This window comes from Paenibacillus luteus (assembly GCF_006542765.1).
GTDB lineage: Bacteria > Bacillota > Bacilli > Paenibacillales > Paenibacillaceae > Pristimantibacillus > Pristimantibacillus luteus.
In genome coordinates, this window is record NZ_SKCD01000026.1 from 1 (window position 1) to 89,174 (window position 89,174).

The following is an 89,174-nucleotide window of genomic DNA, read 5'->3' on the forward strand; positions in this document are numbered from 1 at the left end:
ATTTATACTAATACCCACGGATTCTCCTTTTGTAGAGTAGTGGGTAACCAGCCTACTTTCTCTACAATAGGAGTTTTTTTGCGTTTATCCAGTAAAAAACCTACTAAAATTCCATTTTAAGTAAATTAAATGAGATTGAATTCTCATGTAAGGTTTAATGCAAGGCTAGTGTAAAAATTAGATCTATTTCTTCAAAACCCAGCCATATCCAGTCCATTTGGAGCCGCTGGACTATAGACTATCATAAACCGACTGTGTGTCCGTATGGAATCCTTCTTACAGATTCCCATTGAGTCTAAACTCATTAGTTGATCTTATATAACCAAAAACTTTCATTCATCATACAGCGGCAGCCTGAGACTTTTTTCCCAGTCAAAGGCTGCCGTTGTTTTTACAATTGGGACAAGCTGTATAATATTTTATTTCATTTCCTTTTCATTCTAGGACTGCTAAACTTCAGACGAACATGAGGAGGCTTACCATAACCATTCCTGTTGTAACTCAACATTAACCATTAAACCTGCTGATCATTCGGTGTACTGCAACTTTCATCTTCTTCTTTCCTTTGCGCTCCTGCCTCTCCGTAGCTCCCTCGGCATCCTCGTCTGCTTTTTCCAGTGCAAGCAGCGCCAGACTATAACCCACGAGCGAAAGCGAGGCGGAGAGCTTAAATAGATCATCCGACGTGATTTGCTTATCAGCCGACATCTCTCTACTCCTTTATGTTCAAAGTGACTATCTTATATGGTCAATGACCGCTGGCCCGGAAATTACTCCTTCTCGGTCCTTGCTTTCAGCACGGCAAACAATCCGACTAAATCCCCAATCACGAGAATAACCGCAGACCACAAAGCAATATCATCAGCCGTTAGTTCAGTGATATCCGGTTTGGTTGTTGTTTTTGACATTCGGATCTAAGCTCCTTAGTTACTTGGGATGATAACAGCCTATGCCAGGGAGCCTTCACGGGTTTGGGCGAATGCCGCAGTGTCCATAAAAATAGTCAGCTAATGTCTTGCTCCTTTACATCTGGATATAATAAAGCGGGAATCAGACGAATGTAGATAAGCTCTGCTCCAAGCTCAACAATCGTTTGGGTAACGATGACCGCTGAGGCAATAACCGCCCAGTCTCCGGGCAAAGACAAGGCCAAAGGAAGCACAACCAATGAGTTGCGTGTGCTGGAACTGAACACGAGTGCGCGCCCCGCTCCAACATCTAATCGAAACAAGTGGGCTATGGCCCTGGCTAATAGCGGCATGATGAAGAAAAAGATCAGATAAACCGGAAGCACACGTACTAGGAGCTCAAAATCATCATAAACTTTGGCTATTTGCGAAGCCATGATGATTAGCAGTGCCAAAGCCATAAAAGGCACTGGCAGCCACGAGGTGGCCGAAAGCACGAACATGCCCGAATGGCTATTTGCCGCCCACAGCTGAGTGGCGACCGCAGCAAGCACAGGCAAAACAATCAGCAAAAGGAAAGATTCAAGAAAAGGTCCCGTTTGAACAATAGCTCCAGCTGCTTCCCCAATAAATAAGCGCAAATAAATGGGTAGCAAGAGCATTTGAACAGCGAGCAGCAAAGGCGTAACCGCCAGCATAAGCTTTCCGTTTCCGCGTCCGAGCTGCGTAAAAACAATAACATAATCAATGCATGGCGTTAGGAGCACCAGATATACCCCGATTAGAATCGGTGACGATTGCGGAAGAAGAAAGCTTAATGCCCATACTACGACGGGAACGGCTATAAAATTTGCAACCAGAACAGCTGCAACGAAACGACGATTAGCGAGCGACTCTCGCAGCTTCAGAAAAGGGAGCTGCGCAAACATGCTGTAAAGCAATAGCGCAAGCAGAGGCGTAATCATGCCACTAAGAGTCGTACCGCTTTGAGGAAATGCCATTCCGATTACTCCGCCTATGACAAGTGTCACAACGTAGATGCTAATTTGTTTATTTTCCAATGTATCTCGGTTCAACTTCACGTTGGAGACTCCACTTCCTATTCAAGGATATTGATTTTCCAATTACGCAGCTTGTCTTAAGATTGCGTACAAATCATATTCATTTAACCAAACGGAACCGTATAAGGCAATAGCGCTCACGATTCGTACAGATATCTCCATGGAATGGCAAAGAACCTTCAACTCCGCATAAAAGCAGAGCAGAAGGTTCTTTATTTGCGAGATAGGGGGTGGCTACTCCATCTTGAATCTGCCGATATGGCTTTGCAAATCGCTCGCCACGGCATGCAGCGCGATTGCTGACGCTGTCATCTCTTCCATGTAGGCTAGCTGTTCCTCCGTTGCCGCTGACACGCTTTGCGTTAAGGCGGAAGCTTCATGTGCCTGCTTGGCACTTGCTGCGGTGGAGATGGCAATTGCTTGAGATCCATCTGCTATTTGCTGAGAGGATGCCGTTATTTCCTGAATCTGATGGGCGACTTCCTCTACCGAGCTGCGTATAAACTGGAACTGCCTGCTCGTCTCCTGCACTGAACGTTTTCCTTTCCCTACCTCCTGCTTGCCTGAATTCATCATGGAGACTGCCTGAAGCGTATTGGTACGGACCGTACCAAGCGCTCTGGCTACTTTTTTCGATGCATCCTCCGACTGAACGGCGAGGCTCCTTACCTCTTCAGCGACAACCGCAAACCCACGTCCATGCTCGCCTGCTCTGGCCGCTTCAATTGACGCGTTCAATGCAAGCAAATTAGTCTGGTTCGAAATCGAAGCAATCAGCCCCACAATTCTCTCGATTTGAAGTACACTCTCTCTCAGATCATCCATAAATCGGGAGGTTTCATCCACTACTTGATCAATGCTTCCCATATCCCGACTAGTGTGCTCCATATAGGCATGTCCATCATCCACGATGTTTATCGCTTGGCCTGACGTTTCCGAAATGACGCTTACGTTGGATGTAATGCTTCCAATAGCTTTCACAATTTCGTCCATCGATGCTGAAATGGCTTGCGTGCCTTGCTGCTGGTTTTCCGCCGAAGCGGCAACCTGTTGAATCGATTCTACGATGTAGGTAGTGGCGGCTGAGGTTTGCTTGGCACCTTCCCTTAACTCCTCGGAGCTTATGGATAGCTGACCCGCAGCTTCGCTCACTTTTTGAATCATCTTTTGCAAGCCGCTCCTCATGCTTATGAACGATTCTGCTAGTGAGCCGATTTCATCCTTATTCCGAATGTGAAGCGCCGAGCTTCGCAAATCGCCTCCCGCAACCGTTTCTGCCAAGAGTGACAACCGCCTGATTGGGACGGATATATTTCTGGAGAGCAGCGTTCCGAGCAGCATAGTCGCTGCAACCAAGAGAATGCTGCCAATCAGCATAAATACATTCGTACGTTTCACCTGCTGATCGCTAGCTAGCACCTCTGCCGCCATAGCCTCCTCTTGCTTTTGAGCGAGTATATTGGCATTCGTCCTAATCAGCTTGGCCAAGGGGAAAATACGCGTGTTCGCGTAAGAATTGGCTTGGCCTGCCTCCATCCCATTCAGCTCGGCAATTTTTTCAAGATACTGGGCATTCCAGCCTAGAAGCGCATTCAGCTTTTCGCTGTCCTCTGTGTTATTCAGCATACCTAGCGCAGCTTGCGCACGGACGACAATATCAGCGCTTGCCGCATCAATCTCTTTGAGCGATTCTTTATTTTTGTTCAACAGATAATTGCTGAAGCTGTTATTAAGCTGAACCGCATTAATCTGGATCGACTCCATATGCACAAGAACAGCCATATTATAGTCAATGATTTCATTATAGGAGGCATTCAAGCTTTTGAGACTATGAAAGATAAAACCTAACAAAAGCAGAATGCAGACAATCGCAATTAAAAATCCGCCATAAATCTTATTGGCAATGGTCAGCCTCCGCTTGCCCCAAACAGTTGATTTTAACATTGCCATTCTCCTTCGGTTCCCGTAAGGGGCAGTATGTACTTGGAGAAAAAGCTTTAAATAAAGGAACTGCCTGAGGCAGTTCCTTTATTTAATCTTGCTATGAATTATTGCTGCTTTAACAGATTGCTAATGATTACTGCGGCTTGCGCACGGTTGGCAATGCCCTTAGGCGCATATGTGCCGTTGGTCATGCCGTTAATTACGCCTTGCTGCGTCAGTAATGCAATGGCTTCCTTGGCATATGCGGCCATTTTATCTTGATCCGCAAATTTCTCCAAGGCACTGTCAACGTCACCCACAACAGCATCTTTGTTAATAAGCTTTAATGCATTGGCAGCCATAATGGCCATTTCCTCACGAGTAATTGCGCGGTTCGGATCAAACTTGCCATCCCCTACGCCTTGAGCCAAGCCTGCTTTTACAGCAGCAGCTACTGAAGCGTAGTACCAGTCGGACGTTTTCACGTCACTGAAGGAAACCGTGGCATTCTCATCTGCCAATTGGTAAGCGCGAACGAGCATAGTTAGAAACTCTGCACGTGTTACTTCTTTCAGCGGTGCGAACGACGTCGTGCTTACGCCAGAAATAATGCCTTTGCTAGCCAATTCCTCAATCGCAGCTCCTGCCCACGATTCCACTGTGCCAAGATCCTTAAATTCAGGAACAACAACCGGTGTCGGTGTCGGTGTCGGTTTCACCGTTGGCGTTGGTGACGTCGTCGGTGTTGGCGACGGATTCGTTACCGGCCCTGTACTTCCGCCAGGAGGAGTCGGTGTTGGATCCGTTGTTGGTTTTGGCGTTGGATCCGTCGTTGGTGATGGTGTTGGATCCGTCGTTGGTTTTGGCGTTGGATCCGTCGTTGGTGATGGTGTTGGATCCGTCGTTGGTGACGGTGTTGGATCCGTTGTTGGTGTCGGTGACGGTGTCGGATCCGTTGTCGGTGTCGGTGACGGTGTTGGATCCGTCGTCGGTGTTGGTGACGGTGTTGGATCCGTTGTCGGTGTCGGCGTTGGCGTCACAACTGGACCATCGTCAACTTCTTCCGGCAGAGCCGCTGGAGCAGCAGTGAAAATAGCATTTGCTACAATTCTAAACTGCTTTTGCGGATGTGCTCGGTTAAGCAAATCATTCGCGAACAAAGTAACGTTAATCGTTCCTTCTTTGTACGTGAAGCCAATCGTTTTCCCTTGGGCTTGTGCATGGTTAGGCCACCAGCCTGCTTTGAAGAAATCAGCGTCTGTGCTTGCTGTTGCGAGTACTTTCGCTTTTTCTGGAATAGCACTCATCCAAGAGCCCGTTGCTGTATACAAATATTCGTTATCCTCATAAGCTGCTGTAATTGGACTGTCCTGCTCCATTACTGCCTTGAACAACCCTTCGTGGGAACTTCCTGTCGTTGTAAAGTTAAAGCCAGGTAGAAGCGCGGTTCCCTTCATCGTATTCATTGCCGCTCTGCCAAACCCTACGTACGGCTTGCCTGAGCCAATCAAATTCGTACTTGTGGCACCGCTTGTGTTAATGAGTACATCACTAGCTGCCAAATCCGTCGTAACGGAGAAGCCAAGGTCTTTCAGAACAAAAGCAGGAACTCCAGTAGCTGTAACGCTAGCGGCCTTTAGAAGCTTGCCTTCGTTGCTTGCTGCTGGATTAAAAGGAACAACATCCAGTAAATATTTTTGAGAAACCAGCTCTAGATTTGTTTTGGAAACTAGGAAATCTCCCAGCTCATAGCCAGCTGCTCCTTGGCTGAGCATCGTTACCGATTTTTTCGCTACAAGCAGCTCATTCACCGCTTTAATTGCAGCATTGCTCGTATTTTTAATGACATAATGATTGGCGTCACCAGGGATTGTCGTCGTTGGAATAACGACTCCGGTAACATTAGCCGTTTTGCCCTTAAATGCCCCTGCTTGACGAATAACATACTTGTCAAAGCCTCTCATATCGGCAAAGCTTTGTACGATTTCCGCATACATTTCAGAGAAATCCGATACGTCAAAGCCATCATATAAGACCAGATTAGCATAACCTCTCTTAGCCTGCTTCATATTGACCACATAGGTCCCTACGGGATAGACGTTTGAGCCAATAGTTACAGCCGTCGTTGTCTGCTCCACCTTCACGCCATTGCTAAGCAAGTATTTAACCATCTCGTAGGTTGCAAGACGATTCTTTTGCAATTCGCTTGCTACGGGAAGCACATAATAATCAGGGAAGAAATTCGTTTCTTCGCCACGCGGTCTGCCAATCACTTGATCAGCAGCGTTAGTCAAATACTGATCAACCGTACGGCTGTCAACATTGTCTACTCCACGCTTGTAAACCTCAAGCTGATTCAAGAATAGTTTCTCTTTGTTGTCTGTTACATATTTGGTAGCAGCTACGCTTGCAAAGAATAAAGCTTTTACCGAATCTTCATTAAGTTCCGGAATTTCCAGCGTATGTCCTAGCGCTCCGTGATGCATAGCGTAAACGGCTGTATAAGCAGGGGATGCATCATCCCAGCCTGATTTGTTAGGACCGCTATTGTTTTGATGTGATTCATAAGGAATTTCATAGCTAGTATATTTGGTATTTGCGATACCAGCACTGCCCATTACGTTCGCTTGCTCCAACATGCTGCCGATCAGAAGATCATATTCAAAGTTCGGATCATGTGGAGGCGTACATGGTTCGATAAGGAAGCTGCTGACGAATCCATGCATATCTAGGAAAGACAGCGGCGACCATTTCGCGATTTCCTTCGTTACAATTTGTGTTTCCGGTTGAGTCTGGTAGGAATTATCACGGTTCAAGTCAAATGCATTGGCATTCGCTCGTGTATTCAAATAACGACCATCCGGGTTTTCCGTAAAGTTCATGAGGAAAATGGCATTTTCCAGCGCATCATTCACGTTCAGCGAAACAGGCGTTGGATTAGCACTATCTTCCTTCGTGTTGTAAGAGATAACATCCTGCGTTCCCATTTCTCTAAAGAAGTTCAGAATGACATCAACGCCAGGCGCTTCATCCGGGTGAATGTTGTTCAGCCATACGGGTACTTTGTAATCCGTTAATGTGCCCTTCTTAATCTTATCTTGAAGACCCTTCGGATCATTCAACATTGCAGGCATCGTTTCATTTAAGTATTGATCGACAGATGCTTTATCCTTAGCCAAAATTGTAAAGTAAATATTTCGGCCTTGGACCGATTGCCCAAGCACTTGTGTCTCTACATAACGGCCAGTTTCTTCTTTGATTTCTTCTGTAATTTTGTCAATTTCCGGTTTGATTTCATCGTAAGTACGATAGCTATCATAAGCATTCAGCTTAATTGGAGCAGTCGCAATGATGCGTCCGTTTTGGTCCAGTGCAGCAAAATCGCGCGTACCAATCATAGCGGGATATCTGGAGCGGTGCGTGCCTGACAAATTGACTGTGTTGTAAATAAGGTCAAATGTGATTTTCGCTTTTACTGTAGATCCTACCACTACTGGCGGTTCTGCCAAGTAGATGAATGGATCGCCTGTATAAGCGTTAGTTCCCCATTTTTTCCATTCCGTCAAAGGCTTATCACCGTAAGTCCATTGCAAGTTGGCCAAGGTTACGCCAGCCGGCAATTGGAACTCCACGTCAATCGTTCTTTTTTCAGTAATGGATGCCTTATCCGTGCTTAGTGTAAGCTTCTCGGGAGCAAGCTCCTCGACTTCAAGCATGATTCCGGTCAACACTTGAGTGAAGGTACTTAAATGCTGCTCAATTCTGCCTGGATATACCGTTTGAATGTGAGCGATGGTATCTTTGGCGGTATGCCAAATCGCTCCCTCAGCTGTAGTTTGCGTATAACCATCCTTATCTCCCAAGTTCCAGTTGGTTGCTTCCAAGTAAGCATATGGGATGCCTGCTTTGGAGAATGCAGCATGATCACTCCAATCGCCCGTTGTGCCTGCAGGATATTGAGGATTATTACCCGGGTTAGTGATCAGGTCAAGATCAAGGCGATCAGCGATGCTAAGACCTAAATCGCGAACAAAACCTTTGGAACCACTGCTGCCGTAAATGTACATAAAGTCGCCGACAGCCACGCTGTCGAGATTAATCATGGCGATCGTGTTTTTCTTATCTTCCGCAGTCATTTGTGAAACATAATACTGAGAGCCTCTAGTACCTGTTTCCTCTGCACCGAATGCAATAAATTTAATCGTATACGGTGTTTCTAGCTGTGATACAGCCTTCGCTGATTCGAGCATAACAGCAACGCCAGAAGCGTTATCGTCAGCACCCTTGCCTGCGCTAACCGAGTCGTAATGCGCGCCTACGATAAGAACCTTCGGAGAAACGCCTACTTTAGTAGCGACAATGTTATTGGAGTTCACGGTCGCGCCAGAGCGAGTATAGCTGAACGGCTGTACCGTTACGCCAAAGCCCAATTTTTCAAATTCACCTTTGACATAATTTCCGGCTTCAACCTCTTTCGCCGAACCCGCAACGCGAGCACCGATCGTATTAGCCAAATAATTAAGATACTCATAAGCGCTTTTGCCTACAGGAACCTCCGGCTCTGCAAGTGCGGATACGAATAGCGGCTCGCTATCTTCTGAAGTGACTTCCGGTTCTGTCGTATCCGGAGCCGACTCTTCCGTATCCACTACCGGTGTAACACCGCCACCTAGGCTATCCTCTAACGCATATGCGGCACCAGGAGCGATGATCGAGAAGACTAGCATTAAGGAAAGCATGAGTGCGAGAAACTTTTGAGAGATCATCTTCTTAGACATGGTCTTCCTCCTTTTTTAAAATATAGGAAAGCATATCATTTCGCTATACTTTCGCTATATTTATGCGAGAAACGGATCACCTCCTCGTGCAGAGGTCGGTGAAGCCGTTACTTCTTGTCTAGCAAATCAAGTTAACTAGCAGAGAGAAGTCAAACGGCAACTAGACATCTCTATACTCATCACTCCCATTCCGCAGCAGCATTGATCAATTTTGACTTATCTACGATGTCGTGTATGTGGTAAAGCGTCAAAATTTGTATACAATATACTTAACACAATATACCTGTCTACGTGAGATAGTATAACATCGATATTTCATATGAACAATAATTTTTTAATATTATTTTAATATTTCTCTCAAAATCAAAAATATAGTTATATTATCTAACACCAATTAACGTACTTCCGCCTCAAACCAAATATTACAGTTTTATAGATGTTAGTTTAGCTTGCGTAAATAGAAGCATGTAGTCATGCCCACCTGCCTTGGAGTCAGTGCCGGACATATTGAAACCTCCGAATGGATGTACGCCAACCAGTGCGCCAGTACATTTCCGGTTAATATACAGATTCCCGCAATGCATGTCTTGCAGCGCAGCCGTAATACGTTCCTCGTCTGACGAGAAATACGAGCCGGTCAGCCCGAATTCGGTATTGTTATAGATTCGGATCGCTTCTTGCCAATCGTTCGCTTTGGCAATTGCCAGCACGGGACCAAATATTTCTTCCTGCATTAATGAATCGCTAGGCTCGACATCAGCAAATACAGTCGGCTCTATGAAATACCCGCCTTCTAATCCCTTGCCGCCGCCAACCAGAAGCCGTCCTTCGCCCTTTCCTTTTTCAATGGCCTTCCTAATTTTTTCATAGGAGTGGATGTCTATGACGGGCCCAATAGCCGCATCTTCTTCCGGCGAGCCCATCACAAGCTTGCTTGTTTTTTGCCTAACCTTCTCAACGAGCTCATCATAGACAGCTGCCACAACGACGGCTCTGGAGCCTGCGGAACACTTCTGGCCTTGAAATCCGAATGCTGAAGCAACGATGGCATCGGCAGCCGCCTCAATGTCAGCTGTTTCATCCACGACGATCCCGTCCTTTCCTCCCATTTCCGCGACTACGCGCTTCATCCAAATCTGCCCTGGTGCCTGCTCGGCTGCCAATTTATTGATTCGCAGGCCAATCTCCTTAGAACCCGTAAAGCTGACAAATCTCGTTTTCGGGTGGCTCGTCAAATAATCGCCAATCTCAGCTCCGCTTCCCGGCAAATATTGCATGACATCAGCTGGCATGCCTGACTCTACCATCAGCTCATAGAATTTGTAGGCAATGATAGGCGTCGTAGAAGCCGGTTTCAGAATAATGGTATTGCCTGCGACGATAGAGGCAGTTGCCATACCTGCACAAATCGCTAACGGAAAATTCCAAGGCGGAATAACGATGCCCACGCCAAGCGGAATGTACGTCAACCGATTGTCTTCGCCTGTAAGCTTAACCAGCGGCTTATGTTTATTCGTCTCAGCCAATTTCACCATTTCGCGCGCGTAATAATCCATGAAATCAATCGCTTCCGCCGTATCCGCATCAGCTTCAGCCCAATTTTTACCTGATTCTATAACCAGCCACGCTGAAAAATAATGCTTCCGTTCCCGCATTAGCTCCGCGGCGTTCATAAGCACGGCTGCCCGTTCCCGAACGGGCACGCTTTTCCAACTCTCAAAAGCTGCTAGAGCTGAGTTCATCGCCTGCTCTGCGAGCTCTTTGCTTGCTTTCGATACCTTGCCTACGATTTCATCTGACTTCGCAGGGTTTAACGAAACGATATGGTCCGAGGTATGGACCGCATGGCCGCCGATATGCAAAGGATATTCTTTACCCAGCTCCAAGCGCACCGTAGCTATGGCTTCCAAAAAAGCAGCCCGGTTGCCTTCATCGTTAAAATTAGTCATCGCCTCATTGGCAAACGGCTTGATCATCAAATCTTTCATTGTCATTTCCCCTCTACTTCCACATATTTTTTAAAACAAACCATACATTATCCGGCCGTTCAGCGAGCCTTCTCATGAAATAGCCAAACCAATCCTCACCGTAAGGAACGTAGATCCTTACCCTGTATCCTTCGCGCACAAGCTCATCCTGCAGTTCCTCGCAAATGCCATACAGCATTTGAAATTCAAACTGCCCGGATGGAATGTTTTGCTCTTGAACAAAGCGCTTTGTCTCCTCAATAATGGCGCGGTCATGCGTCGCAATAGCCGTATAGCTGCCGCTAAGGAGATGCTGGTGAATCAATTGCACAAAGGATTGATCAACCTCTGATTTCAGAGGAAAAGCTACCTTCTCCGGTTCCTTGTAGGCGCCCTTCACGAGCCGCAAATTGCTGTTAAGCGAGCCTAGCTGCTTCACGTCCTGCTCGGATCGCCGCAAATAAGCCTGTATGACGATGCCTACATTTTTATATGAGCCTCGCAGCTTATAGAACAAATCTAGCGCTGGCTGGCAATGCGCGTAATCCTCCATATCGATGCGTACGAAGTTACGGTTTTGCCCAGCAAGTGCCAAAATCCCTTCCATCTGGCGTTCGCAAAGCACAGGATCGAGATCCAGGCCCAAGCTGGTGAGCTTCAAGGATAGATTCGCATCAGCGCCCGCAGCTTCAATCGCTTCCAGCGTTTGCAGACACATTGCTGCGGAATGCTCCGCTTCTTCTTTCGCGCTTATAAACTCCCCAAGATGGTCAAGCGTCGCCATTTTCCCCTGCTTGTTCAACCGCTTTACCGCCTCGATGGAGCTGCTAATCTCCACTCCCGCAACGAATCGGCGCGCCCCCAGCCTCAAGCCGTATTTGCGCGCCAAATTCCCGACTCGCCTGCTTTTGGCCAGCGACAGAAAGAAGCTTCTCATTATTTTTTCCATAACCCGCTCTATCCCCCGTCAGTCTCCTTATATGATGCGCTTGCCGAGCAGGGAGGTCGCCATCTCAACGGCCAGCCGCGAGGTTTTCATTCCCACATCTAGAAGGGGGTTCACCTCTACGATATCCATCGAGGTAACCAGACCGGTTTCGGCCAGCAGCTCCAGCGCGAAATGCGCTTCGCGGTAACTAATGCCGCCAGGTACCGGCGTGCCAACACCAGCAGCCTCCGCAGGGTCCATACAATCCATATCGAAACTTACATGCACGCCGTCTGTCCCGTTGCTCACGATTTCAATCGCCTTCTCCATAACCGCCTTCATGCCCAGCCGATCGATATCGTGCATAGAGAAGCAAGCGATGCCTTCGTTGCGAATAAATTCCTTCTCGTAGGGGTCCAAGTCACGAGCGCCGATAATGACAACATTTTCCTTTTTGATCAAAGGTCCCGCGCCAGGAATATCCGACAGCTTGAATTTCGACAAGCCCATAGCGACTGCCAAAGGCATTCCGTGCATGTTGCCCGAAGGCGTCGTTTCCTCCGTATTTAAGTCGCCATGCGCATCAAACCAAATTACGCCCAAATTATTGTAGTGTCCGGTCAGACCTGCCAAGGAACCAATCGCAATGCTATGGTCACCGCCCAAGATAAGAGGGAAAGCGTCACCGAGCACCGCGCGGTACACCTGCTCGCCTACAAGCCCGCTCATCTCCTTCACTTCAGGCAAATACTTGGTTTTTGGCTGTGAAGCGTCCAACACCCCGTGCCGCGGGCAGTTCACCTCGTAATTGCCGACCAGATCAAATCCCATGCTTCTGATCTGCCTCGCTAATCCGGCTTGAATAATACTCTCCGGTCCAAGCTCCGAACCCGCACGGCTGCCACCCATCCAAAACGGCACGCTTATTAGTCGTATTTTTTTGTTAACCATGGAATCCGTCCTCTCCGCCTTATTGTCAGCTGCTGTCATTTTGGTCACCATTGCAAACACCCTTTCTCTACGCTGTTATTCCCGCATTCCTGCTAGCTGCTAATCCTCGTCGTTTAACACGGCGGCGATGCGCTCCAAAGCCCAGTCAATCTCTTCTTTGCTGATGATGAGCGGCGGCGCAAACCGAATCGTCGTGTCGTGCGTCTCCTTACACAAAAGCCCTTCAGCCATTAATCGCTCACAATAAGGCCTAGCTGCCGTATCCAGCTCCACTCCGATAAAGAGGCCTCTGCCGCGGATCTCCTTGATCGCTGAACTTTTGATTTCCGCGAGCTTAGCTGCAAAATAACGTCCAAGCTCTTCCGAGCGCTCCGCCAAACCTTCTTCCTCCAGCACCTGCAGCGCAGCGACGGAAACCGCACAAGCAAGCGGATTCCCGCCAAACGTAGAGCCGTGCGAACCAGGCTCAAAAACGCCCAAAATATCTTCATTTGCAGCAATCGCCGATATCGGCATCACACCGCCGCCGAGCGCTTTGCCCATAATATATACATCAGGCGTTACCTGTTCCCAATCGCATGCGAAGCGTTTGCCCGTTCGGCCAAAGCCAGTTTGAATTTCATCGGCAACAAAGAGAACATTGTTTTGCTTACAGAGCTCGTATGCCCCGGATAAATAACCGTCCTCTGGAATAACAATGCCTGCTTCCCCCTGAATGGGCTCAACGAGAAATCCAGCCGTGTTTGGCGTTATCGCTTGCTCAAGCGCAGCTAAGTCCCCATAAGGCACCAGCTTGAAACCGGGCGTAAACGGCCCAAAATCCTGTTTGTACTCTTCGGATGAAGAGAATGAGGTTACGGTAATTGTCCGTCCGTGGAAATTACCTGTACAGACGATGATTTCCGCTTGGTTTGGCTCCACCTTTTTTTGACGGTAAGCCCAGCGACGAACGGCTTTGATTGCCGTTTCTACCGCTTCTGCCCCTGTATTCATGGCAAGCACCATATTTTTGCCCGTGTAATGAGACAGCTTCTCGTAAAATTCGCCAAGTGAATCATTATGGAAAGCTCGTGAAGTCAGTGTTACCTTATCCGCTTGATGCTTGAGAGCTGCGATAATTTTCGGATGTCTGTGACCGTGATTAAGCGCACTATAAGCACTCAACATATCCATATAACGATTGCCTTCCGGGTCTTTGACCCATACGCCGAGAGCCTCCGAGATGACGATCGGAAGCGGATGATAATTTCGAGCGCCATAACGGTCTGACTGCTCCATCACAGCTGTAGTTGATTTAGTTGATGCCATATGAATAAGCTCACTCCTTTCAAATCTGTATACAATATTCAAATACTAGTGTAAAAAAACCTGGTTTGGACGACCAATGCCAGGAGTTATATTCGTTATTCACTACTGCTACAGCACCTTTGCCAAAAAATCCTGCGTTCGCGGATGCTGTGGATTTTGAAATACCGCAAGCGGAACTCCTTCTTCTACGATGCAGCCGCCATCCATAAACAGCAGTCTGTCACCCACCTCACGGGCAAAGCCCATTTCATGCGTTACGATGACCATCGTCATCCCGTTCTGCGCAAGCTTCTTCATCACATCCAGCACCTCGCCGACCATTTCCGGATCCAGCGCTGATGTCGGTTCATCAAACAACATGACAGTTGGCTCCATCGCCAGTGCTCTTGCTATTGCAACGCGCTGTTTTTGTCCGCCAGACAGACGGTCAGGGTACGCATCACCCTTATCCTCCAGCCCGACCGTACGGAGCAGCTCGATTGCATTTTTTCTCGCTTGTTCCTTGCTCATCTTCTTCAATTTGCGCGGGGCGAGAGTTAAGTTATCTAACACGGTCATATGAGGAAATAAATTAAAATGCTGAAACACCATGCCCATTTCCTGACGAATTTGGTTGAGCTCAGATTGCTTATCCGTAATCTCACGCTCATTGAGCCAAATTCCGCCTTCAGTTGGCTGTTCCAATCGGTTTAAGCAGCGAAGAAAGGTGCTTTTGCCCGAGCCGCTCGGACCAATCACGACGACAACCTCACCCTTATGGATCTCCGTATCGATTCCTTTCAAAATCTCTACTTTGCCATAAGACTTGCGAAGCCCTTTGACCCGTATCATCAGCTTCTCAGCCTCCTCTCCAGCACTGCAAGCAGCCTGGATAACGTAAACGTCATAACAAAATACAATGCGCATGCAACGAGCAGCGGCTCCATCGGTGAAAAGGTAATGCTTTGGACGGTGCGTGCATTGTACATCAGCTCTGCTATCCCAATAACAGAGATAAGCGAGGAATCCTTAATGATAATAATGAATTCATTGCCAATGGCGGGAAGCATATTACGAAAAGCTTGAGGAAGCACAATGTAGCGAAGCGCCATCCATCTGCTAAGCCCCAGGGAACGCGCAGCCTCGGTCTGACCCCGGTCGATCGCTTCAATGCCTGCTCGGAATACCTCCGCCATATAGGCAGAACTGTTAATCGTAAGCGCGACTACACCGGATATAAACGGCGGCAGATTAATGCCAAAGCCAGTTAGACCGTAATGAATAATAAAGATTTGTACCAGCATTGGGGTCCCGCGTATGATTTCGATATAAGCTGATGCAAGAAATTTAACAGGCCACCAACGCGAAATTCGCATTAACGCGAATAGGATGCCGAGGATCGTGCCTAGTGCCACGCCGAAGAAAGACAACTCCAGCGTGACCCAGGCTCCTCGGAGAAATGTTGGCCAATAGTCCACCATGGAACCAAAGTTTAAATCCATATCCAACTACTCCGTCCGTTCTTTATTCTCCTACAAGCTCATTAGCTTCTACGACAAAACGGTCAATCTCACCACTTGCCTTCAAACGGGCAATCGTCTCATCGATTTTATTCAGCAATTCTTGATCGCCTTTCTTAACGGCAATGGATACGCCCGCTTCTTCCTCTGGCTGTTCAATCTTCACAGCTGATACTGCAATATCCGTTTGTGCTACCGCATATTGGTCAGCTACTGGCTTCTCGAGAATGATGGCATCCACTCGGCCGCTCTTCAGTTCTAAAATCAGTTCGGGAATTTTACCAAGCGCCGTCAGCTTCGCATCAGCGATTTCCTGAGCAATGCCTTCTTGAATCGAGCCTTTTTGAATACCGATTTTTTTGCCTACTAGATCATCTAGCGATTTGTATTGATCCGCTTGCTCTTTTTTCACCAGCACGCCTTGATCCGTCAAATAATAAATCTCAGAGAAATCAACGTTTTTCTTGCGGTCCTCTGTTGGCGTCAAGCCGGAAATAACCATGTTAACTTTGCCTGTGTCCAGTGCAAGCAGCAAGCCGTCAAAGTCCATATCTTGAATTTGCAGCTCCGCATTCATATCCTTGGCGATCTCTTTTGCAATTTCGATATCAAGGCCAACAATCGTATCCTTCCCGTCAATCGTCTTATGGAACTCAAACGGAGCATAGTCCGCGCTTGTTCCCAAAATAAGCGTCGTTTTCTCCGCGGGCGGCGCATCGGTTGCACCGTTGTTTGCCGGATTCGATGGTGAATTTGTGTCTTTGTTTTGGCCGCATGCAGTCAGGACAACCATAACGGTAATAAGTAGTAAGGATAGCTTTTTCTTCATTTTCATCTCTCCCATTTCTTTGTCTAATGTAGTGTAAAATGCCCCCGAAATGAACACGGAGTTAAATCTGTATACAATATACATAATTGATGTTAGTAATTATAACATCGTAATTTACTATGTACAATGTTTTTTTTAACTTTCGTTAACACAAGCTTGATTCAGTCATGTTTCATTACATATTAGGTCACTTACATTTGCTTGTATAACCTTATGATCAGGTGTTAAAATAGTAAAAACAAATGATGCAGGACGATAAAACGTTTACAATTAAATGAATGTACAGAATGGTTTAAACCGTTTCATTTGCAATCACCTTTGCTTCATAAAGGTAGAAAAGGGGTCTTCAGCATGCAAGCACCTAAATACCAATCGTTAAAAGATCATGTTTACGAGTATATCGCTCAAAAAATTCAAGACGGCACGCTGCTGCCTAACCAAAAGGTAAATGAGGCGGAAATCTGCAAAAAGCTGGATATTAGCCGAACGCCCACGCGGGAAGCGCTGTTTCAGCTGGCGTCCGATAATCTCCTCGATTATTTGCCTAGACGCGGCTTTACCGTAAAGGCGTTTGACCCCAAAAAGAAGCTCGATTTTTCTCGAATTATTGGCGTGCTGGATGCACTGGCTGCTACCTTGTGCATTGATCTGCTGCAGGAAGCAGATCTGAGGGAAATGGAGACACTGGTCGACAAAATCGACGAGGATATACGCAAGCTCTATTTTACCGAATACTATATGGACCAATACAACTTCCACGACATATACATAAAAAAATGCGATAATCCAGTTCTGATTGAAACATTAAACTCCTTAAAAAACAGCTTTATCCGCCAATCCTATGCCAGTGAAGACAAACAGAAGCTGGCTGCCGTATTAAAGGAAGTGAACGGTGAGCATAGACGGATTTTAGAATTATTCCGCACGAAGGACAAAGAAAAGCTGGAATGCACGCTGAAGCATCACTGGCGCATTATTGATACGGAAATGCTTTAGCCTTAGCAGCACAAATCATTGTACATTTCAAAGAAGACCGCCCCTGAGCATCTGTTTGCTTAGGGGCGGTCTTCTTCGGATCCTATAAAACCTCGTACTTCTTTCTTAACTCTTGTTACCCTATCATTTGGAAGGAAGCGACCCGTTATCTTTCTATTTGTTCGCATACCATTCGGTAGCCCTTACCTATCGGACAGCAGCTTATTAAACTCTTGAAGCGGCAGCGGTTTATGGTAATAGTAGCCCTGCGCTTTGTCGCAGCCGAGCTGCTTGAGCTGCTCCAGCTGATCGATTGTCTCCACGCCTTCCGCTACAACCTGCTTCTGGAGATCATGTCCCATGGATACGATCGTTTTGACAATCGACAATCCGCTTTCATAGGCGTTCATGTCCGTTATAAAGGAGCGATCAATCTTGATGATCGCAATGGGCAGCTGTCTCAATACGCTTAAGGACGAATAGCCGGTCCCGAAGTCATCAATTGCAATGTGAATGCCAAGCGCAACAAGCTCATCCAGCATTTTCCGGGCCACATTTAAGTTATTGACCACCATGCTCTCTGTTATTTCGAGACATAGCCGTCCCGGCTCCAAGCCGCTAGAGCGCAGCGTCTCCTGCACTTTGTTGACGAAATCCGGCTGCATGAACTGCCTAGAGGATACGTTGACCGATAGCATAAAATCATTCCAGCCCCGCTCTTGCCATAACCGTCCCTGCTCACAAGCCTCCGCGATAACCCACTGGCCAATTTCATTAATTAAGCCTGTCTGCTCCGCAAGCGTAATAAATTCACCCGGCTGAACCATTCCTAGCTCTGCAGAATTCCAACGAATAAGCGCCTCTGCCCCGATTAGGCGTCCGCTAGCCAAATCAATCTGCGGCTGGTAATACAGCACAAACTCCCTAAGCTCAAGCGCCTTCCTCAAGTTCTTCTCGAGCCGAACGTCACGCTGCACCAGCGCTATCATCGCATTCGTATAAAGGCGGTATTGATTGCCCCCGCTATGCTTTGCATTGTACATGGCAATATCCGCCTGCTTGATCAGCCCGTTCGGGGTATCGTCATCAAAGGGATGCACGCTAATCCCGATGCTCCCGCCCAAATAAAAATCCTGTCCCTGAAGAGTAATGGGGAGCTGGAAAATCTGATGGATATTTTCGGCAATCGAGACAATTTCGTCGTATTCCGAAGCATCTTTAATAAGAATAATAAATTCATCTCCGCCAAGACGGGCAAGCAAATGGCTCTTGTTCACACTATTCAGCAGCCGTTTAGCTACTTCAACCAGCGCTTCATCGCCATACTGATGCCCAAGCGTATCGTTAATCAGCTTAAAGCGGTCAAGATCAATCAGCATCACGCCTAATAAAGACTTCTTTTCCCTAACGGCCAACAAAGAATTTTCCAGTTCTTTCGTAAAATGATAACGGTTCGGAAGATTCGTCAGCGTATCATGATGCGCCAAAAAATGAATGAGCAGCTCTTCTTCTTTCTGCTGGGTAATATCCCGGATTACCGCAAGCACAAATCCTTCTTCGCCTTCGGTTATTCTTTCCGTATCCATAAGAATCACACGTTGCTTACCTCCGCGATCCTTAATGGACACTTCATAGTTTCTCCATTTCTGAAGTGGAAAAGTTTCCGTATAATTGTTTTTCACGTTCAGCCGATCGGCTTCAACGATAAAATCAAGCAAAACTTTGTTTTTGAGCTCTGCCTCATTGTCATAACCAAGTAAACGCACCGCTCCCGGATTCGCTTCCTTAAGCAGCATGTGCCGGTCCAGCATTAGGATCGCTGTCGGTGATAAATGATAGAGCAGCTCAAACTTTTTTTTCACGGAGGGCAGTACGTCGTATTTCATGAAATGGCGAATGGAGACACTCCATATAACGGAAGCAATGCCGACAAACGAAACATCAATGTACATATAAGAAGAGAGCAGCACAATGAGGAGCAAGACAAAAAAGGTGGCGAAGTGATAATAGAGGTTCGCTTTAAAGAGCACCGTATATCGCTTGCGCAGGAGAACCGTCGTTGACCGCTTCCTTGCGACCAGGCACAAGCAGACATTGCAAATGGAGATGAATAAGAAAGTCACGATAACCACAAAAAAGCCCGCCACATAAGCTGGCTGTTTCCACGGCCCTTCTACTCTCACCCCTATGAAATAAAAAGAGGGTCCTTTTAAAAGCAGCAATAGTAAATAAATAATCAGCGGCGAGAAGGCCAACGCGCTGCTCAGAGCCATGGAAATACGGTGATAACTGCTTGTCACCCTGAGATGCAGCAGTACGCTCAGGCATGCAGCAGCAAGTGAGATCGGATAGACCACATACGCAGAAATTTGAAGTGTATGGTCCATAGGCAAGAGCTGCTGAACATATTGGCAGCTAATCATAAGCGCGAGTAAAGCGGTTGTAAGTGAGGCAAGTCTATTCTCAATATGCATAGAATTGCGCCTCAGAATAACCAGTGAGGTATCAATCATATATAGAACAGGAAGCATGAATATGAACAGAAGCAATACAGGTTGATAGTCACTCAAAACTTGATGCCTCCTCGCTTAGTATGAATGAAATGGGATATGCGACGCTTCACCAAGCAATCCGATTTTTTCCACTGCGCTTTGCCAGATAGAGAGCCTCGTCGGCTAAGCGAAATAACAGATCCCGATCCTCTCCGGGCTCCCGCTTATGGCACCCTATGCTGACGGTTATTCCCCTTCCCTCCAGTTCGGGAAGATGAAGCTTTTCCGTTCCCTCCCGCATCCGCTCGAGACAACCCGTAACCTGCTTATTATCCATATTCCGAAATATAATGGTGAATTCCTCACCACCATAGCGGGATGGCAAAACATTCTCGTTTGCGTAATCCTTTAGTAGTCTACCTACTTTGCGTAACACTAGATCGCCAATCGAATGACCAAAATTGTCATTTACAGCTTTGAAATTATCAATGTCCAAAATCGCAAGATGAAAGGAGTGAGTCCTGTCATCAGACATGGCTTCTCTATAACGGATTTGAAATGTTTTGTGATTCTCTAGTCCCGTAAGAGCATCTACTCTGCTAACCTCTTGCAGGGCAAGCTGCTCCAGGCGATGCTTCTTCTCATTGGTTAGCGCCTCCTTCTCTTCCTCCATCATTCGAAGACCCCGATTGACAATGCCAAGAGCGGCCAACGTAACAATCATAATAAAAGAGAAGCCTACCGCCTTCTGATAAAAAGCAACCTCATACCTGTAAAGAGGCACGAACACGATAACGAGCATATAGCAGAACATCGAGATCCCACTGGCGAAGACTACCTTCCCATAATTAAAATGCAGAATCCCAACAAGGATGGGCAAAATCATAACAATGTGCACCCCGTGAACTTCTGGTGAGGATAACGCAAGCGTTATAGCCCCGATACAGGAGCCAAGAGCGATAATGATATAATCCTGTGCTTTGCTGATCAGTAGATAAACCAGCTCCGCAGCAATCAACGTACCGACAATCAACACAATTCGGATAATGACTTGTTTATGAATGAATGCCTCTAGTCTGTGTGGCTCATTGGCGGCTACGACGAAGAAGGCCCCTGTTACAGCAAGCACGGTAATCAAGCCAATAAGCCAATACGACATTCTAATTTTTTGATTCCAGCTGGAGATATGCTCAGGAGCACTCAGAAATTTGGTTAGCATCTTCATGTCCCTTTCTGTGCGGCGAAACGACCCTATTTTTCCCGGTACGCTTGGCTTCATAGAGATATGCGTCCGCACGTTGAAACAAGTCATCCTTCCCTTGGCCTGCCTTGTATTCCACCATCCCGACGCTTATGGTCACCTTCTGGTGCATAATGACTGAAAAAGCAGTCGACGCCAGCTTCTGGCGTATTTCCTCTAACAGCTGATGGCTCTGTTCAGTTGACTTCCCTGTTAACAACAGCACGAACTCCTCGCCGCCATATCGTGCCGCAACATCCTCCGTGGAAAGGCATTCCTGAAGCAGTAAAGCCATTTCCTTAAGCACCAGATCGCCGGCATGATGGCCGAACGAATCATTAATGGTCTTAAAATTATCGATATCCAGTACAGCCAGCTGCAGTGGCAGTTGATAGACCTCATGCTGCTGAATCAAAGCGGTTAAATACTCTTGATAGGTAATATGGTTATAAAGACCAGTTAAATAATCGTATTTAGATGCATTTTGAGTAGCGACAGCATCCGCGAACGCCTCAATTTCCGAAGTGACCGCTCGTTCAAGCGCATGCTGCAGCTCATTTCCTCTTTTCAAAATGGCTAGTCCGACTAGACTGGTTCCCATTATCATGCCAATGACCGCTATTAAATCCAAAAAACCAATATAGGTCTTGAACGGCTCAACCATAACCATCATCGCTATATAACTGCTAAGCGTCAGAATAGTTGCAAACCACAGCCGGCTGTGGCTGAAATAAAATAAAGCAACAATGATAGGCAGATCCAGCCCGATGTATAGCCCTTGAACTTCCCGTCCAAAGGTCAGCATGACGATTACAGCATACACGAGACCCATTGCAATCAGAATATAATCAAAATATCGCTTCATGTTACGATATAGCACCTCAGCAAGCAGCAGAGAAAGCAACATGCATAAGCTCGCACTTCCATATCCGTCTGGGAATAACGGTCCCCCCTGCCAAGCTTTTCCGCCATATTGGACTAAATGAATGCATTCGGTTATCGTCAGTACGACTGTAGACAACACCCAGTAGAAGTAGAGCACCCAACGATTCCAAGAGTTGTTATTGATATATCGGGACATTGTCACCGGTAGTCACCACTTTACTAGTTGTTCATTATTTTTCACATATTTATCCAACCTATCATTCTATTATAAAGCGTATATATCGACAGAACAATCAATAATGTGATATTTCATAGTAGCCAAGACCTAATAAATCCCTTAACAACGCTTGAACAATTACGACTTTCCACCTATCCGCATGCTATATTCGACAATAAAAAAAAGACAGCTAATACAGAAATCACTCTCTGTTCCAGCTGTCTCTACCGCTTTATAACACTTTGTTAGCCATTAAATTATTTATTGCCCAAGAAAAATTGCATCGTCATATCAGAGAAGCCAGGAAGATCCTCATGTCCGAAATCCGGATAAATTTCCATACTTTTTTCAGATGTTATTTTATTGTAAATAGCAAACTGCGTAGAAGGCGGGCAAACGGTATCCATAAGGCCGGTAGCAAACAGCACTTCCCCGCGAATACGCGAAGCTAAAAATTGAATATCGATATAACCCAGCTTGGTAAAAATTTCTTCCTCCCGTTTATGCTGCGGGTCAAAGTGGCGGAAGAAGGCACGCAGCTCCGCATAGGCGTCCTTAGCCAGATCCATCTGCCATACGCGCTTATAATCGCTCAAGAACGGGAAGACAGGTGCCAGTTTTTTGATTCTAGGCTCAAGCGCCGCGCAAGCAATCGTTAGTGCACCGCCCTGCGAGCCGCCCATTGCCATCACTTGCTCTGCATCAACCTCAGGCATTTGCATCGCTATGCCTGCCAGCTGTGCGGTATCCAGGAAAATATGACGGAATAGGAGCTGATCCGGATGATCATCCAGGCCGCGAATAATATGCCCTTGATGCGTCGTACCCTTGACCCCGCCGGTATCCTCGGAGTAACCTCCTTGTCCACGACAATCAAGCGAGAAGAAGGAATACCCAAGAGCTGCATAACCCAGCTTGTCCTGCCAATGGCCGGAATGTCCGGTGTAGCCATGAAATTGCACAACGGCAGGATGCGGCTCTGCTGCGTTCTTCGGCTTAATGTATTTGGCGTGAATGCGTGCGCCACGTACGCCTGTAAAGTACAAATCGAAGCACTCCGCATAGGGAACCTGAAAGCTGCTCGGTATCAGCTCGATTTGTGGATCAACAGCTCGCATTTCAGCTAGTGCCCTGTCCCAATACTCATCAAAGTCCGCGGGACGCGGACTGCTCCCCTCATAGTTCTGTAATTGCTCCAACGACATATCGACTAACGGCATTCCTGTCCCTCCATTATAATGAATGATTAACATGCGGCTTCCCTGTGAAAGCGTTACCTTCATTGTAATAGAAAGTGAAAAAATTGGAATAGCAAATTGCAAAATTGCACGAGAACAAGCTGCCTATAAACAAAATAAAGCCACGATCCCGCATAGATGCGAGATGATGGCTTGTTTGGCGCTTCCTTGATTACCCGGCGCATCGAAATTATTTCGCTGTGTTCCGTCCTTTGGCCGCGCTGCCGCCTTTGAAAGAGGTGCTGCCCTTCGGCATGTTTGCGCTTTTGGCGTTAGCGGTATTCTTATCGCCCGCTGCGGATTTTTCACCGTCTGCCCCTTTAGCTCCTTGGTTTCTGCCAAATACCTTCTTGGCCAGCTTCTTCTTCTCCCCCGCCTGCCAGCGGTTCCAACCCTTCTTATCCGTACCTCTGCCCGTACCGCCCTTGCCCTTTGCACTGCTCATATCATCACTCCATTATATCTTCTATAGCGAGTTAACTGTTATCTACTTCGTAAAATGCGAATGCAGCATCTATCATAACCTGATTCCTCGTTATTATTACTTACCAGTATACCATTAATCCTGCCTCTGAATTCTTGCCGTTCATATTAATTTGCATTTTCATGCCAATATGGCCGCTGGAATCCGTTATAATTGAAATAAATGGATGATTGGCAAGCAAAAACGCCTTCGGCGTCCTTTAGCGGCGCAGTACGTTTCATTCCGAAAAATATAGAGAAAGGATAGCGAAATGATATGCTTTCCTATATTTTCAAAAAAGGAGGGTTACGCATGCTTTATTATAGTGAGTACGGAAACGCTGAGACCAAAGGAACCATTCTCTTCCTCCATGGCGGGGGGTTAAGCGGTGAAATGTGGGAGGGTGTTGCCCATAAGCTGCACGGTCGGCATTGCATCGCGGTTGATCTACCTGAGCATGGCGAAAGCACGGCCGAGGCCGGACTGTTGACCACGGACAATTGTATCCGACAGGTCGGCATGATTTTGCAAAAATATGAAGCCGTGCATGTGGTCGGTTTGTCGCTCGGTGGCGCGTTAGCGCTCCACTTACTGGCTTCCCACGCCGATAATATAAAATCGGCCGTCATTACCGGGACTGCAGCCGGCATCAGCAAAACAACAGCAATGTTAATGAATGTGCTTGCTGCCCCCTTATACAGCCTCATGTCTCCAGAGAAAATAGCCGCTTCCATGATGAAAAACTATCGAATCCCTGAGCAGCACAAACCTTCCTTGCTTCGTGACGCGAAGAGAATCAATGCGGGTGTCGTGAGAAGAATGCATACGATGCTTAGCGAGATCAAGCTTCCCTATAATAATAATATACCGCTGCTTGTGCTGGTTGGCGAAGAAGAAAATCGCATAGCCAAACAAGCGGCCAATAAGTTGCTCTCGCAGGTGCCGAAAAGCACGGGGGGCATTGTGCGTGGAGGAAATCATGTATGGAGCTATGGGAAGCCTGATTTATTTGCCGAGGTTATTGAGCTGTGGACGAATGAAAATAGGCGGCATGCTGAACTCAAATAGGGGAAGCTAGCTCCCCCTACCTATGTTAATGGTTTGTAAGCAGCTGTGGTGCTGACGTTTTGTTCCAGACCGTGCTCTTAATTTCCCGGCGCAGCACAGGTGCCACTTCCTCGGCAAAACGCTCGACCTGTTCACGCTGCTCCGTCTCCGTCAAGCCATCCACGCTGATGCTGAGCACCTGATTGCCAAATGCACGATGGTAATCGATAATTTTCTCAATGACCTGATCTACGCTGCCGACCAGCGAAGGACCGTTCTTAATGGTGTCCTCCAAATCCTTAAAGGGCGATTGATTATGCTGTGCCGCGCTTGTTGCCTGAAACGCATCATAATAAGGGCGGTACCGCTTGATGGCCTCTTCCGGCGTATTAGCTAAATACAAGCTACCTGCCCCTGCGCCTACGGCAGCTTGATTGGGATTATGACCATAGAAAGCAAGCCGCTCCCGATAATGGTCAATAAGGCTTTTGTACTTGGCCTGCGGATGGAAGCTGTTGGAGGAGAAAATCGGTTCGCCATATTTGGCGGCCAGCTCGGTCGAAAGCGTGCTTGAGGCGCTACCATGCCAGATCGGAATCGAAGTCTGATACGGTCTTGGCTGTGTCGTTACTCGCTCGATTGCCGGGCGGTAGCGCCCTTCCCATGTGACATCCTCTTCGCTCCATAACCGTTTTAGCAGAGCATAGCGTTCGGCCAGCGATTCCCATTGTTCTTCTTCCTTGATTCCGAACAGCGGGTAATGACGCGGATCATTGCCTTTGCCAATAATGAGCTCCAGCCGTCCTTCGGACAAATGATCGAGTGTGGCATAATCCTCAGCCACCCGAACCGGATCAAGCACACTGAGCACAGTGACTGTAGTAAGCAGCCGAATTTGCGAGGTTCTGGCGGCGATAGCCGTTAGAAGCACAGGCGGCGAAGAAGACAGAAACGGAGCGCCGTGTCTCTCACCGATACCATAAGCGTCAAAACCAAGCTCTTCCGCCAACATCGCTTGCTTGATTACATTTTGAAATTTCTGCTGAGGCGTTAGCGTTTCTCCATTCACAGCGTTTGGAAGGTTCATAACCAGGCTAAATAGCGCAAACTTCATCGTATGACTCCTCCTTCTAAAATTCGATATGCCAGCTGTTTTTTTCTGTTTGGCCATTCATCTTCTACTTGAATTGAAGCAATAGTAGCATAGGGAATTGCGTGCGGCAATCCTTTTCACACTAATCCGATTATAATAGTATTCTATATGATTATTAAAAAGTTCAATGTGTCGGCATTTCTACCTATATTGAACAAAAATAGGCTTATCTATAACAAAAAAGATCCTAAATGGCATTAAAACTAAATGATCATTAGTTTTAACCCGATTAGGATCCTCTGTAACGGTGAAGATTTATAGCTTTTGCCTGATTAATACGCATGGACGGTATCACTCATCACTCTCCAAACGATGCTTTTGTGGCGCTCGGCTCTCGCCGCCATTGTCTTGAGTGAAGCCAATGCCTCATCGGCCTGCTCCCTGTAGTACTCATCTCCAAATAACAAGTACAGCCGCATATAATCATTGTATTCATCCAGCCATTCATTGAAGTAAGAAGAGGTCATTCGCATCACTCCCTTAATTCGATTATAGAGCAAGAACCTTAAGCTTTTATGAGAATTATATGAAGAAGAATTAATATAATTCATGATATGCTTTATATTAACTCCTTATTCTATTAAATAGGAAAAAGGCACAAATTTAAATAGAAATTTCAATTATAATAGTTTCCTATTTTCGCCAGCGACGTTCTGCCATGCCACTCATTGAATTATCGTATTGACCGGGGACCTGATTCGTAGGTATTATGAATCTGCTGAAGAAGTGATGGCTGTCGAAGACTGCCCGCTTCCGTGTAATGAAATAAACTTATCTTATGAAGACCATCATTAGCAACTATTGGAGGTTTAAAGATGACATTAATCAATCAAAACGCAGTTGTTTTATTTCAGGGGGACAGCATTACGGATGCAGGACGCAACCGGAGTGACGGGGCGAATCTCGGTTCAGGCTACGCCCTTCTTGTAAGCGCTTTGTTTAATCGCAAATATCCCGAGAAGCAAGCTACGTTTTTGAACAGAGGCGTATCGGGGGACCGCGTCGTCGACCTGGAGCGAAGATGGGAAGAGGATTGTCTTGATTTAAAGCCAAATTGGCTGTCTGTCTATGTTGGCATCAACGACACTTGGCGCCGTTATGACAGCAATAATCCGCTCAGCACCGAAGAATATTATACAACCTACCGCCGCTTGCTAAGTCGTGCTAAGGAGCAGTTGAACGCTAATCTCATTTTGATAGAGCCGTTTGTGCTGCCCGTGAACGATAGCCAGAAGCAATGGCGCGAGGATCTTGATCCGAAGATTCAAGCGGCACGCGAGCTCGCCGGGGAATTTAAAGCGCTGTACGTGCCGCTTGATGGTTTATTCGCCCAGGCCGCAGCTCAGACAGGCCCTGCTTACTGGGCGCCCGATGGCGTGCATCCATCCGCTGCGGGAGCTGCTCTCATCGCAGAGGCTTGGCTGCAAGCGGTTAAGGGCTAGCAAGCATAATAATAATAAGGGTATCAAGAAAGAGGAGCAGACTGCCCTGGCAGTCTGCTCCTCTTTCGCTCTGGAATCGCTTATTCGTCTGCCGGGTAACGGAGGCCCCACTGCTTCCGGATTGTATCCAGCGTGCTCATGATCGCAAGCGTCTCATCCAGCGGGATCGTTGAACTCTCCAAACGTCCTTCGCGAAGCGCATTCATAGCTTCCTCTGCTTCGAAGGCGTAGCCTTCCGCTTTACGGTCATCAACGAAGGATTCAGTTTCTGCGTCTTTGGCATGTAGGGTAGCGGATTTGGCAAACAAGAAATTCGGCACATGGATATATCCTTTGGTCCCATAGATATAAGCATCACTCACCATGCCAAGCTGTACCGCTCCATTTAACGCTGCCGTACGGCCCCCCTCGTATTCGAACAACAACGAGAACTGCTCATCTACGCCAGTTTGGCCAAGCCGGGCGCTGCTCATAATTTTCGCCGGCGCGGTGCCATAAATCAAGGATGCAAAAGACACCGGGTAAATACCCGCATCCAGAAGCGCTCCGCCGCCAAGGGCCGGATCAAGCAAGCGGCTCTCCGGTGCCCAGCCGATATCAAAACCAAAATCAGCCTTCACCAGTCGAACCTCGCCGATTTTATCAGCTGCCAGCCATTCCTTGACCTTCAGAATCGGTGGCAGGAAGCGCGTCCACATGGCTTCCATAAGGAATACCTGCTTCTCCCTCGCTAAATCAATGATTTCTTTCGCTTCTGCCGCATTCATCGTGAAAGGCTTCTCACAAATGACTGCCTTTCCTGCCCGTAAAAGCACAAGTACATTATCTTTATGTATCGGATGGAGTGTTCCCACATAGACGATATCGATATCCGCATCCTGAGCCAGCTCTTCAACGCTGCCATAGGCACGAGGAATATTAAAGCGCTTGGCGAAGCTCTCTGACTTCTCCAAATTTCTACCGCCAACCGCTACCAGTTCAGCGCCTTCCGCCAAAGCGAGATCAGCTGCAAATTTGGAGGATATCCAACCTGGTCCCAAAATTCCCCATTTAATCGTTTGTATAGCCATGAAACCAATCACTCCTTTACGTATCTTATTGGAATTAGTGCTTATCCCTAATTATACTAGTCAACGATACTAGAAATCCAGTAAGCAAGCGCTTGCAGAGACGATCTACAAGCTGCCTTCTGTGATTAGCGCTCGTTTCTCACGCACCATTGCAAGGCATTGGCAAGAGCAATCTGATATTCCGAATGCTGCAGCACATGCAGGAAATGTCCAGGCGTAAGCACACAAACGCGGCCTTTCCCTTGCTCTCTAAGCCAGCCCGCTGGCTGCGAACCATGCTCTGATTCAGAGGTCATAAACACTTGGATGCGCTCCTCTAACACTTCAACAAAGTAATGCTCATCATGCAAAGTAAATCCTTGAGCCGCCATGCCGCCTAGCAAATTCTCATCTGTATAAGCAATCGTAACGGAGCCAGCCTCTGGATGATGCTGGAACACTCCGCCTACCAGCTCATAGAAAACAGGCTCGTCCCGATAGCCCACCGTACCGGAATGCAGCACGAGCAGCCCTCTTCCTTCATCGACGTAGCTATGGAAAGCTTGCTGAACCTCTTCAGTAAGCCATGGCGTTTTGTCAGATGCCGAGATTTGATTTGATTTTGCCAAAAGGATAACGTCCTGCTGCTGCATCCATGATGGTGACCATTCCGAAGCATGCTGCTTGTAATCAAATTGAAAACCTTGCTCCTCAAGTAGACCCAAGCCTTCTTTAATCATCTGGCCAGGATGCCAATAATCGTCACATATGACGCCAACCTTCATTTCGTTTATCTCCTCGCTTCTATATAAATGGCTATATGATCGATTATAAACGTTTCTGTCTCCCATCGCTTCCGAAAGTTAAGGCCTAGACCAATAAAATCTTGGTTTAAGCCGTAGTTCTCGCAAACAAGATAAAAAATATCATCATTTCACCTAAAATCACATGTGGAGAGGCGACCATAAATAGATTTAGCAGAAACAAAGCTGCAAGCACTCCTGTTAAAAGAATGACGGTTTTAACTCGCGGTTGAAGATGCTTAAAGCGATAAGCGTGCAGGACAAACATCACCGACCACAAATACAGCAGTACAGACCCGAACAGGAAGATCAGCATAAAGGTGTATTCCAACTGGTTAAGATATAGAAGCTGAATCGAGGCCGCAATCATGCTTAGCGACAAATAGATGAATAGATGCCCGTAAATAATCGTTTGCCCGGCCGTCTTCTTCGATTTGTCCAGCTTCTTCTCCACGTTCTCGAAATACTGCCACCAGATGCCTATGACCAGAACAAAAGCCATTGCAGCAAAAAGAACCGAAGAGCCCGTCATTTCATCCGACTGAAGAACAGAAAGCATGCTGACTACCGATTCCCCTAGCAGGATCAAGGTAAAGAGTGCAAATCGCTCCAGCAGATGCGCCGTATGGATAGGCGTCTTCACTAAATGCTTCCGGCCAATTAGCGGAACGAGGATATCAACGGCAATACCTGCATACAAAATCGCATAGCGAATCCAAGAGTCAAAAAAGAGTGAAAAGCTGGATAGGAGAATGCCCAGCCAGAAGTAGGTCCCGAAGAAACGGGCGGTTTCTTTCCGATTGGCTTTTTCTTTATTTTGCGTGAGCAAATATTGAATCGCAGTTAACGCTCTAGAGCCGATATACCCCACGAAGAAAGGAACATAGTAGGAATCAAAATCGACATTAAGACTGGCGGTCATGATCAACACAAAAAACAATTGTAAAATCATAAAGATCCGGTGTGTGGCAAGATCACGCCCATAGCGGTTGTTATATACCGACTGCCCCACCCAAGCCCACCAAATCGGAATGAAAATAAGAATGAATTTGGACAAATGCTCAAATGAAATGGTTCCGTGCTCGGTATGTAATAAAATATGCGTTGCCTTAGAAATCGCCGCTACAAACAATAAATCATAAAAAAGCTCCAGCCATGTGACCTTCTTTTCATGCATGCGAATCAGGCTCCTCTCTACTATATAGATTATGAATAGTATGTCCTTTATTTATTATCTTAAATTAAAGATATATCAATTTAAGATAATTGTCAATGCTTATGCTCCAAAATAATGCTGTGGACTTAATGACAAAAAAATCCAGACGAAGCTGCATCTGGATTTCTAGTCGTGGCTTCCACAGTCTTGCTGTTAAATATATTGCTTCAGATTACGCAAACTAATCGCTAAGCTCTCAAAAGGGTCGCGCCTGCACACATCCTGCTCAACTACATACCATTCCACGCCAGTTTCACGACATGCTTCAATAATCGCTTTGAAGTTAAGGTTGCCTTCCCCGATTTCCGCAAACACCTGCTCCCGATCGATAATTTCCAGATCTTTGAGATGAATGACCCCCATGCGACCTTTTACCTGATGGATTGCCTCTACCGGATTCACGCCACCAACATGCACCCAGTAAGTATCGAGTTCAAAGCCAAAGGCAGACGGATCACTTTCCTCCCGTAATATGTCCATGCCGGTTCTTCCGTCGTATTTTTGGTATTCAAATTGGTGGTTATGATAAATGAATTGCAGATCATGCTCCTTCAGCCGTTTGCCTACCTCCGAAGCCTTCCGGGCAAATTCAGCATACCCGTCTCCGCTGCTCCGATACTCCTCAGGAATACCGCCGATGCCTACGTAGGCGCAGTTCCACAGCTTATGCTTCTGAACGCTGTTCTCGAAGTCATCGAGCAAAGATTCAAAGCTGACATGTGTTGCGCAAATACGGAGACCAGCTGCATCAGCCAGTTGCTTCACTGTTTCAGGTGCAATCGGACCTATGCCCGAAACCTGAACCGCCTCGTAGCCCATATCCTTTACTTTGCGCAGCGTTTGCTCCAAATCCGCCTCGTTCTTGCAATAGTCTCTTAACGTATACAATTGAACTGCAATGTTCGATAATTTCATCGTTTCGCCGCCTTGTGGTTAGAATGTGAATTCGTTCTCAAAGGATGGGACTATTCTTACAAGCTCATTGTAGCACTCCTTATAAGGGGGCTACTTTACTGAGGTTAGCGAACCCTAGGCCGGCAATTGATTATAATTGACCAATCGGAACAAATGAACGGGTACATAACAAAAAAAAGCGCTTGAGGGATCCCGCACGAAATGTACGGAAATCCCCTTGCGCTGTCCACCTTAGATCACTAGCCTTCGATCAGCTTCTTGTAAGCATCCATCTGGCGCTGAAGCTCAGCCATCACCTTCTCATAGCCTGCCGTTTTGAGCTTGCTGCGGAACTGCTCGACGGCTTGTGCAGGATCTCCCGCTTTACCGTAAGTAATGGCCGGCCCCATCTCGCCTGATACTTGCGTAATCGCCGTCAACTCTGCCTCAACAGCTGTTTTATCAAATACGAATTGGCCATATGGATACGGTTTTTTAATTTTGTCATATTCCGCATACAATGTCGGTTCAAGCTGATCCCACGTGGTTACGCTTGGAATCTCGAATTTATCGACGCGCCCGCCCCAGAAATCGGCATAGAAAGCATCCTTTGCTTCATCGTAGCCTTCAGGCTGTACGCGCTTACCGTCTTTCACCTCATATTGCACGCCTTCTAAACCGTAGTTAATCAGATGATAAATTTCCTCATCATTGCGAATGAGATCATAAGCCATTAGCGCACGCTCAGGATTTTTGCTATGGGCGCCCACGGACGTGCCGCCATGTGTGATGGACAGCTCCGTGAGATTGTTCCCGCCAGTCCGCGCAAATGGGAACATTTGCAGCTCAGAGCCCGGTTGATCCTTATCCATCGTTACACGAAGCCCGCCAAACGTTTGTGTATGATGCTGGTCAAGTCCTGACAATCCGGCCCGAAGCGCTGAGCGGTTATCGTTCTTGTTGTTCAGCACATCCTCGCGCCAGTAGCCTTTGTCCGCCCATTCCTTCATTAAAGTTGCGAACTGTAAGAACGTATCCTCGAAGACAGGACTTACAACCGTGAATTTCTCGTCAAACGACTTGGTTGTAAATACCGGCAAATAACCTGTTGAGATTGGAAGCTCCAACTGATCCGTATAGGATGAAGCGTAGCCTCCCCATGTGCTCGTTGAAGCGACCGCATCCCAAGGAACGACGCCTTCCTTGTTGTCCTTCACGTATTGAAGATACTTGCCAATACCTTGCCAATCCTTGATCGGCTCGCTAATTCCTGCTTCCTTCGCCCAGTCTCCACGGTAGAAGAAGCCATGATTAACCCACTGCGTATAATCATTTTCCGGAATGAGTACAATTTTCCCGTTATATTTGCTCTCTGCCCAGTCCTCTTCCGGTACGGAATTCCAGGTTTGAGGCGCATACTCTGGAAGCAAATCATCCAAATTCATAAAGGCACCGCGCTGAGCATTGCCCCATGTATCCAGCCAATCCGTCCCGATCGTTATTAAGTCGATGGCTTCGCCGGATGCCAGCAGCAGGTTGTATTTCGTTTGCCAATCAGCCCATTCTACCCATTTCCACTCCAGCTCCGCATTGATTTTTTCCTTCATCCGCTTGTTTACTTCAGCCAGCACCTTCTCGAACTGGCCGTTCTTTGGCTTGTCGCCAAGCACCACATAGCTGATTTTCACAAATTTTGACGTATCACCAGCTTTATTGCCATCCGTTTGGTTCGTGCTGCCCTTGCCTTCGTTTTTGCCGGCCTCATTCTTTCCGTTATTGCTGCCGGAGCAAGCAGCAAGGCTAATGATCATCATCATCGCAATCAGCAAAGCGGAAACCTTCTTGAAATTGGACATTTCACTTCTCCCCTTTGTTCTCATGAATCGGGCATGGCCCGTTATGTGGAAGAGACCGTCACCGGTCTGCGGCACATCAGCCTTTGACAGCACCAACGGTAATTCCCTTGATGAAATACCGCTGCACAAACGGATAGAACAGAATAACAGGGCCTGTGGCAACGACTGCGGTCGCCATCTTCATGGATTCCAGCGGCATATCCCTGAGCTGCACATTCGAAGCCGCAGACGAGTTTCGAATAAAATCAGCGCTGGTCACCACATTGTACAGAAACAGCTGGAGCGGACGATACTTCATATCTGGCGACAGGAACAGCATGGAGTTATACCACTCATTCCAATAGCCCAGCGCAATAAACAAACCGATAGTCGCAAGAGCAGGCGTCGTCATGGGAAGAATCAGCTTTAGAAAAATAGTAAAGTCGCCCGCTCCGTCGATTTTGGCAGATTCAGTTATGGCATGCGGGATCGAGCGCACGAAGCTCTTCATCATAATGATCAGAAAAGGACTGAGCAGCCCGGGAAGCAGGACAGCTAGGTAATTGTCCTTCAAGCTTAAATACTGCGTCATTAGGAGGTAGAACGGGACAAGCCCGCCGGAGAAAAGCGTTGTGAAGTAGATAAAAAACGAGATGCCGTTGCGGTAGCCGAAGTCCGGGCGCTGCAGTGCATAACCAGTCATCGCGACAAGAAATAGTCCCAAGACTGTCCCTGCAACCGTAATCCCCATCGTAACGAGATAGGAGCCGATAATCAGATCCGGATTCTCAAATACGATTTTGTAGGCGAACGTACTGAAATCACGAGGCCATAAGTTAAAGCCGTACTTCTTGATCGTTCCCTCCGCCGTAAGCGAAGTGCCGAGGACGAGCAGGAAGGGCAGGAGACAACATAAGGAAAAAAATGTAATGAATACATAACCAAAACCTTTGACTATGATTCCGCTAAAATCGGTTCGAATGCTGCGTGATTCTTCTGAATTCTCCATCGTCGACACCTCCTAAAATAACGAGTTTTCGGGCGAAGCCTTCCTCACGAGCCAGTTGGCGGTTAAGACGACTACAAAGCCAAACAAGGATTGATATAAGCTTACGGCGCTTCCGATCGAAAAGTTGAAATTCGTCATCAAGGAGCGGAAAACGTACGTTTCGATAATATCCGTTGTCGGGTACAAGGCCGTATTGTTCGCTCCTACCAGATTGAAGAAGAGACCAAAATTCCCTTTCAGAATGCCGCCCAGCGAGAACAGCATAAGAATGATGAAGGTCGGCTTGAGCCAAGGAAGCACGATGTAGATAATACGCTGGAACGCATTAGCTCCGTCGATTTCCGATGCCTCGATAATCTCGTTATCCAGGCCCATGATTGCTGCAAAATAAATAATGGAGCCATAACCGGTGGATTGCCACAGAAAGGTTAGCACGATAATAAACGGCCATATTTTCGGGTCGGAGTAGGTTTTGACAGGTTCCATTCCGAGCGACTCCAATATGCTGTTCAGCAAACCGTAATCATAGCTCAAAACGTTGTAAGCGATTAGGCCGATCAGTACGGCAGAAATAAAGTGCGGCAGAAACATCAGCGTTTGCGTTATTTTTTTGAACCATTTCCGGCGAATTTCATTCAACAAAATCGCAACGAAAATTTGCAGCACATTCCCGAGGATGATAAATACCAAGTTATATGCAACCGTATTGAACGACAGCCGCCACAGGTCTCCGTTAATGACGAGGAAACGGAAGTTGTCAAAGGCGACGAACGGACTTTTGAAGATGCCGTCAGAGTAGTTGTAATTGATAAACGCGAGATACAGCCCAGGCATCGGGAGATAAGCAAATATGATAAAAAAAGCGACAGCTGGCAAGCACATGAGAAGCAGCGTTTTGTTATTCCAAAACCGTCTAAGCTTACCGCCTTTCATCTGCTGAAGTTTTTGCCGGGGCTCCCTTTCGGCTATGCTCGTTTCCATCCTAAATCCCCCTCGTCGTCATAAGCTAGACGGATATAAATTGCAGCGCTTCTAGGCAGCCTTGCTCCTTACGGTCCACCGCCTCCAGCAATATGGCCAAGCTTCCCTTGCCCTCCTCAAACCATGCTCCCGGCAGATAGAAGGAATCAGGGCTTCCGCCTGTAAGCACCGGCCTGGCATCTCCTCCACGCAGCCAAAGCCGCCCAACGAGCCTTCCCTCCAAAAATACGGTCAGCTTCATGCCTGTTCCAATCACCTTTGCCCGCCAGCCTGCTCCCACTTCAGAGTTCATGGTTGATGCATACAGCCATGCGGTCTCACCCGGCTTCAGAGCGACCGGGAACTCTACCGCTTGCGCGGCTCCCCTGCGCCATTGCGCATGAGTTAGCAGTTCCTTCTCTTCCGCACGGCTAATGGACCAGCCCTTAGCCGCTATCCCTTCATACAGAAACACCTTTCCGGAGGATAGACCGAGCACCCGCTCCACAAATACGGTCAGCTCTACGGTTTGTCCAGCGGTTACGTAGTCTGAAATATCGAGATAAGGATCAAATGGATTCACCGCCCCGATTTCTTGGCCGCCAACAAATACGGTTGCTAGTGACTGAATCCCTTGGAAATGCAGGGTCCAAGAGCTCGCTGATTCCGATGCAAGGAACGTTTTTCGGTAATATTCAAATGCGGGATGATCTGGTGACAGCCAGCCCCCGAAGTTAACCACCGGCCATAACCTGCAATCTGGCGATTCGATCCATTCCTTGCGCAAGACGCGGTCGGCTGCACGATATAGGCTCCAATGGCTACTGAGGGAATGAACCTTCGTTATCGCTGCTATTCCCTTCAATCCCTTCATCGCATGCAGACGCAGTCCGGGAAGTCTGGCATCATCAAAATTGGAATGCCCCCATATTTCCACCCGTGCTTGCAACTTACCCTCTTGCAGACCGCCGTCAAGCGGCAAGAAGGCGCTTCCCCCTCCTGGAGCAACTGTTCCCGCATATTGTCCGTCTCCGTAAAGCGACAGGACATCGCTGCCTTGACGAAGCAGCAGCCCCTGCACCGCTTTACCCTCTGTCAGTTGAACATCGGCCTCATACCAGGCAAATCCGCGGTAAATACCAAATGATTCAAGAGGATCAGCGTCCTCTGATACCAATGGCTTCACTTCAAACCCGGCTTGTTTCGGCAATCCACCCGCTGCTTCAAAGACGTCTAGCCGCCAATCGCATGCCGCGTCGACAATACTGCCGTCATACCGCTGTGCTTCCCCGTGCTCAAATGAATCGTTGCCGTCAGCCAACCCATTTAAATAAAGCGCTTTCATTCTTGTCGTGATGAATATCTTGAGCTCACGTCCATCCGCAGCAATGACGGAACAGCCGCCATCTTCCCTCCCGTCAAAGGTGACCGTCACCGTTCCTTCCGACTCAACAGCCGCTGCGTTCCATGCCTTGATGTCCAGCGGCGGCCGTTCAAACCGCAGAACCAATTTGCCGCTCCCTTCCGTATGGAATACTAGCCGCGCGCCATCATTCGCCTTCTCCGCCATAAACAGCTCAGCGGTTGAGTTCTCCAAGCAACCGTCGCTTCCCCATATGGCGAGCGGTACCTGATAAGGAAGCGCAAGGGACCTGCCGCCTTTTAGCGTAAAGGTATTCCTAACCGCTTCTCCTCCCGCCTCTTCGCCAGGCCCAGCAAGCGCCACTTGTTTATCACGGTCATCCAAATTGGTAACAAACAGCAAGCTTCCTCCGCCTTTCAGGCGCAATGCAAACGGTCCAGCCACTCTCTCCTGATCTCCCGTAATCACCCATCCATCCGTTCCTTTATTCCCGGGAGCTGCCTGGGCTAGCGGTGCGCCGTAGGCTGCAATAAGACGGCCCAGCATTCGGCCTTCATAGGCCTCCTCGCGAATATGTCCTTCCGGAGAAATCATGCCTCCAAAATCATAATCCGAGGTCATGAAAGCGAGCGGTTTTCCCCAATTGTTCGTAGCATTCGTGAAGCCGAAGTCCGTACCTGAAACCTGCAGATAAGGTCCGAGCAGCTTGGCTCCGCAGGAAAGCAGCCTGCGCAGCAGGTAATGAGCGCGATTCGTCTCCGTTACTAGCAGCGGATAACCTAGCTCCTCCAATCGTTCACTGTAGTGAAGCACCTTTTGCTCAAAATCGGGCTCCCGGTTATCCGGATAAAAGTTGCAGGTCGGGACGACGTTGTCCGCGAAGCCGGAAGCTTGCAGCAAGCCGCCTTGCCCGGCGCAAGCAAATAGCGGAACCATAATGCCGTGGCCCAGCGCCATATCGCGAAGGGCGCTTATATACCCTTTGGGGTCCAAGCAATCATAGAAATCAAGCTCATTATCGAGCTGCACTCCGATGACCGTCCCCCCTTCGCCTACTTGATGCGCCTTCAGAAGCGGCAGTATTCGGTCGAACCACTTCGCCACGCTGCTCAGGAACTGTTCATCGTTATCGCGTAATCTCAGCCCTTTGGTTAGCAGATAGGCCGGCAATGCCCCTCCATCCCATTCGGAGCAAATATATGGTCCCGGCCTGGCCACTACGTAAAGTCCAGCCTCCGCAGCGGCTGCAAGAAATGCGGCAACATCCTTCTCCTCGCTAAAATCCCAGCTTCCTTCTTCTGTCTCGTGATAATTCCAAGGAAAATACACGTCAATACTGTTGTAGCCGAAGGCTTGTAGCTGCTCCATTCGCTCCTTCCAAAGCGCCCTTGGTATTCGAAAATAAAACAGCGAGGCACATAGCAAAATGTGAGGAACGCCTTGAATATGGACCGCTTCTGCCCCAAACTGCACGGACGCTTCCGTGCCTGATTGCATAGACATGTCACAACCTCCAATAAAATAGGCTAAAGGCTCGAAATATGTAACCCGTTTCATGAAACCCGTTACATATTTAGGGAAAAATAAATACACCTCATGGCTGGCGTAAACAGATGACAATATCTGTAAGACTAGCTGACGTGCATCTATGTGCTTCTTGAAGGGCAGGAACAAAACCGGCTTTCATGAAACGGGTTACATTCAATTGTGTGGTAAGCAGAAATCCGTTGACAATTTGATTTTAGTCAACAATGTAAGCGTTGTCAATAGCGTGTTGAAAAGTTATTTATTTTATTGTCCCGCCCTGCGGTACGGACCTGTAGACTCCCTAATAATGAGCTCTGGCCTGACCCTCGTGTTCTTGCTTACCTTAGTTTTTGTAATCATCTGATGCAGCAGCTCTGCGGCATTTTTCCCCACATCATAACATTTCAAAGAAACCGTCGTGAGCTCCGGGATGCTGTCGGAAGCATAGGGAATATCGTCAAATCCGATAAGAGACAAATCCTGCGGCACGGAAATTCCTGCTTTGTGAGCCGATTTCATCACTCCGATAGCGACCAGATCATTTGCGCAAAAGATAGCCGTCGGGCGCTCCGATTCCGCGAGCAGCTCGTTCATGAACGCTTTGCCGCTGTCTACGGAAAATCCGCCATGGCGAATCCATTCCTTCCGAACCTGGCAACCGTTCTTCTCCATCGTTCTCACAAAACCTTGAACCCTTTGCAGCGTGTTGGACATATGCTTATAACCGCCTACGAATGCAATTTCGCGATGGCCCAAATCGATGAGATGCTGCGTGGCCAGCTCTGCGCCTTCTCGCTCGTCAACATAGACGCGGGTAAGGCCTTCTCCCGGAAGATTTCCATTAATTAAAAGCAGTGGTACACGCTTGCCCGCCTCAACAACCTCGTTAACCAGCTCTTTATCCGGCTTCATGAGATTAATCCGGCCGCCAATCATCACAATGCCGTCTACTTGCTTTTCCATCAAAATGTTTAAATATTGCGATTCACGAACATACTGCTCTGCGGAGTCACGATTCGTCGACACGGTATCGCATAGAAAGAAAGTGTACCCTTTGCTGCGTGCCTCCTGATCCAGACCGGACAATACCTCGGGAAAAAACGGATTCGTAATATCGGGCAAAATAACGCCAATCATCCCAGTTTCCTTCTTAAACAAGCTTCGGGCTAAGGCATTTGGTTGAAATTGATGCTTCGTAATCAGCTCCATAACCCGATCTCTTGTCGATTTCTTTACCGGAGCAGTGTTGTTGAGTACGCGTGATACCGTAGCCACTGAAACATTCGCTTCCCTAGCAATATCATATACAGTAACCGGCTTAATAGCTGCTCACTCCTCGGTCTATAGTTTCATTCTTCGTAAGAATAACAGAAGCCATGAAAAATAGAAACGAGTATATCCCATTATTTTCAAATAAAACCGAAAGAAGTTGAGGAACTTATCCCCTCCTTCTTTCGGCTTTAAAAGCGTTATTCATCCACGTCTACGTATGGCTGGCCATCCTTAAATCGAACAAGCCCGATGCAGGTTTCGCGGAGCACGCTGGTTTCCGGCTCGGCGAGCCGATGGTAGATCAGGTACCATTCATTTTCATATTCCGTAAGCGAGGCATGTCCTGTACCTACCGCACTGGCTGATTCCAGCGTCATCCGGTTATTGTCCGGCACTTCATATGGACCCATAATATGGTCGCTGAAAGCATAGGCAATCTGGTATCTTGGATCACGCGTATCATAATTGCTCCAGGTGAGCCAATAACGGCCATCACGCTTTTGCATATGCGGCCCTTCATTGTAGATCGCATTATTTTCTACAGCCCCACTACTACCTTTGGAAGCATGAATTTGCATAGATAAATCGATAGGCTCAGCTTTAAACGTCACCATATCGTCTTCCAGCGGAACGATCCAGCATTTCCCCTGCCCCCACAGCAGATAAGGCTGCCCATCGTCGTCAACGAATAAATCGGCATCAATCGACTGGCAAGCGTACTGGTCTCGCGTAAGGAGCGGACGGTCCAGCATATCCTTAAACGGTCCGAGCGGAGAGTCGGAGACGGCTACGCCGATCTGTGCTTCCGCAGAAAAGTACATGTAATACTTCTCCTTGTATTTCGCAATGCCGGGAGCCCAAGCCTGCTTACTCGCCCAGCTAACATCGTTCAAATCCAGTGCTAGATAAGGCCCGTCCCAGTTGATGAAATCCTTGCTGTGGAAGACATGAAACTTCTCATACATCCAGCCGGCGCTATCCTTGGTTGGATATAAATAATAATCTTCGCCGTCGCGCAGGATAAACGGATCTGCCCAGAAGCCGGGCAATATCGGATTGTTGATTTGCATGCTGATTCTCCTTTTATGATTGATTATTCCTTAACGGAGCCAAGCGTAATGCCGTGTACGAAATAGCGTTGCAGGAATGGATAGATGATTAAGATCGGCAGCATCGTTACAACGATTTTAGCCGCGTTGAATGTCCGCTGGGAGAAGTTAATCAAATCCTCCGGCCTCGTAGAAGACGAAATCGACGGGGCCACCACCAGCTGCTGAATATACGTTTGCAGTGGAATATTATGCTGCTTGTTCATCAGAATCAAACCGTCAAAAAATGCGTTCCAATGGCTAACGATGCTGAACAACGTAACCGTGGCAATAGCTGGCATCGCCAGCGGAACCGCGATCGTAATGAGCGTTCGCCACGGCCCTGCCCCGTCCATTTTCGCCGACTCGTTAATTTCCTTCGGCAAGCCGCGGAAGAAATTCATCAGCAAGATCACGTTAAAGATAGGAACGGCCGTCGGGAGCACAAGCGCCCAGATCGTATCGGTCAAATGAAGGCTCTTCACGACCATATACCATGGAATCAACCCGCCGGTGAACATCATCGTAAATACGATGACCCACATATAAATGTCTCTACTGCGGAACTCAAGCCGTTCCTTGGCAAGCGGATAAGCCATTAGAATCGTTAACACGAAATTGATTGCCCCGCCAAGCAGCACCCGCTTAACCGATACGCCGAAGGCATCGAAGAAGCGGCTATCCTTAAACATATATTCATAGGAGTAAAAAGTAAAGTCAACTGGGAATAAGGTGACTGCACCGGAGGCTGCCGCCGACTTCCCGCTGAAAGACAATGAAATGACATAGATCAGCGGCAGCAAGCAAAGCAGCGTAACGAGCAGCATAATGAGCGTCAAAATAATATCAGTCGTCCTGATTCCGCGTTTACCTGTGAGCGGCATGGGACACTTCCCTTCTGGTTACAATAATGCGATCTCTCGGTGCCGTCATGCTAGAAAATGCGATAACCTGCGAACTTAGCCGCTAGCCTGTAGGATAGGAAGATCAGAATGAACCCGACAACCGACTTCAAGGCTCCTACCGCTGTCGCTAAGCCATATTGATATTGTACAAGTCCGATTCGGTAGACATAGGTATCGATAATGTCTCCCGACTCATAGACCAAGGGATTGTATAGGTTATAGATCTGATCAAAGCCTGCGTTTAAAATATTGCCAATATTGAGCGTGGACACGAGAATGATCGTCGGCAAAATACCCGGCAGCGTGACGCTCCATATTTTGCGAATCCGGCCCGCACCGTCAATGGAGGCTGCTTCATAGAGCGAAGGATTAATCGCCGTTAACGCCGCTAAGAAAATGATCGTGTTAAAGCCAAACTCTTTCCATACATCACTCAATATAACGACTGCCGGGAACCAGTTATTGCTTCCGAGGAAAAAGATCGGTTCACCAGTAATAGCTGTCACCACTTGATTGACGATGCCGTTCTGGGAGAGCATATCGTTCAAAATGCCCGCGAGAATAACCCACGAGAGAAAATGCGGCAAATAAATTATCGTCTGCATCCACTTTTTCAATCGGCTAAAGATGATTTCATGAAGCAGCAGCGCGGTCGTTACCGGGATGAGTACATTCATGAGCATTTTCATTAGAGAGATAAAGATCGTGTTGAAAAAAATGATTTTGCTGTCATCAAGCTCGAACATGTACTTGAAGTTTTCTAAGCCTACCCATTTGGAGCCGAATATCCCTTTAACGGGAATATAATCTTGGAACGCAATCGCCATTCCGAATAGTGGAACTATTCCGAAAATAATAAGGAGGATCATGCCCGGCGCCAGCATCAGATGATAATGAAACGTATTTTTGGAATCTCGCAAAGCTCCCACTCCGTCCTTAAGCAAACTCTAATTTCACCGAAACTGGGCGTTCCTGCTTGCGATTCGCCCAATTCCGGTGCACTGCTTGTTTTACTTCGCTGCTTCAGCGATTTCTTCTGTAATTTTGTCGCCGCCCTGCGACTTCCATTTGTCTACGAACGTATCAAACGATTCCAGCGGCTCATTGCCCATAATAATCTTCAGGAACGTTTCATCCTCCAGCTTGCGAAGATTCGCCCATTTGGTGCGCATTGTGTCCGTTTGATCGTAATAGATGCCGACCTTGCGGTTGATTTTGTCATCCTGGCCGAGCGGCAGTGCGCCAGTCAGAAATGCGTGTCTTTGCGACCAAGCGGCCAAATCCTTTTTCGGATTTTCTTTATCCTTCAAGTAAGAATTGTAAATTTGCTTGGTCTCGCCTTGCAATGTATCTGCGTTCCCTTTGCCGTCAATGACGTCTTGAACGAGCTTAGCTTTCTTCTCTTTATCGTCGTAGTTGCTTACAAGCAGGGAGAAAGGCATGTTCATCCAGCTGAAATCATCCTTCTCCACGATGCCCTCGCCTTGCAGCTGATCGGCATCAAATTGCATGTTCAACGTTTTCAAAACCGCTTCGGGGTGCTTGAAGCCTTTCTTCACAACCAAATACCTTGTCGTAGGAGAACCCATATGCGTATTCATTTTCCCCTCGGTACCGAGCGGGGACAGGTAAGATACCCATTCCGCTTTGGAATCCTGTGCGACGGAATCCGCCAGCATGCCAAACGGCAGCCACCATGGTCCGAAGAAAATGCCAGCTTTACCGCTAACAACCAGCTCATTCACCTGCTCGCCCTTCTTAACGGCAAACTCCTTGTCAATTACGCCTTCCTTCACCCAGCCTCTGATTTTGCCCAAAGCGTCCTTCACCTCAGGCTGAATCGAGCCGTAAACCGCATTGCCGCTCGCATCCTCGGTCCAAAGCTGCGGGTACGCATTATAAGCGCTGAAGATGGAATCGAAGCCAAATACGCTCGTTCCGATGTTGACGATCACCTGGTTGCCCAAGAGACCCACGGACCCTTTTTTGTCCATAAACACTTTCGTTACGTTAATAATGTCATCCATCGTTTGCGGAACTTCCAGCTGAAGCTCGTCCAGCCAGTCTTGACGAATCCACAGCAGGTTTTGCGCATCCGCACCTGGGCTGACGTTAGGGAAAGCCATAAGCTTGCCATCGAATGTTGCTGATGCAAGGCTGTAGCCGTCCGTAGAATCATAAGCCGCTTTGAGCGCCGGCGATACGAAACTGTCATACGTTGCCGTCAGGTCTTCAACCAAATCTGCGTTTACCAGTTGAACAAGCTGCTGCTTGTCTACGGTCATGACATCCGGGATGTCGCCGGTAGACAGCGTTAGTCCGACCTTCTGCATATAGGCGTCTCCCGAGGTTGTCGCCTGCCATTCATTCGTATATTTCACGTTCAGCTTCTCTGCAAAATAGCGAGTCAGCTCATTGTCTTCAATTGTCGAGCCGCTTGGCAGCTTCGGATCAACCGCCGCTTCCTTCCCGATGCTTATCGTCACCGTTTCCGTCATCGGCGCATAGGGATCGGCCGGTTCAGTCGTGCCTCCCGTAGAACTATTCCCGCCCGTATTCGTACTGCCGCTATTCGCGTTTCCGTTATTTCCTGAGCATGCAGTCAGTACCATCAGTGCGCAAACAATCAGTATGCCTAATGTTTTTTTCATTTCTGCTTATCCCCCTGCATATCGTTTAATGTTTACATCCCCAGTATAAGGCCGTTCGGCGGATGTAAGGGTCAGAACGATGTTCACAAGTAGGTGTGATTTCGTATCCGCTTTCATCATGCTGATTTGCAGCCAGCAACAATAATCCACGTTCCGGCTGACAAACTTCTTACCTCACATTTTCTCTTCGCCCCTCGCCTATACCGTTCCTCGATTTCGAAAGTCTGAGGGCAGCACACCGATTTCCTGCAAAAAAAGCTTACTGAAATACTTCTCGTCCTTGAAGCCGACAAGCTGCGCGATTTGATAAATGGGCGTATTCGTGTGCACCAGCAGCTGCTGCGCCTTGGACATCCGAATTTCGGTAGCGTAATCATTGAACGACTTTCCGGTTACGTTTTTGAAGCATTGGCTGAAATACGTCCGGCTCATATTGGCAATGCCCGCGATCTCATTTTGGCTGAAATCCATCTCTTCCTGCTCATGCATATAACGGATCGCTTTATAAATGACCCTTAAAATATCGTCGCTATACTTGGTCTTGCATACAATGCTGCGAAGCTTATTCCGCTCTTCATCCAGCACGGCTCTCCATTCCTCCCACATGCGAAGCGGCTCCAAGCGGAAAATGAGCTGCATCGACCATTCGAGCATCAGCAGCCAGCGGCCGTTCTCAAGAAAGGCAGGGAACAGCAGGCTCTTCAGCTCGCTCATCGGTAATCTCATCGCCGCCGTATCCTGCATTAATGCCTCATACGCCCCATTGCTATAGATCCATTCCGGCATGTTCCACCGAGAGCCGAGCTTCTCCTTCTCCGGCTCCAGCGGCTCCTTCTCCTCGTCCGCCTTCCACTCCCAGAAGGTGACCATTTTCGTATAATCGTATAATAAGCCTGTAGCGAGATAGCCATGCAGCTTGTCTACCGTATCGCCTAGCGGCATATGGCCTAAGCCATGTACCAGCACAGGCAGGCAGTTGGCTAGTTTAATATCGTTAATCAATGATTGTTCCGCTGCTTCACCGAGACCATCCAGCGAGATAAACCAGCAATGCCTCTCCAAATAGTGAATCACATGGCCCGCAGAAAGCTTTTCAACCAATTGGCTCGCCTTCTCATCGTCTCCAAGCTTGAGAACAACCATGACCCTGTCGAATACCTTTGCTTCCGGCGAGGTCCGTATTTTCACCTTATCCTCATAGCTGTGCGCAATGCGTTCCAGCACATCATCCATGACGTCGGTTTCCAGATCGTTTTTGACGATATAATCGATAGCGCCCATTCGGATCGCTTTCTGGGCAAACGCAAATTCCTCATGGCAGGACAAAACGACGATTGATTTGGCCGGATATTTTGCGTTGATTTCCTCCATCAGCTCAAAGCCCGACATCTCCGGCATCATCAAATCGGTAAAAACGAGATCAACTTCAAGCGTCTCCAGCAGCTCCAGCGCCTTTCTCCCGTTGCCGGCTTCGCCGACGACCTCCATGTTATATTTTTCCCAGGGCATGATTGAAATTAATCCGCGCCTGACCAGCTTCTCATCGTCTACAATGATGACCTTCATTGCTCGGCCGCCTCCTTTGGAATGGGCATATGAATCGACACGACTGTGCCTTCCCCTATTTTGCTGTCTATTTTCAGTTCGCTGGCACCGCCAGTAAAGCTGCTCAGCGTCCGCACGACATAATTAAGGCCGATGCCCAGACCTGATATATTATTTTTGCGCGTATCCGACTCCAATAATTCCTTGATTTTCTCAGGGCTGATCCCGTTGCCGTTATCTTTGACCCTAAGAACCAGCATGCCACCCTGCTCCTGTGCGGTAACTTCTATGATTCCCTTCTCGTCCATCATGCCGTGGTAAAGCGCATTCTCGACGATAGGCTGCAAAATAAAGCGCGGAAGCGGCGTTTCCAGAAACGGCTCCGGGATGAAGTAGCGCACATCAAACTCGAAATCGTATCTAATTTTTTGCAGCTCGATGTAATCATTTAAGGAGTCCATCTCATCCTTCAGCGTCACGATGGTGCCATCCTTCGCCAAATTGTACTTCAGCACCTTCGTGAACAACGACAAAAAACGATCGATTTCGTGCTGTCCCTTCAACCGTGCCAGCCACTGGGCCGTATTGAGCGTATTGTACAGAAAGTGCGGATTGATTTGGGCCATCAGCTTCTCCATCTCGATTTCCTGCTTCTCGCTCGCTTCCTTCGCTACTTCTTTGATCAAATCCTGAATTTTGAACTGCATGTCGTTAAAGTTTTGAATGAGAAAATCAAATTCCCGCAGGCCTGTCATTTGAAAATAATCGTTAGGCTCCTGGCTGATAAAGGCGGATATCCCCTTGCGAATGCGGTGTAGCGGCGCAATCACGACCTTCCATGTCCGAAAGGCGGACCAGATGCTGATCAGCAGCCCCAGCACGACGATGAAAGCGTATTTGACGAACCAATCGCGAATCTCTTTCTGGTATTCCCCTTTCTCGATAAATACGCCAAGCCGCCACCCCTGACTGCCCGTCACCTCGTGAAAATAGTATCGCGCCATCACTTCTGCATCATAGGAGCTGCCAATTGGCGTCAGCTCCGGCTTGTCGCTAAAGAGAACGGTACCGTCGTTATTCATAAGCAAATGGGATACATTCATCCCGTACTGCTCCTTGTTCAGTATATTTTGGATAACCTTCACATTGGTTTCCGCATACACGAGCAGTGGGTTATTGGGATCTGTGATGCCGCCAACGCTTCGCACGATGGAGAATACAGAAATGTCGTTGTATTTATAAAGAGTTAAGTGCGGACCATTGAAGATATGGTCGGATTTAACGGAGAGCTTCGGCAATTCGTCGAAATTGGGGTGAAGATTTCTAGTGATATAATTGTTGTACTGGATTTCTCCCGTAGTCGTATCGTAATAAAACACTAATCCAATCGTTGGATTCGATGCGTTCAGAATTCCCATATTGCGTTGAATGGCAGAAATCAGCTGCGATTTTTCATAATTGTCCTCACTCGTTTGCAGCGCCTCCACATCCTGCCCTACAAAGCCTTGATAAGACATTTGCTGAGACACGTCATAGAGGCTGCCCAACGTTTCCTCCAAAGAGCCGCTTACCCGCTGCAAGTTTTGCTCGATGCCCTTTTCAATTTTGTTATACAAAATATTGTAGATCGAGTACACCGTCAATAGCCCGACCAGCACGAGCGGTATAACGGAGCTGATAAGCAGCGTCCAGTACAGCTGGCCGCGCAGCGTATCCCAGCCGAATAGCCGCTTCACATAAGAGCCTTCTTTCTCATCCATGACTTTCACCTGCTCGAGATTTATTTTGAACAACCACACTATATCATAATTTGTCTGCATGAGTATTTTCTTGTCATGCTGCAGCAATGAATCTGCCTATGGAACAGGGCAAAAAGTCCCTGCCAATCGGACAGGACAAAAAAGGCCCTGCCATTCGGCAAGGCCTTTCCTTGTTTGCGGAGATTATCCTGCTTATCCCCGGTTGGTAACCGATGCTTGTCCAAGCTCATACCTTCGCTTCAGCCATACGCTGATCCCTGCCGCCACCATAATCATTCCCGTTGCGACGAAGATCCAATTAATGCCCACAGCTAGCCCCAGCAAGCCGCCGATGAGCGGTCCTAGCATTGCACCGAACTGATTCGCGCTCGTCGTCAGGCCAAACGATCTGCCTCGGAACTGCTCATCCGTGCTTTGCACGACAAGCGTATTGACGATTGGCGCGATCCCCGCCATAAACAGTCCGAATATGAACTGCACGATGGCGAACAGCCATAAGCTTTGGACGAAAAACTGCGTGCTGACAACGAGACCCGCGCATAACAAGCAAATCACGAGAATGCGGTAATACCCTCTCCGCTCGCCGAGCCTGCCCCAGACCGGGGAAGCGAGTATTCCCGCGATTCCGATAAGAGAAAGCACGAAGCCGGCGGACAGCACGGCCCCCTGCAAGCCGCCTTGAAGCTTGGCGATATGCAGCGTAAGCAGCGGCTGTATCATATTGACCGACAGCTGGAAGATCGCTAGCAAAGCCAGCATGCTCATCAGCGCACGGTTGCGGAATGCCATTCGGTACGTGACCGGCTGCACGCGCTTCTTCCCTGCGGCGACTGTATCTGCCGGCTCCGCTTTGCCTTCCTTTACCCACACTACAACCGCTATGGTGGCTGCAAGAATGATAAATCCTGCCACAACAAACGATCTGCGGAGACCGAAAGCCTCCGCGAGCAGCCCGCCGAACAACGGGCCAAGAATGCCGCCGGTCATCGTGCCGGCCTGCATCATGCCGAGGCTCCAGCCCAGCTTTTCCTTCGGAGCAACGGAGGCTACGATCGACATCGATGCGGGAACGAAGCCGCCAACGAAGCCGTGCAGCATGCGAACGCCGACAAGCTGCCATGGCGTCTGGACGAAAGCGATCAAGGCGTAAATAATGGCTAGGCTGAGCCCCGCCCGGATGACCATTTTCCGCTTCCCGTATTTGTCCGCAAGCAGCCCCCATAAGGGGGCCATGACGGCACCTACAAGAAAGGCGGAGGAATGGACAATGCCTGCCCATAAATTGACCGAGCTCTCCGGCACTCCGAGGTCAAACAGAAAGAGCGGCAGAAATGGCACCGACATCGTATAGCTTGAGCTGCAAAAAAGAACTCCGAACCATAGGATCCACATGGTACGTTTCCACGGTTCCACGGATGGCCACCTCCCCTGTGCGACGTAAACTATTTTTCCGGCCTATTTTCACTATTACCCACTATACGCCTCCTTTACCATTTGTTCAAAAACCGCCCCTTAGAGATAAAACAAGGAAACCTCCTGCTGACTGCGCCTAATGAAGCGTAACGGCGTTTTTTGAGCCTAGAATCGCTCTCTTCCGGAATCCACGCCGAACCCTATCGAAACACCTGATATTGCTTCCGGTATTCGCCCGGCGTGAGTGCCGTTTGGCGCTTAAATAACCGGGTAAAATAATTGTTATCCGCAATTCCGCACAAGCCCCCGATTTCCTTAAGCGGCAGCTCCGTATGGGCAAGCAGCCGCTTCGCGCGCTCCACCTGCAAGTGATGCCGGTACTGCATCGGGCTCATCCCCGTATATTGCTTTAAGCAGCGGGCCAGATAGTCAAAATGATAATGCAGTTCGCGCTCCATTTGTCCAGAATCGAACGGATGCTCCAGTTCGGCTGCTAGGTAAGCCGCTACCTTCTCGCTCAAAATATACGAACGGGCCTGCGGGCTGTTCTGACGCATCCCATTCTGCAGCTGCACAAAAAATTGCCCCAGCAAAACATGCAGCTCGAAGGAACGCTGCTTTGTCAGCACCTGATGAAGCTCAAGCATGCGGTCCAGCAGCGGAAGGAGAATTCGCAGATCAACCTCGGCAAATTTGGGAATATCGACCGTAGCAGGATGAGGCTCAATATCCTGGTCCGTACGCTGCAGCAGCGGCTGCTGCCAATTGTTTTTTTCGATAAGAATCGGTTGGTTGGATAACGGATATTGAAAGTGAATCCAATACACCTCGGTTTCCCTATCCGTTGGCCGATAGCCGCGATGAGTCTTCCCCGGCTCCAGAACCAGCATCATCCCTTGATGAATATCGTAGGCGATATCGTCCTCCTCCATATAGAGTGCTCCTTTGGTACACACGACCAAATCAAACACCTCAAATTGACGCTCTGCATGGAGCACGCCAGGCTGCCAAAGCGAATAGCCGATAGCCGCCAGCAGCGGAAACGGCGGGACCTGTAGTTCAAGCACTTGCATCGCCTATCTCTCCTTCTTATAAAAACAGAAATCGTACTATGTAAAGTCGAAATTGTCGGATGTATCATGAACTCTCTTCCATTACAGTGGTAGATATAATCTTATATTAACATGTAATCATAAGGAGGCAGCAAGTATGAAATTCCGTCAGGTTCATCTCGATTTCCATACATCCGAAGCCATTAAGGGCATTGGCAGCCAATTTTCCAAACAGCAATTTCAGGACATGCTGAAGCTTGGCCACGTTGACTCCATTACCGTTTTCTCCAAATGCCATCATGGCTGGGCTTATCATCCTTCGACCGCGAATGAAATGCATCCGCATCTTTCGTTTGATCTGCTGGGAGCCCAAATTGAAGCCGCACACGAGATTGGGGTAAACACGCCTGTTTACTTATCCGCCGGGCTTGATGAGAAGCTTGCGCGTACGCACCCTGAGTGGCTAATCCGTGATCAAAACGAAAAAACCAACTGGTCGCCCAACTTTATGACACCCGGTTATCACCAATTTTGCATGAATACACCCTATGTTGATGTCCTCGCCGCGCAAGTGAAAGAAGTGGTGACGAACTATGATGCAGACGGCATTTTCCTTGATATCGTTGACGTTCGCGAGTGCTACTGCCAATATTGCGTGGCCGAAATTCGCAGACGCGGCTCCGATCCGCGCCAATTAAGCGACATGAAGCAAATGTGGGAAGAGACGTATTTCAACTATACGAAAAAAATGAATGATGCCGTCCACGACATCAAGCCTGGCCTTCCTGTCTACCATAACAGCAGCCACGTTGCTCGGGGACGTCGTGATCTCGCCCATGTGAATACCCATTTGGAGCTTGAATCCCTTCCTACCGGCGGCTGGGGCTATGACCACTTCCCGCTCTCTGCGCGCTACGCTCAAACGCTGGGCATGGATTATCTCGGCATGACAGGAAAATTCCATCTTTCATGGGGCGAGTTCGGCGGGTTTAAGCATCCTAACGCCTTGCGGTACGAAGCCGCTTTAAGCCTTGCCAACGGGGCACGCTGCTCCATCGGGGACCAGTTGCACCCGGTAGGCTTTATGGATCATGCGACCTATGCCTTAATCGGCGAAGCCTATAAGGAAGTGGAAGCCAAGGAAGCGTGGTGCCGCGAGGTAACCGCTATTTCGGATATCGCTTTATTGTCCGTCGAGGCGGCTTCCAATGACGAGGGTGGCACCGCGATCGACGAGAACAGCAAGCATTCAGACACTGGCGCCGTACGGATATTGCTTGAAGGAAATTATCTGTTTGATGTGGTCGATACGCAGGCTGATTTAAGCCCATATAAAGTCGTGATTTTGCCTGACGCTATCCTAATCACAGAGCAAATCCAAGCAAAGCTTGCTGCTTTTGTCGCTAAAGGCGGCAAGCTGCTTGCTACAGGGCAATCTGGCCTCTCTACTGACGGTGCTGGCTTTGCATTCGACTTTGGCGTGCAATGGAAGGGCGTTTCATCCTTCAAGCCGTCCTATTTCAAACCAGACTTTGAGCTGCCTACGCTTCAAAATGCTTCATTCGTTATTTATTCCGAAGGCCAGGATGTTGAGCTATCGGCGGGCGGTACCGCTCTCGGAAGCAAAGAGAACAGCTACTTTAACCGCGATCTGTTCACCTTCTGCTCGCATCAGCATACCCCTTCCGATCTAGAAAATTCGGGACCGGGCATGACGGAAGGACCAGCTGGCATTTACGTTGCTTGGAATGTATTCGAGGATTACGCGCTCAAGGGCAGCCTGCCCGTCAAAGAGTTCATTCTGTTCGCGCTGGACCGCTTGTTGACGAACAAAACGCTACGTACAAATTTGCCTGCTCAGGGAGTCACCACCCTGCAAGCGCAAAACGGCTCCAATCGCTGGATCAACCATTTGCTCTATGCCTCGCCCGTTCGCAGAGGGCAAAACGTCGAAATCATAGAGGATATTCCCGTGCTACGCGATACGGAAGTAGCCATCGCCGCAGCCGAGCCGGTGCGCGAGGTATATCTGGCTCCCGAGAACACGACGCTTCCGTTCCGCCAAGAGAACGGCATCGTCAGCTACACCATACCGCAGTGGTCCTGCCACCAGATGGTCGTTCTTCAATTCTAAGATTTGGCCCCTGCTGCCGATGATGGTTATCGGTTGCGGGGTTTTTTTATTATTTTTCATATTGGCGTGAAACTAGCTGGAATTTTCCCTGCTAAACCGCTAAACTAGCCATATTCACTCGTGCCGGGAGCTAGCTGGAATTTCTCCCGTTAAACTAGCCGTAGTCGCTCGTGCGGGAACTAGATGGATTTTCTCCCATTAATTTTAGCGATAATCCCGAATTCCAGCTAATTGCCCCGTATTAGAAGGAGAAATTCCCACTAAAAACCTCGAAAGGCTAAAATCCCTTATTTTAACGGGAGAAATTCCAGCTAAACTTAGAAGTGGCAGTCTCGCGCGCACCCCGCGCCCGCCCTGGAAAGTTCAGTTTACTCATAGAAAAATATACTATAGCGAACAAGATAATTCGTCGAAGTCTTGATATGACAAACTACAAATGAGCCAGCAGCAGCACATAAGGAGTGATTAATGGTGAAGAGCATAATGATCAGACAGGAACGACCGGGAGATTATAAAATAACCGAAAAAGTCGTGGAACTTGCGTTTGCCGATATGGCGTTCAGCGACCAAACCGAACATCAGTTGGTAGCTCGACTTCGAAACGCCGCTGCGTTCATTCCCGAGCTGTCCCTAGTTGCCATTAACGGAGCGCATGAGATTGTTGGCCACTTACTTTTATCCAAAATAAAAATAAAAAACGAAGCACAAAGCTCTGACTCGCTGGCGCTGGCTCCTGTATCTGTACTGCCAAATGAACAGAAGAAGGGCATTGGAAAACTTCTAATGGTCAAAGCCATTGAGTTAGCCAAAGAGCTTGGGCATTCATCCATTATCGTCATGGGCCACCCACAATATTATTCTAAATTCGGCTTCCAGTCGGCATCGTTATGGAGCATTAAGGCGCCTTTCGAAGTGGAAAATGAAGTTTTTATGGCACTTGAGTTGCAAAAAAAGGCCCTTGACGAAGTTTCAGGTATCGTGGAGTATTCGAGTGTTTTCTTTGAGTAAGTCTTCAGAATAACAAGGAGGCGATCACATAATCGATACCCTCCTTGTTTTTAGGAGAATGACATCCATACTGGAACTAGTATAAAAAAATCAACTACTCAGTAGCTTCAACACCCGCAAACAAGTACCCGTGCTTCGATTATCCTTTTGCGTAGTATTCCTTATAATTACACGTGTTCTTACAACGTCCGGTTGAAGGGGAAACACCGCAATGATTGGCCGATATGCACCCAGACACCATTCATCGAACAAATTGACTTCATGAAAGGTTAACCCGTCTAAGGAATACTCAAATATCCCTGTGTCCGGGCCGCATAGGAGCAGCAGCCCCGTACTTCTTCCTGAGGCAATGAACGAAAATTGTGCGTCCGGCTTGTCCGTATACAGATGCTTCAGGTCATATCGCCAGTTAATCAGCGGCTCCAGCTTAACATCTGTTATTTTAAAACCTTTCTGCTGCTCCACATGACTTACATCCAACATCGCTCCAAACTCATAATTCCTGACAATCAAAGGCTTTGGTATCGTCAATGAAGAGACGGTGCTCGTAACCGGCTGTGCAAGCACCTCCTCCAAAAAAGCCTGCACATACATCGCATACTGCGCATAACCAGCATCATTCGGATGGACTAAATCCGGAGCTAGCTCCTCCCAGCGTATTTCTCCCTTCTGGATCAACGCACGAATGCCTGCCGCCAGGTTAAGCGAAGGAAGCTCATAATGAGAGGCGACCTCCTCATGAACCGCTATGTTAAATGGACTTTCGACTGACAAGTTTTTATCCGCCGCCGTATAGACCAAACAAATATCAGCATGCGGGGATAAACGTCTGCATTGCCTGACTATCCCCTCCACCCCTCTAATCGACTCTTTGCGGTCTACCCCGTCATTGACGCTGAATTCCACAAACAACAAATCAATTTCACCATTCGCCATAACATGCTCCGCCATACGATGTGCACCAAAGGTGGAAGTCGTGCCTCCTACCCCAGCATTTATGCAGCTCACCGTTCCTTGCGGGTATCGTTTCTTCAAGTAGCTTCCCGTCAACGCCCGCCAGCTTGTCTCATCCGGCTCAGACGCGCCATAGCCCTCGGTAATTGAACCCCCTATAAAAGCGATAACAATAGGGTCAACTCCGGCAAGCTTACGAGCTATATTTGGTAATCCTCGCCGTACCTGAAAATACCTTCTGCCTTGTTCTTTATCCTGAATCATGTCGCTGCTCCTTCGCACCTAAATTAATCGGCCTGTTCCCTTTATCTGATCTCATACTTATTTGAACTACTATTTGAAATATTGTTTTTGATTCCTTTTTGCTCTTGGTACTGTTTTTGTTATTACTCATATTACTATTACTATTACTATTACTATTACTATTACTATTACTATTACTATTACTATTACTATTACTATTACTATTACTATTACTATTACTATTACTATTACTATTACTATTACTATTACTATTACTATTAAGATTGCCTTCCCTATTTCTGATCCCTCGCGTGATAGCTCTATCCTGCACATTTGCACTAACTTGGCTCTTATTTGTCCTTTAAACACACCTATGTTGTACCATTGTATTAACTTTGCCCATTCGGGGCTATTTCGACGTAAATGTAAGCACCTATATTGCACAAATTACAGGATACATACCTGATAGTGCACCATCTGGGCCTCTACGCTGCAAAAATACAACATAGCTACTTGTTGGGTGGGGCTACGGGCTAAAACTTTTAACTGAGATTAATTACTTTTATCCGTCGCCTGAGCCATTTACTCGAATTACTTACTAGATCAACTCACCTAGGCTGTTTACTGAGACTGTTTACTGAGTGCTGAGTGCTGAGAATGTTTACTAAGGCTACTCTCTGTCACTACACTCTAGTGGTATAATCCGATCCACCCCATCACTTCGGTAAAAATGGAAGAGAGCCCTCCCCCAGTTGCAGGAAGGCTCCCTTGCTCGTACTACTTCACCGATGCTGCTAAAATATCGCCAAATGCCCAGTGCGTTCCCGGTACATCCTTCCATGGAGATTGCGAGGCACTGCCCAGCTTGGCTCTGCCTAGCAGCTTGTTCATAATGCTCGTCGCTTCCGCGCGCGTAAGCTCGCCATTTGGCTTAAAGCTGCCATCGGCATAACCGCTAATGATGCCAGCTGCCTGCACGTTTAAAATGTCAGCTTTTGCCCAGTGGTCCGCAACATCCGTAAAGCCTGCTCCGGTTTTGTCTGAGCTGCCAATTAGCGTGGAGACCAGCTTCGCCATTTCACCGCGAGTAATGGACTTTGCTGCACCAAAGTTGCCATTTTCGTAACCCTTCATCAAGCCCATTTGGGTTACTTGCGAAATTGCTTCCTTTGCCCAATTCGATGCGTCAACGTCACCATATGCGATATCTGCCGAGACAGCCTCGCGAGAGACTAGACGGGATAAAATCGCCGCAATTTCGGCACGGGTTACTTTTTTATCCGGTTTAAAGGTACCATCCTCATAGCCATTCATATATGCAGAATCGAAAGACGATTCCGCCAAGCCTGGCACATGAATCAGCGCGAACAAGCTAAACCCGGTTACTGTAAATTGAAGTCCTTTGTCGCCCTTGTCATTAAACGTTACGACTTCGCCTTTCAACAGCTCCTTCGAGCCGTCGCTGTGCTCAATGTACACGCCTAGGTTCTTCCACTCCGACTCGGACAGCTTAACGTCCTTCAAAGGAAGGACAACTGTTACCGCCCCATGCTTTACGTTCGTTTCGATACTTACCGGGTAGCCGACTACTTCTGCACCTTTACTGCCTGCCACGAGCTTAATAACGGCTTCTTTACCCGCTCTGCCCGATACTTCCTTCGTCTTGGCCGCTTCCTTCACCGGTACAAAACGGAAGTAAAGACTATCCGAAAACCCTTCGAATAACGAGCTTGGCACCAAAACCTTGGCATGATCTGTCGCTATGCCCAAGCCCATTTTAGCTGCGGCCAGCTCTGCATTTGCTTCCTTTGGCAGTGTCACATTCGTTTGCGTAACCTCATCCTTTGCATCTGCTACGACAATGTTTACGGCTTGAGCTCCCGATGCACTTAAACCCTCCAGTGCTTTACGGACTTGTTCTGTCGTCATAGCTACCTCGTCGTGTTTCTTGCCGTCTGCTTGCGTGGTGCGCGTAATGACCGCTTTACCTAAACCCACATCAATGCTAATCGTCTCCTTTGCAGGAGGCGGAGTCGTAACTCCGCCAGGCGTAGAAGGTGAAGTTGATGCCGGCGTCGGGGTTGCCGATGGTTCCGTCGACGGTGATGTTGACGGTTCCGTTGACGGAGATACCGATGGCTCCGCTGATGGCGATGCTGTCGGTTCATCCGATGGCGTCGGAGTCGGCGATGGCAGTGTTGCTGCGTCTACAGTGAACCGCACGCCATCGACCAGCATGTAGTCGCCGGATTTTTTCACAACCTTCAGAGTGTGCTTGCCATTTGCCAAGCCTGAGATGCTGAATACGGCTTGCTGCGTAAGTCGATTTGCATAGTACGCGCTTACCGTATCCTCAAGCACGCCATCGATATAAACATCGATATCGCCTTGCAAGGCTGATTTTGGAGTAAGCAGCTCAACGCCTGTTCCGGTAAACGTAAACTCTACATAATCCCCATTCGCTTGAGTTCCATGCAAGTCATTCTGGAAATCGCCTTTATAGGCAATAGCCAAGCTTACTGCACCATCCGGTTGAGTAGCAAGGTATTCCTTTTTAATCGTAATGGCATTGCCCGCAATCGTATAATCGGTGCCCGCTGACAGAGCAGTGCCGCCATTCTTAATGCTCAGAAGATTGCTGCCATCAATGCTTAATGTCGTCGTAATATCCGATTGTGCCGTCTTATCGAAATCGGCTGCGTCAGGACTGATCATATCGGCTATTTTCACCTTCAATTGGTCGATAAGCATGTAGTACCCTGACTTTTTCACAGCTTTGATCGTATGTGTTCCATCGTTAAGCCCATCGATGCTGTATACTGTTTGCAGCACCTGTCTGTTCGCACTGTAAGTGCTCACTGTTTGCTTGTAGACGTTGTCCACATAAATATCGATATTGCCCTGTGCGGATTCCTTCTCTGTGATGAGCTCAATGCCGGTTCCTTTGAACGTGTATTCAAAATAGTCGTTGTTATTTTCCGTATAATGAACATCATCCTTGTAATCGCCAAGTCCGCGGTTGCGGCCGTGCTGCCACGCGCCTTTGTACGAAATCTCGCTATCGTCATTGTTGATCGCCACATAGCGGCCTCTGGACGTATCGCTAACCGCAATCGCCAGTGTTTGGTCAACACCCGCACTGAAGGTTAAGGTAAGATTCGTCATGCCGTTTGGCTTGCCTGCCAAATATTCCTTCTTGATCGTAAGCTGGCTGCCGGACACTAGGTAATCGTCGCCTGCTTGAAGCGCTGTCGCTCCATCGAAAATTCCTACCAAGCTGTTTCCGTTAAAGGTCACGTTCGTAGAAATATCTGCCTGTGCCCCAGCCTTTTTGTCAAAGCTAAGCGCCGATGGGATAATCGAGCTGCTTTCGCCCGTAGAATCGCTAACGGTAATCGTTAGTGTCTGCGACTCCCCTTGATCGAATGCAAAGGTCAGATTCGCGGTTCCGTTTGACAATGCTGCCAAATAAGACTTGTGAATCGTCACTACATCATCCGCAACGGAATACTGGCTGCCTTGAACTAGCGCTGTCGCGCCGTTCGTGATGCCGCTAAGCGTGTTTCCATTCAGTGTCAACGTCGTGGCAACATCGGCTTGCTCAGCCGCTTTTTTGTCAAAGCTAGCTGTTTTTGGTGTAATGTCGCTGTTCGTTGCTGATGAATCGCTAACGGCAATCGCAAGCGTCTGCGTTGCTCCACCGTTAAAAGCGAAAGTCAAGCTTGTTGTGCCAAGAGGCTGTGCGGCAAGATATTCCTTCTTAAGGACAACGGTGTTTCCCGCTGCCGTATAATCAGTACCAGCTGTCAACGCCGCCGCACCATTTGTTATGCTGCTTAGGCCGCTAACGTCGCCCGTAGTTGTTACCGAAAGATCCGCTTGCTGCTGCTGCGCCTTATCAAAGGCTGCGGTGCTTGCGCCGATTAAATCCGGTACGCTTACCCGCAGCTTATCCAACAGCATAAAGTAGCCGGATTTTTTGACTGCTTTAAGCGTGTGTGCTCCGTTTGTAAGTCCCGTAATGTTATAAACCGGCTGTTGCGCCATTCTGCCCAAATTATAAGTGCTTACCGTTTGCTTGAACTCATTGTCGATGTAAATGTCCATCTCGCCTTGAGATGGATCAAGCTCCGTGATGAACTCAATGCCCGTTCCAGTAAACGTATATTCAAAATAATCGTTGTTGTTGGCCTCAGCATAATGCACATCGTCCTTGTAATCGCCAAGTCCGCGGTTGTAGCTTCGGTTCCAGCCCCCTGTATAAACAATGGAGGAATCGTCGTCATTAATCGAGATGGAGCCGCCAATTGAGGTATCTCTTACGACCAACGATACTTTTTGCTCGGCTCCCGCGTTAAAGGTAAAGGTTAGCTTTGTCGTGCCTGTCTGCAGTGAAGCCAGAAAGGCTTGTTTAAGCGTAAGCTGGCTTCCGGATAAGGTATAATCCACCCCTTCCGTCAGTGCATTTCCCTCATGCGCAACACCCGTTAAGGCATTGCCCCTTAATGAAGTTGTCAGCGTAATATCGGCTTGTGCCGACGGCTTTTGGTCATAGCTGACCGTGGCTGGCGTCACGCCGCTATCGCGGACAGTCGTGTCGCTTACCGTCACCGCCAGGCTCTTCGATGCCCCGCCGCTGAACACAAAGGTCAGGTTTGTCAGCCCTACGGGCCTATTCGCCAAATATTCCTTTTTTATTGTAACCACATCATCAGTCACCGTATAATCCGTACCCTGAGTCAGCGTTACGCCGTTATTCGAAAGGCTGCTTAGCGTATTTCCGTTCAAGGTTACTGTGGTGGAGACGTCGGCTTGCTCCGATGTCTTCTTATTGAAGCTTGCCGTTGCCGGTGAAATCGTGCTGTTTTGCGCTGTGGTATCGCTTACATGGATCACTAAGTTTTGTTTGTCGCCTGCTAGCTCCTGCCCGCCGTTACGCGTCCATTCGCCATTGTATTTAAACCCGGTATCATCATCGTTAGCTGTAACCGTTCCATTCTGCGCCACGACCTTGAACAAGCGCGAGGCATGGGATGGCAGGTCAACCGAGCTGTAGCCTGTGTTAAAAATACCCAAGTCCTCGTGGCTCCAAAGATCGCGTACTGCAGCTGGACCTGTCAAGCCGATATCCGACCAGTTCACATTCACTGTCGCCGCCGAGCTGCCAAGGTTAAACAGCCCCACTGTATAGCTTCCGTCACCGTTATTCGCATACCATACCTGCTGCTCTGTCGCTGTCGAAACCGGATGTCCCGGCCGTCCTGCTTGGTTGACAGCAATAACCTCTTCGTTCGTTAACAGCTCCAGTCCGTATTCATCCAGATTGGTCATATCATTGCCGATGTACAGCTGTGCGGAAGAGATCGCCCAGAATGACATGGCCGAGCGACGCTCGTCCGGCGTAATGCCGTCCATCGCACCATTTCCGATATTGAGCGAGTCAAAATCATTCCAACCGCCCGGACCCGCATGACGCCAGAATTGCTCCGCTTTTGGGAACAATCTTGCAATGCTTGGCCACGTCGTTAAGCCGCCGTCGCCGCAATAGCACTCAATATCCCAGTCTACGCGCCAGCCGTTCGCATATTCTTTCCAATAATCAATGTATTTGATGTCAAGCGCCCAAGAAAGCTCAAGCCAGATCTTGTGCGGAGCTAGCGCCTGTGACCACGCTTTTACGTCATCGCGCGCATCTAGGGACAGATCGGAAATGCCTGATCCCGGCGTTACGCTGTCAAATTTCAGAAAGTCGATGCCCCATTCGCCATAAAGGTCCGCAATGGAATTAATATAGCTTTGGGCACAAGGCTGATTGAAATCGATTTTGTAGCCAAGACCCCAATAATCCGATTCCTGAATCGGCTGCGCAGCAATGTCCTGCATCGAGCAGCCTGGAGCGCCATAAATAGGCAAGTCCTGATCATACGCTTGCGGTGATAGGCCGGGAATGCCATATAACCCGATCTTTTGCCCATTGGCATGGACATAATCGATGACTTCTTGGAACCCGTTCGGGTACAAGGTCGTGCTCGGAATCGGTCTGCCGTAGCCGTCCATTCCGCCGTTCCAAGCTGCGTCAATATTAATATACTCGTAGCCGTAAGGCTGAAGCTTCTCATGCATGGCATCCGATTGCGCCTTAATGTTCGCTGCGGTAATCCACTGTCCATTTCCAGTAAACACCTGGAGGCTGTAGCTGCTCCAGCCCATGTATGGCTTTGCGGCCAAGCCGTTGTTAGCCGCCTCCGCTACGTTTGTCTTTGGCAGCACAATGCCCAGCTGGGCCGTCAACAAAACGATTACAAGCAGCCACAATCGTGTTTTCTTCATCATTTGCGTCATTATTTATCTCCTTTTTGTTGTAAAATAGGATCAGGTTTTTATCTCGCAATAAATAACCTGATCCTTTGAAATTGTCCTTATTTAAACGATTGGTCGTATGCTTTTTGCAAAATCTCCAAGTAACGGTTGATTTTCAGATCTTGCAAGCCTTTGACGTAAGCGTCCCAATCCTTCTCAAGGCTTTTGTTGCCCGTGATGAATTGAAGCGCGTTTTGCTCGATGTACGATTTGATATTCGTTTGTAGAATGCTCGCCTCGTCAACCTCGGCGTTATCGATCCAAATCGCCCAAAGCGGGAATAGCTCCTTCGGCTCGTGGCCTTGATACTGAAGCGTCGCTTGGTACAATCTGCGCTCGTAATTGGCAGAATCATAAATATCCGTGCCTTGAACCCAGCTGTCGCGGTATTCTCTCGGCATGTAGAAGTGAGCCGTTCCGCTCCAGCCTGCATTACGAGGAGCTTCGCCTTCAACCGCAGGAATCGTTGCAACCTTCGGCTCTACGCCTTCTCCAAGCGCAACTTCGCCTTCCTTCGGCTTTCTCCAGTCAATGCCTTCCATACCGGAAGCACTGTTCGTTTGTCCTTCTTCTGTGAACATGTAATCAACCAATTTAATAAGAGCAATTTGTTGTTCTTCCGAAGCCTTGTTCGTGATGACGAATTTCGCGCCAGGAGCAACGCCGCCGCCGTCATGAGTAGCGAACGAGCCATGCGGTCCTGTCAGCGGCGGTACTGGATTGTAATCCGCAGAGTTTTTGTTGCCTACATCGATATTAACGAAAATAGCAGGGTGCATGCCGGCTCCGGCGCCTAGAATTTGAGCGTCGCCGTTTTCGCCGATTTTTTTGAATGCTTCCGCGTTTTGCGCGAATGCGCCTGGATCAATCAAGCCCTCGTCGTACAGGGATTTGATATACGTTAAGCCCTCTTTCCATTCCGGCTTAAGCGCTGCCGACTCAACCTTGCCATTTGTCAGGTTCAGGTAGTTGCGGTCGTCGTCATAGACGAAGCCGTTCATGAGGAATGGAATGACGCGTACGCCAAAATCCTCCGTCGAACCGCTGAGCGGCACTTCGTCCGCAATGCCGTTGCCATTTGGATCTTGCGTTTTGAATGCTTTCAGAACCGCTTTGAATTCTTCCGGTGTTTTTGGCATTTCCAGCTGCAGCTTATCCAGCCACTTCGTATTGATCCACATTTTGTTCGGATAGGAACAGTGGAAGCACTGGCTGTAAGCGACAAGACCGTAGATATTGCCATCCGGCGCTGTGTTAAACGCTTTCAAATCAGAATCTTTTTCCATCGCTGCTTTGATGTTAGGAGCATACTTCTCAATAAGATCATTCAGAGGCACCAACACCCCTTGCTTGCCATACTTCACTACGTCAGCTTGCGTAAACTGATCGATATAACCCGGCAGCATGTAGGCATCCGGATAATCGCCGCTTGCCAGTGAAATCTGGCGTTTTTCCTTCGCGCCATCCGGCGGCGTCGATTCAAACTTCAGCTTAATGTTGAATTTTTCTTCAACGAATTTGGTAAATTTGTTCGTAGGCAGGTCAATGTTCGACTCCTGTACGGCAAAAATGCTAACCTCTACCGGTGCGGTTGATCCCGTCTCTTCCGTTTGAGGCTTGTTTGTTGCAGCATTGGAAGGCTTGTTATCTGTCGAGCAAGCGCCAAGCACCACGCTGGTCATCATAACGATTGCCAACAAGCTTACTAGTCTCTTTTTCAATTGAATTCGCTCCCTTTTCGATTTATGGTGGGTCAACCTTAACTGGTCTATCGCTTACGCTACATACCTACCACCTCCTCTCTTAGCTGTTTTCCCGTATCGCTCCCTGCGGCTCATTAGCCTTTGACGGAACCGACCAGCATCCCTTGTACGAAGTAACGCTGCACGAAAGGATACATAATCAGGACAGGCAGCGTAGCTACAACGATTAGCGAGTATTTCAACAGCTCTGACAGCTGCTGTCTCTCCACCTGCTTAAGCGCATCGGTAACGCTTGCGCTATTGTTCATAATGATGATGCTGCGCAATACCAGCTGAAGCGGAAACAGATTAGACGATTTCAAATAAATAAGGGCATCAAAGTAGGCATTCCATTGTCCGACGCCATACATCAAGAAAAGCACGGCGAGAATGGGCTTGGATAACGGAAGAACAACGCTTTGCATAAACCGGATATCGCTGCAGCCATCGATCTCGCTTGCTTCGAACAGCTCATCCGGAATCGAGTTCTGGAAGAAGGATCTTGCAATAATCACCTGCCATACCCAGACGGCATTCGGAATGAGCAGCGCCCACCGCGAATCGATCATGCCAAACTCCTTGACGACCATATACGTCGGAATTAAGCCGCCGCTAAAGAGCATGGTGAAGGTAATGAGCATCATGATGACGGTCCGGCCAAAAAATGATTTTCGCGACATCGGATACGCAATCATGACGGTAAGCACGACGCTGATCATCGTCCCTGCTACCGTGTAGAACAAGGAATTGCCGTAACCCTGCATAATCTGCGGCGTATCGAACAACACCTTGAAGCCCTTGAAGGAAATATCGACGGGCCACAGCCAGACGCGGCCTGACGTAACCGCAGACGGGCTGCTGATCGAGCTGCTAAGAATGTAAATGAGCGGATAGATGACCGCGATCAGAACCAGCGTCAGAATGGTGTAAATGACAATCATGAATATCCGATCGCCCATCGAATCTTTGATGGTCTGTCTCTTTGGTGTCTGCATTGCTATTTTTGCCGATGCCATAGGCGCACTCCCCTTTACCAAATGCTTGATTTCGTGAACCGTTTGGCCAAGCCATTGACCGTAAACAATAACACGAGATTAATTAATGAGTTGAACAAGCCGACTGCCGTAGCGAAGCTGTAATTCGCGTTTAGAAGCCCTATTTTGTAAACGTAAGTCGCGATAATTTCGGAATTGACGATGTTGAGCTGATTTTGCAGCAAATAAATTTTCTCGAAGCCAATCGCCATGACACTGCCTACATTAAGAATTAGGATGATGGTGATCGTTGGCAAAATGCCAGGCAAATCGACGTGGACAATCTTCTGGAAGCGCGACGCTCCGTCCACCTTCGCAGCCTCGTAAAGCGTCGGATCAATGCCCGATAGAGCGGCCAAATAAATGACTGCGGAGTAGCCTGCCGTCTGCCAAATATCCGACCACACGTAGATGGAGCGGAACATGCTCGCCTCACCCAGGAAATTAACCGAATCGAAGCCGAAATAATTGAGCGCTACATTGGCAAATCCAAGCCTTGGCGCGAGGAACAGCATAATAATCGACACCATAACGACCGTGGATATGAAATAAGGCGCGAAGGTCACAAGCTGGACAAGCCGCTTAAAGCGTCCGTTGCGGATTTCATTGAGCATCAAAGCGAGCAGGATCGGAATCGGAAATCCGGCCAGCAGCAAATATCCGCTCACTAATATCGTATTTTTGGCAAGCGTCCAGAACATCGGATTATCGAAGAACAGCTGAAAGTTCTTAAAGCCGACCCACGGGCTTCCCCAGATGCCCTTAATCACGTTGTAATCCTTAAATGCGAGAACCGCGTTTAGCATCGGATAATATTTAAAGATTAGAAAAAACAGCACAGGCGGTATGACAATCAGGTACAGCTGCCAATGCTTTTTGAAGCTGATTACCGCTTCGTCTGCGAGGCTCCGTTTACCCTTTTTGTTTAACGTCTTGTTATTCAGTACAATTTCTTTTTCCAGAACAATCCCCCCTAAGTAGCTGGCCCCAGATGTATGGTAGCGCTTTCTATACGACTGATCATAGTAGAAAAAGACCACTTCCCAACAGGTACATTTGGGTATTTTAACGTACAAAATCGGCGATTTAAGGGGGGGCAAATCACCGTTCTGGCGTACATTTCCCGTTTTCGCGCGGTGCTGCCGGGCAACCATGCACAAAAAACAGAGGTTATTCCAACAAGCCATAAGCTGCTTGTTGGAATAACCTCTGTTTGATTAAAAAGATGCTTGGTCGCTATCTTTGTGGTAAGGGCATAGTTTACATTTATCGTTTTATTTATCCGTGCCCAGCGATTGATCATAAACAGCTTGCATGATCTCAACGTAACGATCCACCTGCATGCCGCGGAGCCCGAGCACGTAATTATCCCAATCCTTGTCCAGCTCCAAATTGCCAGTGATGAATTGAATCATGCTTTGGTCAATGTAATTGGTAAGATTCGTCTGGAGTATGCCCGCCTCATCCGCTTCTTCCGGGTCCATCCACATCTTCCACATGGGATAAAGCTCCTTCGGCTCATGCCCCTCATACAGCAGCGTCGCATCGCGAAGGCGGCGCTCGTAACCGTCAGTGGCATAGATGTCGGGGCTCGCCACCCAGCTCTCGCGATACTCCCTTGGCATATAGAAATGCGCCATCCCGCTCCAGCCGGAATTCGTCGGCTTCGCATTCTCTATCGGGATAAGATTGGAGAACTTAGGTTCAAGCCTCTCGTCCAGCGCTTTTTCTCCAGCCTGAGGCTTCCTCCAGCCTACTCCTTCAAGTCCGGCTTGCGCCATCGTTTGGCCTTCGGGCGTATACATATAATCCACCATCTTAATTAACGCAATTTGCGCCTCAGCGCTCGCTCTATTCGTAATAACAAACTTCGCACCCGGCTGTATGCCCGAGCTCTCAAAAGTAGCATAAGAAGCATACGGCCCGGTTAACGGCGGCAGCGGTGCATAATCCCTGGTCCGCTCGCTTACAAAAATAGCGGGATGCATGGCAGCGGCAGCCCCAAGGATAACCTCTGCCGAATTGTCCCCCATTTTTTTGAGTGCCTCTGCATTTTGAATGAAAGCCCCCGGATCGATTAATCCCTCGTCATAAAGCGATTTAATGAAGGCGATGCCTTCCTTCCACTGGGGCTTATCGGCCACCGTATCCACTTTGCCATTGGACATGAACAAATATTGGCGGTCGTCATCGTAAATAAAACCGTTCATCAGGTAAGGCATAATATGAACGCCAAAATCTTCGATGGAGCCGGTAAGCGGAACCTCGTCTGGAAGCCCGTTGCCATTGGGATCCTCTTGTTTAAAGGCTTCGAGCATCGCTTTAAACTCCGCTGTCGTACGGGGCATTTCAAGCCCTAACTTATCCAGCCAGCTCGTATTGACCCACATCTTGTTCGGATAGGAGCAATGAAAGCATTCGCTGTATGCGACAAGACCATAGATTTTACCGTCAGGGGCCGTATTGAAAGCTTTCAGAACGGGGTCCTTCTCCATAGCTGCCTTAATGTTTGGCGCATATTGCTCAATAAGCTCGTTGAGCGGGAGAAAAACGCCCTGCTTGCCATATTTCAGCACATCGGACTGCGAGAACTGATCAATATACGACGTCAAAATATATGCATCCGGAAAATCTCCGCTAGCCAGTGAAATTTGCCGCTTCTCTCTGGCCCCATCCATGGAAACAACGTCCCAGTCGAAGGCTGCGTTAAATTTCTCCTCCAGAAATCTGCTAAAATCATTTGTTTTTAAATCAATGCCCAAATCCTGTTGGGCAAAAACACTGATCTCCACCGGCTTATCCGAAGAGGCCCGCGCTTTGCCTGTCCCTTGGGCCACTTCGGTTTCTGCCGCTCCGTTACTCTGCGAGCATGCGGATAACAGCAAGCCAAAGAACGTGACAAGCACCACTAGGCCAACCGTTGCTCTCTTCAACCTGATCCTCTCCTTACGCGTTAAAAAACGATTGTCTATATTTTGATCGATTGCCGATAAGAGCTTGGTGCGACTCCCATCACCCGTTTGAATGCCCGGCGGAAGGAGTGGGAGCTGTTGTACCCGACACGAGCCGCAATTTCGTCGACCGTACAGGCATTGCTCTTTAATAGGTCGGAAGCTTTCTCAATGCGAATCATCTCCAAATAATCAGATACGTTCGTGTCCGTTACTTCCTTGAACAATTGAGAAATATATTTCTCCGGCCGCTCTACCTTCTCGGCAATGCGGTAAAGAGTTAGCTCCGAATCGCTATAGGCTTCGGCTATGAATTGCTTGATCTCCTCGACCATTTGAATATGGGCATGGTTTTTCTTGCTATTGATGACACCGCATAGCGCATCCACGATCGCCATAATCTCATCCTGAATGACAGAGATTGCATTGGAAGCCTGAATGCTAATGATTTGATTTTTCAACGCATGCAGCAGCTCTGATTCCATAAAAGCCTTCTGATCGAGAAGCTTGAGCAGCGTGCCCTTCAGCTCGCCTACCAGCTGCTGCTTCATCTCGGCGGAGAGCTGCTGGTTTTCCGTATTTTTCTCCATGACCGACAAGACCATACGCCTTGCTTCTTCCGGATCACCGGCACGGATCGTACTGATCAGGCGCTGCTCGATATCCATCGGATAATAATACGTTGCCGTTTCAAGTCTCGAATCGTTGAACCATATGATGCTTTTTTTGCTGTTATATTCAGCATATTCCATCGACTGCTTCGCCTGCTCGTAAGAGTGGCTGGCATCGATCATGGCATAGAAGGAACCGCCGAATGCGGCAGTAATTGATATTTTGTACTCGCTGTATGCCATATCAGAAAGCTTCTCGAGCGTATCATTCATACGTTCTTTCGCCGACTCGCAGCCGTTCTCCTCCGTTAGAGCGGTAAGAATAATAACAATCCGGTCCGATCCCAGATCTGTCATATGAAGCTGACCGTCGAGCTCAGAGAGATTCTGCTTCAAAATCAGCCGAGCCGCATACAGCTCATTCAAGATTTCCACGCTGTCCATGCCGGAATACCCGTTAATTTGCAAAATGCCAACGAAGCCTTCACTCGAGTCAAACGTCGTATCCGCCTGTACGGCGGCAGCTGTAATTTCATCTACCGTCTGGAACTCCCCGGCTACGAGACGCTTCAGAAATCCATCCCTGACCAACGGCAGCTGCCGTTTTAATTCATTTTCGAGAAGGCGGTTGCTCGTTATAATATTAGAAATATTACCTTGCAGAAAGTCATATTCATTGCGCACGGCAACGCCATCCTTGCCAAACTGCTCCTTCATAACGGAGAGAAGGCGGTTAATCGGCGCACTGTTCCGGTAGGAGAGAAGCAGCCCGACCAGCAATCCAAGCAGCAACGCTGCACCTGTAACGAGCCAAGTAATATGCTTAATTTGATTCGCATTTTCCATCAGCACCAGCTTCGGAATCCCCGCACGGTAAATCCAGCCATTTTTTTTGGAGTGAATCGTAATGACTAGATCGTCGTTATAGAACTGGCTGACCTTATCTGGCAGCAGGCGGGCATCCGAGGTCAGCTTTCGGGCATCCTCTTCATTAATCCCGCGCAGACCAACGGTATTTCCATTCGCGTCGCTGATATGAGCCCATCCGCCATAGCGGTCTTCAAGTCCGGCGAGCAGGCTGGAAATGTTCTCTTCATCTATCATAACAACTACGGTAGCCGGCGATGAGCCGCTAAAGCTGTCAAGCGGAAGCGACTGCATATACGTGACTACTGAGGTCTGTCTGGCATTGCTCATAAACGGGGTTAAGGGCTTAATTTCACTGCGATGGGTTTGGTTCAGTATCGTGCTCTTCCACTGCTCCAGCGTCAGGTCATTGTAGCGGAAATTTTGATAATAGTGCTCCGGCCGGAAATAGGCGGACCCCTGCGTAAAGATAACATCGTAATTATTTAAGTAGATAAAATAGTTCTGCAAAAAGTCATTCGTCTGGCTAAACGGCGTTACCTGCCTAACCAAGCTCCAGATTCCGTACACGTTGACTAAATCGTCGTTTTTCTTCTCGTTCATTAATTTGTTCAAGTCGGGATTCAGCGCCAGCTGGCGGGTAAAGCCCTCCACCTCGTCCATCCGTCTCTCCAAAATTTCCTGGCTTCGCTGCAGCTGCGTCACGCTATTCTCAATCGAGATGGATTCCGTTACCGAGATGGAAGTACGATAGGACACGAAACCGGCAATGCTGGGTATGATCAAAATGATTAGATAAGAAACAAGAAATTTGCGAAATATAGTCGAGTATTTTGGCACGGTCAACCCACCTCTCTCTAAATAATAGCGCTTACATTACACCAATAACATATACTCTCCCCTAAAAATAACTTCGCTCATTCATAATACCCTACTCACGCGAAAAGACAACTACTATTCTAAAATGAGTAGTTGTCCGTTCCGTTTTGATTGCTTAAGATCTGGCTTCCACTTGCCCTTGTATAACATTCAGTTGCTGGTCCAACGTGTACATCTGCCCCGGGGAAAGCGTGATCGATACCGCCTGGTCTCCCCGTCTTATAATCGTATTCCCTTCAGAGAAAGCTCTTATGGTCGCTTCCACCAATGCCCCATTCTCCCACCGAACATCGACCTCCGCGTTGCCTTTGGCACGCAAGCCTTGGAACGAGCCTGCAGGCCATGCGCTTGGAAGCGCAGGAAGCAGGTTTATTTCTCCTGTGCTGCTCTGCAGGAGCAGGTCGGCAACCGCAGCGGTTCCGCCATAATTGCCGTCAATAACGAAGATATTCGTCTCCGCGCCCGCAACGCCGGCCTTGGAGTATGTCAGTAGGTTATCGAAGCACAGCTCGCCGATTAAATGGGTAATATGTTTAAGTGCGCGATCCCCCTCGTATAGCCTCGAGAACCCCGTTGCGAACAGCACTGCCGTAAATTCAATATCCTCAAGCTCATCGGTTTGCATCCGGCCGAGCAGCGTTTGCTTCACCGCAGCACTTAGCTCCGGCGTCGCCAGCGGTGTAATCTGGCTGCTCGGATACAAAGCGTACGTATGCGACAAATGGCGGTGCTCCGGCTGCGCTTCCTCGTAATCCTCCAGCCATTCCTGCAGTTGGCCGCGCTTGCCGACCATCAGCGGCGGGAGCAGCGCTATCGCGTGCTTCAGCTTCTTCTGCAGCTCCAAATCGGTTTGCAGCAGCTCGGCTGCCTCAAGGCAGAACGTGAACAAATCCCTTACCAGCTGCTGGTCCAGTGTGGAGCCCATCGAGAGCTGCTGGGCGCCTTCCTCCGGTTTACCAGTGTAGAAGCTGTTCTCCGGCGAGTTGGACGGCCCTGTGACAAGCCAGCCCAAGTCTGGATGCACGGCCATGTAATCTAGGAAAAACGCTGCCGATTCCTTCAGCACCGGATAGGCCTGCTTCGTCAGAAAGGAACGGTCCAAGCCGTATTCATAATGCTCCTTCAGATGGGTGGCAATCCATAATCCGCCCGTCACATTAAGTCCCCAGCCCGTTTCCCAGCCGGGAGCGGCAAAGCCCCATGCGTTGGAGAACACATGCGTCACCCAGCCTTCGCAGCCGTAGAAATCCTGCGCTGCCAGCCTCCCCGCCACGGACAAGCGTTCGATGTAATTCATTAACGGTACATGGCATTCCGCCAAATTGGCAATTTCGGTCGGATAATAATTCATTTGCGTGTTTATGTCCAAATGGTAGTCGCAGCTCCAGGCCATCCGGTTCGCTTCTCCATCATTCCATAAGCCTTGCAAATGCAGCGGCAGCGGCGAGTCCTCGCGCGTGCCTGCAATCGTCAAATAACGTCCATATTGGAAAAATAAAACGATTAAGCCAGGGTCCTCATGTTTTCCCGACCGCAGCCGTAAAATGCGCTCATCCGTCGGAATATCGTCGCTATCCGAAGCCTCCAGCTGGATGGATGCCCGGCCGTAAAGTTCGCGATAGTCCGCAATATGCTCTTGCTTTAGGATTTCATAACCTTTATCTGCTGCTGCCTTGATCTGACTGTCGCCTGCTGTTCGCCAATGGCTATCAACTTGGCCATAATCCGTATTCACGGCAAAATAAATGACCGCTTCGTCCGCATGGGATACCAAAATTCCATCAGCCGTGCTTTGCACGCTGCCGCCTTTGGCGACGATCTTGATTCTGCCCTCGCAAAATACGCCGCAAGTCCCGTCACTATGAATATCCTCCGTCGCCTGTCCTTGAAAAACAACCGTATCGCCTTCCAAGGATACGGATGTGAACGAGTTCGTTCGTCCCGTCACGCTTAGCGCAAACGAAACGGAGCCTGCCTGGCTGCCGCTGATGCGTGATACAACGACGCCATCCGCATGCGTAGCGAACGTTTCGCGCCTCATTTGTCCACCAGCCGTCTGATAGGATACCTGCGCGAGCGCATCCTCTAAACTCAGCTCGCGCACGAGCTGCTCACCCGACTGATCAAAACGCAGAATAACGTCGCATACGGAGAGATTCGTGCCGAAGTTGCCCTTTTTGGGCTGCAGAGCTAGCTTGGCAAGCCTGTCACCCTCATGGAAATCCCCTTGAAAAAACGACTCCCGCATCCGCTCCAAATCCGCCTTGCCGCCGCCGCTTCCTTGAATACGCTCTGTTTTCCCCGACCAATACGTAATTTCCGTCATGCTCCACGTTTCTTGCCCAATTCCCCCATGAATAACAGCGCCAATTCTGCCATTCCCGATCGGCAGCCCTTGCTTCCAGCTCTCCGCAGGGCCCGAATACCAAAGCCTTGAACGATTCATGCCGTGACCAACTCCCAGCTGTTAGTTTGTGTATGCCTCGCTGACAAGCCGATTCGTCAGGCTGCCGAGCTTCTCAATTTCGATTGTTACGATATCCCCGTCTTTCAAATAAACCCGCTTCTCCTCCGGATAACCAAGCACAACGCCCTCAGGAGTGCCGGTCAAAATAATATCGCCTGGCTCCAGCGTCATATGCTGCGAAATATAGCTGACGACCTCATCGCATGCAAAAATCATATCGGAGGTGTTCGAATGCTGGCGCACTTCTCCGTTCACGATACATTTAATTTCCAGCTCATTTGGGTCTCCGACCTCGTCCGCCGTAACCAAATAAGGGCCAAGCGGGCTGAAATCGTCGCAGCTTTTGCCAAGCAGCCACTGCTGCGTCCTCATCTGAAGATCACGCGCCGACAAATCATTGACATTGCAATAGCCGAATACATGGCCGAGTGCAGCTTCCTTGCTTACATACTTGGCCTTTTGCCCCATTACGATAACTAGTTCGGCCTCGTAATCCACCTGTGAGGTTACCCTCTCTGGCAGCGAAATCTCTTTCCCATGGCCCGTCAGCGTGTTGTTAAATTTATTGAACAGGATGGGATATTGAGGGATGGGCGCGTTCGTCTCAACCGCATGTTTCCTATAATTCAAGCCTACGCAAATGATTTTGTTGGGCCTCGTCACGCATGGCCCGAACTGTACGGTCGCTTCATCCAGAAGCGCAGCCTCTGAGAGCTCCGCCGATCCCAGCACCTGATCCACATACGCTGCCAAGGCGTCGAGGCTCTTCTTTCCGCCTTCGATTAAAGCCATCACGTCTACAGGCACATCCGCGTTAGGCAGACGCTCCAGCGCCGATTCTATATCAATAATGCCTTCGTTAACCTTGACTCCCAGTCTGTTTTGACCGCCTTGCTCTATCGTTACCAGCTTCATCTCTACCTACCATCCCTTCGATTTGTCAGTTAAGCGTCCTTGCCGAACACAACGCCGCCATCGATATATAACGGCGAACCCATCATAAAAGAGGATTCATCGGAAGCGAGGAACAACACCGCGTTCGCCACGTCCGCCGGTCTGCCCAGCTCGCCGCTCAGCTGCCTTGTCTTAATGGCTGCAATCGCAAGCTCCGGGTCCTCGTAAGAGCTTTGCAAATATTGTTCCACGAACGGCGTCATGATCGTTCCCGGCAGCACCGCATTGACTCTAATATTATATTTGGCATAATCGACCTGCATGGACTTCGTTAAAGCAAGCACCGCGCCTTTGGTAGCGGAATAGGAGGCTCTGCGCGCAAGGCCGATCTCGGCGATGCACGAAGACATGTTGATGATGTTTCCTGCTTTTCTCTCCATCATATAAGGGATAACATATTTCGACGGCAGGAATACGCCGCGTAGATTAATCTGAATGACCCGGTCCCACGCTTCCGGCTCAATCTCGTGAATGGCCCCAACACCGCTAATGCCGGCATTATTGAACAAAATATCAATACGGCCGTAAGCCTGAATGGCCGCCTCGACCATTAAGCGGACGGATTCCGTGTCGGTCACGTCCGCGTGCAGGAACAACGCGCTTCCGCCCTCCGCTTGAATGCTTTGCTCCGTCTCCCGCCCTTTGGCCGCATCAATGTCGTTTATAATCACAGTCGCGCCTTCTCTGACGAACAGCTCGGCCGTTGTTTTCCCAATGCCTGATCCGCCCCCGGTAATAAGAGCGATTTTACCCTGCAGTCTCATCAGCAAGCTCCTCTCTGCCTATAGCTAGCGAATGCGGTATTCATCAAAATAGCGAGGAATAATTTCGGTAGATGCTCCCGGCAGCTCCGGCAGCACGTAATGCCCGTTCTTAACCGTTGCAGGCTCGACGAAAATCGACCGGATCCACGGGATGTACTCCAGCATGATCGAGCCTTGTGTAGCGGCTACCAAATGCTGATGAATTTGACCCATATCGCCGACATGCGGACAGATTGGAATGTCATACGAAGCAGCTAGTCCCGCTACCTGAAGCCATTCGGTTATGCCCGCAACCCGCGTAACGTCAACCTGGCAATATTCGATAGCGCCTTGATGGATATAATCGCGGAACGCGTATTTCGAGTACACATGCTCCCCAAGCGCAATCGGAACGTTCAGCGCATCCGCCAACTTCTTATGGCCCATAATATCGTCCGGATTCAACGGCTCCTCCAGCCAGAAGAGATCGAACTCCTCCAGCTTCTTGCCCCAGGTCATTGCCGTATTGATATTCCACTGCTGGTTGACGTCGATCATAAAGATCGTTTTGTCGCCGATGGCTTGGCGAACCGCCTTCACACGGTCATAATCCTCATGCGGATCAGACTTGCCCACCTTGATTTTCACGCCGGTAAAGCCCTGCTCAACAATGTCCGTGACATCCTTCAATAAGCGTTCCTTCGACCAGTTGAGCCAGCCGCCGTTCGTATTATAAGCTTTAATGCCCTTCGATTTATGGCCGCCGAGATACTGCCAGAGCGGTTTATTGGAAGCCTTCGCCATAATGTCCCACAGCGCGATATCAACCGCTGCCAGCGCCATATGCGTAATGCCGGCCCGTCCAATCCAATGCATTTTGCCGTAACGCAGCGTATCCCAAATTTCCTTGACCATGAACGGATCCTTGCCGATCAGCTCAGGGGCATAATAACGGTCAATCGTATCGACAATCATATCGTCGCCATGCGCGCAGGTCCCGGTATAGCCATAGCCGACATACCCCTCGTCCGTAAAAATACGAACGCCCGACAATCCCCAATGCGTCGCAACGTTAATGGCATCGGTAATCGGCGGATCTATCGGCACATGCAGGACAAACGTTTCTACTTTTGTAATTTTCATCGTGAGCTCTCCCTATGATTTGGATTAGTAACCGAGCGACGCGCCGCCTTCGACGGGCAGGGCGATGCCGGTAATGAATGAAGCCTGCTTCGAAGCCAAGTACAATACCGCCTGCGCAACTTCCTCCGAGGTCGCCGGACGCCCGAGCGGGTGCATCGCATTTAAAGCCTGCAGCGTTGCTGCGGGGTCCTCCTGCTGCTGCGTCCACGACTCGAGCAGTGGCGTGCTTACGCCTGCCGGACATACGCAATTAACACGTATGCCCTCCGGGGCATAGTCCAGCGCTAACGCCTTGGTCATCGCAATGACCGCTCCTTTGGAAGCGGAGTAGACCGGGTTGTGGCGCTGGCCGACCAGTCCGTTCAGCGAAGCCATATTCACGATGGCACCGCTCGTTTGGCGCAGCAGCGGCATGGCGTGCTTGATCATGAGATATACGCCCTTTACGTTAACGGCGAGCAAGCGGTCGAAGGCCTGCTCTTCTATTTCCTCCAGCGGCTTCGGATGAATCACCGCGGCATTATTGAATAGCACGTCGAGACGGCCGAAAACTCGCTGCGTTTGCTCCATGAGCGAAGCGACCGCCTTCTCCTGCGAGACATCCGTTTGAAATGCGGCGGCAGTTGGAAGCCCTTTCACAAGTGGATAATTATCATTAATCGCTTGGGCAACACGCTGTCCTTCACCCTCGTTCCAATCGGCAATGACCACACGCGCGCCTTCTGCTGCGAACAGTCTCGCACTTACTTCCCCGATGCCCGAGCCGCCGCCTGTTACCAGCACTACCTGCTCAAGAAACCGCAAAGGCATTCCTCCTTCTTCGCCTGACCCTTAACTAGCTTAATAGCCTGCCAGCATTAAGGATTGATGTTGTTAATTGATCCGTAAAAATAGCAAAGAGGCTTTCCCTAATAATTTAGCTATTGTATCATCTATATAGATATTCGTATTTGCTCAGACATCCATTAAGTTGACGATTCATCCGCTAATTTTAGAAGTTAAAAGTAATCGAACATAAATGAGGGATTGTGCTTGAAGAAGCTAAATGAGATTGCGCCTTATGTCGGGGACTCTATGTATTACCTGTATGACGGCAGCTCTAACGAGAAGCTGCGTGTCTGCAGCGTCTATGCTTTTCATCTGTTTACAGACGGACCGGGAGAGATGGAGATTAACGGAAAACGTTATCCGATCGACAACCGCACCCTCATTTTTCTACGCCCAGCGGAGCCTCATGCCTTCCATATTTCTTCTGGCCATCCGCTGTCATCGCATAATTTGTATTGTGATTTGTGGGAACAGCAGCAGCCCGTTTCTCTCAATCGGACGTTTATTTATGCTCCCGAGCCTTTCGAGCTGGGTACGGTAGCGGCTTCCCTTGACTGTGTTGAGCTGGACAGCTTGCCGAGCGTTTTCTCGCTGCAGCCTTATCCGGAGCTTTACGACTCCTTCGTTATGCTCGCCAAGCTCTACAACGATTCGCTATTTTACCGGGCGGAAATGATGAACAGCCTGCTCTACGCGTGGATTCTTCAGTGGTACAATACGATCCATACGCACCAGCCTACCGATTACCGGATCGTCCGTTTGCTCGCGCATTTGAATGCGCAGCCTGAGCAGCGCGAATCCGTGGAGACATGGTGGCGATTCTGCGGCTTGAAGCGAACCTATTTTCATGCGCTGTTTTTACGCGAGACCGGCTTTACTCCGAAGGCTTACCATCACAAACTGGTCATGAGACGGGCCTCCAACCTCCTGCTGGAGAGCGAATTGAGCGTAACGGCAATCGCCGAGCGGCTGGGCTATGCGTCGATTCACCCGTTTACGCGACATTTCAGCGCCTTCTACGGCGTCAGTCCCAAGCAATACCGCCTGCAGCCGCAATCGAGAGGCTGACCACATAAATTCCATATTACTGCGTAGAGGGTGCGAGGCAATAAGCGCGTATTTGCGCTTATTGCTCAAAAATAACGTTAAAGGATGGCAATACGAATACTAGGGTGCTTATCGAGGGTATGTGGAGAGCAGATCATAAGCTAAATTGCCGAAATGCCTAATATCATTGAGGTAATCGTAGCCGACCACGCTGCTTAATTGATTGTACATGCGTACAACGACGGCGTTGCAGCGCGGGATGACGAGGCAAGAGCATCCGGTAATGCCCAACACTTGGTAGGAGTCGCTTGGCAGCCGTTCGCCAAGCTGATTCAATGGTGTACTACTTTGCAGCCACCATATATACCCGTTTCGAGGCTGCTCCGCCGGAACTTGATCCGGCGTCTGAAGTGTCGTCACTCTTTCAAATACAGATGGAGGCAGGCACCGGACTCCTTTCAGCTGCCCTTTGGCCAAATGGATATATCCCCACCTAGCTAAATCTCTTGCACTGACGAACAGGTTGCCTTGGTCACCTGCCGCACTGTTATTTGGTCCAACCCAAGACTCATGATCCGCGTAATAGTTATAGATAAGAGACTCATCATAGGCGTTTCTCCAGCCTGTCTCTGAAAGTTGATAGCGTTCAAATACATTTTCCCGCATGAATTCACTTAAGGTTTGTCCTGACAAATGGTTCACTAATTGAATGAGCATAGCAATGCCGGTATTTCGATAGGCCCAGCCCTCGCCGCTTGCAAACTCCCTACGAATGCTGCCTCCGTCATCTATTAATCCGTGCGTATGCGTAAGCAGATGACGAATGGTCACCCCGCGCGCTACCTCGCGATATTCCGGCAAATAGCTTCCAATCTCATGATCGATGCCACTAATCGATCCGCTCTCAACCAATAAGCTGACAGCCAGCGCGAGATATGTCTTGCGAATAGACGCCACATTAAATTGCGTATGCTCGTAAACAAGCTTGGATGCCTCTACAGCCGCATGCCGCCCCGAATACCATTCATTGACGACCGCACCCTCTTTTAAAATATAGACGGCAGCTGCCGTGGCCCCGATCACGCCCTGCATTTGCTCTGCATATTCATTTAGCTTCTTAAAATGCCCGTTCACGGCAGTGGTCAATCGCCCCTGTCCCCTCTCTATCATTAAATAATCGTTGCCATCCATGTAATCCAATAGGCCGCCGGAACAAGGAGCAGTTGGGCGAGCAACGTTCCTATTAGTCTGGAAACCATCAGCAAGCCAAATATTTTATTCAGAGCAGCGACCTCTTTTTCTCCCCGCAGCACTTTATCTGTAACCAAGCCGATTTGCGGATCGATCAGGATCGTCAGCAAAATGGTGGCAATCCCGTTAATTAAACCAGAGGATTGCAGCGCGGTAGTCTGATTTTCAAGCGTAAGGGTGGATGCCAGCAGCGCGGCCAGCACTCCGATTGTGTAAATTGCTGTTACCACCACATTAAGAACGACCAGCCGTTTCGGAATGCCGCCGATTCTGAGGCGCGATAACATCGATAATTTAGGACTGCGCAAATGATAGCGTGCATTGTGTATTTTCTGAAAGGATACTGAGGTACGGAGCATTTGCGGTATCGAGCCCGCCACTTCAAAGTGGGCAATCACTCTTGAGGATAAAAACACCGCAGACGGAAACAGCAAGATAGCCGCCAATGTGCCGAGAGTCGAAGCGCCGATAATGATGCGAAGCTGATCAACCAAGTTGAAATCGGAATTCTTTTTGGCGAAATCTATAATTTTACCCGTTAAAGGGCCCTGAACCATATTGGCCGTTCTGGAAATAATCAGAATGATGCCGGACAAAGAGAGTGCCACCGCCAGCTTCCCTACCCGAACGCCCGCTGACCGAAGCGCGTAGGTAAGTGTCTCCGAGAAATGAATCACAAACGTAAACAACGCTACTAACAATACCTTCTCTAGCAATTTCTCACCCCATCAACCGTCATAGACTATCATTCATACAGATAATACCATATGTGGAAGAGCGGATGTTAACGAAAATGGTAGGCAAAAAAATAGCGAGCCAGAACAGTCTCTGGCTCGCTACGGCTGGTTATCGCGATAGATTAAGGTTACTAAGGTTACGCTAGCACAAAGTCTGCTGCTCCCTCATGGTCTGGCTCTAGCGCTAAGATCTGCTGCGCATAATCCGATGCAGCCTGCTCGTCCTCCATCTCGTAACAGCAAATCGCCAAATGATAGAGCGTCTCGCTGCTTGCTTCGTGCTCCGCTGCCGATCGCTCGTAAAACACTCTCGCTTCGGCATAATGCTCCATCTGAAAGAGCATATTCGCACAAGCTAACGCTAGATCAGTTGGTTCATTCATCGGGTAGAAGCTCTCCCACATCATCCTGATGCCGTCGCTAAGGTCCATCGCTTCCTCCTCGCCATGACCCGGCAGCAGCTCCAGCATGCGGGAGTGGCTCTGGAGAAATAACTGCGAATCAAAGCGGCTTAACCGCCAGAAAGCCAGCAGCTGCGGCAGCTCCAGCTCATTCAAATGCTCGTCATACCAAAGCTTCAGGCTAAAAAAATCATCCGGCCCGAATCGGTCGATAAATCGCCGATAAGCAAGGCGGGTGTGAACGTAGCTTTCCGGCTTCTCCAGCATCAGCATGCAGCCGACATTCAGGTTACGGTAATGATGCTTCGTAAATAAAGTTAGCGCTCCCATCTGATCGAACGCATACTGAAGCGCATGGTAGTTGGCCGTCAAAGAAAAGCTGCCATGGTGAATGAGCTTCGGCGGCTCGGCGAACGTCCAGTTTTCCAGTCGGTGATCTCCTTTATCTGCCGTAAGCAGCAGGAAACCTGCGGTGGACAGTGCCCTAAGCCGCTGCAGACATGACAGCCCAACCGTTGGAAAGAGGATGTGAGAATCCTCCAGATTCTGCTTATAAAGCTCGATAACTTCGCGATAGGGGTAATCGTCCCGCTCATATTCTTCCGCTCGGTAATAATGATAGCTAGGTACCAGTTGGGCCAGCTTATCCGCTGCAGCTAGGACACCATCCCGCTCTGGAGCATCAAAGGATACCCTGCATTCATAAATTTTGCTTTCATCCACATAGATTAATTCTTGAGGGACGCTGTCAAAAAAATAATTGGCAATCAGCAGCAGCGGCTGTTCCAAATCGCCTGGACGCACGGTAACGCCTGCCTCCAGCAAATGCAGCTCCGTATCCTGCACCGCATCAAATCGAGCAAAATCCAGCAGCCCCTGCTTCACAAACGGAAGCAGGCGCTCATGCTGCTGCCAGAATCCGATATTTTGCAGAGGCAGATCGCTCATCACATATCGAAAAGGCGGTAGTTCTATATCAGCCTCCTTGAGCAGAGCCGTTAGCTCCATCAGCACATGGTAAGCCAGACGCCCAGAGCCCGCCCCAAGCTCAAGGATCGTAACCAGATCCATCCCTTTGTCCTTGCTCGATTGATCCAGAAGAAATCCGAAAATCATCTCCGCATAGGCCGTAGCGATATAGGGATTGCTTGTAATATATTGAGGAACCTGATCACTCTGCCAGGCCTTAATTCCCTGCTTTTCAAAATAGTCACGCTGCAGCTCCCAAATCGGTGCCTCACTGAAGCGGTAAATTTCTTTTTCGTTGTCGCTCATATTCGTCCTACCCGCTTTTCACTATAAATTCTGATACAAGAAAAACAGCCCGCTATCCATTGGTAATAGCATGATGATGGCGCGCCGGCTGCCGAACTCTCGATCCAACGACTTAAACCTATCATCCGACGCACGGCTTGTCTAGAGCTAGTGTCATCTTCATTATACACAACATGCGAGCACCAAAATCATGCTCAAAACCGATTTACAAATCGTTCCAATCCACTTACTCTGAATTACAGAGCAATCTGAATGAGTGTGACTATGAGGAGGAATCATTTCATGCAAACCGTAATTCAGCTGGATCAGCTATGCAAGCGGTACGGCAATACCACAGCCGTCGACCATATTACAATGCAGGTGAACAAAGGGGAAATCTTCGGTATTGTTGGGCCCAATGGCGCCGGAAAAACGACCTTGATCGAAATGCTCGAGGGCTTGCGGCTGCCAGACAGCGGCTCCGCCACCGTCCTCGGGCTCGACATCCGCAAGCATGCGATGGAGATTAAGCAGCGGATCGGCGTTCTGCTGCAAGCCACCTCCATGCCTGAGAAAGCCAAAGTGCGCGAAGTGCTGCAAATGTTTGCCTCCTTATATCATAAGAGCACGGATCCCAAAGAAATTTCCGCCTTCCTTGGACTTGAAGATAAGCAAAACGCATTCATCAAGTCGCTCTCCGGCGGCTGGAAGCAGCGCGTATCGCTGGCGCTCGCGTTAATCAATGATCCTGAAATTTTGTTTCTCGATGAGCCGAGCATGGGACTGGATCCAAATGCCCGCAAAGAAATGTGGGATATGATCCACCGCTTGAAGAAGGATGGGCGGACGATTGTCGTCACTACGCATTACATGGAGGAAGCCGAATATCTATGTGACCGGATTGCGGTCATCAGCCACGGGAAGCTCGTTGCTTTGGATACGCCGCAGAAGCTGATCTCGATGCTGGGCGGCACGAAGCGCATCAGCTTCAAGAACGCTGGTGTAACGGGGAAGGAAAGCTTCGCCGGACTGCCTTTTGTCGTTGACGTGGAGTGGGAAACGGATACAGTTAAGCTGCATTCGAGCCAGATCGACGAGACGCTGCAGGCTCTGTTCCGTTTAGCCGCCGAAGAAGGCTGGATGGTTAGCGGACTCCGGCTAGAGGATGCCTCCATGAACGACGTCTTTACCGAAATGACTGCCAGCGGAAAGGGGATCGCAGGATGAACGCATTAGTACGGCTTATCGCTTTTGATTTCCGGTTATACCTTCGAGACTGGCTCACCATCTTCTGGATGCTGATTTACCCGGTTTTGATGCTGGTCATATTTGGTTCCATGTTCGGTAACCAGCCTGGCACTGAAGAAGGTTTGAAATATATTGATTCCTACATTCCGGCATTATGCGCCATGAATGTCATCTCCGTCTCCGTCTTCACCTTGAATATCAATATGATCACTCAACGGGAAAGCGGCATTTTGCGAAGATACCGGGTCAGCCCCATTCGTTCAGCCTCCGTCCTGCTCTCTCATTCTATCCAAGGCGTCTTTCTCGTACTGGCAGGCGCGATCGAAATCATTCTCGTAGCCAGCTTCATATGGGATATTCATTTTTCCTTCTCCTCTATGCTGCTGCTCTTCGCTTGCCTGCTGTTTGGCTGCCTCAGCTTCTTCTGCCTTGGCTTTGCCTTGTCGGGACTTGCCAAAACGCCCGGAGCAGCAAGCGGCCTGGCTATGATCGTGTTTTTTCCGTCGCTGTTTCTGTCAGGCATCTCCATGCCGGTGGACATTTTGCCGACATTCATGCAGAAGCTGAGCCAATGGCTGCCGATGTCTTATTTCGTAGAGCTGGCTCAAGGCGTATGGCTTGGCGGCTCGATCACTTTATTCGGCACCGAACTGGCAGTTATGCTGGGTTTCGCAGTCGTGTGCTGGGTACTCGCGTTTTTTCTTTTTCGCTGGGAAAAATAACCGGGAAATCCCGCTAAACTAGGGAGCGTTCACATTGAACAAACAACAGGAAGCAGCCTCGGCGGACTCGCTGCTGACGCTGCGCGGCGAGCTTGAGCTGACCGAGGGCAACCTTGGAAACCATATCAGCGTACTGGAGGAGGCCGCATACATTAAAGTAACCAAAACCTTCGCCGACAAGCGGCCCACAACGATCTGCTCGACCACGCCGCTTGGTCTGGAGATGTTTGAGCAATACATTTCCGGCTTGGAAAAAATCATTTGCATGGCGCGTGCCACAGGGAAAAAAGCTAAAAAAAAATAACCTTTTACCTTCCGCTATAAGGTTAGAGCTATTGAATCTTTTAAGGCACCCTCATAGAAAAACGAATAAACATTATAAAATCTCAAAAAAACCCAATTTCCCTTTTGCATATAATAGGAAATTGGGATTTTGTTATATCATTAACATGCCTGTTTGTAGATACCTAGCTTTGAGAGTAATCCTATTGATATAGGAAGAAAAAATGGAAAGGTGTTTATCCTGCCTTTTCAATACCTTCCTGCTTCTTTTCTCCCTTATAAAGAACTTAGGCAGGCTTCCAGCCATCTTCACCACATAAAATAGTAATGATATTAAATTCATTCGCTTGTTCATCCTTCAGCTTATGCGACCAGCCCACTCTCCCACCTGTTTTCGCACCCGGACCACTGCTGTTATATTCCACGAACACCGTAGTCGTCTCACTGCCTATCTTGTCCCAATTATGCCAGCCGGCAGCTATGATATGCTCGCCGAGCCAGCAGTTAAGATAGGCGACCTTAGCGTATTCGCGCCAAGGCCTTCCTAAGTAAACGCTGTTTGGCGGTGCATTCCCCGTTAGCCTGCATTGTAGAAAGACGTAACCGAACGCAGACTCGGCAGTAGTCGAGGCTGCCGTAATCCATCCATTAACTCCACTCTTTCCTTCCAGCCTGTTTTTCGTGTAAATTTCACATCGGTGAAACACAGCCGTCGCAGAGCCAAAAATAAAATCGACGTCACCTTCAATATAACAATCCTCGTAATATTGGCGAACGTTCTTTCTTGGCATGCCCTCACGCGGTCCGCCGAAGGTGCTGCGGTCAATCGGAAAAGGCGGCAATGGACCTGTGAATAGGGTATCCTGATGGCCAATAAACCGGCACTGCTTGAATATAGCTCTATCTCCATCTACATAAGCTGCAAGCGCCTGTCCTACCTCCTCGCCTTTACCCGCCGAGTTAACAAACGAGATGCGCTCCGCGCTGAAATTATCAGCTCCAACAAAAAGAGAATAGGAATTGAAGGTATGGTACGGCTCTCCATTCGGAAAAGTCTTCAGCGCATAATCGTCAAAGGTAACAATCGTATGCTCCACACTTTCTCCAAGAAGCGAAACCATCGGCTTATCGACATGGAGCTTTTCCTTATAAATACCGTTCTTGATCGTTATCTGTATCCGTTCTTTTAAATTCGGAGGCACAGCATCTAGTGCCTCCTGAACCGTTGTAAAGTCACCGCTTCCGTCCTTTGCGACAATCACGCTCATGTCCCTCCTGTTCGCAGCTTGTTCTTCTCTATGCATCACATGATAGTTATCTGCTAATCCGCAGGTCCAGCTTCTCTGCCTCAAGCGCTGCAAGCAGAAACGGAGCCACGCCCATAAAGGAATCGGAAACGATCTGCTCTCCGATATAATAACCGTAAGAACCGTCGCGATCGAAGCTGAGTCCGGCTCCATGACAGATTCCGTGAAGATGCACACCTTGGCCATCCTCTTCAGTCAATCGTTCGACAATGCCCTGGAAGCCTTTCGCTGCTATGGTATAGAAGCCACTCTCCAAATAGCGCAGGCGCAGTCCCTTAGCCATTGCATATACGAACATGCTTGAGCCCGATGCCTCGAGGTAATTGCCTTTGCGGAAGCCTTGGTCGAGCACCTGAAACCATAGTCCGCTGTCAGTCTCCTGCACACGGCCAAGCGCATGGCACATCCGTTCAAAGATGCCGATAATTGTCCCCCGCTTCGGATGATCGATTGGAAAATGCTCTAAACTATCCACAAGCGCCATAGCATACCAGCCCATTGCCCTGCTCCAGAAATGCGGTGAGCAGCCAGTAACCGAATCTGCCCACACCTGCTCTTTGGACTCATCCCACCCGTGGTAAAGGAGGCCGCTTCTGGGGTCGCGGGTTTTTCTCTCCATGAGCAGCAGTTGATGGGCAACCTCGTCGAACAGCTCTGGTTTGTTGAAGGTTTTCGCATATTGGGCAAGAAACGGTGAAGCCATGTACAAGCCGTCCAGCCACATTTGGTAAGGATAAATCTTCTTGTGCCAGAACCCTCCCTCCGATGTTCGCGGCTGTCCGAGCAACTGCGCGGCAAGCATATGAGCGGCTTTCTCATAGCGGATATCCCCTGTCCGCTCCAACAACAGAAACAGGTTCTTGCCCTGATTGATTTGATCCAAATTGTACTCTTCGAGTGAATAGGTCAGAATCGATCCTTCCTCTGTGATATACAAGTCCATATGCTTCTGCATAAACGTTACATAGCTTTCAATGCCATAGTGAACGCCAGTCCGCGCGATTGCCATCAGCGTCATTCCCTCGACATAAGCCCAACGTCCTTTCGTAAAGCCATGATAGCCATCTTCGTCCACCTGCCTGGCGATCATCTCCACTATCTTCTGCGACCAGCCCAACTTTGCATCTGTTTTCATCAGAAGGCCTCCCCTTGTTCTTGTTGCTACTTCGCTGTTTTGCAGCGCATGACCGAATGGCGTGAATAGAGCTGCGGCTGTATGACAACCGGATAATCAACATGCTCCTTCTTAATAAGCGCGACAATCAATTCCGCCGCCGCAGATGCCAATTCATCAAGCGGGGGGCCGATCGTCGTTATGGCTACCTCGGCATATTGCATGTCGGGGGTGTCATCATATCCAATTAGTGAAATATCCTGTGGTACGCTCAAACCTCTCTCCATCAAAGCGCGCAGCGCTCCTCTGGTCACCATGTTGTTAAGTCCAATAAAGGCGGTCGGCGAGCCTTCCCCAAAGGAATAGTCGCGTATGGCTAGATAACCATCCTCCCAAGACGAATAAGCCGGCAATAGGCTATCGCTGGAAAAAGGCAGTCCCGTCCGATGGAGCGCTTCTTTAAATCCACGAATTTTGATGTCCTGCGAATCACCGATAAATCCGATCCGTTCATGGCCGAATGACTTCAAATGCTCGACAGCTTTGAATATCCCTTCTTTCCGGTCTATTTTGATATAAGGAGAATTAGGACTTTCCTCGGCGCCCAGCAGAAAGCACGGAATTTGGATATTGGAAAATTCCTTCAGGAACTGCTCCCTGTGATCCGGCATATAGTCCCAGAAAATGCAGCCATCTACCCTTAGCTGACTAAAAATTTCTAGCCCGTCGGTCGGTACGACCAGAATCATCTGATAGCCCCGATCCTTCAGTTCCTGATGCAGCTTCTTTGAAATGTTCGAGAACAACGGATTGCTAAGCTCATCCAATACGAAACCAATAATGTTGCTTTTGCCTGATGATAGCTGCGTCGCCATAATGTTTTTTCGGTAATTGTGTTTCTCCGCAATCGACAGCACCTTCTGCCGAGTAGCAGGCTTAATGAGCGGATCACCGTTCAATGCTTTGGACACCGTGCTGTAGCTGACACCCGCCAGCTTTGCCAAATCTTTAATAGTAATCACGTATTGTGCACACCTCTTTCAACCAGTCGCTCTATACCTCTCATATTAAACGATTTCATGAAGTGTTTAATAGTAGGGTACCGGCATCAGAATGTGCATTCTGACGCCGGTACTGCATGAACAGAGCGTATAGCCCTTACTTTACAGCTGCAACGTAACGGTCATACTGTGCTTGCTTGCCGGCAAGCACCTCTTCGATCCCCATGCTCTTCAAAACTTTTAAGTACGCATCGAATTTATCGAGACCCTCTTTGCCTGTAATGAACTTCAGATTCATCTCGTCTACATACGTTGTAATATCCGCCATGTATTGATTTTCTACGCTGGCTTCCTCAGGCAAGGCATACACAAACGGAAACGGAGCTTTAATGAATGGTTCAATCTTCTTATCCATCTCCGCATGCCATGGTGCCACGAGCACGTCAGTGGAGTCGGTCGATTGCATATTCGGCAGGTTGACCGGACCAATGCCCAGCTTTTGAATAAAATCATTATTTTTTCCCTGCTCCGTGAACTGCTTTTTGCCGTCAACCTCCTCATACGTGACGCCTTTCAGGCCCCAGGTATAGTTTGTCTTGGCTTCGTCGCTTATCGCCATGTCTAGGAATTTAAAGGCTAACTCCGGATTCTTGCTGTTTTTGGATATGCCGAAAATACCGCTCATCGGCGTTCTTCCTACATAGAACTGGTCGCCGCCTGGCCCTTTAAGAGGCAAAATCCCCTTAATGATCGGCGTGCTAGGATCATAGTCTGGATAAAGCGGACTGTATACCATAGAAGTGTACCAACTGAAATTGAACGTGGCTCCCGCCGTATTTTGCGAAAATCTCGAAGTTACCTGATCGCCAGTCGTGCTCGCAAAATCCACACCAAGCAGCCCTTCCTGATACAAACCGTTCAAATAGGTCAAATAATCCTTATACACTGGCTCATAATACCCAAAGTGGACTTTATTGCTGTCATCCGAGTAGAACTGGTTGGACAAGTCCATGCCAAAGACCGGACCAAACGCCATTGGAATAAATTTCGGATCGGTAGTGAAAGGAACCTCATCCTGCTGTCCATTCTTATTCGGATCATCAGTCTTGAATCTCCGCAGCATTTCCGTAAATTCATCAAGCGTTGTCGGCTCCTTCATGCCTAAAGCATCCAACCATCTCATATTTACCATAAAGAGCGGCATATAGTTTTTCGTGAGCGTTTGCTGGGGCACATAATACATTTTGCCATCCGGCGTCGTTAGGCTCGCTTTAATTTCAGGCGATTGCTCGTATATTTTTTTTAGATTAACGCCATATTTTTCATACATTTCATCGATTGGAATAACTAGTCCGCTCTTTATATATTTCATCAGCTGATCTTGGTCCGGCATGTAGACGATATCCGGAAGATCGATGCCCGAAGCCAATCTCGGGCTAATGGAATCCGCGTAATTCTGAGGTGGAATAAGCTCCCAATTCACAGTAATACCGGCTCGCTTTACGATTTCATTTACTATATCCGCATTAGCCAAATCAACGTTAGTCGACCAGGCATTCGTCCCTAGAATCGACAAGGTTGCAGGTTTATCAGTGATTGGACCGGCCCCCGTGTAAGTGAAGCTTGTGTCTGAATCGGCATTGGATGTCGTTTCTGGGCTGCCCCCCGCGTTGCTGCAGCCTGCAATAATTGCTGCAAGCGTGCCCGCAATAACGATTGCTTTGAACCCTTTTAACGTATTCGCCATTAGACTTTCCTCCTCATAAAATAAGCATAGCGGTGATGCAACTTCCCCCTGATGCAGCAATTGTACATTTAGCATGAGCGTTGCCTGGTTTGAATCACCTCCCTTATGAATCATGAGCGCATGCTGTCATTATCCTCTATCCCTTCACAGCTCCAAGCGTAATCCCTTTGACAAAATAACGCTGGATAAACGGATAAAACATAATGATCGGCAAAATGCTGACTACAATTGATACATATCTAACCTGCAGCGTCGAAATAGCTAGCGCGCTTGTAGCAGTGCCGCCGCCCATTTTCTGCATAATTTCAGGCGAGGCCATAATCAGAACACGCCTTAGAAAAATTTGCAGCGGCTGCAAATCTTGTTTGCCTAAATAAAGCAGCGCGGAGAAAAAATTGTTCCAATGAAAGACGGCATAATATAGCGTAAGTACAGCAAGCGTGGGCTTTACAATCGGCACGGCTATCCGGAACAGCATCGTGATATCATGGGCCCCGTCGAGACTCGCGCTCTCGAATATTTCATTAGGTATGCTCTCGAAGGCCGAACGGCAAATCATGACGTTAAACGTAATGACGAGCACAGGCAGCACCATTACCCATCTGGAGTTATACAATCCAAGCGTGGTAATAAGCATATAGAGGGGGATTAGTCCGCCTGAGAAGTACATCGTAAAGGCAATGAAGAAATTCAGCTTCCTCCGAAGAAAGAACCTTGCTCGGGACAGCGGGAACGCGGCAAGACAAGTCGCAAAAATGTTCAGTGTCGTTCCGACCACGGTGTACCAGATGGTATTGTAATAAGAAGTCCAGATCTCAGGATACTGAAGCACCATTTTGTAGCCTTCGAGCGTGAACTCGACCGGAAACAGAGTTACCAGCTGCTTATCGATCGAACTGACCGAGCTGAGGGAAATGCTGATGACATAAATAAACGGATACAGCGTCACGACAACCGCGAGGATGGTGATGAGATAGACCAGCCCGTAATACGTCCGATCGGTCATTGATTTTCTCATGATTAGGCTCCTTAATAGTTAATGGAGGAAATCCTTGCTACCATAGCGACATATTCGTTGCTCGGCGTGTCAGCCAGTTTGCTGAAAATACAAGTAGGAACGTAATTAAGGAATTAAATAATCCGATAGCTGTAGCGATTCCAAAGTTTTGCCCCTCGATTCCCATCCGGTAGACATAAGTAGACAAGACATCGGCGGTTTCGTAGGTGGCTCCGTTATAGAGCAAGTACACTTTTTCAAATCCAACATTCATCACGCCGCCAAGGGACAGCAGAAGCAAAATAACAATCGTAGGCTTTATACTCGGAAGCGTCAGGTGCCAGAGCTCCTGAAATTTGTTTACCCCGTCTATTTTTCCAGAATCATAAATCTCAGGGTCAATGCTCATAATTGCGGCGATATAAATAATTGAACTAAAACCAAAACTTTGCCAAATATCCGAACTGGTAAAGATTGTACGAAACCAGCCAGGCTCCATCATGAAATTAATTTTTTCCATGCCCAGCTTCGCAATAAGCGTATTAACAATGCCATCTGTAGGGGATAGGAAATTGATAATCATGCCAGCGATAACTACGGTAGAAATAAAGTGCGGCAGATAGGTGATGGTTTGTGCGAAACGCTTAAAGGTACGATTTTTAATCTCGACGACACAAATTGCGAACAAAATAGGGATGGAGAAGCCGAATAGTAGAGGGTAAAAAGCGAGCAGAAATGTGTTCCGCAGCAGTCGCCAAAAATACCGCGACTCCGCAAACTGAACGAACCACTTTAATCCAACCCACTCTCCTCCAAATAGCCCTTTGCCCGGAATGAAATCTTGGAAAGCAATCAGAATACCTGGCATAGGCAAATACATGAAAACAAAATAATAGAGAAAGATTGGCAAAAACATGAGCAGCAGGTACTTATCCCTCTTGATCAGCATCAGTAAATTCGAAAATTTACTCTTCACCATTGCACACATCCTCATCCATTCAACTGGGTTTACGCAATAAAAAAATAGAATCATTAAAATTTACAACGTTTGAAATTTTAAAAATAATTATTGCTAATATTAACCTAAGTCAACGTATTTGTAGAGAAAAAAATAGATTATGCAACTCCTTTCATTTTTTACAACGTTGTAATTTTGTGATATTTGTATGCGCTTTCATTAATTTAATTACATGTTATCAGATATCACTTTATAATGCAATGAGCAATTAAAAAGGGTGTTGTTCTTCTGTGATAATGTCACTATGGGACAGGAGACAATTACATTGACCAGAGAAGAACTGAAGAAGATCCGCGTCGTGCAGAAAATAGTGGATGGGCATATGACAAACAGCGAGGGAGCTTTGACGTTAGGGATTTCCGTTAGGCAAATCATTCGGCTAAAGAACAAATATAAGGCAGAAGGAGAACAAGGCATTGCCCACAAAAATCGCGGAAGGACGCCGGTACACGCATTAAGTGATGACATGAAAGATCGAGCAGCC

At 48.5% G+C, this 89,174-nt stretch carries 68 protein-coding genes; 11 read left to right on the forward strand and 57 right to left on the reverse strand.

Annotation, left to right across the window (positions count from 1 at the left end; all coding sequences use genetic code 11):
• Positions 1–507: 507 nt before the first annotated feature.
• The 12 genes from E0496_RS20210 to E0496_RS20260 all read right to left on the reverse strand — a co-directional run bounded on the left by E0496_RS20210 (position 508) and on the right by E0496_RS20260 (position 16,152).
• Positions 508–708, reverse strand: coding sequence for a hypothetical protein (locus E0496_RS20210; RefSeq protein WP_141503642.1), 201 nt, complete (start codon positions 706–708; stop codon positions 508–510).
• A 62-nt stretch (positions 709–770) separates the two neighbouring features.
• Complete coding sequence (locus E0496_RS35655; protein WP_161601500.1) at positions 771–908, reverse strand: hypothetical protein; 138 nt, start codon at positions 906–908, stop codon at positions 771–773.
• A 95-nt stretch (positions 909–1,003) separates the two neighbouring features.
• Positions 1,004–1,990, reverse strand: coding sequence for an arsenic resistance protein (locus tag E0496_RS20215; RefSeq protein WP_141503643.1), 987 nt, complete (start codon positions 1,988–1,990; stop codon positions 1,004–1,006).
• 213 nt (positions 1,991–2,203) lie between these two features.
• Positions 2,204–3,913 carry a methyl-accepting chemotaxis protein gene (locus E0496_RS20220; RefSeq protein WP_161601501.1) on the reverse strand — a complete coding sequence of 570 codons (1,710 nt, stop codon included), beginning with the start codon at positions 3,911–3,913 and terminating at the stop codon, positions 2,204–2,206.
• Between the two features lie 104 nt (positions 3,914–4,017).
• Complete coding sequence (locus tag E0496_RS20225) at positions 4,018–8,670, reverse strand: M20/M25/M40 family metallo-hydrolase (protein WP_141503645.1); 4,653 nt, start codon at positions 8,668–8,670, stop codon at positions 4,018–4,020.
• A 422-nt stretch (positions 8,671–9,092) separates the two neighbouring features.
• Positions 9,093–10,658 (reverse strand): L-glutamate gamma-semialdehyde dehydrogenase, encoded by a 1,566-nt coding sequence (gene pruA, locus E0496_RS20230; protein WP_141503646.1) that lies wholly within the window; start codon positions 10,656–10,658, stop codon positions 9,093–9,095.
• A gap of 13 nt (positions 10,659–10,671) precedes the next feature.
• Complete coding sequence (locus tag E0496_RS20235; RefSeq protein ID WP_141503647.1) at positions 10,672–11,586, reverse strand: proline dehydrogenase family protein; 915 nt, start codon at positions 11,584–11,586, stop codon at positions 10,672–10,674.
• 27 nt (positions 11,587–11,613) lie between these two features.
• Positions 11,614–12,555 carry an arginase gene (gene rocF, locus E0496_RS20240; RefSeq protein WP_241674910.1) on the reverse strand — a complete coding sequence of 314 codons (942 nt, stop codon included), beginning with the start codon at positions 12,553–12,555 and terminating at the stop codon, positions 11,614–11,616.
• 60 nt (positions 12,556–12,615) lie between these two features.
• Positions 12,616–13,824 (reverse strand): ornithine--oxo-acid transaminase, encoded by a 1,209-nt coding sequence (locus tag E0496_RS20245; RefSeq protein ID WP_141503648.1) that lies wholly within the window; start codon positions 13,822–13,824, stop codon positions 12,616–12,618.
• 108 nt (positions 13,825–13,932) lie between these two features.
• Positions 13,933–14,655, reverse strand: a complete 723-nt coding sequence (locus E0496_RS20250) for an amino acid ABC transporter ATP-binding protein (RefSeq protein ID WP_141503649.1) — start codon at positions 14,653–14,655, stop codon at positions 13,933–13,935.
• Positions 14,655–15,305 (reverse strand): amino acid ABC transporter permease, encoded by a 651-nt coding sequence (locus E0496_RS20255; RefSeq protein ID WP_139993283.1) that lies wholly within the window; start codon positions 15,303–15,305, stop codon positions 14,655–14,657. The genes E0496_RS20250 and E0496_RS20255 overlap by 1 nt, the downstream gene beginning before the upstream one ends.
• Before the next feature lie 22 nt (positions 15,306–15,327).
• Positions 15,328–16,152, reverse strand: coding sequence for a transporter substrate-binding domain-containing protein (locus E0496_RS20260; protein ID WP_141503650.1), 825 nt, complete (start codon positions 16,150–16,152; stop codon positions 15,328–15,330).
• Between the two features lie 351 nt (positions 16,153–16,503).
• Between E0496_RS20260 and E0496_RS20265 the strand changes: the two genes are divergently transcribed.
• Positions 16,504–17,148, forward strand: a complete 645-nt coding sequence (locus tag E0496_RS20265) for a GntR family transcriptional regulator (protein WP_141503651.1) — start codon at positions 16,504–16,506, stop codon at positions 17,146–17,148.
• Between the two features lie 182 nt (positions 17,149–17,330).
• Here E0496_RS20265 and E0496_RS20270 read toward each other — a convergent pair whose 3' ends face one another.
• The 5 genes from E0496_RS20270 to E0496_RS20290 all read right to left on the reverse strand — a co-directional run bounded on the left by E0496_RS20270 (position 17,331) and on the right by E0496_RS20290 (position 23,644).
• Positions 17,331–19,697, reverse strand: a complete 2,367-nt coding sequence (locus E0496_RS20270) for an EAL domain-containing protein (RefSeq protein ID WP_141503652.1) — start codon at positions 19,695–19,697, stop codon at positions 17,331–17,333.
• A 49-nt stretch (positions 19,698–19,746) separates the two neighbouring features.
• A complete protein-coding gene (locus E0496_RS20275; RefSeq protein ID WP_206669825.1) occupies positions 19,747–20,844 on the reverse strand; it encodes a GGDEF domain-containing protein in 1,098 nt (365 codons plus the stop codon).
• Complete coding sequence (locus E0496_RS20280) at positions 20,810–21,940, reverse strand: GGDEF domain-containing protein (protein ID WP_241674911.1); 1,131 nt, start codon at positions 21,938–21,940, stop codon at positions 20,810–20,812. The genes E0496_RS20275 and E0496_RS20280 overlap by 35 nt, the downstream gene beginning before the upstream one ends.
• 278 nt (positions 21,941–22,218) lie before the next feature.
• Positions 22,219–23,181, reverse strand: coding sequence for an acetylxylan esterase (locus tag E0496_RS20285; protein WP_141503655.1), 963 nt, complete (start codon positions 23,179–23,181; stop codon positions 22,219–22,221).
• A gap of 208 nt (positions 23,182–23,389) precedes the next feature.
• Positions 23,390–23,644 carry a DUF3934 family protein gene (locus E0496_RS20290; RefSeq protein ID WP_141503656.1) on the reverse strand — a complete coding sequence of 85 codons (255 nt, stop codon included), beginning with the start codon at positions 23,642–23,644 and terminating at the stop codon, positions 23,390–23,392.
• Between the two features lie 330 nt (positions 23,645–23,974).
• On the opposite strand from E0496_RS20290, the gene E0496_RS20295 reads away from it, so the two are divergent.
• A complete protein-coding gene (locus tag E0496_RS20295; protein WP_161601503.1) occupies positions 23,975–24,730 on the forward strand; it encodes an alpha/beta fold hydrolase in 756 nt (251 codons plus the stop codon).
• A gap of 25 nt (positions 24,731–24,755) precedes the next feature.
• On the opposite strand, the gene E0496_RS20300 is transcribed toward E0496_RS20295, so the two are convergent.
• Together E0496_RS20300 and E0496_RS20305 are read right to left on the reverse strand one after the other, a co-directional pair.
• A complete protein-coding gene (locus E0496_RS20300; RefSeq protein ID WP_141503658.1) occupies positions 24,756–25,823 on the reverse strand; it encodes an LLM class flavin-dependent oxidoreductase in 1,068 nt (355 codons plus the stop codon).
• A gap of 311 nt (positions 25,824–26,134) precedes the next feature.
• The gene (locus E0496_RS20305) at positions 26,135–26,329 is read right to left on the reverse strand and encodes a hypothetical protein (RefSeq protein ID WP_141503659.1); all 195 of its coding nucleotides are present in this window, start codon (positions 26,327–26,329) and stop codon (positions 26,135–26,137) included.
• Positions 26,330–26,677: 348 nt separating this feature from the next.
• Here E0496_RS20305 and E0496_RS20310 point away from each other — a divergent pair, with 348 nt between their 5' ends.
• Positions 26,678–27,304, forward strand: coding sequence for an SGNH/GDSL hydrolase family protein (locus E0496_RS20310; RefSeq protein ID WP_141503660.1), 627 nt, complete (start codon positions 26,678–26,680; stop codon positions 27,302–27,304).
• An 80-nt stretch (positions 27,305–27,384) separates the two neighbouring features.
• Here the strand turns inward: E0496_RS20310 and E0496_RS20315 are convergent, their stop codons facing one another.
• The 15 genes from E0496_RS20315 to E0496_RS20385 all read right to left on the reverse strand — a co-directional run bounded on the left by E0496_RS20315 (position 27,385) and on the right by E0496_RS20385 (position 47,181).
• Positions 27,385–28,374, reverse strand: a complete 990-nt coding sequence (locus E0496_RS20315) for a Gfo/Idh/MocA family protein (protein ID WP_141503661.1) — start codon at positions 28,372–28,374, stop codon at positions 27,385–27,387.
• 125 nt (positions 28,375–28,499) lie between these two features.
• Positions 28,500–29,138 carry a ThuA domain-containing protein gene (locus E0496_RS20320; protein WP_161601504.1) on the reverse strand — a complete coding sequence of 213 codons (639 nt, stop codon included), beginning with the start codon at positions 29,136–29,138 and terminating at the stop codon, positions 28,500–28,502.
• Between the two features lie 106 nt (positions 29,139–29,244).
• Positions 29,245–30,333, reverse strand: coding sequence for a low temperature requirement protein A (locus E0496_RS20325; RefSeq protein WP_141503663.1), 1,089 nt, complete (start codon positions 30,331–30,333; stop codon positions 29,245–29,247).
• 192 nt (positions 30,334–30,525) lie between these two features.
• A complete protein-coding gene (locus E0496_RS20330; RefSeq protein ID WP_141503664.1) occupies positions 30,526–31,287 on the reverse strand; it encodes a sugar phosphate isomerase/epimerase family protein in 762 nt (253 codons plus the stop codon).
• A gap of 239 nt (positions 31,288–31,526) precedes the next feature.
• A complete protein-coding gene (locus E0496_RS20335) occupies positions 31,527–33,122 on the reverse strand; it encodes a DUF3502 domain-containing protein (protein WP_141503665.1) in 1,596 nt (531 codons plus the stop codon).
• 76 nt (positions 33,123–33,198) lie between these two features.
• Positions 33,199–34,110, reverse strand: coding sequence for a carbohydrate ABC transporter permease (locus E0496_RS20340; protein WP_141503666.1), 912 nt, complete (start codon positions 34,108–34,110; stop codon positions 33,199–33,201).
• 12 nt (positions 34,111–34,122) lie between these two features.
• The gene (locus E0496_RS20345; RefSeq protein ID WP_141503699.1) at positions 34,123–35,043 is read right to left on the reverse strand and encodes an ABC transporter permease; all 921 of its coding nucleotides are present in this window, start codon (positions 35,041–35,043) and stop codon (positions 34,123–34,125) included.
• Between the two features lie 73 nt (positions 35,044–35,116).
• Positions 35,117–37,936, reverse strand: a complete 2,820-nt coding sequence (locus tag E0496_RS20350; protein ID WP_161601505.1) for a beta-galactosidase — start codon at positions 37,934–37,936, stop codon at positions 35,117–35,119.
• Positions 37,937–38,224: 288 nt separating this feature from the next.
• Positions 38,225–39,283, reverse strand: coding sequence for a LacI family DNA-binding transcriptional regulator (locus tag E0496_RS20355; RefSeq protein ID WP_141503668.1), 1,059 nt, complete (start codon positions 39,281–39,283; stop codon positions 38,225–38,227).
• A gap of 146 nt (positions 39,284–39,429) precedes the next feature.
• Positions 39,430–40,302 carry a family 43 glycosylhydrolase gene (locus E0496_RS20360; protein WP_141503669.1) on the reverse strand — a complete coding sequence of 291 codons (873 nt, stop codon included), beginning with the start codon at positions 40,300–40,302 and terminating at the stop codon, positions 39,430–39,432.
• A gap of 23 nt (positions 40,303–40,325) precedes the next feature.
• On the reverse strand, positions 40,326–41,204 hold the full coding sequence (locus E0496_RS20365) for a carbohydrate ABC transporter permease (protein WP_141503670.1): 879 nt from the start codon (positions 41,202–41,204) through the stop codon (positions 40,326–40,328).
• 50 nt (positions 41,205–41,254) lie between these two features.
• Positions 41,255–42,145: an ABC transporter permease gene (locus E0496_RS20370; RefSeq protein ID WP_139993330.1), complete on the reverse strand. Its 891-nt coding sequence runs from the start codon at positions 42,143–42,145 to the stop codon at positions 41,255–41,257.
• A gap of 90 nt (positions 42,146–42,235) precedes the next feature.
• On the reverse strand, positions 42,236–43,876 hold the full coding sequence (locus E0496_RS20375; protein ID WP_141503671.1) for an extracellular solute-binding protein: 1,641 nt from the start codon (positions 43,874–43,876) through the stop codon (positions 42,236–42,238).
• Between the two features lie 198 nt (positions 43,877–44,074).
• Positions 44,075–45,442 carry a response regulator gene (locus tag E0496_RS20380; RefSeq protein ID WP_141503672.1) on the reverse strand — a complete coding sequence of 456 codons (1,368 nt, stop codon included), beginning with the start codon at positions 45,440–45,442 and terminating at the stop codon, positions 44,075–44,077.
• Entirely contained in the window at positions 45,439–47,181 is a 1,743-nt protein-coding gene (locus E0496_RS20385) for a sensor histidine kinase (RefSeq protein WP_161601506.1), read from the reverse strand. Before E0496_RS20385 ends, E0496_RS20380 begins: the two co-directional genes overlap by 4 nt.
• 86 nt (positions 47,182–47,267) lie before the next feature.
• On the opposite strand from E0496_RS20385, the gene E0496_RS36930 reads away from it, so the two are divergent.
• Positions 47,268–47,390, forward strand: a complete 123-nt coding sequence (locus E0496_RS36930) for a hypothetical protein (protein WP_277755871.1) — start codon at positions 47,268–47,270, stop codon at positions 47,388–47,390.
• On the opposite strand, the gene E0496_RS20390 is transcribed toward E0496_RS36930, so the two are convergent.
• Both E0496_RS20390 and E0496_RS20395 read right to left on the reverse strand, forming a co-directional pair.
• Positions 47,374–48,594: an MFS transporter gene (locus tag E0496_RS20390; RefSeq protein WP_241674906.1), complete on the reverse strand. Its 1,221-nt coding sequence runs from the start codon at positions 48,592–48,594 to the stop codon at positions 47,374–47,376. The genes E0496_RS36930 and E0496_RS20390 overlap by 17 nt on opposite strands.
• Before the next feature lie 200 nt (positions 48,595–48,794).
• Positions 48,795–49,667 carry an AraC family transcriptional regulator gene (locus E0496_RS20395; protein ID WP_141503674.1) on the reverse strand — a complete coding sequence of 291 codons (873 nt, stop codon included), beginning with the start codon at positions 49,665–49,667 and terminating at the stop codon, positions 48,795–48,797.
• 136 nt (positions 49,668–49,803) lie between these two features.
• Here E0496_RS20395 and E0496_RS20400 point away from each other — a divergent pair, with 136 nt between their 5' ends.
• Together E0496_RS20400 and E0496_RS20405 are read left to right on the forward strand one after the other, a co-directional pair.
• Positions 49,804–51,780 (forward strand): beta-galactosidase trimerization domain-containing protein, encoded by a 1,977-nt coding sequence (locus E0496_RS20400; RefSeq protein WP_141503675.1) that lies wholly within the window; start codon positions 49,804–49,806, stop codon positions 51,778–51,780.
• A gap of 483 nt (positions 51,781–52,263) precedes the next feature.
• On the forward strand, positions 52,264–52,788 hold the full coding sequence (locus E0496_RS20405) for a GNAT family N-acetyltransferase (protein WP_241674912.1): 525 nt from the start codon (positions 52,264–52,266) through the stop codon (positions 52,786–52,788).
• 90 nt (positions 52,789–52,878) lie between these two features.
• Here the strand turns inward: E0496_RS20405 and E0496_RS20410 are convergent, their stop codons facing one another.
• The 12 genes from E0496_RS20410 to E0496_RS20470 all read right to left on the reverse strand — a co-directional run bounded on the left by E0496_RS20410 (position 52,879) and on the right by E0496_RS20470 (position 74,540).
• On the reverse strand, positions 52,879–54,006 hold the full coding sequence (locus E0496_RS20410) for an SGNH/GDSL hydrolase family protein (RefSeq protein ID WP_141503677.1): 1,128 nt from the start codon (positions 54,004–54,006) through the stop codon (positions 52,879–52,881).
• A 756-nt stretch (positions 54,007–54,762) separates the two neighbouring features.
• Positions 54,763–60,327 (reverse strand): X2-like carbohydrate binding domain-containing protein, encoded by a 5,565-nt coding sequence (locus E0496_RS20420; protein ID WP_141503678.1) that lies wholly within the window; start codon positions 60,325–60,327, stop codon positions 54,763–54,765.
• A gap of 77 nt (positions 60,328–60,404) precedes the next feature.
• Positions 60,405–62,066, reverse strand: a complete 1,662-nt coding sequence (locus tag E0496_RS20425) for an extracellular solute-binding protein (protein WP_421924331.1) — start codon at positions 62,064–62,066, stop codon at positions 60,405–60,407.
• A 116-nt stretch (positions 62,067–62,182) separates the two neighbouring features.
• Positions 62,183–63,103, reverse strand: coding sequence for a carbohydrate ABC transporter permease (locus E0496_RS20430; RefSeq protein ID WP_139993348.1), 921 nt, complete (start codon positions 63,101–63,103; stop codon positions 62,183–62,185).
• 14 nt (positions 63,104–63,117) lie between these two features.
• A complete protein-coding gene (locus tag E0496_RS20435) occupies positions 63,118–64,275 on the reverse strand; it encodes an ABC transporter permease (RefSeq protein ID WP_338325868.1) in 1,158 nt (385 codons plus the stop codon).
• Between the two features lie 120 nt (positions 64,276–64,395).
• Positions 64,396–66,054, reverse strand: coding sequence for a type 2 periplasmic-binding domain-containing protein (locus tag E0496_RS20440; protein ID WP_141503679.1), 1,659 nt, complete (start codon positions 66,052–66,054; stop codon positions 64,396–64,398).
• A 35-nt stretch (positions 66,055–66,089) separates the two neighbouring features.
• Entirely contained in the window at positions 66,090–68,390 is a 2,301-nt protein-coding gene (locus E0496_RS20445) for an AraC family transcriptional regulator (RefSeq protein WP_141503680.1), read from the reverse strand.
• A gap of 154 nt (positions 68,391–68,544) precedes the next feature.
• Complete coding sequence (locus E0496_RS20450) at positions 68,545–70,875, reverse strand: glycoside hydrolase family 95 protein (RefSeq protein ID WP_141503681.1); 2,331 nt, start codon at positions 70,873–70,875, stop codon at positions 68,545–68,547.
• Between the two features lie 21 nt (positions 70,876–70,896).
• Positions 70,897–71,811 carry a fumarylacetoacetate hydrolase family protein gene (locus tag E0496_RS20455; protein WP_141503682.1) on the reverse strand — a complete coding sequence of 305 codons (915 nt, stop codon included), beginning with the start codon at positions 71,809–71,811 and terminating at the stop codon, positions 70,897–70,899.
• A 29-nt stretch (positions 71,812–71,840) separates the two neighbouring features.
• On the reverse strand, positions 71,841–72,614 hold the full coding sequence (locus E0496_RS20460; protein WP_141503683.1) for an SDR family NAD(P)-dependent oxidoreductase: 774 nt from the start codon (positions 72,612–72,614) through the stop codon (positions 71,841–71,843).
• Positions 72,615–72,638: 24 nt separating this feature from the next.
• Positions 72,639–73,736, reverse strand: a complete 1,098-nt coding sequence (locus E0496_RS20465; protein WP_141503684.1) for a mandelate racemase/muconate lactonizing enzyme family protein — start codon at positions 73,734–73,736, stop codon at positions 72,639–72,641.
• A gap of 24 nt (positions 73,737–73,760) precedes the next feature.
• Positions 73,761–74,540, reverse strand: coding sequence for an SDR family NAD(P)-dependent oxidoreductase (locus E0496_RS20470; RefSeq protein WP_241674907.1), 780 nt, complete (start codon positions 74,538–74,540; stop codon positions 73,761–73,763).
• 228 nt (positions 74,541–74,768) lie between these two features.
• On the opposite strand from E0496_RS20470, the gene E0496_RS20475 reads away from it, so the two are divergent.
• Positions 74,769–75,632 (forward strand): AraC family transcriptional regulator, encoded by an 864-nt coding sequence (locus E0496_RS20475; RefSeq protein WP_141503686.1) that lies wholly within the window; start codon positions 74,769–74,771, stop codon positions 75,630–75,632.
• Between the two features lie 108 nt (positions 75,633–75,740).
• Here E0496_RS20475 and E0496_RS20480 read toward each other — a convergent pair whose 3' ends face one another.
• The 3 genes from E0496_RS20480 to E0496_RS20490 all read right to left on the reverse strand — a co-directional run bounded on the left by E0496_RS20480 (position 75,741) and on the right by E0496_RS20490 (position 79,275).
• Positions 75,741–76,757: a serine hydrolase domain-containing protein gene (locus E0496_RS20480; RefSeq protein ID WP_241674908.1), complete on the reverse strand. Its 1,017-nt coding sequence runs from the start codon at positions 76,755–76,757 to the stop codon at positions 75,741–75,743.
• A 23-nt stretch (positions 76,758–76,780) separates the two neighbouring features.
• Positions 76,781–77,578, reverse strand: a complete 798-nt coding sequence (locus E0496_RS20485; RefSeq protein ID WP_141503687.1) for a lipid II flippase Amj family protein — start codon at positions 77,576–77,578, stop codon at positions 76,781–76,783.
• Positions 77,579–77,736: 158 nt separating this feature from the next.
• Entirely contained in the window at positions 77,737–79,275 is a 1,539-nt protein-coding gene (locus E0496_RS20490) for an SAM-dependent methyltransferase (RefSeq protein ID WP_141503688.1), read from the reverse strand.
• Positions 79,276–79,557: 282 nt separating this feature from the next.
• Between E0496_RS20490 and E0496_RS20495 the strand changes: the two genes are divergently transcribed.
• The 3 genes from E0496_RS20495 to E0496_RS20505 are packed head-to-tail and all read left to right on the forward strand — an operon-like array spanning position 79,558 to position 81,528.
• Positions 79,558–80,481, forward strand: a complete 924-nt coding sequence (locus tag E0496_RS20495; RefSeq protein ID WP_141503689.1) for an ABC transporter ATP-binding protein — start codon at positions 79,558–79,560, stop codon at positions 80,479–80,481.
• Positions 80,478–81,224 (forward strand): ABC transporter permease, encoded by a 747-nt coding sequence (locus E0496_RS20500; RefSeq protein WP_141503690.1) that lies wholly within the window; start codon positions 80,478–80,480, stop codon positions 81,222–81,224. The genes E0496_RS20495 and E0496_RS20500 overlap by 4 nt, the downstream gene beginning before the upstream one ends.
• 34 nt (positions 81,225–81,258) lie before the next feature.
• The gene (locus E0496_RS20505; protein ID WP_241674909.1) at positions 81,259–81,528 is read left to right on the forward strand and encodes a transcriptional regulator; all 270 of its coding nucleotides are present in this window, start codon (positions 81,259–81,261) and stop codon (positions 81,526–81,528) included.
• A 265-nt stretch (positions 81,529–81,793) separates the two neighbouring features.
• Here the strand turns inward: E0496_RS20505 and E0496_RS20510 are convergent, their stop codons facing one another.
• From E0496_RS20510 to E0496_RS20535, 6 genes are all read right to left on the reverse strand, one after another.
• Positions 81,794–82,768 carry a pectinesterase family protein gene (locus E0496_RS20510; protein WP_175598094.1) on the reverse strand — a complete coding sequence of 325 codons (975 nt, stop codon included), beginning with the start codon at positions 82,766–82,768 and terminating at the stop codon, positions 81,794–81,796.
• Positions 82,769–82,820: 52 nt separating this feature from the next.
• On the reverse strand, positions 82,821–83,948 hold the full coding sequence (locus E0496_RS20515) for a glycoside hydrolase family 88/105 protein (protein WP_141503692.1): 1,128 nt from the start codon (positions 83,946–83,948) through the stop codon (positions 82,821–82,823).
• Between the two features lie 26 nt (positions 83,949–83,974).
• Entirely contained in the window at positions 83,975–84,949 is a 975-nt protein-coding gene (locus tag E0496_RS20520; RefSeq protein ID WP_141503693.1) for a LacI family DNA-binding transcriptional regulator, read from the reverse strand.
• Between the two features lie 136 nt (positions 84,950–85,085).
• Positions 85,086–86,675: an extracellular solute-binding protein gene (locus E0496_RS20525; RefSeq protein WP_141503694.1), complete on the reverse strand. Its 1,590-nt coding sequence runs from the start codon at positions 86,673–86,675 to the stop codon at positions 85,086–85,088.
• Between the two features lie 136 nt (positions 86,676–86,811).
• Positions 86,812–87,693, reverse strand: coding sequence for a carbohydrate ABC transporter permease (locus tag E0496_RS20530; RefSeq protein WP_141503695.1), 882 nt, complete (start codon positions 87,691–87,693; stop codon positions 86,812–86,814).
• 37 nt (positions 87,694–87,730) lie between these two features.
• Positions 87,731–88,648, reverse strand: a complete 918-nt coding sequence (locus E0496_RS20535; protein ID WP_421924341.1) for an ABC transporter permease — start codon at positions 88,646–88,648, stop codon at positions 87,731–87,733.
• 307 nt (positions 88,649–88,955) lie between these two features.
• Here E0496_RS20535 and E0496_RS20540 point away from each other — a divergent pair.
• The coding region (locus E0496_RS20540; protein WP_141503697.1) for a helix-turn-helix domain-containing protein at positions 88,956–89,174 on the forward strand (219 nt) is incomplete at its 3' end.

Excerpts from the sequence above, each read along its gene's own strand:
- E0496_RS20210 (WP_141503642.1), bottom strand. The coding sequence starts at position 708 with ATGTCGGCTGATAAGCAAATCACGTCGGATGATCTATTTAAGCTCTCC.
- E0496_RS35655 (WP_161601500.1), bottom strand. The coding sequence starts at position 908 with ATGTCAAAAACAACAACCAAACCGGATATCACTGAACTAACGGCTGAT.
- E0496_RS20220 (WP_161601501.1), bottom strand. The coding sequence starts at position 3,913 with ATGTTAAAATCAACTGTTTGGGGCAAGCGGAGGCTGACCATTGCCAAT.
- E0496_RS20225 (WP_141503645.1), bottom strand. The coding sequence starts at position 8,670 with ATGTCTAAGAAGATGATCTCTCAAAAGTTTCTCGCACTCATGCTTTCC.
- pruA (WP_141503646.1), bottom strand. The coding sequence starts at position 10,658 with ATGAAAGATTTGATGATCAAGCCGTTTGCCAATGAGGCGATGACTAAT.
- E0496_RS20235 (WP_141503647.1), bottom strand. The coding sequence starts at position 11,586 with ATGGAAAAAATAATGAGAAGCTTCTTTCTGTCGCTGGCCAAAAGCAGG.
- rocF (WP_241674910.1), bottom strand. The coding sequence starts at position 12,555 with ATGACAGCAGCTGACAATAAGGCGGAGAGGACGGATTCCATGGTTAAC.
- E0496_RS20245 (WP_141503648.1), bottom strand. The coding sequence starts at position 13,824 with ATGGCATCAACTAAATCAACTACAGCTGTGATGGAGCAGTCAGACCGT.
- E0496_RS20250 (WP_141503649.1), bottom strand. The coding sequence starts at position 14,655 with ATGATACGGGTCAAAGGGCTTCGCAAGTCTTATGGCAAAGTAGAGATT.
- E0496_RS20255 (WP_139993283.1), bottom strand. The coding sequence starts at position 15,305 with ATGGATTTAAACTTTGGTTCCATGGTGGACTATTGGCCAACATTTCTC.
- E0496_RS20260 (WP_141503650.1), bottom strand. The coding sequence starts at position 16,152 with ATGAAGAAAAAGCTATCCTTACTACTTATTACCGTTATGGTTGTCCTG.
- E0496_RS20265 (WP_141503651.1), top strand. The coding sequence starts at position 16,504 with ATGCAAGCACCTAAATACCAATCGTTAAAAGATCATGTTTACGAGTAT.
- E0496_RS20275 (WP_206669825.1), bottom strand. The coding sequence starts at position 20,844 with ATGAAGATGCTAACCAAATTTCTGAGTGCTCCTGAGCATATCTCCAGC.
- E0496_RS20280 (WP_241674911.1), bottom strand. The coding sequence starts at position 21,940 with ATGTCCCGATATATCAATAACAACTCTTGGAATCGTTGGGTGCTCTAC.
- E0496_RS20285 (WP_141503655.1), bottom strand. The coding sequence starts at position 23,181 with ATGCCGTTAGTCGATATGTCGTTGGAGCAATTACAGAACTATGAGGGG.
- E0496_RS20290 (WP_141503656.1), bottom strand. The coding sequence starts at position 23,644 with ATGAGCAGTGCAAAGGGCAAGGGCGGTACGGGCAGAGGTACGGATAAG.
- E0496_RS20295 (WP_161601503.1), top strand. The coding sequence starts at position 23,975 with ATGCTTTATTATAGTGAGTACGGAAACGCTGAGACCAAAGGAACCATT.
- E0496_RS20300 (WP_141503658.1), bottom strand. The coding sequence starts at position 25,823 with ATGAAGTTTGCGCTATTTAGCCTGGTTATGAACCTTCCAAACGCTGTG.
- E0496_RS20305 (WP_141503659.1), bottom strand. The coding sequence starts at position 26,329 with ATGACCTCTTCTTACTTCAATGAATGGCTGGATGAATACAATGATTAT.
- E0496_RS20310 (WP_141503660.1), top strand. The coding sequence starts at position 26,678 with ATGACATTAATCAATCAAAACGCAGTTGTTTTATTTCAGGGGGACAGC.
- E0496_RS20315 (WP_141503661.1), bottom strand. The coding sequence starts at position 28,374 with ATGGCTATACAAACGATTAAATGGGGAATTTTGGGACCAGGTTGGATA.
- E0496_RS20320 (WP_161601504.1), bottom strand. The coding sequence starts at position 29,138 with ATGAAGGTTGGCGTCATATGTGACGATTATTGGCATCCTGGCCAGATG.
- E0496_RS20325 (WP_141503663.1), bottom strand. The coding sequence starts at position 30,333 with ATGCATGAAAAGAAGGTCACATGGCTGGAGCTTTTTTATGATTTATTG.
- E0496_RS20330 (WP_141503664.1), bottom strand. The coding sequence starts at position 31,287 with ATGAAATTATCGAACATTGCAGTTCAATTGTATACGTTAAGAGACTAT.
- E0496_RS20335 (WP_141503665.1), bottom strand. The coding sequence starts at position 33,122 with ATGTCCAATTTCAAGAAGGTTTCCGCTTTGCTGATTGCGATGATGATG.
- E0496_RS20340 (WP_141503666.1), bottom strand. The coding sequence starts at position 34,110 with ATGGAGAATTCAGAAGAATCACGCAGCATTCGAACCGATTTTAGCGGA.
- E0496_RS20345 (WP_141503699.1), bottom strand. The coding sequence starts at position 35,043 with ATGAAAGGCGGTAAGCTTAGACGGTTTTGGAATAACAAAACGCTGCTT.
- E0496_RS20350 (WP_161601505.1), bottom strand. The coding sequence starts at position 37,936 with ATGTCTATGCAATCAGGCACGGAAGCGTCCGTGCAGTTTGGGGCAGAA.
- E0496_RS20360 (WP_141503669.1), bottom strand. The coding sequence starts at position 40,302 with ATGCAAATCAACAATCCGATATTGCCCGGCTTCTGGGCAGATCCGTTT.
- E0496_RS20365 (WP_141503670.1), bottom strand. The coding sequence starts at position 41,204 with ATGCCGCTCACAGGTAAACGCGGAATCAGGACGACTGATATTATTTTG.
- E0496_RS20375 (WP_141503671.1), bottom strand. The coding sequence starts at position 43,876 with ATGAAAAAAACATTAGGCATACTGATTGTTTGCGCACTGATGGTACTG.
- E0496_RS20380 (WP_141503672.1), bottom strand. The coding sequence starts at position 45,442 with ATGAAGGTCATCATTGTAGACGATGAGAAGCTGGTCAGGCGCGGATTA.
- E0496_RS20385 (WP_161601506.1), bottom strand. The coding sequence starts at position 47,181 with ATGGATGAGAAAGAAGGCTCTTATGTGAAGCGGCTATTCGGCTGGGAT.
- E0496_RS36930 (WP_277755871.1), top strand. The coding sequence starts at position 47,268 with ATGAATCTGCCTATGGAACAGGGCAAAAAGTCCCTGCCAATCGGACAG.
- E0496_RS20395 (WP_141503674.1), bottom strand. The coding sequence starts at position 49,667 with ATGCAAGTGCTTGAACTACAGGTCCCGCCGTTTCCGCTGCTGGCGGCT.
- E0496_RS20400 (WP_141503675.1), top strand. The coding sequence starts at position 49,804 with ATGAAATTCCGTCAGGTTCATCTCGATTTCCATACATCCGAAGCCATT.
- E0496_RS20405 (WP_241674912.1), top strand. The coding sequence starts at position 52,264 with ATGATCAGACAGGAACGACCGGGAGATTATAAAATAACCGAAAAAGTC.
- E0496_RS20410 (WP_141503677.1), bottom strand. The coding sequence starts at position 54,006 with ATGATTCAGGATAAAGAACAAGGCAGAAGGTATTTTCAGGTACGGCGA.
- E0496_RS20420 (WP_141503678.1), bottom strand. The coding sequence starts at position 60,327 with ATGACGCAAATGATGAAGAAAACACGATTGTGGCTGCTTGTAATCGTT.
- E0496_RS20430 (WP_139993348.1), bottom strand. The coding sequence starts at position 63,103 with ATGGCATCGGCAAAAATAGCAATGCAGACACCAAAGAGACAGACCATC.
- E0496_RS20435 (WP_338325868.1), bottom strand. The coding sequence starts at position 64,275 with ATGGTTGCCCGGCAGCACCGCGCGAAAACGGGAAATGTACGCCAGAAC.
- E0496_RS20450 (WP_141503681.1), bottom strand. The coding sequence starts at position 70,875 with ATGAATCGTTCAAGGCTTTGGTATTCGGGCCCTGCGGAGAGCTGGAAG.
- E0496_RS20455 (WP_141503682.1), bottom strand. The coding sequence starts at position 71,811 with ATGAAGCTGGTAACGATAGAGCAAGGCGGTCAAAACAGACTGGGAGTC.
- E0496_RS20460 (WP_141503683.1), bottom strand. The coding sequence starts at position 72,614 with ATGAGACTGCAGGGTAAAATCGCTCTTATTACCGGGGGCGGATCAGGC.
- E0496_RS20465 (WP_141503684.1), bottom strand. The coding sequence starts at position 73,736 with ATGAAAATTACAAAAGTAGAAACGTTTGTCCTGCATGTGCCGATAGAT.
- E0496_RS20490 (WP_141503688.1), bottom strand. The coding sequence starts at position 79,275 with ATGAGCGACAACGAAAAAGAAATTTACCGCTTCAGTGAGGCACCGATT.
- E0496_RS20495 (WP_141503689.1), top strand. The coding sequence starts at position 79,558 with ATGCAAACCGTAATTCAGCTGGATCAGCTATGCAAGCGGTACGGCAAT.
- E0496_RS20500 (WP_141503690.1), top strand. The coding sequence starts at position 80,478 with ATGAACGCATTAGTACGGCTTATCGCTTTTGATTTCCGGTTATACCTT.
- E0496_RS20515 (WP_141503692.1), bottom strand. The coding sequence starts at position 83,948 with ATGAAAACAGATGCAAAGTTGGGCTGGTCGCAGAAGATAGTGGAGATG.
- E0496_RS20525 (WP_141503694.1), bottom strand. The coding sequence starts at position 86,675 with ATGGCGAATACGTTAAAAGGGTTCAAAGCAATCGTTATTGCGGGCACG.
- E0496_RS20530 (WP_141503695.1), bottom strand. The coding sequence starts at position 87,693 with ATGAGAAAATCAATGACCGATCGGACGTATTACGGGCTGGTCTATCTC.